General features: G+C 72.6%; 42 protein-coding genes and 14 pseudogenes (2 of these 56 running past the window's edge). 25 read left to right on the top strand and 31 right to left on the bottom strand.

Annotated features, from left to right (window positions below):
- From DER29_RS30200 to DER29_RS30180, 5 genes are all read right to left on the bottom strand, one after another.
- Window positions 1–434, bottom strand: the 5' portion of a protein-coding gene (locus DER29_RS30200) for a DUF4127 family protein (protein ID WP_121401038.1). 1,084 nt of this gene lie to the left of the window's left edge; only the first 434 of its 1,518 coding nucleotides appear in the window; the start codon lies at window positions 432–434; its stop codon lies off the left edge, out of view.
- Window positions 431–1,297 carry a carbohydrate ABC transporter permease gene (locus DER29_RS30195; protein ID WP_121401037.1) on the bottom strand — a complete coding sequence of 289 codons (867 nt, stop codon included), beginning with the start codon at window positions 1,295–1,297 and terminating at the stop codon, window positions 431–433. The genes DER29_RS30200 and DER29_RS30195 overlap by 4 nt, the downstream gene beginning before the upstream one ends.
- Entirely contained in the window at window positions 1,294–2,259 is a 966-nt protein-coding gene (locus DER29_RS30190; protein WP_158619106.1) for a carbohydrate ABC transporter permease, read from the bottom strand. The genes DER29_RS30195 and DER29_RS30190 overlap by 4 nt, the downstream gene beginning before the upstream one ends.
- Before the next feature lie 40 nt (window positions 2,260–2,299).
- Entirely contained in the window at window positions 2,300–3,598 is a 1,299-nt protein-coding gene (locus DER29_RS30185; RefSeq protein WP_121401035.1) for an extracellular solute-binding protein, read from the bottom strand.
- Window positions 3,599–3,659: 61 nt separating this feature from the next.
- Window positions 3,660–5,015: a hypothetical protein gene (locus DER29_RS30180; protein ID WP_148710140.1), complete on the bottom strand. Its 1,356-nt coding sequence runs from the start codon at window positions 5,013–5,015 to the stop codon at window positions 3,660–3,662.
- Window positions 5,016–5,529: 514 nt separating this feature from the next.
- Between DER29_RS30180 and DER29_RS35770 the strand changes: the two are divergent.
- The 4 genes and pseudogenes from DER29_RS35770 to DER29_RS30155 form a co-directional block, all read left to right on the top strand.
- Window positions 5,530–5,655, top strand: a pseudogene (locus DER29_RS35770) (transposase); the annotation flags it as partial.
- 229 nt (window positions 5,656–5,884) lie between these two features.
- The gene (locus DER29_RS30170; RefSeq protein WP_148710139.1) at window positions 5,885–6,544 is read left to right on the top strand and encodes a transposase; all 660 of its coding nucleotides are present in this window, start codon (window positions 5,885–5,887) and stop codon (window positions 6,542–6,544) included.
- A gap of 925 nt (window positions 6,545–7,469) precedes the next feature.
- Window positions 7,470–7,553, top strand: a pseudogene (locus tag DER29_RS36405) (disulfide bond formation protein DsbA); the annotation flags it as partial.
- 59 nt (window positions 7,554–7,612) lie between these two features.
- Window positions 7,613–7,902: pseudogene (locus DER29_RS30155) on the top strand (vitamin K epoxide reductase family protein); the annotation flags it as partial.
- A gap of 21 nt (window positions 7,903–7,923) precedes the next feature.
- Here the strand turns inward: DER29_RS30155 and DER29_RS30150 are convergent.
- Window positions 7,924–8,801 (bottom strand): IS5 family transposase gene (locus DER29_RS30150; RefSeq protein ID WP_199729649.1). Its coding sequence is split into 2 segments (ribosomal slippage): window positions 7,924–8,408 and window positions 8,408–8,801, totalling 879 coding nucleotides; the frame shifts between segments, so codons are not numbered across the junction.
- 143 nt (window positions 8,802–8,944) lie between these two features.
- On the opposite strand from DER29_RS30150, the pseudogene DER29_RS30145 reads away from it, so the two are divergent.
- The 3 genes and pseudogenes from DER29_RS30145 to DER29_RS30130 form a co-directional block, all read left to right on the top strand.
- Window positions 8,945–9,226, top strand: a pseudogene (locus DER29_RS30145) (vitamin K epoxide reductase family protein); the annotation flags it as partial.
- A gap of 616 nt (window positions 9,227–9,842) precedes the next feature.
- Entirely contained in the window at window positions 9,843–10,256 is a 414-nt protein-coding gene (locus DER29_RS34355) for a hypothetical protein (RefSeq protein ID WP_158619105.1), read from the top strand.
- A 43-nt stretch (window positions 10,257–10,299) separates the two neighbouring features.
- A complete protein-coding gene (locus DER29_RS30130) occupies window positions 10,300–10,920 on the top strand; it encodes an HAD family hydrolase (protein ID WP_233600257.1) in 621 nt (206 codons plus the stop codon).
- A 269-nt stretch (window positions 10,921–11,189) separates the two neighbouring features.
- Here the strand turns inward: DER29_RS30130 and DER29_RS30125 are convergent, their stop codons facing one another.
- Complete coding sequence (locus tag DER29_RS30125) at window positions 11,190–12,395, bottom strand: hypothetical protein (protein ID WP_148710138.1); 1,206 nt, start codon at window positions 12,393–12,395, stop codon at window positions 11,190–11,192.
- Between the two features lie 445 nt (window positions 12,396–12,840).
- Between DER29_RS30125 and DER29_RS30115 the strand changes: the two genes are divergently transcribed.
- On the top strand, window positions 12,841–13,833 hold the full coding sequence (locus tag DER29_RS30115) for an ATP-dependent DNA ligase (protein WP_121401448.1): 993 nt from the start codon (window positions 12,841–12,843) through the stop codon (window positions 13,831–13,833).
- A gap of 417 nt (window positions 13,834–14,250) precedes the next feature.
- Here DER29_RS30115 and DER29_RS30110 read toward each other — a convergent pair whose 3' ends face one another.
- Both DER29_RS30110 and DER29_RS30105 read right to left on the bottom strand, forming a co-directional pair.
- On the bottom strand, window positions 14,251–14,601 hold the full coding sequence (locus DER29_RS30110) for a glycosyltransferase (protein WP_148710137.1): 351 nt from the start codon (window positions 14,599–14,601) through the stop codon (window positions 14,251–14,253).
- Window positions 14,602–14,895: 294 nt separating this feature from the next.
- Window positions 14,896–15,318, bottom strand: a complete 423-nt coding sequence (locus DER29_RS30105) for a hypothetical protein (protein ID WP_370040791.1) — start codon at window positions 15,316–15,318, stop codon at window positions 14,896–14,898.
- Window positions 15,319–15,350: 32 nt separating this feature from the next.
- Between DER29_RS30105 and DER29_RS30100 the strand changes: the two genes are divergently transcribed.
- On the top strand, window positions 15,351–15,935 hold the full coding sequence (locus DER29_RS30100; protein WP_233600256.1) for a TraG/TraD/VirD4 family protein: 585 nt from the start codon (window positions 15,351–15,353) through the stop codon (window positions 15,933–15,935).
- A complete protein-coding gene (locus DER29_RS30095; protein WP_199729608.1) occupies window positions 15,932–16,429 on the top strand; it encodes a DUF4913 domain-containing protein in 498 nt (165 codons plus the stop codon). The genes DER29_RS30100 and DER29_RS30095 overlap by 4 nt, the downstream gene beginning before the upstream one ends.
- 88 nt (window positions 16,430–16,517) lie before the next feature.
- Here the strand turns inward: DER29_RS30095 and DER29_RS30090 are convergent, their stop codons facing one another.
- From DER29_RS30090 to DER29_RS30080, 3 genes are all read right to left on the bottom strand, one after another.
- On the bottom strand, window positions 16,518–18,812 hold the full coding sequence (locus DER29_RS30090; protein WP_121401027.1) for an FtsX-like permease family protein: 2,295 nt from the start codon (window positions 18,810–18,812) through the stop codon (window positions 16,518–16,520).
- A complete protein-coding gene (locus DER29_RS30085) occupies window positions 18,809–19,498 on the bottom strand; it encodes an ATP-binding cassette domain-containing protein (protein WP_233600255.1) in 690 nt (229 codons plus the stop codon). The genes DER29_RS30090 and DER29_RS30085 overlap by 4 nt, the downstream gene beginning before the upstream one ends.
- Window positions 19,499–19,579: 81 nt before the next feature.
- Window positions 19,580–19,966 (bottom strand): peptidase inhibitor family I36 protein, encoded by a 387-nt coding sequence (locus DER29_RS30080; protein ID WP_148710136.1) that lies wholly within the window; start codon window positions 19,964–19,966, stop codon window positions 19,580–19,582.
- Window positions 19,967–20,803: 837 nt separating this feature from the next.
- Between DER29_RS30080 and DER29_RS30075 the strand changes: the two genes are divergently transcribed.
- On the top strand, window positions 20,804–21,592 hold the full coding sequence (locus tag DER29_RS30075) for a metal-dependent hydrolase (protein WP_121401445.1): 789 nt from the start codon (window positions 20,804–20,806) through the stop codon (window positions 21,590–21,592).
- 103 nt (window positions 21,593–21,695) lie between these two features.
- Window positions 21,696–21,830: a hypothetical protein gene (locus DER29_RS36025; RefSeq protein ID WP_255421091.1), complete on the top strand. Its 135-nt coding sequence runs from the start codon at window positions 21,696–21,698 to the stop codon at window positions 21,828–21,830.
- 168 nt (window positions 21,831–21,998) lie between these two features.
- Here the strand turns inward: DER29_RS36025 and DER29_RS30070 are convergent, their stop codons facing one another.
- The 5 genes and pseudogenes from DER29_RS30070 to DER29_RS30045 form a co-directional block, all read right to left on the bottom strand.
- Entirely contained in the window at window positions 21,999–22,415 is a 417-nt protein-coding gene (locus DER29_RS30070; RefSeq protein ID WP_121401025.1) for a hypothetical protein, read from the bottom strand.
- 534 nt (window positions 22,416–22,949) lie between these two features.
- Entirely contained in the window at window positions 22,950–23,375 is a 426-nt protein-coding gene (locus DER29_RS30060) for a hypothetical protein (protein ID WP_121401024.1), read from the bottom strand.
- A 224-nt stretch (window positions 23,376–23,599) separates the two neighbouring features.
- Window positions 23,600–23,896: a hypothetical protein gene (locus tag DER29_RS30055; RefSeq protein ID WP_121401023.1), complete on the bottom strand. Its 297-nt coding sequence runs from the start codon at window positions 23,894–23,896 to the stop codon at window positions 23,600–23,602.
- 144 nt (window positions 23,897–24,040) lie between these two features.
- Window positions 24,041–25,339 (bottom strand): annotated as a pseudogene (locus tag DER29_RS30050) (IS701 family transposase).
- A gap of 568 nt (window positions 25,340–25,907) precedes the next feature.
- Window positions 25,908–32,879, bottom strand: a complete 6,972-nt coding sequence (locus DER29_RS30045) for an RHS repeat-associated core domain-containing protein (protein WP_233600254.1) — start codon at window positions 32,877–32,879, stop codon at window positions 25,908–25,910.
- A gap of 27 nt (window positions 32,880–32,906) precedes the next feature.
- Here DER29_RS30045 and DER29_RS30040 point away from each other — a divergent pair, with 27 nt between their 5' ends.
- The 3 genes from DER29_RS30040 to DER29_RS35760 all read left to right on the top strand — a co-directional run bounded on the left by DER29_RS30040 (window position 32,907) and on the right by DER29_RS35760 (window position 34,672).
- Window positions 32,907–33,782 (top strand): IS5 family transposase, encoded by an 876-nt coding sequence (locus DER29_RS30040; RefSeq protein WP_121398173.1) that lies wholly within the window; start codon window positions 32,907–32,909, stop codon window positions 33,780–33,782.
- Between the two features lie 61 nt (window positions 33,783–33,843).
- Window positions 33,844–34,155 carry a hypothetical protein gene (locus DER29_RS30035; protein WP_121398172.1) on the top strand — a complete coding sequence of 104 codons (312 nt, stop codon included), beginning with the start codon at window positions 33,844–33,846 and terminating at the stop codon, window positions 34,153–34,155.
- Window positions 34,156–34,309: 154 nt separating this feature from the next.
- The gene (locus tag DER29_RS35760) at window positions 34,310–34,672 is read left to right on the top strand and encodes a hypothetical protein (RefSeq protein ID WP_233600253.1); all 363 of its coding nucleotides are present in this window, start codon (window positions 34,310–34,312) and stop codon (window positions 34,670–34,672) included.
- Between the two features lie 208 nt (window positions 34,673–34,880).
- Here the strand turns inward: DER29_RS35760 and DER29_RS35755 are convergent.
- Window positions 34,881–35,191: pseudogene (locus DER29_RS35755) on the bottom strand (DDE-type integrase/transposase/recombinase); the annotation flags it as partial.
- Window positions 35,188–36,392, bottom strand: a pseudogene (locus DER29_RS30020) (IS701 family transposase); the annotation flags it as partial. The pseudogenes DER29_RS35755 and DER29_RS30020, both read right to left, overlap by 4 nt.
- Before the next feature lie 39 nt (window positions 36,393–36,431).
- Here DER29_RS30020 and DER29_RS30015 point away from each other — a divergent pair.
- Window positions 36,432–37,979, top strand: coding sequence for an alkaline phosphatase (locus tag DER29_RS30015; RefSeq protein ID WP_121401020.1), 1,548 nt, complete (start codon window positions 36,432–36,434; stop codon window positions 37,977–37,979).
- 52 nt (window positions 37,980–38,031) lie between these two features.
- Here DER29_RS30015 and DER29_RS35750 read toward each other — a convergent pair whose 3' ends face one another.
- The 4 genes from DER29_RS35750 to DER29_RS29995 form a co-directional block, all read right to left on the bottom strand.
- Window positions 38,032–38,745 (bottom strand): ISAs1 family transposase, encoded by a 714-nt coding sequence (locus DER29_RS35750; protein ID WP_233600252.1) that lies wholly within the window; start codon window positions 38,743–38,745, stop codon window positions 38,032–38,034.
- A 195-nt stretch (window positions 38,746–38,940) separates the two neighbouring features.
- Complete coding sequence (locus DER29_RS35745) at window positions 38,941–39,225, bottom strand: transposase family protein (RefSeq protein ID WP_121401019.1); 285 nt, start codon at window positions 39,223–39,225, stop codon at window positions 38,941–38,943.
- Window positions 39,226–39,472: 247 nt separating this feature from the next.
- On the bottom strand, window positions 39,473–39,811 hold the full coding sequence (locus DER29_RS30000) for a hypothetical protein (RefSeq protein ID WP_148710135.1): 339 nt from the start codon (window positions 39,809–39,811) through the stop codon (window positions 39,473–39,475).
- The gene (locus tag DER29_RS29995; RefSeq protein ID WP_121401017.1) at window positions 39,808–40,410 is read right to left on the bottom strand and encodes a hypothetical protein; all 603 of its coding nucleotides are present in this window, start codon (window positions 40,408–40,410) and stop codon (window positions 39,808–39,810) included. Before DER29_RS29995 ends, DER29_RS30000 begins: the two co-directional genes overlap by 4 nt.
- On the opposite strand from DER29_RS29995, the gene DER29_RS29990 reads away from it, so the two are divergent.
- Together DER29_RS29990 and DER29_RS29985 are read left to right on the top strand one after the other, a co-directional pair.
- Window positions 40,398–40,949, top strand: a complete 552-nt coding sequence (locus tag DER29_RS29990) for a transposase (RefSeq protein ID WP_370040787.1) — start codon at window positions 40,398–40,400, stop codon at window positions 40,947–40,949. The two genes, DER29_RS29995 and DER29_RS29990, sit on opposite strands and share 13 nt — an antisense overlap.
- Window positions 40,950–40,953: 4 nt before the next feature.
- Window positions 40,954–41,661 (top strand): hypothetical protein, encoded by a 708-nt coding sequence (locus tag DER29_RS29985; protein ID WP_121401016.1) that lies wholly within the window; start codon window positions 40,954–40,956, stop codon window positions 41,659–41,661.
- Between the two features lies 1 nt (window position 41,662).
- Here the strand turns inward: DER29_RS29985 and DER29_RS29980 are convergent, their stop codons facing one another.
- From DER29_RS29980 to DER29_RS36015, 3 genes and pseudogenes are all read right to left on the bottom strand, one after another.
- Window positions 41,663–42,181: a hypothetical protein gene (locus tag DER29_RS29980; protein WP_148710134.1), complete on the bottom strand. Its 519-nt coding sequence runs from the start codon at window positions 42,179–42,181 to the stop codon at window positions 41,663–41,665.
- 74 nt (window positions 42,182–42,255) lie between these two features.
- Window positions 42,256–42,486: pseudogene (locus DER29_RS36020) on the bottom strand (transposase); the annotation flags it as partial.
- Window positions 42,487–42,559: 73 nt separating this feature from the next.
- Window positions 42,560–42,850, bottom strand: a pseudogene (locus DER29_RS36015) (transposase); the annotation flags it as partial.
- 349 nt (window positions 42,851–43,199) lie between these two features.
- Here DER29_RS36015 and DER29_RS35740 point away from each other — a divergent pair.
- Window positions 43,200–43,508: a transposase gene (locus DER29_RS35740; RefSeq protein WP_121401014.1), complete on the top strand. Its 309-nt coding sequence runs from the start codon at window positions 43,200–43,202 to the stop codon at window positions 43,506–43,508.
- 345 nt (window positions 43,509–43,853) lie between these two features.
- Here DER29_RS35740 and DER29_RS35735 read toward each other — a convergent pair.
- Window positions 43,854–44,169 (bottom strand): annotated as a pseudogene (locus tag DER29_RS35735) (leucine zipper domain-containing protein); the annotation flags it as partial.
- Between the two features lie 224 nt (window positions 44,170–44,393).
- Here DER29_RS35735 and DER29_RS29955 point away from each other — a divergent pair.
- From DER29_RS29955 to DER29_RS29945, 3 genes and pseudogenes are all read left to right on the top strand, one after another.
- Window positions 44,394–44,957 (top strand): annotated as a pseudogene (locus DER29_RS29955) (transposase); the annotation flags it as partial.
- A gap of 669 nt (window positions 44,958–45,626) precedes the next feature.
- Window positions 45,627–46,817: a group II intron reverse transcriptase/maturase gene (gene ltrA, locus DER29_RS29950; protein ID WP_233600251.1), complete on the top strand. Its 1,191-nt coding sequence runs from the start codon at window positions 45,627–45,629 to the stop codon at window positions 46,815–46,817.
- A gap of 330 nt (window positions 46,818–47,147) precedes the next feature.
- A pseudogene (locus DER29_RS29945) lies at window positions 47,148–48,044 on the top strand (transposase); the annotation flags it as partial.
- On the opposite strand, the pseudogene DER29_RS29940 reads toward DER29_RS29945, so the two are convergent.
- Window positions 48,041–48,421, bottom strand: a pseudogene (locus tag DER29_RS29940) (transposase); the annotation flags it as partial. The pseudogenes DER29_RS29945 and DER29_RS29940 sit on opposite strands and share 4 nt — an antisense overlap.
- Before the next feature lie 388 nt (window positions 48,422–48,809).
- Between DER29_RS29940 and DER29_RS29930 the strand changes: the two are divergent.
- The 3 genes and pseudogenes from DER29_RS29930 to DER29_RS29915 all read left to right on the top strand — a co-directional run.
- A pseudogene (locus DER29_RS29930) lies at window positions 48,810–49,564 on the top strand (transposase family protein); the annotation flags it as partial.
- A 1,042-nt stretch (window positions 49,565–50,606) separates the two neighbouring features.
- A complete protein-coding gene (locus DER29_RS29920; RefSeq protein ID WP_233600250.1) occupies window positions 50,607–51,824 on the top strand; it encodes a condensation domain-containing protein in 1,218 nt (405 codons plus the stop codon).
- On the top strand, window positions 51,821–53,179 hold the full coding sequence (locus DER29_RS29915) for a glycosyltransferase (protein WP_121401011.1): 1,359 nt from the start codon (window positions 51,821–51,823) through the stop codon (window positions 53,177–53,179). The genes DER29_RS29920 and DER29_RS29915 overlap by 4 nt, the downstream gene beginning before the upstream one ends.
- Window positions 53,180–53,281: 102 nt before the next feature.
- Here DER29_RS29915 and DER29_RS35720 read toward each other — a convergent pair whose 3' ends face one another.
- The 3 genes in view from DER29_RS35720 to DER29_RS35710 are tightly spaced (at most 53 nt apart) and all read right to left on the bottom strand, a layout consistent with a single transcriptional unit that may run on beyond the window.
- Window positions 53,282–73,783: a type I polyketide synthase gene (locus DER29_RS35720; protein WP_370040911.1), complete on the bottom strand. Its 20,502-nt coding sequence runs from the start codon at window positions 73,781–73,783 to the stop codon at window positions 53,282–53,284.
- Window positions 73,784–73,836: 53 nt separating this feature from the next.
- Window positions 73,837–96,201, bottom strand: a complete 22,365-nt coding sequence (locus DER29_RS35715) for a type I polyketide synthase (RefSeq protein WP_233600249.1) — start codon at window positions 96,199–96,201, stop codon at window positions 73,837–73,839.
- A protein-coding gene (locus DER29_RS35710) for a type I polyketide synthase (protein WP_233600248.1) crosses the window boundary here: on the bottom strand, window positions 96,201–115,343 show its 3' portion. Its footprint extends 13,638 nt past the window's final position; 19,143 of the gene's 32,781 nt are visible here — the last part of the coding sequence; its start codon lies beyond the right edge, outside the window — the gene reads right to left on this strand; the stop codon is at window positions 96,201–96,203. The genes DER29_RS35715 and DER29_RS35710 overlap by 1 nt, the downstream gene beginning before the upstream one ends.

Raw genomic sequence — 115,343 nt, 5'->3', positions numbered from 1 at the left:
AGCTCGCGGGATAGGTCGCCGAAGTGGCGACCGTGGTCGGCCCAGTAGGCGGGCTCCGCGCCGGCGTCATTGCGGGCCTTGGTCCGCATCAGCACCGCGTGGGCGTAGATCCGCAGGTCCGGACGGGTGTCGCGCAGCCGGTGCAGGACCTGCAGGCGGGGCAGCCAGTCGGCCATCGTCTCGGTGGTCCGGCGCGAGGGCACATATCCCCCGTGGACGAGCTGGTTGAGGCTGACCACGACGGCATCGCTGCGGCCGGCGGTCTGCTCGAGCCATCCGACCAGTGCGGGCAGGTCCCCGGCCGCGCCCCGGCGTCCGAGCATCTCCCGGGGAGGCAGGAGCACGGTGGCGCCTGACAGCTGTCCCAGCTCGGCGACCTGCCGGTAGGTGACTGGCCGGTCGTCCAGCGGCAGCACGGCCACGACGCCGCTCAACCCTTCACCCCGCCTGCGGCCAGGCCCTGGACGAAGTGCCGCTGCCCGGCGACGAACACCACGAGGACCGGCACGGTGGCCAGGATCGTGGCGGCCATCAGCGGGCCGTACTGCACGACACCGCTGGCCGAGTAGGTGCTTAGCGCCAGCGGGACGGTCTGCATGTCGGGGCTGGCGACGACGACCAGCGGCCACAGGAAATCCTCCCAGGCCCCGGTGAAGGACAGCACCGCGATGGTGGCCAGGATGGGCCGGGCGATCGGCAGGTAGATGCTGGCGAAGATGCGCAGCTCGGAGGCGCCGTCCAGCCGGCCGGCCTCGGCCATCTCCTCGGGCAGGCCCAGGAAGTACTGCCTGGCCAGGAAGATGTTCAGCGGCTGGACCAGCAGTGGCAGGGCCAGCCCGGCATAGGTGTTGAGCAGGCCGGAGCCGCCTTCGCCGAACAGGTCGTTGCCGCCGGCCATAGGCCAGCGCTGGACCAGCAGGAACAGTGGGATCATCTGGACCACGGCGGGGACCATCGCGGCCCCGAGTACGGCCCCGAACATTGCCCGGGAGCCGCGGAAGTCCAGCCGGGCGAACGCGTATCCGGCAGCCACTGCCACGATCACATTGCTGAGCACGGTGATCACGCCGACGGTCAGGCTGTTGGTCAGAGCCACCGGGATGTTCGTGGTCTCCCAGACGTAGCGGAAGTTGTCGAGGGTCGGCCGCTGCGGCAGCAGCCGGGGCGGGTAGCTGAAGATCTCGGTGGGGTCGCGGAAGGCCAGCGAGATCAGCCAGAAGAACGGCAGGCCGACGAGTGCGGCCACCAGGCCGACGGCGGCGGTCCGCCGCCAGCGCCAGGCGCGACGACCGGTCATGATTTCCCCGTCCGAGTGAGCAGGCGGACGTTGACATAGGCCAACGCGAAGATCAGGCAGAACAGCACGAACGCCATCGAGCTGGCATGGCCGAGCTGGAAGTTCTGGAACGCCTCGCGGTAGACGAGCATGTTCACCACGGTGGTCGAGCCCAGCGGGCCGCCGGAGGTGAGCACATAGATCTCCGAGAACGACTGAGCCAGGTAGATCAGGTCCATCACCACGACATATAGGGTGATCGGCGCGAGCAGCGGCAGAGTCACGTGCCGGAACGAGTGCCAGCGGCCGGCGCCGTCCACGGCGGCGCTCTCGAGCAGTTCCTTGGGGATGGTCTGCAGACCCGCCAAGAAAATGATCATGCTACCGCCGAGGGCTTTCCAGGCCCGCATCACGATCAACGAGCCGAGCGCGGTCTCCTCGGTGTTGAGGAAGTCGACCGGTGGCAGCCCGACCAGATCGAGGGCGTAGTTGAAGAACCCGTCCCGGGAGTAGAGCCACAGCCAGATCATGCTGACGGCGATCAGCGGCACCACCCGCGGCAGGTACATCACCCCGCGGAACAGGGTCACTCCGGGGAACCGGCCGTTGACCAGCATGGCCAGACCCAGCGACGCCGGGATGGTGAGCACCAGGACGCCGACGGCGTAGACGATCGTGGTCAGCAGCGCGCGCCAGAACTCGGCCGAGCCGAGAACGGCACGGTATCCGTCGAAGCCGTGGAACTGCGGGCCGGTCGTCTCGACCGGGTTGTAGGAGGTGAGGCTGAGATAGAAGCCGTACCCGATGGGCACCGCGGCGACGATGAGCAGGACCAGCACCGCCGGAGTGACCAGCATCCAGCCGGCGCGGCGCTGACCGCGCCGGACCGGGCTCACCCGTCGTGCCGAGGGCCGGCCGGCGGCCCGGCGCTCATCGCGCCGGGCCGGCTCAGCGGCCCGCTTCTGGTCGTTCCGGTCGTTCATGCCTTCGGCACGGATTCCGGTCGATGCGGGAGTCATCAGGTCAGCCCTTGAGCACCTTCTCGGCCGCGGCGGCCGCCTCGTCCAGCGCCGCCTGCGGCGCCAAGGGGGTACGGAAGGCCTTCTCGACGCTCGCGCCGAGCGCATCGCGAAGCTGCGTCCACTTCGGGTGCACCGGGTTGCCCCGGAAAGCCGCCGCCGAGGTCATGTAGGGGGCGAGGTAGGGCAGCGCCGCCAGCTCGGGGTCCTTGGCCAGCGAGCCGCGGGCCGGAATGCCGCCGACGGCCATCGTGTACTTCTTGAGGTTCTCCGCCTCCAGCAAGAAGGAGATGAACTCCCAGGCCCGGTCCTGCTGCTTGGAGCCGGCGCTGACGAACATGCCGTTGCCCGCACCGCCGAACGACGCGGCGGCCTTGGGGCCGGTCGTCGCGGGGGCGACCGCGATGTTCTTGGCCACCTCCGGCGCCTGCTCGTAGATGGTCTTGAGGGTGGCATCGTCGATCAGGGCCATGGCGGCCCGGCCGGTGACCAGCGGATGCTGGGCTCCGGTATTGGTGGTCTTCTCTCCCACGCCGGTCGCGACGGCGTCGCCGCCCTGGTACAAGCCCGTGGCGAAGGACAGTGCCGACGCGGCCTCAGGCGAGTTCCAGGTGACCGCGGCGCCGTCAGGGCCCAGGAAGGCGCCGCCGGCCTGGTAGAGGAAGCTCGCGAAGGACTGGGTCATGCTGGTCGGGTTGTCGGTGGCCAGCAGCAGGCCCGAGCGGGTGATTTTGCCACCGTCGCGGACGGTCAGCTTCTGCGCGGCGGAGCGCAGTTCGTCCCAGGTCGTCGGCGGCTTCGCCGGGTCGAGGCCCGCCGCCGTCATCAGATCCGTGCGGTAGGCGATCAGGTAGCCGAATCCGCGCAGCGGCATCACGTACTGCTTGCCGTCGACCTTGCCGTCGGCGAGGAAGGTCAGGTCCGCAGCCCCGCCGGGCAGGCCCGCGACCCGCTCGTCGAGCGGCGCGACCCGCCCCGCCTTGGCGAAGCCGGCGGCTGCGGCGTTGCCGTGGCCGAACACGTCCGGTGCGGTGTTGCCGGCGAAGGCGGTGGACAGCCGGGTCGACAGGTTCCCCCAGTCCACGAACTCGACCTGGACGTCGACGCCGGGGTGCTTGGCCTCGAACGCCGGCACCAGCTCGTCGTTGACCAGCGCGATCTCGCTGCTCAGATTGCCGGGGAACCACACTCGTAGCGTCGAGGCGTCATTCCCGGCGGAGGGGATGGCGCCGTTGCCGCAGGCGCTCAACGCCAGCGACAGCACGGCACCGGCGCACAGGGCGCTCCACTGCCTTCTTCTCATGGTCTCTACTCTGTTCTCTCAGGGGGTGGGGGAACACTGCTGCCAAGGACCGGGAACCGGATCAGGGGCCGGTCGGGTACTGCAGGTAGACGCGGATGTTGGTCCAGTTGTTCACCGGCGAGGTCGGCGGCTCGGTGGTCCCGGTCAGCGACGGGCTCTGCTGCCAGGTGGCGCCGTAGTCGTAGGACACGACGAACCGGGTCGAGCCGGCCAGCCAGTCCTTGTTGTACGAGGTCCGGACGTACATCCCGAACAGCGGCGCGACCGCCTCCCAGCCGGGGTTCACCGACAGCTGGCCGTCGATCAGGTACCGCTCGTCGGCCAGCTGCGCCGACGTGGCTCCGACAGGTCCGACGACCATCCACTGGGCGCGGCCGATGAACGGCTCCTGGCCGAGCACGTAGCCGAGGTACTTCGCGTGATTGGCGGGAACGATCTGCAGCCCGCCGCGCTGGTCGAAATCGGTGGTGTAGCCGACCCGGGGCGAGGTGGACAGCGTCAGCGCGCCGGGATGGTTGGTGTCAATCTGCCCGACCGCGGCGAACTCCGTGCCCCCGAAACGTCCTGAGCCGCGGACCCGCTGCAGCACGTCGGCCACGTGCCGCACCACGCCGCCCGGGTAGGCGACCAGCACCCGGCCGTTGGCCGGATTGGTCCGCCCGCCGACCGTGTCGCCGGCCGACCAGTTCTCCAGCTCCAGGTAGCCGGGCGTACCGTACGCCGAGACCGGCTTGTACACCGTGTACCGGATCTTGGCCGGCACGGCGGCGTTCGGGTTCGCGGCGAAGTGTTCGGCCAACGGCCGCCACTGCGACCTGGCCGTGTCCCACCAGGTCACCGGCGATCCCACCGGCGGCGCCGTGGCCCCACCGAAGATCTTGATCCCGCCGGGGATGTCGGTGTAGATCGTGTCCGCCTGCCAGTTACCCTGATCGGCCTCCAGGAACTGGTCCGGCCGCAGGTTGACCAGCCGGGCGGTGAAGGCCCGCTGGTTGAGCGGGTCGTACGCCTGGTCCGGCCCGACCCGCAGGCGCAGGACGTAGACCGAGGTCGCCAGGACGTGACTGAGGGAGCCGTCGACCGCCCGGGAGTACTTCGACGCCCAGAATCCGTCGTTGGCCGCCACGGTGGTGGTGGCCGCCCGCTCGACCCCGCCCATCCGGGTGCGGACGCCACTCTCGGCCACATGCGTGATCGCGCCGCCGGCGACGTTCTCGATCTCGATGCTGAACTGGCGCTCGATCGACACGTCGTTCTCGGCCGCGGCCTGCGGTGGGATCGCCGTGCCGAGTACGTTGTTGATCCCGCGATCGCCGGGCGGGTCGATCAAGGTGCTGGCTGAGGCGGCACTGCTGAGCAGGACCGATCCCAGCACTCCAGCAACTGCCGCCGCCCGGAAGGGCGTGATCTTGAACAAGATGCCATCCTAAGTTATGCGGATAACTCCAGGGGAAATGCTTCAAGAGCCTCTAGTGATGCGCATAAGCATGGTCGCGATGCTGGGGTCCGCTGTCAAGATTTCGACCCGAGGTTGCCTGGATGTATCCGCTAGTTCACTGAGCGCAGTGGACAGGGTGTGGCGAAGGTGGACTACTACGCCCAGAACCGCCCAACCGCCTCCCACGAAGAGGCAAGATCACTGGTAGCGAGAGTGGGTTCAACACCCCCGTAGCGGCGGTCGCGCCGAGCACGATGCGTGCGACCGGCGCTGACGCCCCCGTTCACCACCAGGGTGACCGAGCCTGCCACCGTCCACGACCGGCCGGCCGCCCGCACTTGCACATCCGCCTGCCCGGCTGGCCGACCCCACGCCCCACCGAGTCGAATCACCGCCCTGACGTTCGTCCACCGGTGCGAATGGGCCACACGGGCATCAAATTGACGAGGTTGGGTTGTCGCACTGACGCCGTCCAGAGGCAGGACGGCTGCAAGACCGGGTCGTGACCACCATCGAGGCCAAGTTCCCGGCCGCCGCCGAGCACCTCGCCGACGCCCGCGACGACCTGCTCGCCTTCACCGGCTTCCCCCGCGAGATCTGGCGCCAGATCTGGTCGAACTGTGAGGATCTTGCAGTGCCGCCTGGTGGTCGGGGTCTGACCCGTGGTCTAACTGGCCGAAGTGCCTATGGATTGATCTGTCGACCACCGGCCCCAGGCGGTGCTTGCTCGCGCCGGCCCGGACGGACATGTCCCGATAGGGGCCTTGCCGCACAAGGCACCGTCACAGTTCTGACTGCCCGCCCGGCCCGGCGCCGGCCAACGACCCGCATCGGCTCGAAGGAATCGCGTGACCACGAACAGCATGACCAACCTCGACGAAGACCGCCAGCAACACCCTGAAACGATCATCCTCGGCGTCGACACGCACAAAGACATCCACGCCGCCGCGATCCTCAGCAGCACCGGCGCGCTGCTCGCCAACGCCACCTTCGCCACCACGACGACCGGCTATCGCAACCTGCTGACCTGGGCAAAGTCGTTTGGTGAACTTCACCGAGCCGGCGTCGAAGGCACCGGCTCCTACGGGGCCGGGCTAACTCGCTACCTGCGATCCGGAGGGCTCGCCGTCTGCGAGGTGAACCGGCCAGACCGCACCAGCCGCAGGCGCAAAGGCAAAACCGACGCGTTCGACGCCGAAGCCGCCGCCCGATCCGTCATCTCAGGCGAGGCGACAACGATTCCCAAGAGCGCCGACGGCCCCGTCGAGATCCCGCCCCGATTGCCGCCTAACATCAAACGGGATCCTGCGATGGCCGTCTCCTACACCACCAGCGCGGACGTGACCCGGCTCGCAAACAGACACCCCGCCCTGCGGCTGAAGGTTTCGCTGCCAGTCGCCGGTCAGGTCGCCGGCCCGCCCCCGTCGGCCTGGACCGTGCCAGCATCATCGTCAAGGCGCGGGCCGCTCAGTTTGGCAGCCGGGACCAATCTCAATCCCGAGGGGTGAGCCACTCGCACCAGCCGCCGCATGCGGTGCGGGGCCGGCGCCCCACCCCTGCGGCGCCGGCCCCTTCCTACGCGCCGTCGACGAGCCGCCCCAACGGGGAAGGGCGCTTCTTGTCGACGGCGCATCCCCTCGCCGTGATCATCGATCGACGGCGTCGATGGTGACGGCCACGGTCTCGCCGAAGGGCTGGCGGGGTCAGCCAGCCGGCGGGCTGAGTCGTCGAGGCTGCACGTCTTGTGGGCTGGCGCGTTGCGCCGCCGGTGGCCAGATAGTTCAACGTCGAGGTGCGGCGGGCGGTGTCCGCCAGGGCGGCGAAGGTCAGGTCGTCGGGCTGCCCGGTCATCCCGAGGGCGGCCGACAGGCCCAGCAGCAGGGTGATCGCGAAGGCGACGGCGGGGCCCCGTCCCGGAGGACGCCGGATCGCCTCAAGGGTCGCCCGCCTGCGCCGGTCGACGTCCCGCCGAGGTCCGCAGGGTGCTCCCTCATGCCCGCGCCTTCCGTTCCGTCCGTCCCGTTCGAGGTTCTTCGCTCCGGCGTCGCGGCGTTGTCCCGAACGCGGGTCGTGCCCGAACCGTGGCCGACGCTGGCCGCGTACCACCGGGGCCTGGACACCGCGCGGCGCGGGCCAGGTGCGGTCGGTGCGACAGCGGGTACCCGCGCCGGGTGAAGCCGGACGACGACGCCGTGGACGTCGAGGAGCCGCTCGCCGTCGGCGTGCCGGCGGCGCCGCACGACGCCAGCGGCGAGCGGGTGGCGACCCGCGACCTGGCCGGGCTGGCACCGCCCGCGCGCCCGGCCCGGCGCTGGACGCCCCGCCGGGTGGCCGTCACCCCGGCGGCACTCGACCACCCGCACGGACGCCGGATCGTCGACCGAGTCGAGGCGCTCGGCATCGAGGTCGAGCGGTTGCGCGCCAACCCCAACCTTCTTCATCAACGGCGCCAAATACACCGACCAGGCCACTTACGACGGGCTGAAGGCGGCGATCGACAGGTCACTGGCACCATGACCCAGGAGTTGACCGAACAGCCCCCAGCCGACGAGGTCGACACCGATGGGAAGGCTGGACTGACAGACCGCCTGATCGGGTGGGTTCTGACCATCGGCGGGCTCGTCGGCGCTCTCGCGGCGTTCGTCCTGAGCGTCGAAAAGATGGCCCTGCTCGAAAACCCGGCCTACATACCGAGCTGCTCCATCAACCCCGTCCTGTCCTGCGGCTCCATCATGACCACCAGCCAGGCCGAGGTGTTCGGGTTCGCCAACCCGCTCATCGGCCTGGCCACATTCCCGTCGTGACCGCCACCGGCGCCGCCGTACTGGGCCGAGCCCGGCTGCCCCGCTGGTGGTGGCTCGCCCTCTAGGGCCTGTGTCGAAGTCGGTCACAGCCACTCGCTGATCGCGGCGATGTGCACGGTGGCTTCGTAACGCACGGCGAGCTTGTCGAAGCGGGTGGCCACGGCGCGGTTGCGTTTGAGCCGGTTGATGCCGCATTCCACGGCGTGACGCTGCTTGTACCGCTCGGGGTCGAAGGCCGGTGGCCGGCCGCCCTTGGACCCCTTCTTGCGCCGGTTGGCGTCCTGATCGGCCTTCGACGGGATGGTGGCCTTGATTCCGCGTCGGCGCAGGTAACGGCGGTTGGCCCGGGACGTGTACGCCTTGTCGGCCAAGACCCGATCCGGGCAGGTACGCGGCCGACCACCACCCGGGCGGGGCACCCGGATGCCGTCGAGCACCGTCACGAACTGGGGACTGTCCCCGCGTTGCCCGGCGGTCAGCACGATCGACAACGGCTTCTGCCCCTGCTCACAGGCCAGGTGCAGCTTCGTCGTCAGCCCACCCCGCGACCGCCCGAGCGCATGATCAGCCGGCTCCACCGACACCCCACCCGGCGGCTCCACCTGCAGATCCCCCTTTTACGCGCCCCAGCAGCATGCTGATGCGCCCGAGCAACCGACGAGTCCACCGACACGCCCCACGTCACCCGCCCGGCCGCATCAGCCAGAGCCTGCAACGCGGTCAGGATCCTCGCCCACGTCCCGTCGCGCTGCCAGCGGCGGAACACCGCGTACGCCGCCGACCATGACCCGTAGCACTCCGGTATGTCCCGCCACGGCGCGCCCACCCGGATCCGCCACCTGATCCCATCAATGAGCTGCCGTTTCGTCCATGTCGGCGGCCGACCGGACCTGCGTCCCACGGGCAGCAACAGCTCCAGCGCCGCCCAATGCACGTCGGTCAGGTCGTGCCGCCTCGTCACCGCTACAGTGGCCACGAGGTCTCCGTGCTGATGGTCTTCTTCGTCGATGAACCATCTACCGGAGACCTCGCTACTTATCGATCACCGCCACGCCGAAACTTCCTCACCCCGGCATCCTCCGCCGACTTCGACACAGGCCCTAGGCCGGCACAGTGTTCGGCGTCGGATTCGTGCACTGGTTGTTCTTCCAAAGCCTCTACCGCATTGGCGCACTCTGCCCGTACTGCATGATCGTCTGGGTCGTGATGATCGTGCTGTTCACCTACACCACCCTGCACAACCTCGATCGCGGCCACCTGCCCGCACCCCGCAAGTTCACCGACGCCCTGGTACGCGTGCACAGCGCCATACCGACACTCTGGCTGCTCATCTTCGCCATCCTGATCGGCGTGCAATTCTGGAGCTACTGGCGAACCCTCGTTTAACCGGACAACGCCGGGCTAACTTATTCCGAGCGGCACGAGCCGGTCAGGCTTCATCCACCGCGACGACGCCATCCGGCACGCCCTGCGTAACGGAAAGCGACCGCTACGCCCGGGCATCCGGTACACCAACCGGCAAGGGCCGAGCCGGTCGCAGAGCGCCTGGCAAGCCCTCCAGCGCCGAAGAATCCACCCCAACCTGGCGAAACGAAACCGCCTAATCGGACCAACCTCACCAAGCGAGATCAGATGCCCTCTTAGGCCCGGCGCTCCTCAAACCATGATGGTGCGGCCGGCGGTTCGTCGGCACCCCGAGAGGGTTTTGGCCACGCCGCTCCGGAGCCTTGCACAGCAACCAGCGGGTGCTGCTCACCGCAAAGTGCGCTGAGCGCTTTTGCTACCTCATATATATCCGCTTTAACGTAGGTCGTTGTTGTCCCCGCAGCAGACCTACCGTCGTGCCCTGCGTAGGCGCGTGCGATGCCGTATCCGAAGTTGCGCTCCACCCAGGTAAGAGTCGTATGACGAAGCCAATGAGTGCTGACCTGCTGCGTAGCAACCCACGGCAAGGACTTGCCCAATCGTTGCCAGATGTAGTCCCCAACCGCTCGGCCGCATCTTGGGCCTCACCATCGACGACATCGACACCACCGGCTCCGACGTCCTGCTCCGGTTGGGTGACCCGCCGACGCCGGTTCCCGCACCCGTCGCCGAACTGCTGTTGGCGCTACGTGACCAGCGCACCAACATGCGCACCGCCACGAACCGCAACGCCCGCTGGCTGTTCCCCGGCCGCCGCGCCGGCCAACCGTTGACCACCCGCACGATCGCCCCGCTCATCCGTGACCTCGGCGTCCCCACCATTCCCGGACGCCTGGCCGCACTGCACCAACTTGTCCTCCAAGCCCCGGCACCGGTCATCGCCCAGGCCCTCGGCTTCCACCACACCACCACCCAACGGCACCACGCCGCCGCCGGCGGAACCTGGAACCGATACGCGCCAACGGCAGCTGGTCAGGCCAACGGCTGGTGAGCATGGTCGAAGCAGACGGATAGCGATCAATTACCGTGCCACCATGCAGCGACTGGCGTTGTTCGACCTGGATAACACACTCATCGATCGCCAGGCAGCGTTCCGCGCATGGGCTGAAGAGTTCGTGACCGATCGCGGGCTTGACGATGAAGCCCTGACCTGGCTGATCGCCACCGACGCACACATGCCAGGCCCCAGAGGCCCCTTCTTCACCGCAGTCCGCGACGCATTCGCTCTCACGCAAGCCGCTGAGAATCTCTGGCAGCAGTACCGCCAGCGCATGCCCGAGCTGGTCTCTTGCAGAGTTGAGGACCTCAACGCGCTCCAACAACTGCGCTCGGCAGGCTGGCGCATCGGGATCGTGACCAACGGCATGACCGACAACCAGCAGGGAAAGATCCGCCGCACGGGGTTGGACGCGCTCGTTGACGCCTGGTGCATCTCCGGCGAGGTAGGCATCCGCAAGCCTGACCCAAAAATCTTTCAGATCATCGCTCAACGCTGCGGAGCCTCCACGCAGCACGGTGGATGGATGGTCGGCGACGACCTGACACTCGACATCGCCGGCGGTCACGGCGCCGGCCTACACACGATCTGGTTGCAAGCGACCCAGACACCTCAGGAGTTCGTGGGCCCCGGCCCGACTTCACCACAGCCACCGTGACCGACGCCGTCCAGATCCTCCTCACGCAGGAGCACCTCCCGCCTGACGCTGCAGGCACACCTCGATGATCACTGCGCGTGACGATCAAGACTGAACTCGGCCGAATACGCGACAGTCCGATTACCGCATCCTGCCAATCGGGCGGGCCTCACCGGTCGGGCGGCGCGCGAAGTTCACGGTGATCTCGCCCAGCAGCGGCGACCGTAAGCCTGACCTGTGCCGTGCGACCTGCGGCCCCGGGCAGTGACGCCCGAGGCCGCAGGTGATGCTCAACCGAACCACTGCCTCAACTGGTCCTCGGAGGTGGGGTTGTTCAGGACTCGGTCGATGGTCGGCACGGCCGGCTGCTCCATGACGCTGTCGACGATGGTGAAGCGCGTCGGCATGACCTCGCGCTTCTTCCAACGGGCGCCGAAGTCGCTGATCCTGCCGTTCCCGCTGTCGCGATGAGGATCGTTGACGCGGTCCACCAGCCCGTAGGTGTGCAGGTCCCGGGCCCTGCGCCAGGTGTTGTCCTTCAAGCCGAAATGGCCGCGGTGCTTCTGCACCACGAAGACGCTGGAGGCATTGTGGGCGTTGGGGAAGGACGCGCGCCGCGCCGAAAGGGCGAGGAACGTGGCGATCTCGATGTTGGTCAGCGCGAACACCCACAGGCTGGTAAAGAAGTGCCGCGAGACGTACAGGCCGGCCGTCGGCACGGTGTACTTGGGCCGGTTGACCGGGGTACTGGCCTCGGACAGCAGCGTGATCCGGTCGAGGTCACGCCGGCCGCGGCTCTTGTCCGGGCCGATGTCCACCAGGTGCTGCTTGTAGAGCACGCACAGCGCGTCTTTGATCTGCCGACCCCGCAGCGCGGCGGCATTCCGGTATTCGGAGCTCGTGTCGGAGAGCACCACCTTCTGCCAGCTCTTGATCGGCGCGTGCGCCTCCACGTCCTCGAACGTGCGGCCGATGCGGACCCGGTCCTCGGGGCCGTACCGGCACTGCGCGTCGAAGAGCATGAACAGCTCCAGGCGAAGCGGCAGCCCTCTGGCCGGGACCAGCCGGGGAAGAACCGGTCCATGATCGGTGTCGGGCTGCTGCATCAGAAACGGCGGCCGGATCAAGATCCAATCGGGGCGGCGCCCCGGGGTCTTGCCGTCGCGATTGCCGCCGTACTGCCAGAGGTGCTCCAGGTTCTGCCGGACCTCCTCGTGCAGCGGGGTGCTCCCCTTGGGTCCGTCGCAGGCGCTGAGCAGCCGGTCGTTGATGGCCGCCCGGGGCGGCCCGGCGGCAGCGGCGAGACGAGGTTCACCGCTTGCCCCGCAGCGCACCGACGTACCGGGTGAGCTGGACGACGACATCGATGCAGTGGCGGCGAGTCCGCGGGTGGCGGGCTGCCAGTGCCAGGACCGCCACCAGGACGACGCCGAGCGATACCACCACACTGGGAAGGGCGACCAGCAGGACGGCAGCAACCCACCCGTGCTGGTCATCGAGGCCAAGCATGTGCCATTTTCCGATCGGTATGGGCTCCCGTCCGCCGTCCAACTTCCTACGGTCGATGGCGGGCGGGAGGCCCTCTCCGGCCTGCCGAGCAGCAGCGCCAGGTGCAACACTGACGGATCCCGTGCAGGTTGTCTCGTTGCCGATCTTGGGCACCGTGTGCCCGCTGACCGCACCAGAACCGCGCAACGGATTCGTAGCGGTTGTGGTGCGGTCAGCGGGTAGAGGCGAACGCGTACACAAGTCCACGGGCCACCGGCCAGCCCTCGACCTGCCAGCCCTCGGGCATCGGCTTCTGCCGATCTCCGCCCCTACCGGGTCACCCCTCCCCCACGATGCGAAGGTGAGTGTTGTTCAGACGCGGCGTGGACGGTGAGCCCGGCGCGGCGCCGGGCTGGAGCGGCCGCCGGGGTGCTGTGGCGGCCGGTCGCGCCGATGCTCGCAGTGTCGGTCGACGCCGTGCCGAAGGGCCCGGACCTGGTGTACGAGCCGAAGTGGGACGGCTGGAGGGCGATCGCCTTCCGGGAGGCCGACGGCGTGTATCTGCAGTCCCGCGCCGGCCGGAACCTCACCCCCTATTTCCCGGACATCACCCGCGCCGTCCGGGCCCTGCCGCCAGGAGTGGTGCTCGACGGTGAGCTGGTGGTGTGGGAGCGCGGGCGTACGAACTTTGCGCTGCTTCAGCGGCGGGTCACCGCTGGCCGCGGGGTCCTGCAGTTGGCGGCTCGGCACCCGGCGTACTACGTGTTGTTCGATCTCCTCGCCGACGCTGGCGGGCAACTGCTGCTGGACACTCCGCTCGTCGAGCGGCGGGCCGAGCTGGCGTGCCTGCTCGCCGGCGCGCCAGCGCAGCTCACCCTCACCCCGCAGACCGACGACATGGCCGAGGTCGGCCAGTGGCTGACCACGTGGACGGCAGCGGGCATCGAGGGCGTCGTGATCAAGCGGCGCGGAGGCCGGTATATGCCCGGCCGCCGTGGCTGGGGCAAGTTCCGCACCCGGGTCACCACCGAGGCGATCGTCGGCGGCGTGACCGGCGGCATCAGCAACCCCGACACGGTGCTCCTCGGCCGTTTCGACCGGCGCGGCCGGCTGCGGTACACCGGCCGCACGCACCCGCTCGGCACGCCGCAGCGCTTGGAGCTGGCGACGCTGCTCTCGCCGCTGATCCTCCCGCACCGGCACGCGGTCGGGCACCCGTGGCCTGATCCGCTGCCCGCGTCATGGTCCGGGCAGTTCGACCGGCCGGAGCCGCTGCGATACGTGCAGGTGCAGCCGACCGTGGTGGCGGACATCGAGGTCGACACGTCATTCGAACACCAGCGATGGCGACACCGCGTCCGGTACGCCCGACCCAGACCAGACCTGTCGGTGTACGACGTGCCGCTGCTCCTCGGCGAGGAAGAGAATCCGTTCACCATGCCGTAGCGCCCAGGACGCGACCTCCGTGCGGCGGCCTACCGGCTGGGCCTCGCCGTAACTTCCGGACCAAAAACAACCCCAACCCTGCTCAAGGGCCCTGCACGAACGCCTGAGCCGGGGGATAGCTATCCCGTCTTTGACCAGCACTGGAGTTGTTTCTGGCCCGGAAGCTACCGGCAGGCCAGAGGAGCACCCTCATCGTGCCTGATCCCGGAGATCCCACCTACCTCGGCGTCGCGTACGCCAGCACCTACGAGCCGCGCTGCCCGTACGGCCCCGCGACGACATCGGCCACTGAGGGCCGGCGGAGCGCATTCAGGGTTGGCAGATTGGGGCGGCGGCGCCGGAGGGCCCCGACCCGACGTACGCGGCGGCCCGACCCGCGGTCCCCACAGGGGCCGACGGGCCGGGCCGCCGCGCGGCTCACGCCGCGCGCAGGGCGTTGCGCCGCATCCAGCCGATGCCGTCGCTGGCGCAGCTGCAACTCACCGACACGTACCACTCCAGCTCGCTGGTGTTGTAGTGCTCCATGCAGTAACCGCCACCGACCCGATCGCCGGCGTTCTTGACCTTCAGGGCCGGGTCCATCCGGGTCGGCTGCTCGTACACACCCGCCGACGGCCAGGTGACCACCCACTCGCAGGTGGCCGCAGCCCGGAAGCCGCTCCGCTGCTCCGCGTCGACCCCGGTCGGGGCGGCGCTGGCGGGGGTGGCGACTGCCAACAGTCCCGTGAGGACTCCGGCGAACCCGAGCATGGCGATTCCCTTACGCATCCTTCGTATCCCCTCGTCAACGAATTCGTGCCAGTCGATAGCTTATGGTGTCGACGCCGTATGCGCTGGGTGAGATCCGGCGCTGCACGGCTCCGGCTGCGCTGGACCTGGTCCTACGACGACGGCCCCTGGGCGACCGGCTACGCCTCCCCCCACGCCCCCGAGGCGGTGGCCCGATGACTCGCCGCCTCTTCGCCACCTACGTCACCGGCGAGTACCGCCCTCGATGTCGTCACCGACCCCGAGCCCGACAGCCCCCAGGGCCTCGCCGTAGCTTCCGGACCAAAAACAACCTCAACCCTGCTCAAGGGCCCTGCACAAACACCTGAGCCGGGGGATAGCTATCCCGCCTTTGACCAGCACTGGAGTTGTTTCTGGCCCGGAAGCTACCGGCAGGCCCTGAAGGCAAACGTCATCCCGCTTCAGTTCCAGGCCGTCGTCGATCTCGGCCTCGTCGAGCTCGCGACGCAGTTCGATCGCCTCATCGGCGCGGCCCAGACCGTCCAAGACGTCAGCCAGAGTGTGGTGTGCCGACCACAGGTCGTCGCTGAACGCCTGCGGTGACTGTTCGACCAGGCGCTGGTACAGGTCGATCGCCTCCTGGATCGCGATAAGCGCTCCGGGCAGGCTGCGGTCGATCTCGACGCAGATCCAGGCATACCCCCACAACGACCTGGCGAGGGCGGGCAGGTGAGCGGCCGCGTTCGCCTCGGCCAACCGCCGGTAGATGGTGACGGCTTCCTCGGCCGGTGCGACGGCGTCGTCCCGACGGCCCAGCTCGGACAGGCGACCCGCCGCTGCTGAGCATCCTCGACGAAGCCGCCAACATCTGCCGCCTCCGACAGTTACCCAACCTCTACTCGTACTACGGCTCCCACGGCCTGCCCATCATCACGATCCTGCAGTCCTACCCCCAGGGCGTCGACGTGTGGGGACGCGAGGGCATGCGCAAACTCTGGTCCGCGGCGAACGTCCGCACCTACGGCGGCGGCGTCGCCGACCCCGACTGGCTCGAAGAGCTCTCCAAGCTCATCGGCGACCACGACGTCACGACCAGGTCGACGAGCAGCAGCGGATCCGGATGGGGCCAGCGGTCCGTCTCGCACGCCACCCGCCGCCAGCGCATCCTCGACGTCTCCGACCTACACGCCCTACCCCGCGGCCGGATGGTCGTCTACGCCTCCGGCGCCCCGCCCGCGCTCGCCCGCACCGCCCCCTGGCAGACCGGCCCGCACGCCGAGGCGATCCGCGCCTCGATCGCCCGCTGGGACCCCCACGGCTGCACCGACTGGACCCTCACCCCCGACGACGCCCCGCCGGAGCCGACCCCATGACCCTGCCCCAGCCCGGACCGGCCGGCGACCCGGTCGCCGACCTCAGCGCCCTGCTCGGCCAACTCGCCGGCGACCCGGACGTGACGCCGCCGGCCGCCACACCGCCAGCCGGCGACGACGCTGCACCGGAGCCGGCCTACCGCAACGTCGAGGCGTTCGTCGGGGATGACCTCGCCCACGTCGTCGAACGACGCCTCGCCACCGGGCCGACCTCGGGGGTGAACTGGTGCCCTCGCTGGTGGGCGCACCCGGAGGCGATCTCCCGCCTGTACGCACTGTGGCGAGCCTGGGAAACGCTACGGGTCAGCGACCCACAGACCGGCATGAGCATCTGGTGGCGCGACCACCTCGACCCGCACCTCGCCGCGCTGGCCGCCGAGTACGGGCCGTTCAGCCGGTGCAGCCCGGACAAGCACACCGAACCCCGGCCCCTGCCCGTCGAGCCGGCGCCGCCAGAGGTGCTCGCGCAGCTCCCCGACGCCGACAGCCTCTGATTCCGTGGGCATCGCCCGTAACGCGGGCGCTCCGCAGCGAGCTTGACGAAAACGCCGGATCGAGACAGCTCCCAAGAGCTTCCCGGTGTTACTCGCGCCGGAGGTCTTCGCTGCTGGTTCTGAGCAGGGTGCCGACGTAGACAACCGCGGTGAGCAGCACGACGGCGGTTGCGGTGAGGCCAACCTGTATGAGCAGGATCTCCCCGAACCGGCGCGTGGTGACCCCGGTGATCTCGATAGCGACATGGACGGCACCCGCGGTCGCCGCCATCGCCAATGCCGCCGAGATGGCCAGGGGGAGGGCCACTTCTGCCATGTCGGCTGCGGCTTCTGTCCGGCGGGGCACTCCGACGATCCGTAGGGCCGCAGTGAGCCGGCGGCGTTCGATCAGCCGGTCGACGGCGACGACGACGAGTGCGGCGAGGCACAGCAGGAGGGTGATGGCCATCAGCGCGCCGATGATCACGGTGACGGTGGCACCTCCGAGACCCTGCGTGGTGCCGAGGAAGCCCTGAACGTTGGATGCGGGAGCTTGTGTGGCGAGGATCTGGCGGGCCCGTTCCAGCACGGGTGGTTCGTTGTGCAGGAGAACGGTGGTGGTCTGCGCTGCGGTGCAGGTCGCAGCGGTGGTGATGAGCAGTTGGTACGGCCGGTCGGCGTACAGCTTCGGGGTCAGCTCAAGCTTGTCGGCGGGAGCCACGACGGTCCGCGCCGCAGGACAGTTGGTTTCCGCGGCCGGCGTCAGGCGCAGGGTGGTGCCCGCCGGGAGTTGCGGCTCGCCGGCGAAGTCGGGCGAGTTGATGTGCAACCGGTAGACGCGCTCAGGAACGCATGCCTCCGCGCCGTCGAACAGTCCGCGGACGTCGGCGCAGGAGGCGATCATGACGTCGGCCCGCTTCTCGGCAGCCAATTCCGCCGAGGCGTATACGTATTGGGAGGCGCCGCGTATGCCCGGGGTGGCGCGCAGAGCGTCGAGCGCGGTGGGGTTCACGGCGCCGTCGAGGGTGAGCTTGAGCTGGGTTGGCGCGGACGGTGTGGCCAACGACTCGGCGAGGCGGACGTGCTCCGCGGCGCCGAGGCCGATTCCTGCGGCGAAGAGGGTGACACCTACCGTCGCGACGAGGCGGGCCGCAGCGCCGTCTGAGGCCAGGGCGCGCCGCCCGGCGATACGCAGCGCTGGCGGGAGACCGGGACGCAGGTTGAGGCGCTGCCACATGGTCTGCACGAGCAGCGGCGTGGCCAGCGGCAGTCCCACGGCTGTCAGGACGAGGCCGGCGGCGAAGGCCAACAGTGCCCAGAAGGCCCTCGTGGCGGGCAGTGCCGCTGCGCCGGCTAGGAGGGCGACTCCGCAGGTGATGGGCGCGATCCGCAGCAGCGCCGGCCGTCGGCTGGCCGCGTTGCGGAAGGTGTGGAGTGGATTGCCGCGCAGGCGGGCGAACGCGCCGGTGGCCACGGCAACGGCAAACAGCGGCAGCCCCACTGCGGTCAACGCGACAGTCAACGGCGACAGCGCGAGATCGTCGGCGAACCAGCGCAGGTGACCAAGACTCACCTGTTCGGTTCCGCCGCGAGCGGACAGCCAGCCGGCGATCCCGATCGCGGCGCCGACGGCCGCCACCGCCCCGGTCTCGACGGCGTTGACCACCTGCGTCTGGCGGGCGTCGGCCCCGAGCAGGCGAAGAGCGGCCAGCCGTCGTTCCCGGGTGGCCGCCGACAACCGTGCCGACGCCGCCAGGAAGATGCCTAGAGGTACGAACACGAACACGGCCATGCCGACCGGCACGAGCACAGCCGGCCGCAGCACCTCCTCGACAGCCCCAGTCCATGAAGCGCCCCGATGCCTGATCTGCGTACCGATCCGTTCGACGCACTGCGTCCCGCCCGCCCGATCCGCTTCGGCGGCGGGCACGCCGACGTAGGCCAACAGCTCGTCGGGCGCAACCAAGCCCGCGGCGTCAACGAGGCCGACGACACGCTGCGGGAACCTCGCGGCAGCGCGCGCGTCGTCGCCGATGAGCTCTGCCAGGGCGGGTGACACCACGATCTCACCGGCCGCTGGCCAAGCCAGCATGCCGGGTGGCCGAGGCGACTGCGCGGTGGTGTTCCACACGGCGACACGGCGTAATGGGCGGGAGCCGATGCTGTCCTCGACGGTGCGTAGCTTGAGACATCCCGCCGTGCCGGCTGACGTCGCCAGGACGGGCTCTCGATTACCGATGCGGCCGTCTTGCCGCTCGGCGACACCCGGAGCGGCGAGGGTGGCCAGGAGCACGAACGCGCCGAAGGCGACCGCTGCTGCCTGCAGCACCAGGCGGACCAGTCCAGCGGGGCCGCCGCCGCGGCACAGCCGCAACCCCAAGCGCACGAACGGGAGGTAGCTCATGCTTGCAGCACGCCGTCTCGCATTGTCAGGACCCGGTCGGCCGTTGCGGCGACCTCGGCGGCGTGGGTGACCAGGATGAGCGCGCTGCCGCCAGCGCGAGCCAGGTCGAGCAGCGCTGACAGCGACTGCGCGGCTGAGCGGGAGTCCAGCGCGCCGGTCGGTTCGTCAGCGAAGACAACACTCGGCTGGTGCACGAGCGCCCGCGCGATGGCGGCCCGCTGGGCTTGCCCACCGGACACCCGCGACGGCGTGCGATTCCGCTCGCCGTCGAGGCCGAGGCGAGCCAGCAGTCCGTCCGCGGTCGCGCGGGCCTTGCGGGCGGATACGCCGGTCAGGCGCAACGGCAGCTCCACGTTCTCGGCCAGCGTCAGTTCCGGTATCAGGTCGCCGAACTGCATCACGAAGCCGCACTGGCGCAGCCGCAAACCGGCTCGTGCGCGGTCACTGACCGCGCCGAGGTCGACGCCGTTGAGGTGCACCGACCCCTTGTCCGGACTTAACACTCCCGCGAGCAGGAACAGCAGAGTGGATTTGCCCGAGCCGGACGGGCCCGTGATCGCGACAACCTCGCCCCTGGCCACACGCACGCTGGCCTCGCGCACGGCGACCGTCTGGCCGACCGTGTAGGTCAAGCCGTCGCTCGAGACGACGTCAGCGCCCACACCGATGCCCATCCAGAAGACCACCCCCGAAGTTGCTCACGACGCCGAGGATGCCAGCCATACGAATCTATGGCCAGCACCCTCGCCGCGCGTCGCTGTGATCGATCAGAGACAGTTGCTGGCGAGCTTGTAGCTCTCCGCCTCATTGTCGAAGGCGCGCTCCGGCCCCAACTCCGCGACATATTCGCCAGCGTTTAGGCAAATTCGCGTGCCGGTGTAGCCGTCGTTGTCGAAAATCGTCAGCTTCTGACCGGTGCGGTTCCAGGCCGAACTGATCTCGTTGTCGCCGTCCCATCCGGGGATCTCGAACGTCGTCTGCGTGGAGTGCACGTACCGGTTACCAGCCTTGAACGGGTCCTCCCACATGCACACACGACCATCGTCGCAGGCGGTGGTCTCGGTGAACGGCTGCACCGGAGCCGCTGCGGCGGGAGCGGCCAACGCCAGCGACATCACCACACCAGCACCAACAGAATAGAGTGATCGTTTCACTCGACTCTCCCTCGTCTTGGCATTTGCTTCGATGAGTGTCGGCCGACCTCGACGACGCTACTTAGGCGGCAACGTAGCGTCAATGACTATTCACGTCGGGTAATCCGAGTCGGGCACCGCAGCTAAGATGATCAATTGTTTTGGCGGAGAATATGTGCGCCTATTGAGGGACATTCCTACAGGTTCCAAGGCACACAAGGCCGCAGCCGAAATCAGATCCTGCAACTTCCGCCAGCGTCATCGGTCGCGACGGAGCGACCTGCGCGCAGTTTCCACCCCTGCACGGCCTCGCGGTGGCGCTGCTCGTCGGCGCCGGCGGTGCGGTCAACGCGGCACGATGGTCAGGGCGCTACCCCCCTCACAGCCGTCTGAGAAATGAGGGCCCCAGGCCAACGACGAAGATTCAGAACCCGCTCTGACCAGGCGAACTGGCGCTCGTGGAACAGGCGATGTCACCGGTCCGCGGTAAGGGCGCTTCCAGCCGGACTATCCCGGCGACCGGCGACGTCGGGGGGCTTTCCGTCGTAGTCGCAGGCGAGCGCGGTCAGCCTGCCGTGCCGATGTCGCCGCTGACCACCGGTGGAGTGCACCTATTCGATCCCTGCGCTATTCGCTGATCATGAGCGCGAGGCCGCCCTTCGCCTTCGGAGCAGGGCCGATGGCCGTAGGCTGCAATCGTTGGCCGGATGAGCAGGGCAGCCATCCAAGCTGGCAGGTAGCGAGCTCACGAGGTAGCCGCCGCCTGCGGCCGGCCGGTTCAGCTCCCCGGCCCGCCGATCACCTCGCCATCGGGCCGCCACTCCCCGTGCAGACCCTCGCGTGTCGGTGCTCTCTGCGATGCTTCCTTCACGTTTGGTGTTGAGGGTGAAGGGTGGTGGCGCGGCGGTGATGGGTCGGTCTCACGCGTTGTCCGGGGCAGTGGTCTGGTTGGGCAGCTGCGCGTTGGCGGCGGGCCTGGGGGCGCGGCCAGCGGTGGGAACGGTGGTGGTCGGCGCGGCTGTCACCGCGGGCGGGGCGTTGCTGCCGGACGTCGATCATCCCGGGTCGGTTATTGCCCGGTCGTTGGGTCCGGTGACCCGGCTAATCGCCCGGGGAACGGCGGCGGGAGCGGCGGCGCTGCGGACGGCGTCCTGCCGCTGCTGTACGGGCCGGGGCGGGCACCGGGCAGTCACGCACACCCTGCTGTTCGCGGTGGCCGCCGGCCTGCTGGTGTCGCTGCTGTGCTGGCTCGGTGGGGACATCGCCGCAGCGGTCGTCGCCGGGCTGGCCACGGCGCTGGCCACGCGCGGGGCGCTGCGCAAGCGCACCCGTGGGGCGTACGGAGCGGCGGCGGCCGGGCTGTTCGTCGGGTTGATGGCCGCAGCGCTGCCTGGGCCGGTCGCAGGGTGGTGGTGGGTGGGCCTGCCACTGGGACTGGGCTGCCTGGTCCACTCCCTCGGCGACGCGCTGACCTTCACCCGGGTGCCGCTACTGTGGCCGATCCGGATCCGGGGCTGCCGATGGGCGCCGCTGGGCATGTGGGCCCCGCTGCGCTTCCGCACCGGCTCTGCCGCCGAACTGCTGCTGATCGTGCCGGCCCTGATCCTGCTGGGCGCGGTCAGCGCGTGGACCCTGGTCACCTCGTAACGGGCCACCAATCCGACCGGCGACTCTTCGGGTTCGCCGATGTTGTCACCGCCCCGTGATATCCATGCATACCGTCAGGTAGCGAGTCGATCACGGAGGCGTCATGCCGTTCGTCAGTCCGCACAAGCGCGGCGGGAAGCCGGTACGCGGCTACTACCGCGTGAACTCGGTCTGGAACTTCTGGTTCGGACTGATCCTGATGTTGTTCTTCTTCGCCTACGTCAGCAAGCACCAGTAGCACTCGCCAGGGCGACCGGGACCCCTGCGACGGGCGCACCCAGCCGGCCCCGCTCGTAGGGGGTGTGAGGGTTCCATGGGCGAGCGTGAGGACCAACGCCCCGCCGAGCATGGCTGTTTCGCGCGCGTTCTGTGGTCCGAAGTGCGTGGCTACCGTCGCCGGTGCCGCCTAACCTACGCTTCGTGATCCGGACTCCCCCTTCCTCTGCGTGAGGGTGAGGGTCGTCCAGACCTGGCTAGCGCCGATCGGGTCGATCGCGCGCAGGGTCACCGGCACGTCGAGCACGACCAAGTGCGCGCGCTCGTTCTCTCCCCGTCCCGGCGAGATCAGGCCGCGTACCGCGTGGTCGACCACGTCGTCGTCGGCGCCGGCTTCCGGCACCCCGAGCAGCCTCGCGGCGACCTCGGCCGGGAAGGGGCCGCCCTGCCACTCGATCTCCCATGTCCGGCCGCCGTTGCCGGGCCACCAGTCGAGGTGGGTGGCGCCGTTGAGCGCGCAGGTCTCGCGCAGGGCGGACATGACCCGTCCCAGCACCTCGTAGTACCGCGCCGGATTGTCCCGCAGGTGGTGCACCTGATCCGTCATGGCCTACTCAACGATCCACCCTGGGGGTCAGGTCCGCCCTGACCCGGTTGATCCTGGACCGTCCGTAGCTGTGGCGGAAAACAACTCAGGCAGGGGCGAGATGCCGAGCAGTTTGGCGATGGAGGACATCGACCGTTCGGGCTCGGCGAGGAGTTGGAGCGCGTAGGCGACCTTCTCGGGGCATGGCGGGCGGACGACCGCCGAGGTTTCCGGACGGGTTTTCTGTACGGGACATACCGAGCCGACCGCCCGTTATCGATCTTGTTCGAGAAAGGATCGGTTCTCGGACAGCGCCACGCCGGGAAGGCACCTCATTCACATTCGCCGCCGCGAACCCGTCACCACCGGCGACGCCCGATCGATGCACCAGACAAGGGGGTTGCGCGTCGACGGCCATGTGCCAGCTCTGCCGCACCGCACCGTCGACGACGCGCAACACGGCCTGCACCCAGGGGGTGGGTGCCGGCCACACGCTGTCTCGGGACCGGCGCCCGCGCCGCCTCGCTCCCCACGCGGCCAGCAGCTCGCCCGCCGTCAGCCCTCCTGCGGCCCGAAGTTCTCGTCCAAGAACAGCTCCGACGGAAGATCGGACAGGGCGCGGACCCGCACCGTACGCCCGTCGAAGGCGCGGAGCCGCATCTTCAACTCGAACGCGTGCGTCATCTGCTGGAGGATCGCGAGCGGGTCAACATCGTGCACGAGGAACTCGGTCACTTCGATCTCGGCACGATCGTCGGCCTTGACCTTCTCCCACACATCACGGGGCGCGGCTACCAGCCGCAGGTCGTACCCGTGCTCACCGCCACCGATGCTGAACCCCACCACCTGCCACTGCTCACTGTCGAGGCCAACCGTCCGCGCCAGCCCTTCCCACGGAACCGTCAAGCGCTCGTCCAGCTGCGCGGTGCCCTTCCAGTCGGGGAAGGGCACCTCCGCCTCGCCCCAGACCTCTCCGTCCACGCCTTCTCCCCTTTTCGATGTGTCGTCTCACCCGATGCCAGCGTATGGGGCACCGCCGAGAACGACGTCGCCGGTTACATCGAGGGCTACCGAGGCTGCCCCGGGGAGAGGGCTACTCCGCTTCGCGGCGCCGCTTCGGCGGCTTCTTGGTCGCTTCCGCTGCGGCGCGGAGTTTCGTGTCACACCCACGCAGCCACGGCACCAGCGCATCGGTGTCGTAGGTGCTAACGGGTTGGGTTGCGCTGCACGGACTCGGCCAGGTTGCTCATGTACTGGGCCAGGAAGACCAGGGTGTCGTTCGTGAAGATGAGCGGCTCTTCGAGATTGTTGTGGTTGTCGACCAAGCTCTCGAACTCGCTGGCCCTCGCGATTGACGCCGCGATCGCTGCCATGTGGTAGCCGGCCCCGATGAGAGTCCCGCTCGTGATCGGCTCGGACACGGTGGTGGCGCGGCGCAAGTCGTCGGCGTCGGCGGCCATCGTGCGATCGAGGTCGTCGTAGGCCCCGTAGGTCTCTGACATGCCGGCACTGTCGCGGCCCCAGAAGAGGTGGGCCGCACGTGATTCCGCGCCGGTTCGGCGCGCATGCGGGCCATGCGGGCAGACTGTTCGGGGGATGGCCCCGAAGGGCACCCCCCGAACGCTTAGTACTGCAACGGCAGTTGGTCAGGGGTATCCGCGTCGTCGGTAGTGGCAGGTTCGGGCTTGGTGTTGGCGTCGTCGGCGCCAGCGCGACCAAGCCCAGACGCGCTCTGGCGGGTGAGTTGATCGCACTACGAGTGCGGTGAGCAGCCTTCGGATCTCCGGTACCGTGTAGCCGATCATCATGCCGTCGCCGGGACTGGATCCCCTTTTGTCGTAAGGGATCGGGCGACGGAGAGCCAGGCGTGGGCGGCCATGGACAGGGTGATGTGGGCGTACCAGGCTCGCCAGTCACGGACCTGGTACTCGTCGAGGCCGGCTTCGTTCTTGGCCTGCTGAAAGCACTCCTCGACCGCCCACCGGGCACCGGCGATGCGGGCGAGGTCGACCAGGCGAGTACGGCGAGGCCCGTAACAGACGTAGTAGGCGATCTCGCCGGTGGCGATGCTGCGCCGGGCCAGCAGCCAGTGCCCCCGGCCGGGCTGCCAACCGATGCGCACCGGCACCCGCGCCCACCAGTACTCGCGGGGGCCGTGTGCGCCCGCGCCAGCAGACAGCCGGCACCACGCCCGAGCCGGCAGAGCGGCAATCAGCTCGTCCGCGCGGACGATGCCCATCATGGTGGTGATCATGTCGTCATTGCGGCGGGTCGCGACCGACCACATAAGCCACATCCCGGTGTTCCAACCACACCCGCAGCGACTTCGACTGCCCGTAGGCCTCGTCCATCGTCACCCACCCCACCGGCACCCCGGTATCCAACGCTCGGGCCAGCATCTGACGGGCCATCTGCACCTTCGTGGCGAACTCGACCTCGTCGGGGATCCCGGCGGCCCGACAGCGGTCTCGGTCATCGGTCCACGACGTCGGGAGGTAGAGCTGCCGGTCGATCAACGCGTGGCCCTTGCTGGAGCGGTAGGCCAGGAACACCCCGACCTGGCAGTTCTCCGTCCGTCCCGCGGTGCCGGAGTACTGGCGTTGCACCCCGGCCGACCGCGTGCCCTTCTTCAGGAAGCCGGTGTCGTCGACGATCAGCACACCCGCCGGATCGCCGAGGTGCTCGACCACGTAGTCCCGCACATCGTCACGGACGGCATCAACGTCCCAGTCCGCCCACCGCAACAACCGCTGCATCCCGTCCGGCGACACGTCCCCGGCCTGCTCCGCCAGGGTCCAGCCATTCTTACGGCCCAGACCCGACACCAGCCCACACAGGTACTGACGCACCCGCCGCCGCGGCTCCGCCCGACGAAACCGGGCCCCGATCCGCGCGTGCAACCGGTCCAACTCTCCATGCCACCGGTCAACATCAACATCCGTCACAGGCAGACCAACGAACGCGAGCCGAACTCGATTCGCCTACTGCCGTTGCAGTACTAACGGCAGCGACGTCCGGCACCCCTGACGCATGGGTGCCGGACGTCGTGACTGAGGTGAGAACTATCCGTCGCACCGGACTGGCACTCGAACCCGACACAACCTGACCATTCAAGATCTGCAGCCGATCGGCTTCCTTCCCTGGTCAGATCGGTGCACCGAAGGGACTTGAACCTAGCCTCTCCGCATCACGGCATGCTGTCGGGTGACGGCCGACCGAGCACCCAATTGCAAACAGCGTCCAAAGCTAGCCGAATATCGCGTTGTCCTTTGATTTTCCGATGTTCGGCCCTAGCTTCAAGAGTCTCCATGTCAACAAGGTCGATCTCCGCATCACCGTCTTCCCATATGGTCAATTGAGCACCAAGATCTCCCGCCTCCAACGTCCACGAGACGGATCTTTTGATCCAGCTATCGGGCGACTGTTTGACGGTCGAAACAATGCTGGCTGGCAGGCCAGTGGCCGCAACTTGCGAAATCAGTCCAAGCACAGCGTCAAGCAAAGGTGCGCCCCTTAGCTGCATGGGCCAATATTCGTCGCATTAGGCATACCTGGCGTTCCACCCTTTTTGGCCAAGTAACGTCCCATTAGCGTGTCAGCCTCCGCCATCTTATAGTCACCAGGCCGACCACCCTGGATGAGCGATGATCGTGGCACATCAAACTCTGCATATACAGATCCGGGCCAAGTGGGTTTGAAGGCATCTCGGCTTGCCGGATAAACCACATAGGTCAGACCGCCAGCACCAGGTTGCACCCTTCCAGTCCTCACCATGACATCGTATTCACGTTGCGACATCCAGCGACCGACCCTGACTATATCGTCGCCGGTGTTGTGCACCAAGACGGAAGCTTCGCCGGCCATCACATAGTACGTGTGAATGCCGTCGACGGTCAGGTTGTAGGCGAGGTCGGTGCGGCCGGTGACAAGGCGGAGGCCGATGACAGACCTCGTCCCTCCGTCTGCGGTCTTGACAACGTCGCCTGCGTCGAGTTCGTCGGCCCGTTGCCACTCGCGGTCTGTATGATTCCAGAAGGGATGGTCCTCGGTTGTCATGACCGAGCCACCGGCGAGATCGAGCCTGATCAGATCATCGGAGTGGACCCAGACGTCCGTCACGACCCGGGGTCCCTGCTCACCGGTCTCCGGGTCCGAGGCCATGACCTCGTCGCCAGGCGAAATTTCGTCCAGGCGCTTCTTTGTCCCGTCGGCCATTAGGACCTCGGTATCGCCGCTGAAGCTCTTGCAGCCACAGCTGCAGCCACTTCCACCAGGGCGGCTGCCTCCAGCTGCACGGCCCGCGCCGGCGGCGGCGCCGAGTGCACCGGTCCCGCCGGGGATCAGGTCATCGGAGGGTAGGGTCGCCGCCTTGTGGTCGATGTAGGGGCTGTAAAGCTCCTCGATCCACTCTTGGCATCCGCCGGGTCGACCCATCTCGTGGCAAATGTTCATAGCGAGCGCACGCTCGTCCGACGCCACCAGCTCATCGTTTGCGAAATTTGAACTACCGAACCACTTGCCACGCTGCGCGTTCCAGCGGCGGGTGAACTCTTCTAGCGAAATTGTCTCTGGAACTCGGATGACGTTGCCGAGGATTCGTGGGTCGTTGCGTTTTTTGGGGGCGGTGCCGCTCAGTCCTTGGTCGATTCCCCATGCGACGTTGTCCGTGGAGCCGCAGCCATGCGGGCAGCCTTCGTTGGGGTCATATCCGTAGCAGTCGAAGATCGCGCAGTCATCGTTGATGAGGCCGCTGGGGTCGCTGAAGGTTACCGGTGAGTTGTTGGCGTAGGCATACCCGTTCCACTGTTGCGGGTCCGCGAGGTCCTGCAGCGGGTCAAGGGAGACGAAGCGGCCGATTGTGGGGTCGTAGTTGCGGGTACTCACCTGAGTGAGCCCAGTATTCGTGTTGAGCGGCTGGTTGAGGAATCCACGGTTGTCGGGGGAGGTGACGGTCGCCCCGCGCGGTTCGCCGTAAGGGGTGTACTGCCGCCAGGTGGGAATTTGTGCGGTGTTGTTGAGGTAGAGGCTTGGTGTGCCTTGGTGGTCGGGAATCACGTAGCTGTAGTTGGTGCCGGTGCCTGTCCGCACGGCAGTCGCGCCATTGGGCAGCGGGTAGTACCGCACCCCGCTCAGGTTTTGGGTGCTGGTGTTGAGGGTGATCTGCTGGGTTGGCAGGTACAGGGTTGCCTGGCCGGGGTCTTTCTGGATCAGAAGGTTGCCATCGGCGTCGTACAGGAAGCTGCTGTCGCCGCCCGTGCCGCCGGTCACCGCTGCGAGCTCGCCGGTGTCGTCCCAGCGGAGGGTCTGATTTCCCCGTCCTGCGGTGCGGGTGGTCATGTTGCCGGATTCGTCGTACGTGTACGCCGTGGAGCCAGTTAGCCCGCCCGTGGTGCTGGTGCTGGTCAGCGTGTTCGGCTGCCCCTCGCCATTGCCGTTGTAGATGTAGTTGGTGGTGGTGTCGGTGCCGCCGGTGAGCGAGTACTGCTTCTGGCTCTTGCGGTTGCCGAGGGCGTCTACGGTCCACTCGGTCCAGTAGGCGCTGGTCGAACCGATTCCGCTGCTGACCATCGACCGGTTGCTGCTGGTCGGCGTCACCGCGCAGTCGTCAGTGGCTGTCCATGCGGAGGTGACTTGACGCAGCGAGTTGTAGCGGTAGCACTGTGTCTCCGCAGCCACCGATGGTTGGTGGCGGGTTTCGACCTGCTTGATGGTGTTGCCGAACAGGTCGTACTTGTAGTCCCGTTGCCCGACGTTCGTGGTGCTAGTAGTGGTTTTCGTGATCTTGCGTTGCATCAGACGACCGGTGTGGTCGTCGTACGTGTTGACGAGAGAGGCCTGGCTGGTGCTCGCGTTGATCCCGCCGCCAGTCACCCTGCCCCATGCGTCGTAGTGGGTGACGTTGGCGTAGGTGGCGAGCAGGCTGCTGGCGGTGGTCGGTAGCTCCAACGCCCCGGTGTAGCCGTAGGTGACTGTTTCCGTCGGGAGACCGCCGTTGGCCTGGTACGTGTCGCTGTACGGCGCATTGGTGACGGCCAGGTATCTGTGGCCGACTGTGTAGGTGTTGCCGAGCAGGCCCTCGGTGGCTGGGATGGTGATCGTCTCGCCTGTGGAGCTGCCGAAGGTGTTGAAGCCGTTGTACTGGGTGATGTAGGCGGCGTTGTTGCGGTAGGCGGTGGTGGTAGTGAGCTTTCCGATCGGATTCGTCATTCCAGGCACTGCCGCGTTGTCGTTGTCGTAGACCCAGGAAGCGATCTGGTTGGTCGACGACTGCGCGGCCTGCTTGGCGGCGAAGCTTCCAATCTTGCGGTTGATCTTGTCGTAGCTGTAAGAGACGGTCTTGAGTCTGGCGTCGGTGGCCTCGGTGATATTGCCGATGCCGTCGTACTTGGTGGTGCTGATGCCGGCATCGGGGTCGCTCTTGCTGGTGACCCGGCCCAGTAGGTCGTATTCGCGGGTCCACGTGTTGCCAGCGGCGTCCGTGAGGGTCGACTGGTTGCCGTGGCCGTCGAAGCCGTAGCTGGTCGCCACCGTTGTCCCACCGGTCAGGTAGTACGCGCCGGTGAAGGAGTTCGACGGGCTGACGAGCGTCGGGGCGGCGGTGTACTGGAGCAGCTGCGTGGTGCGGCCCATCGGGTCGGTGACAGTGGTGGTGGTGGTGCCGCCCGTCGGCGGAAGCACCGTGGTCCGGTCGCCGTTGTAGACGGTGCGGGTGGATGAGACGACGAGGTTGTCCCGGGCGTTCTCAACGAGGATGGCCCTGCCGGCGCCGTCGTACGTGTTGAAGGTCTGATTGAGAACCTTCTTACCGAGGTCCGCAGCATAGACAGGGGTGTTACCGGGGCTGTTGGCGGCGTCCCACCAGCCGTTGTAGGTGGCCCGCACCCAGCCCCGGCTGTCGTAGAAGGTGTCGGTGATCAATCGGCCGCCCGCCGGGCTGACCACTTGGGTCTGGCGCGGTCGCAGCTGCGCGTCGTAGATCGATGTCGAGATGGCGTAGCTGCCGGAGTTGTTCAGCTTCTCAACGGTGGTGGCGGTCGGCCCAGTCTTCTCGACGGTGTACGTATAGCGGTAGTGAGGGGAGTTGCTGGGCGCCCGGGACGCTAACCAGATCGCCTTGACCCGGCCGAGAGCGTCGAACTGTCGGCTGGTCACGATGCTGTTGGCGTCGGTGGTGACCGTGGTCAGGTTGCGTTTCGGGGTGACCGTCGACGACGTCGAGTGGCCCTCGGCGTTCGTCGTCTTGGTGCCCGTGGTCAGGCCAACGGCGTTATCCGTGTAGCTGGTGGTGGTCTTGTTGCCGTTCGCGTCGTAGGCACCGACCGCGCGGCCGTAGGTGTCGAATTCGGCGCGGTCGGTGGTCTGGTAGACGTACGCGCCCGAGACATAGCCAGTTGCCTTGCGGACCATGGTCACGATGCCCTTGGTCGGGACGACGGGCTGGGGGAAGGTGGTGTCGAACGCTGGGTCGTCGTAGTAGGTCCGGATGTGTGAGACAACCTGCGTGGGCCTGTTGACGGTGGCCGGTGCGGTCAGTGTGTTCACGCTTCCGGGCACGGACGCCGGGGAACCCTGAGTGAACCCGCCGCAGGCCACCGAGACCGTTTCGATCTCGCTGATCAAACCGACGATGTTCTTGTCGTTGTTCTCGTCGATGTTCGTCGGCGCGTACGTCTTGCTGGTGCAGCGGTCATAGGCGGGGTTCACCGGCACGGAGTGTTCGTACGAGTGCTTGAGTAGACCGAAGGTCGGCGAGTTGACCGAGGTGTCGTACGTGTGGTCGGTTTGGCTGTAGCGCCATGTCGTGGTGCCGGTGGTGGTTACCGCTTGCCGGCTCCAGGTCTGGATCGGCGCTGTCCTTGTCGCCGTAAGCGCGGGCAGACCAGTCCTGTTTCGGGTTGCGCTCGCAGGCGAGACCCAGTATGAGGTTACGGTCGAGGTCTCGACCGGGCCGCCGTCGCCGCGGTATGTCGTGGTCTCCAGTGCCCGGCCGGCGAGCTGGTCGAGGTCCTCGTGGTCGCCGCCGGCGGAGTCCCTGACGTTGACCACGGTGGTGTTGTTGTTCTTGGACATGCCCCGGTAGTAGGCGGTGACCGTCAGCGTCTGCGGGTCGTTGTCGACATCGCCATTGCGGGTTTCGACCGTGCCGTAGCCGCGGAACTGACCGTAGGTACGGTACTTGGTCTTGACGACCTCGTTGTCGTCGTAGTGCCAGGCGGCGCCGCCAACGTATTTGTAACTGGTGGAGGTCTTAGGCGCGCCGCCGGTTGGGTCGGTGGCGGAGACTTTCGTCACCGCGTACTTGTGGAACCAGTCGCGGATCGGATTGGTGAGGCCATCCGGGGCCCAGTAGACCGGATAGCAGGACCTGGTGTTCGAGGCGGGGCTGGTCGTGACCGGGGCAGTGCAGAGCAGCGGTAGTTCGTAGCTTGCGGTTATGACCGAACCGGTCTCGGTGGTGATGGTTTCGATCCGCTGCCGGTAGAACGACGGAAAACCGCCGGTGACGTCGACACGGTTGGGCAGTTTAATACCGGTGAACGACACAGATGGCAGGCTGATCGGGGTGGTGGAGCCGCCGGAGGAGAGGTCGCGACCAGTGCGGGTGATCGACGTGAGCCACAAGGTCGGGGCGGTGCCGTCGCCGGTCGGCGGCATGGTGTGCGTCAGCGCGTATGAGTCGACCGGTTCGTATTTGGCGCTGGCCACGTTGTACTGCTGGGCCTCGATTGAGGTAAGCCGGACGGTCGAGAAGAAGGACGGGCTCCACGACCTGCAGTCGGTGCCTTGGTTGCAGATCAGGTCGAACGGGACGTCTGGCCAGCTGGCCTTGGTGGTGTCGTTTAGCGGTTTGCAGGTGCTGGAGAGGCAGCGGTCGTCGGTGTGGAAGATGACCCTGTTCGGCACGGTGCCGTAGGCGTTGCCGTCGGTGAAACCGTAGTCGATGCGCTCCAGCCAACTGTCCCGGATATAGGGAACGTCGCTGGTTCCCTCGTCGCGACCGTAATAGTTGGTGTCCTGCTTGTAGTAGTAGGACATGGCATTGCCGTGGACATCCTTGACGTAGTCGAGATTCCAGCGGTACGCCATCGTGCAGACTGACGCGGTGAAGCCGGCAGAGTCGTAGCAGGGGTCACCGTCATGCGGCGAGTAGACCGGCGAGTAGTCCACCGAGTTGGTCTCGGGTTTTTGCGCGGACCAGCCGGGGAGTCGGTTACGGCCGAACTCGTAGATAGTGCCGTCGGGCTCTGTCACCCGCCAGTAATCGGTGTTGTAAGTGTCGCTGCCGTTGTTGGAGCCGGTTACCTTCTTGATCAGCGAGCCGTTGTCGCTCTGGAGCTTCCAGGTTTTTTTGCCCGCGTCCCACACCATCGACGCCGACGATCCGTTGAGCGATAGCGTCAGGATAGGGCCGGCGTAGCAGCGGTCGTACGTTTTCTTCGGCGATGGGCTGCCGCGCGGATCGTCTTTACAGGACACAAAGGTTTGCTCTACATAGTTTCGTGGTGTCGACCAGCCATCCCCTACCCAGGACGCCTGCGCGTTAGTCGCGGCGGTCTGCCCGTCCACCGCGCTGGAGCTATAGGACAGGGCCAGTTGCGGAGCCAACTTTGAGCGGCTCGACGGCACCGTCAACGGATACGAGTAGCTGAAGGAGCCGGTGCTGCCGCCGGCGGTCCAGGATCCGGACGGATTCAGGTCAGTAGCGGCGTAGGTTCCACCGGCGCCGCCTTCGTCACCTGCGCCCGCGACTGCGGCCAGCACTGTGGTCGCGGTGGCGGCCGGCTCGGTCTGTCCCGCGATGGCGCTGGCCGGAATCTCCGCTGACACCGTCTTACCCGCGACGTCGTTGCTCGACGGCAAGGGCCGAAGGGTGCGGCACTCCGCCCGCTTCGGAGTAGTCAACGCACATGCGGGCAACTGGACGATCTTGAGCCGGTAGCCGTAGTTTCCGCCGTACGCTTCGGCGAAGCCGGCGTAGTCCAGCCCCACCCGGAGAGACGCGCCGCCGGGGGTTTTCGAGGCCGTTGTTGCCTGTGGAGCGACGGTGAGCAGGACCCCGTCGATACCGGCAGCCTCGGTCGCGGCGCGATCGAGCACTCGGACGTCGAGGCGCTGGGGACCGGCGTAAGGGACGCCGCGCTTTGCCGTGGGCTGCACCCAGACCGGGGTTCCTGCGGCCCGCACCTTGCCCTGCGCAGCGGCGGCTTGGGTGCCGACAGGAGTCAGATCGACCTGTGCGGCGGCGGGCTTCGGCCATTCGGTGCGCGTAGGTCGATGATTGTTCTTCGCTGCGTCACGGGAGGTCACGAACTTGGTAGGCAGCGGCTTCACGCCGGTGACCGACCGGCCAGGTGACGGCACCGGAGGTTGGACCCGACCGGCCTCCTGCGTCTTCGCGCTCGCGGGCGCCCCTGACAGCGTTCCCGCGGTGACCGACGCGATCGCAAGGAACGCGACTAGGGCCTGTTTCAGAAGTTGATCCACGGGCTCGTCTCCGTCGATGATCTTGTGGTGGGTCGTGGTGATCTGACCGACGAGCAGTGGACGATGTTGGAGCCGCTACTGCCCGCGTCGGTGGGGCGTGGGCGGCCAGCGGTGTGGTCGCGTCGACTATTGATCAACGGGATCAGGTGGCGGGTGCGGACGGGGTGTCCGTGGCGTGATCTGCCGCCGGAGTACGGACCGTGGCAGACGGTGTATGGGCTGTTCCGGCGGTGGCAGCGCTCGGGGGTGTGGGCGCGGATCCTCACCGCGTTGCAGGCCAGGGCGGACGCGGCCGGCTTGATCTGCTGGGAGGTCAACGTCGACTCGACGATCTGCCGGGCTCATCAGCACGCCGCCGGCGCCCGACGCGACGTTGACGCGCAGCGGGAGCCAGCCGGTGGGGTGGTGTCTGAGCCTGCCGATCACGGACTCGGCCGGTCCCGCGGTGGCCTGACCACGAAGATCCACCTGGTGTGTGAGCAGGGCCAGAAGCCACTGTCGATCCTGGTCACGGCCGGGCAGCGCGGGGACTCGCCGCAGTTCGTGCCGGTGCTGCGGGGTATCCGGGTGCCCCGGCTGGGACCAGGCCGACCACGGCAGCGGCCGGTTCGGGTGCGCGGCGACAAGGCGTACTCGTCGCGGGCCAACCGTGAATATCTGCGCCGCCACGGGATCAAGGCCACCATCGCCGAGCCCGCCGACCAGGCCCGCAACCGTAAGAAGCGCGGCGCAGCCGGTGGCAGGCCACCAGTGTTCGACGTCGAGGACTACAAGGCCCGTCACGCCGTGGAGTGCGGCATCAACCGGCTCAAACGACACCGTGCCGTGGCCACCCGCTACGACAAACTCGCCGTCCGCTTCGAAGCTGCCGTGCACGTCGCCGCGATCAACGAGTGGCTCTGACCACCGAGCATCACCTCATGCGAAGCTGAGCCCGCTGACCAGCAGAGCAGGGAGACACCGGATGGCCGCCGACTACTACTACGCCGACACCGAGAACGGCGACCACATCGACGACCCCTCCGAAGACGCCCTGTTCATGCTCATCGACGAGCTGAACCGCGCTGACAACACCTTCGTCACGATCAACCCTGCCGACGACGACCCAGCCTGGTACGCCTCGATCTCACTGCTCGACGACGACACCTACGAAGTCGAACGCCGTGACACCCACCAGCACATCCACGACCTCACCATCGAGACCGACCCTGGCCACATCGCCAGGGACCTCACCATCTGGCTAGCCGGCCGCCACTACCCCAACCGACCAGCCTGAACCTCAGTCCGTACTTCTGAAACAGGCCCTAGTGGCCTGGACCCGCTCTTGGAACTGCAGTTCCAGCAGGCGGTCGGGGTTGCCCGCGACAACGGGCAGACGGCGTTCCTCAGCTCTCACCAGCTCGCTGAGGGTGCGTCGTGGTGGCCTGGTCGTGACCGCTGTGTGCGCGGGTATGTCCGTCCTGGTGGTGGTCGGCTACCGCAGCGAGGCGCTGGATCCGGCGGCCTTGGCGGCGCTGGCCCGCAACCCGGCGATCCGCACCCTGTTCGGTGAGCCGGTCGCGCTCGACCAGGCGGGCGGGTTCACGGTGCGGCGCACGGGCACCGTCCTGGCGGTCCTGCTCGGTGTGTGGGCGATGCTCGCCGCCACCCGGTCACCCGTGGGGAAGAGGACGCTGGCCGGTGGAGTCTGTTGCTGTCCGGCCGCACCGCCCTTGCCGAGGCTGTCCGCCAGCACCTCGGTGTCCTGGCCGCCGTTTCGGTCCTCGTCGGAGCGGCGACCGCCGCAGCGATGATCGCTGCGGGAGTGGACGCCACCGGTTCGTTGTTGCACGGAGCCGGCCTCGCTGCACACTCCCCGGAGCCCTGGGCATGGTCCGACGAGGCTCGGCGCCTGCACGCTGTCGGGCGGTTGTACGAGCAACTTGAGCGCGCTGCCAAGACCATGGAGCAGCAGGACGACGAGTACGAGTTCGTTCTCGGGATCGGCCTGCTTCGGTGGACGGCGCCTTGGGCTCCGTGGTCCGTGTGCATGATCGCCCCGTGCAGGCTGCCGCGTTCGCTGCGCGGCGTGTAGGGCGTCGATGACCAGGTCGGTGCGCATGTGATCGGCGATCGCCCAGCCCGCGAGGCGCCGGGAGTGCAGGTCCAGGACGGTGGCCAGGTAGAGGAACCCGCGTTCACCGACCGGTAGGTAAGTGATGTCGCCGACGTAGCGCTGCTTTGGCCCCGGGGGCGGTGAAGTCCCGGCCGATCAGGCCCAGGGTCTTCGCTGCGGCCGGATCCGGGACCGTCGTACGAGTACGCCTGCTTAGTAGTGCTTTGTTAGGTTGGGACGAGTTGGTGGCAGAGGGGGCAGAACCCGAGCCAGGTCGCGAGTAGGTACTGCAGTTGCCGCAGGACGGCGTAGAGGCTCAGGTCTGCCCCGTTGCTTTGGGGATGTCGTCCGTAGTTGGGTGAGGAACAGTTGGGCGGCTGCGGCGAGGGTGACGTGGCGGTGCCAGCCGATCCAGGATCGTCCTTCGAAGTGGTCGAGTCCGAGGGCGGTTTTGAGTTCGCGGTAGTCGTGCTCGACGCGCCAGCGGCTCTTGGCCAGGCGGACCAGCTCGGCCAAGGATGTGTCGGCGGGCAGGTCGGACAGCCAGTAGTCGCTGGGTTCGTCCTGGCCGGGAGGCCACTGCACGAGCAGCCAGCATTCGGGCAGGACACCGTCGTCGCCGCACTGTGGTCCGCGGCGGACCACCCGGCCGGCGGGACGCACCCGCAGGGCGAAGAAGTGCCCGGACAGCTCACCGACGGGCCGGTCGGGCCGCGGTCGGGTGCGGGTAGCCGGGCACGCCAGCGCACCAGACTTGTCGCGTCGGCGCCATGGGCGAGGGCCAGGTCCTTCAGGCTGCGGGCCGGCTGCGGGTACTTCGGTGTGGGGTACTTACCGACGCCGGCGTAGGGGACCTCGACAGGTTGGGCGTCGCCGGGTTGAGCGGTCGTGGACGACGTGGTCGCCACGACGTAGGCAATGCCGCGTTCGGTCAGGCCTTGACGGAACTCGGCGACCTGGCCGTAGCCGGCGTCGGCGGTCAGCAGCGGCGGACGCAGGCCCCATTCGGCCAGTTCGTCGAGCATTTGCAGGGCCATCAGCCACTTCGGCCGGTACCGCTCGGTGTCGGGGACCTTCGACGCCGCCCGCCGGCGGCGGATCTGGTCGATCTGCTCGGCGGGCGGCAACTGCTGGCGCACATGTGGTTTCTTCGCTCCGGCCTGGTCACGGGTGACCGGCTGCTGACGCAGCCTGCGGGCATGGACATTGGCCGGTTTGCCGTCCGGGCCGGGGACGCAGGTGTCGTCCCAGGACTCCGGCACGAACAGCCGCCAGTTCAGCACCGCCGAAGCGGCGTCGGTCGCGGCGTGGATGCTGACGGCGATCTGGCAGTTGGCGACCTTGCCGAGGGTGCCGGAGTACTGCCGGGCCACACACGCCGAAGCCTTGCCGTCCTTGGGAAACCCGGTGTCGTCCACCACAGTCGAGAGGCCACGCACCCTGGAAGGACCCCATCCATGACCAGCCGCCCTGCCATCGACCGTCGCCGTTTACTTGGTTGGGGTGGCGCCGCCCTGGTCGGATCATTACTACCGGCGCTGCCCTCGCTCTCGCCGGAGGCCGAGGCTGCCGGCAGCCCGTTCTTCCGGGAGTACCCATTCACCCTCGGCGTTGCCAGCGGCGATCCGCTGCCCGATGCCGTGGTCATCTGGACGCGGCTCGCGCCGGACCCCACCGTTCCCGATGGGGGTCTTCCTCCGGAGTCTTTTGGAGTACGTTGGGAGGTCTCGGAGGACGAGCGTTTTTCTCGGGTCGTACGGCGCGGCGCAGTGGCGGCGCTGCCCGAGTCAGCCCACTCGGTGCACGTCGATGTCACCGGCCTTCGGCCGGATCGCGTCTACTACTACCGGTTCCGTGCGGGCACAGCGATCAGCCCGACCGGACGAACTCGCACCGCGCCGGCCGTCGGCACCCACCTCGAACGGCTCGCCTTCGCGTTCGTCAGCTGCCAGAATTTCACGGCGGGCTACTACACCGCCTACCAGGATCTGGCGCGGCGCGACCTGGACTTCGTGCTGCATCTGGGCGACTACATCTACGAGGGTGACGGCGCTGGTCCTGGCGCCGCTCGACGGCTCACCCGTTCGATCGAGGCCAAGAGCCTGGACGACTACCGGGTGCGGCATGCCGACTACAAGCGTGATGCGGGCCTGCAGGCGGCGCATGCGGCGTTCCCGTTCATCCTCACCTGGGACGACCACGAGTTCGACAACGGCTACTCGAGCGACGACACCGATCCCGACAGCACGCCCGAAGAGTTCTTTGCACGTCGGACCGCCGCGTACCAGGCTTACTACGAGCACCTGCCGCTGCGTCCGGCGAACCGTCCGGTCGGTCCCGCCGCCCAGCTCTACCGTCGTCTGTCCTTCGGTGACCTGTTACAGCTTCACGTCCTCGACACCCGGCAATACCGCTCGGACCAGCCACAGTGCAGCACCGACGACTGCCCAGAGGCGCGGGACCCCGCACGCACCATGCTGGGCGAGCAGCAGGAGGCCTGGTTGTTCGACGGGCTCGGCGCATCCACCGCCGTGTGGGACGTCCTCGGCAATCAGGTGCCGGTCCGGCGTTACGGTACCCGACAACTCGGCGGCGACCAGTGGGACGGATACGACGCGGCCCGGTCCCGGCTCCTCCAGTTCCTCGCGCAGCGCGGGCCAACCAATCCCATCGTCGTCACCGGCGACCTCCACAGCAACCAGGTCTCCGACCTGCCCGCGTCCTTCGATGAGCCGGGAGCGCCGATCGTCGCCACCGAGTTCATGGGCACGTCGATCACCTCCGGCGGCGACGAGACCCGCCGGACCGTCTACGACGGCTTCGGCAACTCCTGGGAGCGGTTCCGCAACTTCGGCCAGCGTGGATACGTCGCGGTCGACCTGACGCACGACACGTTCCTCGCCGACTATCGGGGCGTGCAGACGGTGCGGCAGCAGATCTCGCCGGCCTACACCGTCGAGAAGTTCGCCCTACAGGCCGGCCAGCGCGGAGCACAGATCGCATGAGACAGCAAGCAGGGCTTTGTTTCGTTGATCAGGGTGGCCGGTCAGCCCAGGGTCATTGCGTAGTTGGGTAACTGCTGGTCACGGTGGTGATGAGGTCGTGGGGGCGGCGGTTGGCGCGTCGGGTGGCTCTGGCGATGTTGGTTTCGCCGTTGCCGCGGTGGAATCCGATGGCGGTGTTGCGCAGGACCGCTGCGACGGCGGGTCCGTTGCCGGTACAGGCCCGGTGGGCGTCCTCGTGGAAGGTCACGTCGCGGATCCAGTGCAGCCGGTTCTCGATGTGCCATTCGAGGCAGGCCCATTCCTGCAGGTCAGCGGGTTGGGCGTGGGCGGCGGGCAGTGACGCCACCAGATAGACGGTCTCTCGTGTGCGCTTGCCGGCCACGGTACGGGTGCGGGTGATCCGGACGGCCTGCTGGGCGTGGGGGAAGCCGATGCCACCGGGAGTCTGGAGGGTCAGCGCTTTGACGGTGCGGGTCTCGCGGCGGCCGTGTCCGGTGTCGCGGTGTTGGTCCCCGACCGGCACCTGCGCCCACGGTAGGCGCTTGAGCTGGGCGAACAACGTCGGCTGATTGGCTTTGACCGACACATACAGGTGCCCGCCGGCAGCGGCGACGGCTCGGGCGTGGGCGACCTGCGTATGCAGCGCGTCCGCGACGATCACCACACCTGCCAGGCCACCCAACCGGACCGCGACCTGCTCCAGCAGCGGGGCGAACGCCGGAATCTCGTTCGACTTCGCCGCGACCTGGACCTGCGCCAGGACCACGCCGGTCGAGGTGTCGTAGGCCGACAGCAGGTGAACCCCGTCCCTCGGTCAGGACCGCGCCCCGCACCACCATGCCGTCAACGGCAATGACCCGCCTGGTCGGCGGCGGCGCCGACAGCCGAGAACACAGCCAGTCAGCGAGGACCGCCGTCAACGTCTCGGCGTCGATGCGGACCAGCAGCCGCCACAGCGTGGTCAGCACCGGCACCCGGCCGGTGAACCCGAGCCGCCCCCACGCCGGCGGATCGAGAGATCGTCGGCCCAGTCGCCGATCGCGGCGAACGTGCTCGCCCCGGCCATCACCGCGCACACGGCCACCGCGAGCACGCTCGCCAAGGGATACCGGATCCCTCGCGGGTCACGCGGGTCAGGAACCCGCGCCAGGGCCGCCAACAGGCCATACGACTCCCGGCCGGCAGGCGTGGCGCCGGACGGGGCAGGGGCGTACTGACGGATCACGTCGATCAGCGATGATGACATGCGCGGGTGTGGTCCTTCTCGGTGTCATGTTGTCTCAGCAACTCCATGATCACCCACGGGCCACACCCGTCCCACTTCACCCTCCAATCAGGCCAGCGACACCGCATACGCCCAGGTCAAAGCACCCTCAGGCGACTACGCAAAGCCCCTGCCGGTCAGCCAGTTAGGAGCAATTACGCGTCAGGGCCATCCGTTGACGGATGGCCCTGACGCGTATCCGGGATCGCTGTCCACGGCCGAAGGCGGCTCACCCCGGGCTGGCCGGCGACGGGCAGGTACTCCTGGTGCAGGCGAAGAGGGAGTCGGTCGCACTCGCCCGGATCGATCTGTGCCGGGCCGTCGAATCGGCGTCGATGACCGGGGCCGAGGCCAGCGGGTCCGGGTGCACCGGGCAGGCGTCGATACGGTCGAGCAGCCACACCCGCTGCCCGCTCGGACCGGTGCCGAAGCTGAAGGACAGGCTCAGGGCGGTGGTGCCGATGTACCGCGGCACCGGCACCTCCTCCGGTGGCCGGGTCAGACAGGACGGGGTCGTCTCGACCACCCGGACGTCGATCACCGTGACGCCGCCCGGCGCACCGCTCACCCGCACCGTCGAGCGCTGCGGGCGCACCTCGATGCGCTGCGGGTGGTCCCAGAAGCCCGCCGGTGGCCCGGAAGCGTCCGGAGAGGGCGTGGGGGGTCGGTCGGCAGCACCGCCCGGCAGGACCGGACGGCCCGGTTCGCCACGCGCAGAGCGGCGGCGTGGTCGTCGTCGCGGTGCAGCGCGCTGAGGTACGGCCCGACGTCACCGCCGGAGACCTGGGCGCCGAGCAGGGCGAACAGCCCGTCCAGGTAGGCGTCGACCAACGCCGGACCCGGGCGGACCTCGTCGGCCGGTATCGACAGCAGGTGCCGCAGCCCCACCGGGCAACGGCTGGCGAAGGACGGCATGTTGATCACCATGGCCGCGGCGGAGATCGGGTCGTTGCACGCCCGTTCGAACAGGGCCCGCTCCTCCTGACGCCGCTGCTGCTCCAGCGAGGCGGTCCGCCGCTCGATGTACCAGGTGGCCGTCGAGGCCAGGCCGAGGAGGGCCGCGGTGAGCACGGCGGCGACCGGCCGGGCGGGCCGGCCGCCCGGGTGGCCGCCGCGGGGACCGCGCGGGGCGTCTCCGGCGTCGGCGGTGCGGCTTGCATCATCCATGCCCGGAACCCCCTCACTGTCGCGCCCAGGGTAGCGGGGGCCCGCGACCGGGGGCCGCTGCCTGGCGGACCCATCAGGCGTTCTTCTCGCTCTCGGCGAGGGACCGCAGCGCCCGCCTGACCGACGGCAACCGCTACGACGTCACCCAACTGCTGCACCTGGTCGACAGGGTCCCCCGGATCGAGGGCATCCGCGGCAGGCCCCGGCAACGGCCCGACCGGATCTATGCAGATCGCGGCTACGACTTCGACAAGTACCGCCGCGAGCTACGGACACGCGGCATCACACCCGTCATCGCCCGACGCGGCGTCCCGCACGGCTCTGGACTCGGCACTCGACGCTGGGTCGTGGAACAGGCCATCGCTCTACTGCACTGGTTCCGCCGCCTCCGGACCCGCTGGGAAATCCGCGACGACATCCACGAAGCGTTCCGCACCCTGCCTGCAGCTGATCGTTGGCGGCGTTCCTCTCTCAACTGTGTAGACGGTTGGCGGCAGAAGCCCGAGGTGCTTTGCGACCGCCTGCTGGCGATACGATAGCCCCATGGCCGACCCCCAACTGGACGCGATCGTCGCGGCTTTCGAAAGCGCACAACACGACCCGACGGCACGCTCGGCCGCGGTCCAGGACGCCATCGCGTGGGCCTTCGCCGAGGCCGACCGTAAACGGGCCTACGAGAAGCCGCTCCGGCAAGGGTGGCTGCAGGCCTGCCTGGTTGCGGGCCTGCAGCCGTCCAGAATCGATGAGGGCCAGTTCCACTACTCCGTCCGCGACCTGGCTCAGCGTCCGCTCGTCGCGCAGGCGCTGAACTCGATTCCCGAGTCGTTGCCCGCGCTTCCCCGCGCCGAACGGTTCAGGCCTGTGCAGGCGCAAGGGCAGCCCGCGCGCCTGCGCGGGGCTCTGCTTTTCGACGGCCACGTCAGCCTGTCGGTCTGCTTCGCGGAGTTCCTTCCAGACGGCCGACCCGACCTCGACTCCGAGGGCCGCCTTCTCCCGACGTGGAACCTGTCCTGGCCCGAAGAAGAGTCGATCTGGACGTTCGGCGTGGATTGGGACGACTTCAACGGCTGGGTCATCGACCCCCTCGAGGCGGAACCCGGCGTCGTCTACGCCACTGCCAATGACAGCGGCTGGTTCCAGCTCGGGCTCGACCGCCCGCTGCCCGCTGACGAAGTCCTCGCATCGTTTTTGCGGGCTACGCTCGTCGCTTACCGCCGGGCCGCGAACGCACGCAGCATCGCGTGTCCGTAGTTCAGCGGACCTTCGTCAGGAAAAGCGCTGCACCGATGATGATGGCCAGTCCGATCAGGACCTTTACGAGCGGCCGGGCCACGCCGTCGGGTTCCCGGGGCTCGACCGGCGGGTCCTGAGGCTCGCCGAAGGGTTCGACGGACGCGTCCCAGCCGTTCCAACCCTGCTGCGCGATCCGCCCGTCGGCATAGGTGTATGACCAGCGCGAACCGTCCCCGCCATTGATGTGGACGGTCCCTTCGCGCACGAACGGCCCGATCGCGACGTAGAAGGCCGTGGCCGCATCCGACCATTTGGGATCTCCGGCCTCGTCGAAGCTGAACTCGATCCAGTCTCCGCCGCGCTTGGCCGACGCCGCCGCCTCCCATGCGATATCAGCCAACGTCTCGGCCGGGTCGGACCCCCCCAATCGGCCCCTGTCGCCCTGCGTCGCCCATACGGCCTTCACGGCACACACCGCTGCGGCGTCGTCCGCCGCCGGAAGGTGCAGACGCCCCGAGGGCCACACGGTGTATCCCACGGTGTCCAGACTACGGCCGACACGAATTCTCGTGCTCCGAGATGTCGCAGCACCAGATGCTTGGGCGTACACGACTACCTGAACGCCGCGCCGTCGTTGACGTGTACGCGTCGGTCGCAGCCGACCGCCAGGACGTAGCCGATGCCACGGTCTTCGAGATCGGCGCGTAGGCCGGGGTCGGCGCCGTAAACCTCGTCGCCAGTCACCCAACCGGCCGGCACACTGGCGTCCATCGCGGCGGCGATCATCTGCCGGGCCAGGGCCGGTTTCGTGGCGAACCCGACGTCGTCCCGGCACGCCGGCGGCGGTGAGACGGCCGGACTGCTCGCACCAAGACGCCTCCGGCAGGTAGAGCCGACGGTCGATCAGGGCCCGCCCCGCGGGTGTCACGTAGGCCAGGAACACCCCGACCTGGCTGTTCTCCACCCGCCCGGCGGTGCCGGTGTACTGCCGCTGCACCCCGACCGAGCACACGCCCTTCTTCAGGAACCCGGTCTCATCGGTGACCAGCACGGCGTCGGGGTGACAAAGCTGCTCGGCCAGCCAGGAACGCACGGCATCGCGGACGGCGTCGGCGTCCCACACCGCTGTACGCAGCAGCCGCTGCATCGCCTGCGGATCATCGTGACCAGCCCGATCCGCCAACGACCAGCAGGTCCTACGTTCCACACCCGACAGCACCCCTTCCACGAATGCCCGGCGGTCCGACGCGGCTCAGCCCGCACGAACCGGCCAGCAATACGCGTCACCGCCTCGTCCAGGATGACCCGCCACCGATCAAGGTCTACGCTGTGGTTTGCGGCCACCGCACGATCTTCGGTTGTCCTCACAAACCATCGATGATCAACGCGGTGGCCGTCCTCATGCCCACGCCAGGCCCAACGCCGAAGCCAAGTGACGTTGGAGTATTAGGCAACAGTGCTTGCTGCCTCCTCTCGGCAACTGGGACCGGGTCTGCTGCACCGATAGGTGACATCTGAGATGGCTTGCCCTGCGGGCAGGCTGGAAGGATGTTGCTGTGCCCAAGCTCTACCCCCGAGAGTTCCGTGATGACGTCGTGCGTGTCGCTCGTGACCGTGAGGCGGGAGTGACGGTCGAGCAGATCGCGAAGGACTTCGGGGTGCACCCGATGACCTTGTTCAAGTGGCTGCGCCAGGCCGACATCAACGCCGGCGCCACCCCCGGGACGACCGGCACCGAGTCGGCCGAGCTGCGGGAGGCGCGCAAGCGGATCAGGTTTGTTGGAGCAGGAGAACGAGTCCTACGCCGGGCCGCTGCCTACTTGTCACAGGCGCATCTGCCGGGAAAAGGCTCTACCCGCTCGTGAGCGAGCTGGCCGCCGACGGGATCCCCGTGGCGGTGACGTGCCGGGTGTTGAAGATCGCTCGCCAGCGGGCCATGAGCTGCGCGATCGTGTTGTCCGAGACCCCTACTACGGTGGCTGAGCCGACCCGTCACCAGCGCCGACCTGGGCGGCGTATCGGGCCAACGCGTTGTTCGACGCCCACCGTGACGATCCGGAGTTCGGCTACCGGTTCCTGGTCGACGAGGCCCGCGACGCCGGGCAGCCGATGGCCGACTGTACCGCGTGGCGGATCTGCTCCGGGAACGGATGGTGGAGCGCGTTCGGTAAGAAGCGTCGCGGCAAGGGCGGCAAGGTAGGCCCACCCGTGCACGACGACCCCACCGCGTGCACGGTCGAGGCGGGCATACCCAAGCGGCCGGCGATCTGGACCGGCCCCAGGCGGTGCTTCCATCGCAGGTGCACGACCTTGCGAACAACCGGTTGCGGCGTGTGTAGGGCTGTGGTGCGGCCGGGACGACTGGTCGACCATCCCGTCGGCGCCGAGCTCGGCATAGCGCACGGCCCACCGCTTCGCGGTCGGCCAGGACACGTCATAGCGCTCGGCCGCCCAGCCCTCGTCCACGATCAGACACGCCAGGCGAAGACGCGCATGAGGCGTCAAAGCAGCGTTAGCGTGGGACACGAAGGCCTCCTGGTTGCCGGAGCGGTTCCTAGACAGCTCCACTCCACAACCGGAGGCCTTCGTCATCACGTCTATCTACGTTGTGTCGTCACACGACCTCAACCAACCTGCCTGGGCAGTACACCTAGCCTAGCCTCGGCCCTTCGTTAAGGGCTGCCCAAGGAGTGGACCGGAAACGAAGAAGTGCCTTCTGATCAGGGAAAATAGGGCTTGTCGAGAGTCCTATGCAACCGGTCACGGAAGGCACTTGCTGGGTGAAGACTACCGCAACACGTCCGAGAATCACGGTGACCGGCGACGGGCGGGGCGTGGTCGGTCACGCTGATGCTCGGCTGCTCGCCGATCTCGCTGATGCTACCGGCCTGAGCGGCGCGTTCGGGCAGGCGTTGGCCGGTCTGCGGCAACGCGGTGGCGGCCACGATCCGGGCCGGATCGCGGTCGATGTGGCGGTGATGCTCGCTGATGGCGGTGAGGCCATCGCCGATCTGGCCGTGCTCCGTAACGAGGCGGCCCTGATCGGGTCGGTCGCCTCCGATGCGACAGCGTGGCGGCTGTTGTCGCGGCTCGACACCACGATGCTGGCCGAACTACGGGCCGCTCGGGCGCACGCGCGGGAGATCGCCTGGGCCCAGCACGCCGACACCCGGGGGGACCTGCCGCGGCCGACGGTGGCCGGCCAGCAGGTCGACGGCCTGGTCCTGGACATCGACGCCACCATCGTGATCTGCCATTCCGAGAAGGAATCAGCGACCCGCACCTGGAAGAAGACCTTCGGGGTCCATCCGGTGCGCCGTGAGGCGCTGTTGATTCGAGCGGAGGTGAGAGACCTTCGCCGCTGTCCCTGTCGCAGCAGGGCGGTGAAGCTTAGGACAGCCTGATCCGGGAGGTGCCGGGGAGGGCGGGATCAGTCCTGACAACCCGGGACGTACTGGTACTGCCAGACGGTGCGGGTTCGGCAAGCGTGACGGAGAGGAGTACGTGAGGAACCGGCGTTTTAACGTCTCTCAAAACCGTACCGGCTCAAATCTGGCGGATATGGGCCGGGAGCGGCGCGCACCCGCGGCGGGTTTCGGCCGGCTGCGGGGAACTTCGGGGCGGCAAATGGATGGGTCGCCAGGAGGCCACGGTGACGTGCTGCGGGGTAGTCGTGGCGATGCCGCAGGGACAAAGTCGGGCTCCTCCTTCGTCGAGCGAATCACAGTGAACACGGAAACTGTCCTGGTCTTGCCCGCTGTCCGTGCTCCCGGCACGGCTGGTCGGGTTGCGTCCACCGTCGACGGAACAGGCCGGGGCGGGGCGGAGCCGCCGTAGTACTCCGAGTTGGGGAAAGCCCGGCACATGGGGAAGGGCGGCAGCGGTTTGTGCGGAAGTGAGGGGTTGTAATGCCGACAGACGCGCCGGTGAATACGGGCGCTCCGACCGACGTGGTCCTCGGGCCGCTCGCTCGGGTATCGGAGATGCAGACCAAACTCCACCGTTGGGCGGTGGCCGATCCCGGCCGCCGGTTCGATGACCTGTTCAACCTCGTGCACGATCCGGCGACGCTGATCTTGGCGTGTGAGCGGGTCGCGGGTAACAAGGGAGCCCGGACCGCTGGCGTGGACGGCCTCACCATGGCCGACGTCGAACAGCGGATCGGGGTCCCGCACTTCCTGGACCGGTTGCGGACCGCACTCAAGACGGGCGCATTCGTCCCGTCACCGGTGCGGGAACGCAAGATCCCGAAACCGGGCGGCAGCGGGAAGGTCCGACGGCTCGGCATCCCGACGCTGGCCGACCGGGTGGTCCAGGCGGCGTTGAAGCTGGTGCTGGAACCGATTTTCGAGGCCGACTTCCAGCCGGTCTCCTACGGGTTCCGACCCCGGCGGCGGGCGCACGACGCGATCGCCGAGATCCAGTTGTTTGGCACCAAGGGCTATCGGTGGGTGCTGGATGCGGACATCGAGGCGTGTTTCGACTCGATCTCGCACACGGCCGTGATGGACCGGGTCCGGGCACGGATCAAGGACAAGCGCGTGTTGGCGCTGGTCAAGGCGTTCCTCAAAGCCAGGCTCCTCACTGAGTTCGGCAAGCAGGTCGACACCCCCACCGGCACCCCGCAAGGCGGAATCCTGTCTCCGTTGCTGGCCAACATCGCTCTGTCGGCGCTCGATGAGCACCTACACGAGCCATGGCAAGCCGCCGGAACGATGGGCAACGCCGGACGCCGACATCGACGCCGGGCGAAGGGCCTGCCGACCTGGCGGGTCGTTCGTTACGCGGACGACTTCGTCGTGCTCGTGCACGGCGACCGCGCCCACGTCGAAACCCTGCACGACGAGATCGCCCAAGTGTTGGCCCCGCTCGGCCTGCAGTTATCGCCGGCCAAGACGCGGATCACGCACATGAGCGATGGATTTGACTTCCTCGGGTTCCACATCCAGTGGCGCCGCAAGCGGGGCACGGAAAAGTGGTATGTCTACACCTTCATCGCTGAGAGGCCGATCAAGTCGCTCAAGAAGAAGATCCGCGACCTGACCCGACGAGTCTCCCAGGCCATGCCAGGCGACGTCCTGATCAGGATCAACCAGATCTTGAGAGGCTGGGCGAACTACTTCAAGCACGCCGCCGCGAAGCACACCCTGCGTCACCTGCGCCAGTTCGTATGATGGCGGATCATCCGGTGGCTGACCGTGCTGCACCGCTGGAGATGGAAACAGATTCGGAAGCGATTCACCGATCACACCGGCCGGTGGCTCCCGATCTCCGCCGACGGGATCACCCTGTTCGACCTCGACTCGATCGCGGTCACCCGCTACCGATATCGAGGCGCGATCCCGAATCCCTGGCAACCACCACGAACCAGAAGAACCTGACGGCAGCAGCCGTGGAGAGCCCGTTGCGTCGAGAGGCGCACGGCGGGTTCGGCGAGCGGCCTGGGGAAACGGACCAGTGGCGACACCGGCACCGCGCCCCAGGCCGACTCATCTTGCTGTGCCTTTCTGGACAACACCGGCGAAGCCCTCGCCGGCCCGCTGCGGGAGGGCCGGGCCGGGTCTTAACACCACGGCCGACCACGTCACCGTGCTCGACCAGGCCCTCGCGCAGATCCCTGACGCCCACCGGCACGGCACCCCGATCCTGCTCCGTGCCGACTCTGCCGGCTCCAGCCACGGCTTCCTCGCCCACCTGCGCGGCCTACGCGCCCAGCACCTCGACGCCCGGTTCTCCGTCGGCGCCGCGATCACCGAACCCGTGCGTGCGGCGATCCGGGCTGCGACCGGCTGGGTTCCCGCCGTCGACACCGATGGCGACCTGCGAGAACATGCGCAGGTCTGCGAGATCACGGGCCTGTTCGACGCTGCCGGCTGGCCCGACAGCACCCGGTTCCTGGTCCGCCGGGAACGCCCCCACCCCGGCGCCGAACTGTCCTTGTTCGACACCATCGAAGGCTGGCGGCATCAGGTCGTGGCCACCGACACCCCACCCGGCAGCGGCAGCGGCAGCGGCAGCGGCAGCATCCAGTTCCTGAAGGCCCGGCACCGGGCGCACGCCCGCGTCGAAGACCGCGCATGAACACCGGTTTCGGTCGGTTCCCGTCCCGACGCTTCGCGATCAACCAAGCGTGGCCGCAACTGGCCCTGACCGGCATCGACCTGCTCGCCTGGACCCAGGCCCTGCTCCTGGACGGCGACCTCGCCACCGCCGAACCGAAGAAGCTGCGTTACCGGCTCCTGCACGTCGCGGCCCGGATCACCCGCAGGACACGACTCGCCATCGCTGCCAACTGGCCCTGGACCGAGGCCCTGACCAGAGCATTCAGCGCACTCGCCGCCCTACCCCGGCCCGCCGGCTGGGGCTGTCTCGCTAACGGTGTTTCCGGCGATCTTGGTTAGTAGGTTTCAGCGGCGGGGAAGCGGTCGCTGAAGGTGATGGCGAAGGCGTTCAACGCGGGTTTCCAGCGCATCGTCCATCGGGTTCTGCCTGCTCCGGTGGGGTCCAGGGACCGGGTCACCAGGTACAGACACTTCAACGCTGCCAGCTCGTTGGGGAAGTGGCCGCGAGCCTTGACCGCCCGCCGGTAGCGGGCGTTGAGCGATTCGATCGCGTTGGTGGAGCAGATGACGGTGCGGATCTCCAGGTCGTAGTCGAGGAACGGGATGAACTCGGCCCAGGCGTTGTCCCACAGGCGGATCACCGCCGGATACCGGCCGCCCCACTTGTCTGCCAGGTCGTCGAACGCCGCCCTGGCAGCGGTGGCGTTGACCGCGGTGCCGCCGCGGTGTGAGTGTCGGTGTGGGTATCCACGCCGACGATCGCGTCAACGCGATCTACGAGTCGTTCTGCCAGGACGGACGGCACGAGGGTCTCCTCTGCATGGGGCGACGTTCGGACGGCGTCGGCCCGAGAGGCGGTCACCCGGCGGCACATCTGTGATGAGTCACGCGACAACGCGGACAGGCTTCTGATCAGGCCAGCAAGGTGGGCCGGGCCGGCGCCAGCGACCCACGAGGACAAGTCCGATGAACGGCACACCGCAAGGCGGCCAGATCTTGGTTGAGTCACTCGTAGATCACCGGCGCCGGACCCTACCGGTACCAATCCCTCCCGGAACCGGCACATCTATAGAAGCGTCCGATGCCCCAACCGGGAGCCTCGCTGTGCTGTCTCACCCGTCCGCGGTCGCGCTGTCCAGCCGCACCCTGAACCACCTGGCCGACCTCATCCGCGCCGAGCGTGCCCGGCGTCGCGGGCGGTGGTGGCGCCTGGACACAGGCCGGCAGGCACTGCACGCCCTGGCTCATCTCCGCAACGGGGACCCCATCGCCCGTCTGGCCTGCGGCTTCGCGTCAGCGTCACCACGGCCTGGCGGTACGTCCGGGAAGCCATCGACCTGCTCGCCGCGCATGCCGAGGACCTGAACGCGGCCATACAGCGCATCGCCCGGCTCGCGTACACGATTCTCGACGGCACCCTGATCCCCATCGACCGGGTCGCGGACCAGAGGCCGTACTACTCCGGGAAGCACAAGCGCCACGGAGTCAACGTGCAGGTCATCGCGGACTGCAAGGGACGCCTCATCTGGGTTTCGCCCGCCCTACCGGGCGCCGTGCACGACCTGACCGCCGCCCGCGCCCACGGCTTGATCGACGCGCTGATCAGCGCGAACGTGATGACCTTCGCCGACAAGGCATACCAAGGCGCCGACGGCAGCATCCGCACGCCCTTCAAGCGCCGCCGTCACCGGCCGCGACTGTCCCGCCGGCAGAAGACCGCCAACCGGCACCACGCCAAGATCCGCGCCGTCGGCGAGCGTGCCGTCGCCACGCTCAAGGGCTGGAAGGTCCTGGTCAAGCTCCGCTGCTGCCCCCAACGCGCCACCGCGATCGTCAAGGCCATCCTCGCCCTACATCACGGCCCTACCAGCCAAACCCACGATGAAAAGCACTCATTCCAAGGCCCCGCCGCCCTGGAGGTCGCCACCGGCCGGATCACCGCTGACGCCTGCTACCCCCGCCATCGCAACAGCGAGTTCCTGACCTTCCTCAAGCAGGTCGCCAAGGCCCACCCCCGGGTCAGAGCGGTGCAAGAGATCAGCGCATCACACGGGCATACCCTCTGGATCGGTGACGAGACGCTGCTGTTCGCCGCGCCGGAGGCGTACGAGCAGCACACCGGCGACCCCGACGCCTTCTGGGACGCTGCCGACGCCACCGATGTGAACATGGTTCGACCGGCCGCGCCCCAAAACCTAACGACGATCGTTGGGACCTTCGCAACGAAGACGAGTGGCGAAGGCGGCTGCCCAAGCTCGCCGCGCTGTTCCTCGCCCGTCGCTTCACACAGAGGTAGTCCCCGAGGCACTGCACCACCTGACGACCCCGTGGGGTCTGTGGATCTACGCAGTCCCTCGACCCCGGACCTGGCCGCCGTCGACCACGAGTACGTGCTCGTGCAGTCCGAGCTATACTTCGGCGCCGACGGCCAACCCGGCGACCTGGCCAGGATTCAGGCCGAACGACCTGACGCAGTGGTCTTCAACGGCTACGTCTCCCAATGCGAGCACCGGCCGTCGACCGCCGACGCCGGCAAACGGATGCGGATTTGGCTACTCAATGCCGGCCCCAACCGGGCCAGGGCCTTCCACATCATCGGCGCCCAGTTCGACACCGTCTACGTCGAAGGCAGATGGCAACTGCGGCCCGACGACCCCGGCGCCGCCCAGATCCTCGATCTCGCCCTGCCGCTGGCGGCTTCGTCGAAACCGTGCTGCTCGGTCGCGGCGGGCCCACGCGCCACGGGACGCGGCGCTGGTGGGTCGCCCCGCCGCCGCAGGCCCGGGCGAGGGGCCGCTTCCACCCCGCACCCCCTATCGGCCCGTAACCGTCGCGTCCGGGCTACCGATGGCGGCAACTACCCGGCTAGCCTCGGCATCGTCCGCCGCGCGGAGGAGGGTCATGCGTCGACGTCTCACGCAATCGGAACGGGCGGTGTGGGCCGCCGGCACCGGGACCCCCGTCAACGCCGTCGTCGCCGCCCGGATCGGCGTCGCGGCGGAGGAGGACCAACTCCGGGCGGCCATCCGGCGGCTCTGCGAACGGCACCCGGGCCTGCGCACCCGCATCACCGGCAGGGTGCTCACCACGGCCGACGTGGACGTGCCGCCGGTGCGCGTGACAGACGGCGACTGGCGGACCGTCGTCGAGGCCGAGGTGCAGACGCCGTTCGCCTTCGGGACCGGGCCGCTGAGCCGCTTCGTCCTGCTGCCGGCGGCCGACCACCATCACCTGGTCATCGTCGGTCACCACCTGGTCGCCGACGGGCTCTCCCTGGTCCAGGTACTCCGTGACCTGCTGGACCCGCCCGACGGGCCGCCCGTCGAGATCCCCGCGCCGACCACCGAGGAGTTGGTGCTGGCCGGGGCGCTGGGCGATGCCGGCACGACGTCACCCACCGGCACGCTGCCGTCCGCGCCGGTGCCGGGAAGACCAGCGGCGGGTCCGGCGCCCACGCCGGGGGCGGGTCAGCTCCGCGTCCTGGCCTGGTCTCTGACGCCGGAGCAGACCGCCGCGGTGGTCGCGGGCTGCACGGCGGCGGGCACCACCGTGTACGGCGCGCTCTGCGCCGCCTTCCTGCGGGCGTTCGCCGACCTGGACGGCTCGACCACGGTACGCCGGGTGGAGGTCCCGGTCAGCCTGCGCCCGATGCTCGGCACGGCGGTGGACAAGGCGTACGGGCTCTACATGGCCACCGTGACCGTTGCCGTCGACTTGGCCGACGAGCCCGACTTCTGGTCCGCCGCCCGGACGATCCGGCGGCGCCTCGTGGCGCTGGCCGCCCCCGCCCGGCTACGCGCGGACGTTCTGCTGGCCCGCCGGGTGCTCCGGCTCATCCCGACGCCGCTGCTGCGCCGGCTGGCCCGCCGGCCCCGGCCCCTCGGCTACGACCTATCGATCAGCAACCTGGGGCGGCTCACGTTCGCCGAGGGGTCGCCGTCGCGGCAGGTCGAGAGCCTGCACCTCGCGGTGAGCATCGCCGCGCCGAACCACCGCGTCCTCGGCGTCGCCACCGTCGGCGGGCGCCTCTGCTGCACCCTGACCAGCTACGATCACGCACTGGCCAGACAGGTGAAGGAAATCGCCATTACACAGCTCCTGAAGGCGGTGCGGGGATGACGGACGGGCCACTGCTGTTCGCCAGCGTGTCCGCGCACGGACAGCTGAACCCACTGCTCACCGTTGCGGGCGAACTCTCCCGCCGCAGGGTCGACGGGCTGTGGTTCGCCACCACTGACGACGCCCGCGCCGAGATCGACGCCCTCACCGTGGACGCGCCGGTCGGCTTCGCGTCGCTCGGCGCGGCGAGCCGGCGGGCCATGCTGGCCGACTGGGACGACGAGACGTACGACGCGCTGACCTCCGGGGCGAAGCTGCGCAGCTACGCCGCGTTCGTCCGGCAGGCCTTCGACACCGGTTTCCTCACCGAGCAGTTCGAGCGCACCCTGGCCTGGGTCGACGAGCTGAGGCCCCGGCTGATGGTGATCGACGTGAACAGCTTCGGGGCCATCGACGCCGCTGGGCTGCGGGGGATCCCGTACGTGCTCAGCGTGCCGTTCCCGGTCAGCGCGCTCTTCCTGACCGAGCTGCCGTGGCGCTATCCGACGCCCTTCTCCGGGCTGCCGCGGACGATGACCGCCGGACAGCAGGTCCGCAATGTCCTGTTCCGGCTCGGCCGGCTGGCCGCGTCCAGCCAGCCCGCCGTGGCCCGGGCGTACCTGTCCTACGTACGCGCCCGGCGGGCCGCCGGGGTGCGCCGGCCGGCCGGAATGAGCCCGCACTACCTGGACCGGGCCACGGACATCGTCAACTACTCACTGTTCGGGCTGGAACACCCGTTCGAACGGGCGCCCCGGTCCCTGCGCATGGTCGGCACGGTCGTGCCGCCGTTGCCGCAGGCGGGCCCGGAGGGCGACGAGCTGCGCGACTGGCTCGACTCCCGTGACTCGGTGGTCTACATCGCGTTCGGGACCATCGCCCGGCTGCGGGCGGCGCAGGTCGCCGCGATCGTCGACGCCGCCGCCCGACTCGGCCCGCGTCACCACGTGTTGTGGAAGCTGCCCACGGCGCAGCAGGCGCTGCTCCCCGCCGACCTCCCCGCGAACCTGCGGATCGAGAGCTGGCTACCGTCGCAGCTCGACGTCCTGGCCCACCCCCACGTGCGGGCGTTCTTCAGCCACGGCGGCGGCAACAGCGTGCACGAGGCGCTACGCTTCGGCAAGCCCCTGCTGGTGACGCCGTTCTGGCTGGACTGCTACGACATCGCCGCCCGCGTGGTGGAGGCCGGTGCGGCGCTGCCGCTGCGCCACCGCGAGCGGCCGGACCCGGCGGAGATCGCCGCGAAGCTCGACGAGCTGTTGACCGGGGCGGCTGCCCGGGAACGCGCCGCGTACTGGGCCGAACGGCTGACGGAAGCGGGGGGGACCGAGGCGGTCGCGGACCTCGTCCTGAAGCGGTACGCGGACGTCGGCTGACCTGGGCGGCGGCGCGGGCACCGGGGGTGCCGGGAGCCTGCCGGGTCTTGGGGCGACAGCCGGCGGGGCGGGGCGGACGTCGTCCGCCCCGCCCCGCCGTGGTCAGCGGAACCCCTCGGCGATCCACCGGCGGATGGCGCGCACCGTGCTCTCCGCGTGCTCCTCCATCATCGTGAAGTGGTCGCCCGGCACGTCGACCGCGGTGTGCGGGAACTGCCAGGCCGGCTGCCAGTCCAGTCCCGCCGGCCACGCCGGCATCGGTTGCGTGGCACGCACCAGCAGCGTCGGCGCGTCGATCGGGGTCAGTCGCCACTCCAGGAAGAAGTAGCGGCCCATCGCGGTCAGCCACGCGTCGCCCCAGACGTCGTCCTGCCCGACGCCGAGGCGGTAGTTGCGGTCGATGAGGCCCTCGATCAGCCCCGGCCGGAGCACGTCCTCCAGCCTGCTCTCGTCGAAGTAGTAGCTGTCGATGACCACCACACCGGCGGCGGGGACGCCCCGCTCCTGGAGGTACTGGGCGACGGTGTGCGCCACCACCCCGCCGGCGGAGTGGCCCACCAGCACGAACGGGCCGCCGTCGGCGAGGCGCAGCACCTCCTCGGCGTGCACCTCGACCAGCGCGGCCAGGTTCGCCGGCAGCGTCTCACCCTTGAGGAAGCCGGGCTCCGGCAGGGCGGAGAGGTGACACTCCTGACGGACCGGGGCGGCCAGCCGGGCGAACTGGTGCGCGCTGGACTTGCCGGAGAAGGCGGGGAAGCAGATCAGGTGGGGCTGGGCCGGATCGCCGCCCCGGGCCAGCCGGACCGGCTGGGGCAGGCCGCCCCGCTCGGCCAGCTCGGCCCGAGAGGCGAACGACGGGCGGAAGGCCGCCGCCGCGTTCATGATGCCGATAAAGTTGGTGTACTCGCCGCGCTCGCACGCCTGGCGGAACAGCTCGCCGAAACCCCCGCCCGGCTCTGCCGCCGGGGCGGCGACCGGCCCCGCCCCGGAACCGATCTGGGTGTGCAGGTGGGCCGCGAGCGCGCGCGGAGTCGGATAGTCGAACACCACCGTCGCTGGCAGCCGCACCCCGGTGGAGACGGCCAGCAGCGTGGCGAGTTCGGTGCCGGTGAGGGAGTCGAAGCCCAGTTCGAGGAACCCGGCGGTCTCGTCCAACGCGTCGGGCGACTCGTGGCCGAGCACGACCGCGGCGTGCGCACGCACGTGCTCCACCAGGACGTCCTCCCGCTCGGCCGGTCCCAGGCCGGCCAGGCGTACCGCGATCTTCGGGCCCTCCACCCCCGCCTGGGCCGGCGCCGCCGCCCGCGACGCGCGCACCTCGGGCAGCGCGTCGAACAGCGGGGTGGGACGGGCCAGGGCGAAGCCCGGTGCGAAACGCGGCCAGTCGACGTCGGTGACCACGAGCGCGGTCTCGTCGTCGGCGACCGCCTGCCACAGCGCGGCGACGGCCAGGTCGGGGGCCATTGCCGGCAGGCCACCCCGGCGCATCCGCTCGGCGACCTGCGCAGTCTCCGCCAGCCCGCCGCCGCCCCACGCGCCCCACGCGATCGAGGTCGCCGGCAGCCCCTCCGCCCGGCGCTGCTCGGCGAATGCATCGAGGAACGCGTTCGCCGCAGCGTAGTTGCCCTGGCCGGCGCTGCCGACGGTCGCCGAAAACGACGAGAACAGCACGAAGAAGCGTAGTCCCAGGTCGCGGGTCAGCTCGTGCAGGTTCACGGTCGCGATCCGCTTCGGGCGCAGCACGGTCTCGAACCGCTCCGGCGCCAGGGAGTCCAGCACGCCGTCGTCGAGGACGCCGGCGGTGTGCACGATTCCGGCCAGCGGCCGGTCCGCAGGGATGGCGGACAGCAGGGTGGCCAACGCGTCCCGGTCAGCCGCGTCGCAGGCGGCGAGCGTGACGCCGACGCCGAGTCCGGTCAGTTCGGCGGCGAGTTCCGCCGCGCCGGTGGCGGCCGGTCCACTGCGGCTGGTGAGCAGCAGGTGCTCGGCGCCGGCCCGGGCCAGCGACCGGCACACGTGCGCCCCCAGCGCGCCCGTCCCCCCGGTCACCAGGATGGTGCCCGGTGGCGGGGACCAGTCGGCGCTCGTCGACGGCCGGGCACGCACCAGGCGCGGGGCGGACACACCCGCCGCGCGGATCGCGACCTGGTCCTCCGTGCCGGCGGCGAGCACCCCGGCGAGCCGGTCGAGGGCCCGCCGGTCGCAGGACCGCGGCAGGTCGACCAGGCCGCCCCAGCGCAGCGGATACTCCCGGGCCGCGACCCGGCCCAGCCCCCAGACCTGGGCCTGGACGACGTCGCCGGCTGCGCCACCCGGCGTCATCGCCTCCCGGGTGAGCACCCACAGCGGCGCTTCGACGCCGGCATCACCGAGGGCCTGGAGCAGGGCAAGCGTGCCGGCCAGCCCGTCGGGGACCACGGTTGCTGCGGGCGGCGGGCCGTCCTCCAGCGCCAGCAGGGAGACCACCCCGGCGGGCGGGGCCGCCGGGTCCAGGGTCGCGCGGATCCGGGTGGCCGCGTCGTCGCGGTCCACCGCGCCGTCGTGGCCGAGGACCACCGGCAGGACGTCCGCGCCGTGGGCCCGCAGCACGGCCGCGCAGTCGCGGGTCAGCGCGTCGTCGGCGAGCCCGGCGGGTACGGCGAGCACCCAGGTACCAGCCAGCGCGGGCGACGCCGCGGGGTCGGGCACCGGTTGCCAGTCGACCCGGTAGCGCCAACCGTCCACCACGGACTGTCGCTGTCGCCGGCGTCGCCAGGTCGACAGCGCGGGCAGGACGTCGCCGAGCCGGTCGTCGGCCGAGACGTCGAGGACGCCCGTCAAGTCGGCGAGGTCCGCCCGTTCCACCGCGTCCCAGAACCGGTCCTCCGCCGAGTCGGTGGCTGCCACGGGTGCGGCATCCGGCCCGGTCTCGGGCCAGTAGCGGCGGCGTTGGAAGGCGTACGTGGGCAGATCAACCGGACGACCAGCGGGCAACACCACATCCCAGTCCACCCGACCGCCAGCGACGTGCACCTGCCCCAACGACCTCAGGAACCGACCCAGACCCCCGTCCTCACGACGTAACGTACCGACCACCGCCGCCCCCGACACCGTCTCCTCGACCGACATCGCCAACACCGGATGAGGACTCACCTCCACGAACAACCGATGACCTGCGTCCGCCAGCAACCGCACCACCGGCTCGAACCGCACCATCGACCGCAGATTCCGGAACCAGTACCCCGCGTCCAACTCCGCCGCGTCGACCCGCCCACCCGTCACCGTCGAATACAACGGCACCCGACCCGGCACCGGCCCGACCCCCGCCAGCGCCTCCGCCAACCGACCCTCGACCGCGTCGACCTGCGCCGAATGCGACGCGTAATCCACCTCGATCCGCCGCGCCCGCACCCCGGCACGCTCACACCCCACCAACAACTCCTCGGCCGCGGCCACCTCACCGGCCACCACCACCGACAACGGACCATTCACCGCCGCCACCGACAACCGGCCCCCATGCCCGGCCAACAGCTCCTCCACCCGCCCCACCGGCGCGGCCACCGACACCATCGCCCCACCACCGGCCAACACCATCAACGCCCGCGACCGCAACGCCACCACCCGCGCACCATCCGACAACGACAGCGCACCCGCCACCACCGCCGCCGCGATCTCACCCTGCGAATGACCCACCACCGCCGCCGGCACCACACCACACGACTCCCACAACGCCGCCAACGACACCATCACCGCCCACGACACCGGCTGCACCACATCCACCCGCGCCAACGCCACCGCATCCGACAACACATCACGCAACGACCACTCCACAAACGGCGCCAACGCCGCCGCACACTCCCCCATCCGCGCCGCGAACACCGGCGACGAATCCCACAACTCCACCGCCATACCCACCCACTGCGCCCCCTGACCCGGGAACACAAACACCACACCCCCACGCTCCACCGCCACCCCGGCGACGACAGCCGGATGGTCACCGCCGTCGGCCAGCACCCGCAAACCACGCACCAGATCCGCACGACCGGCACCCACCACCACCGCCCGATGCGCGAACACCGACCGCGTACACGCCAACGACCACCCCACATCCACCGGCGACAACCCCTCATCACCCGCCACAAACGACGCCAACCGCGCCGCCTGCTCCCGCAGGGCGTCCGCCGACTTGGCCGAGAGCGGCCACACGGTGGTGCCGACCGGCTCCGCCGTAGCCGACCCGGTCTCGGCGGACGAGGGCGGCGACTCCAGCAGCACGTGGGCGTTGGTGCCGCTGACCCCGAACGCGGAGACGCCCGCGCGGCGGGGACGGCTGTTCTCCGGCCATGCCACGGGCTCGGTCAGCAGCTCCACCGCGCCGGCCGACCAGTCCACCTGGGGCGTGGGGGCGTCCACATGCAGGGTCCGGGGCAGCACCCCGTGCCGCATCGCCATGATCATCTTGATCACGCCGGCCACCCCCGAGGCCGCCTGCGTGTGCCCGATGTTGGACTTCAGCGAGCCCAGCCACAGCGGCCGGTCCGCCGGGCGGTCCTGTCCGTACGTGGCCAGCAACGCCTGCGCCTCGATTGGATCACCCAACGTCGTACCCGTGCCGTGCGCCTCCACCGCGTCCACCTCGGCAGCCGACAGCCCCGCGTTGGCCAACGCCTGCCGGATCACCCGCTGCTGCGACGGACCATTCGGCGCGGTCAGCCCGTTCGACGCACCGTCCTGGTTCATGGCGCTGCCCCGCACCACCGCCAGGACCCGGTGCCCGTTGCGGCGGGCGTCCGACAACCGCTCCACGAGCACGACGGCCGCGCCCTCCGCGAAGCCGGTGCCGTCCGCCGCCGCCGCGAACGACTTGCACCGCCCGTCGGTGGCCAGCCCCCGCTGCCGGCTGAACTCGATGAACAAACCCGGGGTCGAGATGAGCGTGACGCCGCCCGCCAGGGCCAACGACGCCTCACCGGACCGCAGGGCCTGGCAGGCCAAATGCAACGCGACCAGCGACGACGAACAGGCCGTGTCGACGGTCAGCGCCGGGCCGACCAGCCCGAGGGTGTAGGCGAGCCGTCCGGAGATCACACTGGCGGTGTTGCCGGTGACCATGTGCCCCTCGGCGCTCTGCGGCGCCCGGGCCAGCAGCGAGGTGTAGTCCTGGCCGTTGGTGCCGACGAACACGCCGGCCGGCGTGCCCCGCACGGCGGCCGGGTCGATGCCCGCGTGCTCGAACGCCTCCCACGCGGCCTCCAGCAGGACCCGCTGCTGCGGGTCCATGGCCAGCGCCTCCCGGGGCGAGATGCCGAAGAACGCGGCGTCGAACTGGGTGCCGTCGTGAAGGAAGCCGCCCTCGCGGACGTAGCAGGTGCCAGGGCTGTCCGGGTCCGGGTCGTAGAGGGCCTCGACGTCCCAGCCCCGGTCGGTGGGGAACGGCGACACCGCGTCCCCACCCGCCTCGACCAGCCGCCACAGCTCGTCCGGGCCGCGTACCCCACCGGGCAGGCGGCAGCTCATGCCGACGATGGCGATCGGTTCGTCGACGACGGTCGCGGTGGGCACGAGCGGCGCCGCCACGGTCGACACCTCGCCAACCAGCCGCGCGCGCAGGTGCTCGGCCAGCTCGCGCGGCGTCGGGTGGTCGAAGACCAGGGTGCCCGGCAGGGTCAGGCCGGTCGCCGCGGCCAGCCGGTTGCGCAGTTCCACCGCGGTAAGCGAGTCGAACCCCAGCTCCCGGAAGGGCTGGTCGGCGTCGACGGCCCTGGCGGTGTCGTGGCCGAGGACGGCGGCGGCCCGTTTCCGCACCACGTCGAGCACGGCCGCCGCGGCGCGGGTCGGGTCCAGCCCGGCCAGCCGCCGGGCCAGCTCCCCGCCCGTCGTGGCGTCGGCGGTGGCGGCGCGACGACGCGCGGGGGCCCGGACCAGATCGCGCAGCAGCGGCGGCACCTGGTCCGCGTCGCCGGGCGCGGAGGTCGACAGGCTGACCGGGACCACGAGGGGGTCGCCGAGGGCCTGGGCGGCGTCGAACAGGGCCAGACCGTCGCGTTCGGAGATCGCGGTGATCCCTCGGCGCATCGAACGCGCCAGGTGCTCCGCGCCGAGCTTGCCCGCCATCCCGCCACGGTCGGCCCACAGCCCCCACGCCATCGACGTGCCGGGCAGGCCGAGGCCCTGCCGGTGGGCTGCCAGCGCGTCGAGGAAGGCGTTGCCGGCGGCGTAGTTGCCCTGCCCGCCGCCGCCGAACAGGCCGGCGACCGAGGAGAACAGCACGAACGCGGACAGGTGGTGTTCCAGGGTCAGCTCGTGCAGGTGCAGCGCGGCATCGACCTTGGGCCGCAGCACGGCGGTCAACTGGTCCCGGCCGAGCGTGGCGACGAGGCCGTCGTCGAACACACCGGCCGAGTGCACGACCGCCGTGAGTGGCGCGTCCGCGGGGATCGTGGCGAGCAGATCGGCCACGGCCGCCCGGTCGGCGACGTCGCAGGCGGCGGTGGTGACCCGCGCGCCGAGGGCGGTCAGCTCCGCCTCGAAGTCCGCAGCGCCCGGTGCGGCCAGGCCCTGCCGGCCGGCGAGCAGCAGGTGCCGGACGCCGTGCCCGGTCACCAGGTGCCGGGCGACGAGCCGGCCGAGCCCGCCCGTGCCGCCGGTGACGAGCACCGTGCCGTCGGGGTTCCAGGTGAACCGTGCCTCCGGTCGGGCCGCGCGCACCAGCCGGGGCACCCTCAGTTCGCCGGCGCGCAGCGCGAACTGCGGCTCGCCCGCGCGCAGCGCCGGGGCCAGGGCGCGGACGGACGCCTCGCTGTCGTCCAGGTCGGCCAGCACGAACCGGCCGGGGTTCTCCACCTGGGCCGAGCGGAGCAGGCCCCAGATCGGGGCGGTCGGCAGATCGGGCACGTCCCCGGGCGCGACTGCGACCGCGCCGGTGGTGACGGCCACCAGCGTGGCCCGCTCAAAGTGGGGTTCGGCCAGCCAGTCCTGGGCGTGGACCAGGGCCGCCGCCACGACGTCGTGCACGTTCCGCGCCGTGGTCCGTCCCGGAGTCGGGAAGGAGGTGAGCACGACGTCGGGCTCGGCGGCGCCGGCCCGCAGGGCTTCGGCGAAAGCCGGCAGGTCCGGGTAGGACTCGACGGTGAGGCCCGCCGCGCGGGCCAGCGCGGTGAGCCGGTCGTCGTCGCCGACCAGGGCCCAGGTCGCGGTGGCCGGCGGGGCCGCTTCCAGCGGCCGGACGGGCCACTGGAGGCGGAACAGCCAGTCGTCGGAGGGCGTCCGGTGCGCGTAGTCGGCCGGTACCGGTCGGAGCACGAGCGAGTCCACGGCGGCGACGGGCGCGCCGGTACCGTCGGCGAGGAGGGCCGACACGGTGCCCGCCCCGGTCGGCGAGAGCCGCACCCGCAGCGCAGTCGCGCCGTGCGCGTACAGGGAGACGCCGGACCAGGAGAAGAGCAGGCTGCCCTCGCGGGCGTCTCCGACGAGCCCGGTGCCGATCGCGTGCAGAGCCGCGTCCAGCAGCGCCGGGTGCAGGCCGAACGCCGTGGCGGCGTCCCGCGCCGGCTCAGGCAGCGCCACCTCGGCGAACACGTCGGCGTCGCGCCGCCACGCCGCCGCCAGCCCCTGGAACACCGGCCCGTAGTGGAAGCCGGCCGCCTCGTAGCGCGGGTAGAGGTCGTCGACCGCGACGGGCTCGGCCCCCCGGGGCGGCCAGACGTCGAGCGCCGCCGGACGAGCCGGGTCCTCCGGGGTCAGCGTGCCGGTCGCGTGGCAGGTCCAGTCCCCGTGCGGGCCGGCGGCATCCGGCCGGGAGTACACGGCGAGCGGGCGGCGGCCGGTGGCCTCGGGCTCGCCGACGACGACCTGTAGCTGCACCCCGTCGCGCTCGGGCACGATCAACGGGGCCTGCATGGTCAGCTCGGCCACGCGGGGGCAGTCGACCTGGTCGCCGGCGTGCACGGCCAGCTCCACGTAGGCCGCGCCGGGCAGCAGCGCCATGCCGTGCACGGCGTGCTCGGCGAGCCAGGGATGGGTGCGCAGGGAGAGCCGGCCGGTGAGGACGACGCCGTCCCGGTCGGCCATGGTCACCGTCGCGCCCAGCAGCGGGTGGTCGGCGGCGCCCAGCCCCAGGGCCGTGGCGGAGCCGCCGACCCGGCGGGTCTGGGAGGTCTCGGGCCAGTAGCGGCGGCGTTGGAAGGCGTACGTCGGCAACTCCACCCGACGACCCCCGGACAACACCGCACCCCAGTCCACCCCACCACCAGCGACATGCACCTGCCCCACCGACGTCAGGAACCGTCCCCAACCCCCTTCCCCCCGACGCAACGTACCCACCACCACACCCGACACCGACTCCTCCACCGACACCGCCAACACCGGATGAGGACTCACCTCCACAAACAACCCATGACCCGCCCCCGCCACCAACCGCACCACCGACTCGAACCGGACCGTGGACCGCAGGTTCCGGAACCAGTACCCGGCATCCAGCTCACCGGCCCCCACCCGCGCACCCGTCACCGTCGAGAACATCGGCACCACCGGAGTCCCCGGCACCACCCCCGCCAACTCCGCCACCAACCGCTCCTCCACCACCTCCACCTGCGCCGAATGCGACGCGTAATCCACCTCGATCCGCCGCGCCCGCACCCCGGCACGCTCACACCCCACCAACAACTCCTCGGCCGCGGCCACCTCACCGGCCACCACCACCGACAACGGACCATTCACCGCCGCCACCGACAACCGGCCCCCATGCCCGGCCAACAGCTCCTCCACCCGCCCCACCGGCGCGGCCACCGACACCATCGCCCCACCACCGGCCAACACCATCAACGCCCGCGACCGCAACGCCACCACCCGCGCACCATCCGACAACGACAGCGCACCCGCCACCACCGCCGCCGCGATCTCACCCTGCGAATGACCCACCACCGCCGCCGGCACCACACCACACGACTCCCACAACGCCGCCAACGACACCATCACCGCCCACGACACCGGCTGCACCACATCCACCCGCGCCAACGCCACCGCATCCGACAACACATCACGCAACGACCACTCCACAAACGGCGCCAACGCCGCCGCACACTCCCCCATCCGCGCCGCGAACACCGGCGACGAATCCCACAACTCCACCGCCATACCCACCCACTGCGCCCCCTGACCCGGGAACACAAACACCACACCCCCACGCTCCACCGCCACCCCGGCGACGACAGCCGGATGGTCACCGCCGTCGGCCAGCACCCGCAAACCACGCACCAGATCCGCACGACCGGCACCCACCACCACCGCCCGATGCGCGAACACCGACCGCGTACACGCCAACGACCACCCCACATCCACCGGCGACAACGCCACATCGGCCGCCACGAACGACGCCAACCGCGCCGCCTGCTCCCGCAGCGCCGCGTCGGTGGTCGCCGACAGCATCCACGGCACGGGCGTCGGGACCGGCGCGTCGGCCGGCGCGGGGGCCTCGGCCGGCGCGGCCGGCGTCGGGTCCGGTTCGGGGGCCTGTTCGAGCACGACGTGCGCGTTGGTGCCACTGATCCCGAACGACGACACCCCCGCCCGACGCGGACGACCCACCTCCGGCCAGTCAACCGCCCCGGTCAACAACTCCACCGCACCCGCCGACCAGTCCACCTCCGGCGTCGGCGCGTCCACATGCAACGTCCGCGGCAACACCCCGTGCCCCAACGCCAACACCATCTTGATCACACCCGCGACGCCCGCCGCCGCAGCCGTATGCCCGATGTTCGACTTCACCGACCCCAACCACAACGGCCGGTCCACCGGCCGACCCTGCCCGTACGTCGCCAACAACGCCTGCGCCTCGATCGGATCACCCAACGTCGTACCCGTCCCGTGCGCCTCCACCACGTCCACCTCGAACGGCGACAGCCCCGCGTTCGCCAGAGCCTGCCGAATCACCCGCTGCTGCGACGGCCCGTTCGGCGCGGTCAACCCGTTCGACGCACCATCGGAGTTCACCGCGCTGCCCCGCACCACCGCGAGGACCCGGTGCCCGTTACGCCGAGCGTCCGACAGCCGCTCGACCACGAGCACGCCGACACCCTCGGCATGGCCGAAACCGTCGGCCGCCGCCGCGAACGACTTGCACCGCCCGTCCGGAGCGAGCGCCCGCTGCCGGCCCAACTCCACGAAGCCGACGGCCGACGGCATCACCTGCACGCCGCCGGCCAGCGCCATCGAGCACTCGCCGCGACGCAGCGCCGCGCACGCCAGGTGCAGGGCGACCAGCGACGACGAACAGGCCGTGTCGACCGTCACCGCAGGCCCCTCGAAGCCGAAGGCGTAGGCGATCCGGCCGGACAGGACGCTGATCGAGTTGCCGGTCAGCAGGTACCCCTCGGTGCCCTCGGGCAGCCGCTCGGCCCCGAGGTAGTCCTGGTGCATGGCGCCGGCGAAGACGCCGGTCTGGCTGCCGCGCAGCGCGGCGGGCGGGATGCCGGCCCGTTCGAGGGCCTCCCAGACCGCCTCCAGCATCAGCCGTTGCTGCGGGTCCATCGCGAGGGCCTCGCGGGGCGAGATCCCGAAGAAGGAGGCGTCGAAGTCGGCGGCGTCGTAGAGGAAACCGCCCTCGCGGACGTACGTCTTGCCGGGGGCGTCCGGGTCCGGGTCGAACAGGTCGTCGATGTCCCAGCCGCGGTCGGTGGGGAACGGCCCCACGGCGTCGCGCCCCTCGACCAGCAGGTCCCAGAACTGCTCGGGCGAGCGGATGCCGCCGGGCAGCAGGCAGCTCATCCCGACGATGGCGATCGGCTCGGTGTCGTCGGCGACCACCACGACGGCCGGGGCCGCCCCGCCGACCTCGCCGAACATCAGCCCGCCCAGGTGCCGGGCCAAGGCCGCCGGGTTCGGGTTGTCGAACACGAGCGTCGCGGGCAGCCGCAGGCCGGTCGCCGCGGCCAGCCGGTTGCGCAGCTCGACGGCGGTGAGGGAGTCCGCGCCCAGATCCTTGAACGCGCGCTCCGGCTCCACCGCGTCGGCGGAGTCGTGCCCGAGCACGAGCGCGGCCTGGCTGCGTACCAGGTCGAGCAGCGCCCGCTCCCGGGCCGGTGCGGGCAGCCCGACCAGCTCCGCGGCGAGCCCGCTCGCGGTGGCCCGGCCGGTGTCGCGGCCGAGCGCGCGCACCTCCGGCAGGCTCGCGATGAGCGGGTTGCGGCGCACGGACAGCAGCCCGGGGCCGAAGACCGCCCAGTCGACGGCGGCGACGGCCAGCGTCGTCTCGTCCTGCGCGAGCGCGTCGAACAGCGCCCCGACGGCTAGGTCGGGGTCCATCTCCGGCAGGCCGCCCCGGCGCAGCCGGCGGGCGGCGGTCTCCGCCTGGGCGAGCCCGCCGCCGCCCCACGCGCCCCAGGCGATCGAGGTGGCGGGCAGGCCCTGCACGCGCCGACGGCGCGCGAGGGCGTCGAGGTACGCGTTCGCGGCGGCGTAGTTGCCCTGCCCCGCGCCGCCGACGACACCGGCGAACGAGGAGAAGAGCACGAAGGCCGACAGGTCATGGTCGCGGGTCAGCTCGTCGAGGTGCCGGGCCGGCTCGACCTTGGCCCGGAGGACCTCGGCGAAGCGGGCCGGGGTGAGCGAGTCGACCACCCCGTCGTCGATCACCCCGGCGGTGTGCACCACCGCCCTCAGCGGGTGCTCCGCGGGGATCGCGGCGAGCAGCGCGCAGAGCGCGTCGCGGTCGGCGACGTCGCAGGCGGCGACGGTGACCGTCACCCCGGCGGCCGTCAGCTCGGCGGTGAGGTCGGCCGCCCCCGGCGCGGCGGGGCCGCGCCGGCTGGCCAGGACCAGGTGCCGGGCGCCCGCCCGGGCCAGCCGGCGGGCCACCCGGGCCCCGAGGGCCCCGGTGCCGCCGGTGACCAGGACCGTGCCGGTGGTCGTCCAGGCGCCCGCGTCCGGATCACCGGGGGCGCGGTCCAGCCGGGCCGCGAAGGTGCCCGACGGGCGTACGGCGAGCTGGTCCTCGCCGCCGACGGTGCCGAGCGCGGCGACGAGCCGGTCGGCGGCCCGCTCGTCGAGCGCGGCGGGCAGGTCGACCAGGCCTCCCCAGCGGTCCGGCTGTTCCAGGCCCAGCACCCGGCCGAGGCCCCACACCTGGGCCTGCACGGGGCTGGTGGGCGGGTCGGTCGGGCCGGTGCCCACCGCGCCCCGGGTCGCGCACCACAGCGGCGCGTGGCCGCCGGCCTCTGCCAGCGCCTGGGCGAGCGTCAGGGTGGCGGCGAGGCCGAACGGCACGCAGGGGTGCGCCGGCGCGTCGCTCTCGGCCAGGGCGAGCAGGGAGAGCACGCCCGCCGGCTCGGGGGCCTGCCGCAGCAGCGCCACCAGCACGGCCCGGTCGGCGTCCGACACGACGATCCGCTCGACCGTCGCGCCGTGGTCGGCCAGGGCGCGGGCGGAGGCGGTCACCGTCTCGTCGTCCTCCGCGCCGGCGGGGACGACCAGCAGCCAGGTGCCGCCGAGGCGGGGCCCGCCGGCGGCGTCGGGCACGGGGTGCCAGCCGACGCGGTAGCGCCACGAGTCGACGGTGGACCGTTGCTGGCGACGCCGCCGCCAGGCGGACAGGGCGGGGAGCACGTCGCCCAGCCGGTCGTCGGGCGAGACGTCCAGGGTGTCGGAGAGCCCGTCCAGGTCGGCCCGGTCGACCGCCGCCCAGAAGCGGTCCTCCGCCGACCCAGCCGCCGGGCCGGTCGCGGCCGGGGCGGACTCCGGCCAGAACCGCCGCCGCTGGAACGGGTACGTCGGCAGGTCGACCCGCCGCGCGCCGGGGAACAGCGCCGCCCAGTCCACCGGCACCCCGGCCACGTGCGCCTGGCCGAGCGAGGTGAGCAGGCGGGGCAGGCCGCCCTCGCCACGCCGCAGGGTGCCGACCGCGACCGCTTCCCCGATCGCGTCCTCGATTGCCGGGGTCAGCACCGGATGCGGGCTGACCTCGACAAAGACGTCGTGTCCGGCGGCGGACAGGGCGCGCACCGCACGCTCGAACTCGACGGTGCCGCGCAGGTTGCGGTACCAGTAGCTGGCGTTCAACTCGGCCGGGTCGATCCGGTCGCCGGTCAGCGTCGAGTACAACGGCACCCGGCCCGGCAACGGCGTCATCCCGGCGAGCGCCGAGGCCAGCCGGCCCTCGACCGCGTCGACCTGCGCGGAGTGCGACGCGTAGTCCACCTCGATGCGGCGGGCCCGGTGGCCGGCGCTCTCGCACGCCGCCAGCAACTCGGCGAGCGCGGTGGTCTCGCCGGAGACGACGACGGCGCGCGGGCCGTTGACCGCAGCGACGGAGAGCCGCCCCGGCCACCGGGTCAGCAGCTCGCGGACCTGCTCCACCGGCAGCGCGCACGACACCATGCCGCCCAGGCCGGACAGGTCGGTCAGCGCCTGGCTGCGCAGGGCCACCACCCTGGCCGCGTCGTCCAGCGACAGCGCGCCGGCCACCACGGCGGCGGCGATCTCGCCCTGCGAGTGGCCGACGACCGCCGCGGGCGCGACCCCCACGGAACGCCACACCTCGGCCAGGGAGACCATCACCGCCCAGAGGGCGGGCTGCACGACGTCGACCCGGCTCAGCGCGGCGGCGTCGGCGAGCACGTCGGTCAGTTCCCAGTCCACGTACGGCGCGAGCGCCTGCCCGCACTCGGCGAGCCGCTGGGCGAACACCGGCGACGACCGCCGCAGCTCGACCGCCATGCCGACCCACTGCGCGCCCTGGCCGGGGAACACGAACACCACCCCGCCACGCCCGGCGGCGAGCCCCGACACGACGCCGGCGGCCTCCTCGCCACGGGCCACCGCCCGCAACGCCGGCACCAGCTCCGCGTGTCCGGCGCCGACCAGCACCGCGCGGTGCGCGAACGAGGTACGGGTGGTGGCCAGCGACAGGCCGATGTCGGCCGCCGTGGCGGCGTCCGCGACGCCCAGCAGCCGGGCGGCCTGGTCGCGGAGCGCGGCGGGGGACTTGGCCGACAGCACCCAGGGCAGCGCGTCGGCTTCGGCGCGCGGCGCGTTGTCGGCGGGCAAGTCGGCTTCGGCGGGTTCGGCGCGCGGCGCGTCGACGGCGGCGGGCAGCTCCAGGATGACGTGGGCGTTGGTGCCGCTCGCGCCGAAGGACGACACGCCCGCCCGCGACGTCCGGCCGGTCCGCGGCCAGGCGACCGCCTCGGTCAGCAGCTCGACGTTCCCCGCGGACCAGTCCACGTGGGTGCTCGGCGCGTCGACGTGCAGGGTGCGGGGCAGCGTGCCGTGCCGCATCGCCATGATCATCTTGATCACGCCGGCCACCCCGGCCGCGGCCTGGGTGTGCCCGATGTTCGACTTCACCGACCCCAACCACAGCGGCCGGTCCGCCGGCCGGTCCTGCCCGTACGTGGCCAGCAGCGCCTGCGCCTCGATCGGGTCGCCCAGCGTGGTACCGGTGCCGTGCGCCTCCACCGCGTCCACGTCGGCGGCGGTCAGCCCCGCGTTCGCCAGGGCCTGCCGGATCACCCGCTGCTGCGACGGCCCGTTGGGGGCGGTCAGCCCGTTCGACGCACCGTCCTGGTTCACCGCGCTGCCCCGCACCAGGGCGAGGACCCGGTGGCCGTGGCGGCGGGCGTCGGAGAGCCGCTCCAGCACGAGGACGCCCACGCCCTCGGCGAAGCCGGCGCCGTCGGCGGTGTCGGAGAAGGACTTGCACCTGCCGTCGGCGGCCAGCCCGCGCTGCCGGCTGAACTCGACGAACAGGCCGGGCGTGGCCATCATCGTCACGCCGCCGGCCAGCGCGAGGGTCACCTCACCGGAGCGCAGCGCCTGCGCCGCCAGGTGCAGCGCGACCAGCGACGACGAGCACGCGGTGTCCACGGTCACCGCCGGCCCCTCGAAGCCGAGGGTGTAGGCGACGCGACCGGACGCCACGCTGCCGGCGGTGCCGTTGCCGACGTGGCCCTCGAGGTTGTCGGCGGCGCCGACCAGCCGGGACGAGTAGTCGTGGTACATGACACCGGCGTAGACGCCGGCCTGCGCGCCGGCCAGGGTGGCGGGGTCGATGCCGGCCCGTTCCAGGGCCTCCCAGGACGCCTCCAGCAGCAACCGCTGCTGCGGGTCCATCGCGAGGGCCTCGCGGGGCGAGATGCCGAAGAAGTCGGCGTCGAAGTCGAGACCGTCGTGCAGGAAGCCGCCCTGCCGGGTGTAGCTGTGGCCGGGCCGGTCGGGGTCGGGGTCGTAGAGCGACTCGACGTCCCAGCCCCGGTCCTCGGGAAAGCCGGAGATCGCGTCCCGGCCCTCGGCGACGAGCCGCCACAGGTCCTCGGGCGACCGGACGCCGCCGGGCAGCCGGCAGCTCATGCCGACGACGGCGATCGGGTCGGTGTCGGTGCCCGTCGACGTCGCCGCAGCGGTCACGGGAGCGGGCCGGCCGGCGAGGTCGGCGCGCAGGTGCCGGGCGAGCGCGGCCGGTGTGGGGTAGTCGAACACCAGCGTGGCGGGCAGCCGCAGGCCGGTGGCCGCCGTCAGGCGGTTGCGCAGCTCCACCGCGGTGAGGGAGTCGAAGCCGAGGTCCTTGAACGGCCGGTCGGCGTCCACGGCCGCCGCCGAGGAGTGGCCGAGGACCGCGCCGACCTGCTCGCGTACCAGGTCGCGGAGCAGGCGGTCCCGGTCGTCGTCGGCGAGCCCGGCGAGCCGGTGCGCCAGGGAGGTGTCCGCCTCCGGGTTGGTGGCGCGCCGGGCCACGGGCCGGACCAGCCCGCGCAGGGCCGCCGGGAGGGCGTCCGCGGCGGCCTGGCCCCGCAGCGCGGCGGTGTCCAGCCGCATGGGGGCGAGGAACGGACGGTCCAGCGCCAACGCCGCGTCGAACAACGCGAGGCCGTCGTCGGTGGCGAGCGGGGTGAGCCCGGAGCGGGCCATCCGCGCCACGTCCCGGTCGGCGAGGTGGCCGGTCATGTCGCTGGCCTGCGCCCACAGCCCCCAGGCCAGCGACTGTCCGGGCAGTCCGGCCGCGTGCCGGAGGTGGGCGAGGCCGTCGAGGTAGGCGTTGGCGGCCGCGTAGCTGCCCTGCCCCGCGCCGCCGAGCACCCCGGCCGCCGAGGAGAAGAGCACGAAGACGTCGAGGTCGAGGTCGAGGGTCAGCTCGTGCAGCGTCCGGGCGGCGTCCACCTTGGGGCGCAGCACCGCCCGGACCCGCTCCGGGGTGAGGCCGGCGATCACGCCGTCGTCGAGGACGCCGGCGGCGTGCACCACGCCGCGCAGCGGCGCGTCGTCCGGGAGGCCGGCGAGCAGGGCCGCCAGGGCGTCGCGGTCGGCGGCGTCGACGGCCACGATCCGGGTCCGGGCACCCAGCTCGCCCAGCTCGGCCAGCAGTCGCGGCGCGCCCGGGGCGTCCGGGCCGCGCCGGCTGAGCAGCAGCAGGTCCCGTACGCCGTGCGCGGTAACCAGGTGCCGGGCGACCAGCGCGCCGAGCAGGCCGGTGCCCCCGGTGACCAGGTAGGTGCCCGGTCGCTGGGTGGCGGCGGTGTCCGGGGCGGGGGCGGCGTCCGGCGTCTCCGCGCGGACGAGTCTCGGTGCCCACAGCCGGCCGGCGCGGATCGCGGTCTGCGGTTCGCCGGCGGCGACGGCCGCGGCGATCTGGCCCGGGGTGCTCCCGGCGTCGGCGTCGACCAGGACGAACCGGCCGGGGTTCTCGGCCTGGGCCGAGCGCACCAGGCCCCACACCGCGGCGTGCGCCAGGTCCGCCGGGGGGCCGTCGACGCCCACCGCGCCCCGGGTGAGGACGACCAGCCGTGTGTCGGCGATCCGGTCGGCCCCGGCGAGGTGGTCGCGCAGGACGCCGAGCACGTCGCACACCGCCGCCGACGCCTCGGCGTGGGCGACGACCGGCAGGACGACGGTCGTGTCGCCGTCGACCTCGGCGAGGTCGCCGATCCGCCGGCCGAGCCCTGTCTCCCGGCCGAGCACGGCCCACCCGGCGGGCGGCCCGGAGTCCACGCTCGGCACCGGCATCCAGTCCAGCGCGAACAGCGACCGGCCGGTGGTTTCCCGGGCGGCGGTAAGCTGGTGCGGCGTGACCGGGCGCAGGACGAGGGAGTCGACCACGGCGACGGGCGCGCCCGTGCCGTCGGCGACGGCCACGGAGACCGCACCAGGGGCGGTCGGGGTGAGCCGGACCCGCAGGGCGGACGCGCCGTGCGCGAAGACCGAGACTCCGGACCAGGAGAACGGGAGGCTGCCCTGCTGCGCTCCGGGAAGCATGCCGGTGCCGACGGCGTGCAGGGCCGCGTCCAGCAGCGCCGGGTGCACGGCGAACTTGCCCGCCTCGGTGCGCACATGCTCGTCGAGGGCGACCTCGGCGAACACCACCTCGCCGTGTCGCCACACCGACCGTAGGCCCTGGAACACCGGGCCGTAGGAGAACCCGGCTGCGGCGTACTCGTCGTAGAGCCCGTCGACCGGCAGCCGCTCGGCCCCGGGCGGCGGCCAGGCGTCGAGCGTGATCCGGGGGGATGTGGTCTCGGTGGTGAGCGAACCGACGGCGTGGCAGGTCCAGTCGTCGTCGGGACCGGGCAGGTCGGTGCGTGAGTGAATGGTGATCGTCCGACGCCCGCCCTCCCCGGGCGCGCCGACGATCACCTGGACCTGCACGCCGGCCTGGTCGGGTAGGACCAGCGGGGCCTGGAGGGTCAGCTCCTCGATGCGGGGGCAGCCGACCTGGTCGCCGGCCCGGGTGGCGAGTTCGACGAAGGCGGTGCCGGGGAGCAGGACGACGCCGTGGACCGCGTGGTCGGTCAGCCAGGCGTGGCTGTGCCGGGAGATCCTGCCGGTGAGCACGAGCCCGTCGCGGTCGGCCAGGGTGATCAGCGCGCCGAGCAGGGGGTGCTCGGCGGCGCCGAGGCCGAAGGCGGCGGCGGAGTGGCGGCCCCGGGCCCAGGCCGGCGGCCGGGGCCAGTGGCGTTCGCGTTGGAAGGCGTACGTGGGCAGGTCCACCCGGCGGCCGCCGGACAACGCGCCCGTCCAGTCCACCGGCACGCCCGCCACGTGCGCCTGCGCCACCGACGTCAGGAACCGCCCCCACCCACCGTCGTCCCGACGCAACGTCCCCACCACCACCGCACCCGCCGTGTCGACGAGCGTGTCCTCCATCGCCGATCCCAGCACCGGATGCCCACTCACCTCCACGAACACCCCGTACCCCTGCCCCGCCAACGCCCGCACCGCCGCCTCAAACTCCACCCGCGACCGCAAATTCCGGAACCAGTACCCCGCGTCCAACTCCGCCGCGTCGACCCGCCCACCCGTCACCGTCGAATACAACGGCACCCGACCCGGCACCGGCCCGACCCCCGCCAGCGCCTCCGCCAACCGACCCTCGACCGCGTCGACCTGCGCCGAATGCGACGCGTAATCCACCTCGATCCGCCGCGCCCGCACCCCGGCACGCTCACACCCCACCAACAACTCCTCGGCCGCGGCCACCTCACCGGCCACCACCACCGACAACGGACCATTCACCGCCGCCACCGACAACCGGCCCCCATGCCCGGCCAACAGCTCCTCCACCCGCCCCACCGGCGCGGCCACCGACACCATCGCCCCACCACCGGCCAACACCATCAACGCCCGCGACCGCAACGCCACCACCCGCGCACCATCCGACAACGACAGCGCACCCGCCACCACCGCCGCCGCGATCTCACCCTGCGAATGACCCACCACCGCCGCCGGCACCACACCACACGACTCCCACAACGCCGCCAACGACACCATCACCGCCCACGACACCGGCTGCACCACATCCACCCGCGCCAACGCCACCGCATCCGACAACACATCACGCAACGACCACTCCACAAACGGCGCCAACGCCGCCGCACACTCCCCCATCCGCGCCGCGAACACCGGCGACGAATCCCACAACTCCACCGCCATACCCACCCACTGCGCCCCCTGACCCGGGAACACAAACACCACACCCCCACGCTCCACCGCCACCCCCGACACCACAGCCGGGTCCTCACCACCGCCGGCCAACACCCCCAACGCCGCCAACAGCCCGTCACGGTCACCGCCAAGGACCACCGCCCGATGCGACAACGCCGCCCGACCCGCCGCCAACGACCAACCCACATCCACCGGCGACAACGCCCCATCGGCCGCCACGAACGACCCCAACCGCGCCGCCTGCTCCCGCAACGCCACCGCCGACCGCGCCGACACCACCCACGGCACCACACCACCCGACACCGACGCCGACGCCTCGACCGGCTGCGGAGCCGGGCCCTGCTCCAACACCACATGCGCGTTCGTGCCACTCACCCCGAACGACGACACCCCCACCCGACGCGGACGACCCACCTCCGGCCACTCCACCGCCCCGGTCAACAACTCCACCGCACCCGTCGACCAGTCCACCTGCCGACTCGGCGCGTCCACATGCAACGTGCGCGGCAACACCCCATGCCGCATCGCCATCACCATCTTGATCACACCCGCGACACCCGCCGCCGCCTGCGTGTGCCCAATGTTCGACTTCACCGACCCCAACCACAACGGCCGATCCGCCGGCCGGCCCTGCCCATACGTCGCCAGCAGTGCCTGTGCCTCAATGGGGTCGCCGAGCGTGGTGCCCGTGCCGTGCGCCTCTACCGCGTCCACGTCGGCAACCGTCAGCCCAGCGTTGGCCAGGGCCTGCCGGATCACCCGGCGCTGGGCGGGGCCGTTGGGCGCGGTCAGCCCGTTCGACGCACCGTCCTGGTTCACCGCGCTGCCCCGCAGCACGGCCAGCACCTCGTGACCGTTGGCGACCGCGTCGGAGAGCTTCTCCAGCAGCAGCAGCCCGACGCCCTCGCCCCAGCCGGTGCCGTCGGCCGCCGCCGCGAACGGCTTGCACCGGCCGTCGGCCGCCAGCCCCCGCTGCCGGCTGAACTCGGTGAACAGGTTCGGCGTGGTCATCACGGTGACGCCGCCGGCCAGCGCCAGCGAACACTCCCCCGACCGCAGCGACTGCGCGGCCAGGTGCAACGCCACCAGCGACGACGAGCACGCCGTGTCCACCGTCACCGCCGGGCCCGCCAGGCCCAGCACGTACGAGATCCGGCCGGACGCGACGCTGGCCGCGTTGCCGGTGCTGAGGTAGCCCTCGACGTCCGCGCCCGCCTGCTCCAGCAGCGCGGCGTAGTCCTGGCCGTTGTTGCCCACGAACACGCCGGTGCGGGTGCCCCGCACCGAGTCGGCGGGGATGCCCGCGCGCTCGAAGGTCTCCCACGCGGTCTCCAGCAGCAGCCGCTGCTGCGGGTCGGTGGCCAGCGCCTCCCGGGGCGAAATCCCGAAGAAGTCGGGGTCGAACTCGCCGATGCCGTCGAGGAATCCGCCGTCGCGGACGTAGGACGTGCCGGGCCGCTCCGGGTCGGGGTCGTAGAGGGCGTCGACGTCCCAGCCCCGGTCGGCCGGGAACGCCGAGATCGCGTCGCCGCCGGACTCCAGCAGCCGCCACAGGTCCTCCGGTGACCGGACGCCACCGGGGAACCGGCAGCTCATCCCGACGATGGCAATCGGCTCCCGGTCCCGGTCCTCGGACGCCCGCAACCGCTCGTGGACGTCGTCGAGCTCGGCGGTGACCCGCTTGAGGTACGAGAGCAGCTTCTCTTCGTTGGACATTGCGGATTTCCCCTGACCCGGCTCGTCTCGGCCGCTCAACGCCTGCCGAACTTCTTGTCGATGTAGTCGAAGACATCGTCCACGCTCGCGCTGTCGAGCGTCGCGGCGACCGGTGCGGTCGCCGCGGCCGCGCCGCGGGCCGACACGCTGGCCAGCAGGGCGGTGAGGCGGGTGGTCACCAGCGCGCTCGTCTCCTCGTCGAGCATGGCCGCGGCGACCGCGGCCTCCAGCCGGCCCAGTTCGGCGTGCACCGGGTCGTCCTGACCGGAGCCGCCGAGCTGGGCGAGCAGGTGCTCGGCGAGCGCCTGCGGGCTGGGGTGGTCGAAGACGACCGTGGGCGGCAGCTCCAGCCCGGTCGCCGCGCCGAGGTGGTTGCGCAGCTCCACCGCGGTCAGCGAGTCGAAGCCCAGTTCGCTGAACGGCCGCGCGGAGTCGACGGCCGCCGCCGAGGAGTGCCCGACGACCGCGGCGGCGTGGGTGCGGACCAGATCCAGGACGGCGGCCCGGCGCTCCACCTCGGGCAGGTCCGCCCACTGCCGGCCGGGCGGGACGGACCGCTGGCCGGCCGCCGGCTCGGCGCTGAGCGCCTGCCGGACCCGCTGCGCGTCGGGCAGGTCGTCGATCAACGGGCTCGACCGGGTCGCCGCCAGTCCGGCCGCGAACCGGTCCCATTCGATGTCGGTCACCACGACGGACGTCTCGTCCTGCTCGACGGCCTGCTGGAGCGCGGTGACGGCCAGCTCCGGCGGCATGGCCGGCAGCCCGTTGCGCCGCATCCGCCGCGCGGCCACCTCCTCCTGCGCCATGCCGGACCCGCCCCAGGCGCCCCACGCGATCGACGTGGCAGGCAGCCCGAGCGCGCGCCGGTACTCGGCGAACGCGTCGAGGAACGCGTTGGCCGCCGCGTAGTTGCCCTGGCCGGGGCCGCCCACCGTGGCGGCGAAGGACGAGAAGAGCACGAACAGCGACAGGTCCAGCTCGCGGGTCAGCTCGTGCAGGTGCCAGGTGGCCGTCACCTTCGGCGCGAACACCCGCTCGAAGCGGGTGCGGTCGAGGGTGTCGAGCATCCCGTCGTCGAGGACGCCGGCGGTGTGCACGACGCCGGCGAGGGGCAGGTCGGCGGGGAGCGCGTCCACCACGGCCCGCAGTGCGGCCCGGTCGGCGACGTCGCAGCCGGTGACGGTGACCCGGGTGCCGAGGCTGGTCAGCTCGGCGGCCAGGTCCCGCGCCCCCGGCGCGTCCGGTCCGCTGCGGCTGAGCAGCAGGACGTGCTCGGCCCCGCCGCGGGCCAGCCACCGGGCGACCTCGCCGCCGAGCGCGCCGGTGCCACCGGTGACGAGGACCGTGCCGCGCGGCACCGCCCCGGGGCGGGTGACCGGCCGCGCGGCGGCGCGCACGAGCCGGCGCACGTACGCCCCGGACGGGCGCAGCGCGACCTGGTCCTCGCCTCCGCCGGAGAGCACCCGGGCGAATGCGTCCGCGGTCCGGGCGTCGAGGCGGCGCGGCACGTCGACCAGGCCGCCCCACCACTGCGGGTGTTCCCAGCCGACGACCCGTCCCAGGCCCCAGACCTGCGCCCGGGTGGGCTCGCGCACCTCGGCGGCTGCCGTGACCGCCACCGCGCCGGAGGTCACCACCCACAGGGCGGCGCGGGCGTCCGAGTCGGCCAGTGCGTGTACGAGTTCGGTCAGCTCGACCGCGCCGTCGTCGCCCAGGCCGGCCAGCGACAGCACGCCGCCGAGCCGGGGACGGGCCGCGAGCGCGGCGCGCACCCCGGCGGGGTGCACCCGGACGACCTCGCCGTGCGCCGCGAGGGCCGCCACGCAGTCCGCCACCAGGTCGCCGTCGGCGCTGGTGCCCGGCTCCACGACGAGCCAGGTGCCGCCCGGCGTCTGTGCCGGCGTCGCCACCGGTTTCCAGGTGACCCGGTAGCGCCACGAGTCCACCCGGGCCCGCTCCTGCTCCCCGCGCCGCCACCGCGACAGCGCGGGCAGGACGTCGGCGAGGCGATCGTCGGCGGTGACCGGCAGCCCGGTGAGGTCGGCGCGGTCGACGGCCGACCAGAACCGGTGCTCGACGGCGTCCGCGCCGGCCGCCGGGGCGGGCGCGGCGGGCTGCGGCCAGTACCGCCGGTGCGCGAAGGGGTAGGTCGGCAGCTCGACCCGCCGGGCGCCGCTGCCGGCGAACACCGCCGCCCAGTCCAGCGCGCAGCCCCGCCCGTGCAGCCGGGCGACCGCGGCCAGCAGAGTCCGGGATTCGTCGCGGTCCGGGCGCAGGGTGGGGACGCACCGGATCGCCTCGTCGGGCAGGATCTCGGGCACCAGGCCGGTCAGCGCGCCGTCGGGCCCCAGCTCGACGAACGTCGTGACGCCGCGCTCGCCGAGCCGGGCGAGGCCGTCGGCGAACCGGACGGCCTCGCGGGCGTGCCGTACCCAGTAGTCGGGGTCGCCCAGTTCGCCGGCGCGCACCGGCTCCCCGGTCAGCGTGGAGATGATCGGCACGGTCGGCTCGTGGTAGGTGACCCGCTCGGCGACGGCGCGGAAGTCCTCGCACATGGCGTCCATCCGGGGCGAGTGGAACGCGTGGCTGACCCGCAGCCGCTTCGTCTTGCGGCCGAGCGCCGCGAAGTGGGCCGCCACGGCCAGCGCGGCGTCCTCGTCGCCGGACACCACCACCGACGCCGGGCCGTTGACGGCGGCGATCGACAGCCCGTCGGTCAGCAGCGGCAGCACCTCGGCCTCGGTGGCGCGGACGGCGACCATCGCCCCGCCCGAGGGCAGTGCCCGCATCAGCAGGCCGCGCGCGGCGACCAGCGCGGCGGCGTCGGTCAGGTCCAGCACCCCGGCGACGTGCGCGGCGGCCAGTTCGCCGACAGAGTGGCCGAGCAGGTAGTCCGGGCGGACCCCCCACTCGGTGAGGGTCCGGAACAGGGCGACCTGAACGGCGAACAGCCCGGCCTGCGCGAAGTCGGTGCGGTCGAGCAGGGTCGCGGCGTCCGGCGGCACGCCGAAGACCACGTCCCGCAGCGGGGCCGGGAGGTGCCGGTCCAGCTCGGCGCAGGCCGCGTCGAAGGCGTCGGCGAACACGGTGAACCGGGCGTGCAGCTCGCGGCCCATGCCGACCCGTTGCGTGCCCTGCCCGGCGAAGAGCAGGGCGAGCCGACCGTCGGCGGCGGTATCGACCGTCAGGTCCGGCGGGGGCGCGCCCGTGGCGAGGGCCGTCAGCCCGGCGGTGAACTCCGCGACGTCGCTGCCGAGCAGCACGGCGCGGTGCGCGAACCGGGTCCGGCCGGTGGCCAGGGACAGGCCGACGTCCGTCGGTGACGCGTCGGGGGTGAGCGCGGCGAGCAGCCGGTGCGCCTGGGCGCGCAGCTCTTCGGCGGTCCGGGCCGACAGCACCCAGGGCAGCACGCCGGCGCTCCGGCGGGCCTCGGTGGCGTCGCCGTCCGGGCCCTCCTCCAGCACGAGGTGGGCGTTGGTGCCGCTGATGCCGAACGCGGAGACGCCGGCGCGACGGGGGCGGCCGGCGGGCGCCCAGGCGACCGGCTCGGTGAGCAGCTCCACTGCGCCGGCCGACCAGTCCACCTCGGGCGTCGGGGCGTCGACGTGCAGGGTGCGGGGCAGCACCCCGTGCCGCATCGCCAGCACCATTTTGATCACCCCGGCCACCCCGGCCGCCGCCTGGGTGTGCCCGATGTTCGACTTCACCGACCCCAACCACAACGGCCGGTCCGCCGGCCGACCCTGCCCATACGTCGCCAACAACGCCTGCGCCTCGATCGGGTCACCCAACGTCGTGCCCGTCCCGTGCGCCTCCACCGCGTCCACCTCGGACGGCGACAGCCCCGCGTTCGCCAGAGCCTGCCGGATCACCCGCTGCTGCGACGGCCCGCTCGGCGCGGTCAACCCGTTCGACGCACCATCGGAGTTCACCGCGCTGCCCCGCACCACCGCGAGGACCCGGTGCCCATTGCGGCGCGCGTCCGACAGCCGCTCCAGCACGAGCACGCCGGCGCCCTCGCCCCAGCCCGTCCCGTCCGCGCCCGCCGCGAACGGCTTGCACCGCCCGTCGGCGGCCAGCCCGCGCTGCCGGCTGAACTCGGTGAACACGCCCGGCGTCGCCATCACCGTCACGCCACCGGCCAGCGCCAGGGCGCACTCCCCGGCGCGCAGCGACCGCACGGCGAGGTGCAGCGCGACCAGCGAGGCCGAGCACGCCGTGTCGACGGTCAGCGCCGGCCCCTCCAGGCCCAGGGCGTAGGCGACCCGGCCGGACACCACGCTGGCCGCGTTGCCGGTCAGCAAATAGCCCTCGGCGGAGCCCGCCGAGTCGGCCAGCAGCGAGGTGTAGTCGCCGCCGTTGGTGCCGGTGAAGACCCCGGTCTGGCTGCCCCGCAGCGACGTCGGGTCGATGCCGGCGCGTTCGAGCGCCTCCCAGGACGTCTCCAGCAGCAGTCGCTGCTGCGGGTCCATGGCGAGCGCCTCCCGCGGCGAGATGCCGAAGAAGTCGGCGTCGAAGTCGGCGGCCTCGTGCAGGAAGGCGCCCTCCCGGACGTAGAACGTGCCGGGCCGTTCGCCCTCGGGGTCGTAGCGTCCCTCGACGTCCCAGCCCCGGTCGGCGGGAAGGGGGCCGACCGCGTCGACGCCGCCGTCCAGCAGCCCCCACAGGTCCGCCGGCGAGTGGACCCCGCCGGGGAACCGGCAGCCCATTCCGACGATGGCGATCGGCTCGTCGGTGCCGGCGGCGACCGGCGCGGCCGTGACCGCCGCCGCGGCCGGAACCAGGACGCCGAGCAGGTGGGTGGCGAGCGCGGTCGGATTCGGGTGGTCGAAGACCAGCGTGGTGGGCAGCACCAGGCCGGTGGCCGCGCCGAGCCGGTTGCGCAGCTCGACGGCGGTCAGCGAGTCGAAGCCCAACTCCTTGAATGCCCGGTTCGCCTCGACGGTCTCGACCGTCTCGTGCCCGAGCACCGCGGCCGCCTCGGCGCGCACGGTCTCCAGCAGTATCCGTAGCCGCTCGGCCTCGGGCTGGCCGGCGAGCCGGCCGGCCAGCCCGGCGTCGGGCTGGTTCCCCTCGGCGGCGGCCCGGTCGAGGCGACGCCGGACCTCGGGCAGGTCGGCGAGGAACGGGCTCGGCCTCAACTCGGCGCCGCCGGGCAGGAACCGGTTCCAGTCGATGTCGGCGATCGCGATCACCGGGGCGTCGCCCTCGACCGCCTGCTCGAGGGCGGCGATGGCCTGCGCGGGCGCCATCGGCAGCGCGCCGCCGCGACGCAACCGCTGCGCGGCCACCCTCGTCTCGGCCAGACCGCCGCCGCCCCAGGCCCCCCAGGCCACGGAGACGGCCGGTAGGCCCTGCCCGCGCCGATACTCGGCGAACGCGTCGAGGTAGGCGTTCGCCGCCGCGTAGTTCCCCTGCCCCGCGCCACCAACGGTGGCGGCGAACGAGGAGAACAGGACGAACAGCGACAGGTCCAGCTCTCGGGTCAACTCGTGCAGGTGCCGCGTCGCCGCCACCTTCGGCGCCAGCACCCGCTCGAAGCGCGGGGCGGACAACGCGCCGAGGACGCCGTCGTCGAGCACCCCGGCCGTGTGCACGACGCCGGTCAGCGGTTGCCCGGCCGGCACGTCGGCGAGCAGCGCCGCCAGCGCGGCGCGATCCGTCACGTCGCACGCGGCCACGGTCACCCGGGTGCCCAGGGCGGTCAGCTCGTCCACCAGCGCCAGCGCCTCCGGGGCGTCCGGGCCACGCCGGCTGACCAGCAGCAGGTGCTCGGCGCCGCGCTCGGCCAGCCACCGGGCGACGTGCGCGCCGAGCGCCCCCGTGCCACCGGTCACCAGGATCGTGCCGCCGGGCGCGGCGAACGGCTCCCCGGCCGGCGGCGACGCGGCCCGCGCCAGGCGGCGGGCGAAGACACCGGTCGGCCGTACCGCCACCTGGTCCTCGCCGTCGGCGGCGGCGAGGACCGCGACCAGCCGGTCGGCGGCCCGGTCGTCCAGGTCCTCGGGCAGGTCGACCAGGCCGCCCCAGCGGTGCGGATACTCCCAGCCCGCGACCCGGCCCAGCCCCCACCACTGGGCCTGCGCCGGGTCGCGCAGCGGGTCCCCGACGCCCACCGACACCGCGCCGGAGGTCAGCACCCACAGCCGCGCCGGTCCCGCCGCCGCGCCGAGCGCGGTGACCAGTTCGGTGGTGTCGGCCAGCCCGTCGGCGCCGGCGCGGCCGGGCAGCGCGAGCACGCCGCTGACGGCGGGATCGGCGGCGGCCGGGACGGGGTCCTGGCCGGCCGGCACCCGAACGACCCTCGCGCCGTGCGCGGCCAGCGCGGCGGCGACCGGCTCGACGGGACCGGCGGCCGCGCCGTCGCCGGGCAGCAGGAGCAGCCAGGTGCCGTCGAGGCGGGCCCCGGCGGCGCGGGGCAGCGGCTTCCAGGTGACCCGGTACCGCCAGGAGTCGAGCTGCGACCGTTCGTGCCGGGTCCGCCGCCAGGCGGCCAGTGCCGGGACGACGACGTCCAGCGCGGGCAGCGCCTCCCGCGGCACCCGCAGCGTCCCGGCGATGCCGTGGTGGTCGGCGCGCTCGACCGCGTCCCAGAACCGCGACTCGGCGGGGTCGGCGGCGGCCGGGGCGTTCGTCGCGTCCGGCCAGTACCGGCGGCGCTCGAACGGATAGGTGGGCAGGTCCACCCGGCCCCGGTCGGCGAACAGCCGCTCCCACCGCACGGGGACCCCGTGGGCGTGCGCCCCGGCCAGCGCGGTGGTGAACTGGTGCGCGCCGTCCTCGTGCCGGCGCAGGGTGCTTAGCACGGCCGCGTCGACGCCGGCCTCGTCTACGGTCTCCTGCACCGCGACGGTGAGCACCGGGTGCGGGCTGACCTCCACGAAGTACCGGTGCTCGGTGTCCAGCAGCAGGCGCACGACCTGTTCGAAGCGGACGGTCTCGCGCAGGTTGCGGTACCAGTAGCCGGCGTCCAGCTCGGCGCTGTCGAGGCGGGTCCCGCTCACGGTCGAGTAGAACGGGAGGCCGCCGGTCGGGGCGATCCCGGCGAGCGCCGTGGTCAGGGTATCCCGCACCGCCTCGACGTGGGCGCAGTGCGAGGCGTAGTCGACCTCGATGCGGCGGGCCCGCACGCCCCGGTCAGCGCAGTCGGCGAGCAGCTCCTCCAGGGCGACCGGGTCGCCGGAGACCACGACCGAGCGGGGGCCGTTGCGAGCGGCCACCGAGAGGCGGTCCGGCCACCGCTGCCGCAGCGTCGCCGTCACGTCGGTCTCGGTCGCGCCGACCGAGGCCATCCCGCCGAGGCCGGCCAGCGCCACCAGCGCCTGGCTGCGCAGCGCGACGACCTTCGCGGCGTCCGCCAGCGACAGTGCGCCGGCCACGCAGGCCGCGGCGATCTCGCCCTGGGAGTGCCCGACGACGGCGTCCGGCTCGACGCCGGCCGCCCGCCACATCTCGGCCAGGGACACCATCACCGCCCACAGCACCGGCTGCACCACGTCGACCCGGTCGAGCACCCGGCCCTCGCGGACGACCTCCAGCAGGGACCAGTCGACGTGCGGGCTCAGCGCCGCCGCGCACTCGGCCATCCGGGCGGCGAACGGCGCGGAGGTCTCCAGCAGGTCCACCGCCATGCCAGCCCACTGCGACCCCTGGCCGGGGAACACCCAGACCAGGCCGCCGCGACCGGCCGCCGTGGCGGTGGTCAACCCGGTGGCGGCGGCCCCGGCGGCAAGGGCGTCGACGCCGCGCAGCAGCTCGGCCCGGTCCCGGCCGACGACGGCGGCGCGGTGCGGGAACGCCGACCGGCCCAGGGCGAGCGACGCGCCGACGTCGGCGGGCGACGCGTCGGGCAGGTCGGCCAGCACGGCGCGCAGCGCGGCGGCGGCGGCGCGCAGCGCGGCGGGCGTCCTCGCCGACAGCACCCAGGGCACGGCGTGGTGAGCCGGGGCGGGCGCGGCCGGCTCGTCGTCGGCCGCCTCGAGCACGACGTGGGCGTTGGTGCCGCTGACCCCGAAGGCGGAGACGCCGGCGCGCCGGGGACGGCCGGTCTCCGGCCACGCCACGGGCTCGGTGAGCAGTTCGACCGCGCCGGCCGACCAGTCCACATGCGGGGTCGGCGCGTCGACGTGCAGGGTGCGGGGCAACGTCCCGTGCCGCATCGCCATGATCATCTTGATCACCCCGGCCACCCCGGCCGCCGCCTGGGTGTGCCCGATGTTCGACTTCACCGACCCCAACCACAACGGCCGGTCCCGGTCCTGCCCGTACGTGGCCAGCAACGCCTGCGCCTCAATCGGGTCACCCAACGTCGTACCCGTCCCGTGCGCCTCCACCACATCCACCTCAGCCGCCGACAACCCCGCGTTCGCCAGAGCCTGCCGAATCACCCGCTGCTGCGACGGCCCGTTCGGCGCGGTCAACCCGTTCGACGCACCATCGGAGTTCACCGCGCTGCCCCGCACCAGGGCGAGGACCCGGTGCCCGTTGCGACGCGCGTCCGACAGCCGCTCCAGCAGCAGCAGACCGACGCCCTCGCCCCAGCCCGTCCCGTCGGCCGCCGCCGCGAACGGCTTGCACCGCCCGTCGGCGGCCAGCCCGCGCTGCCGGCTGAACTCGGTGAACACGCCCGGCGTCGCCATCACCGTCACCCCGCCGGCCAGCGCCAGGGTGGACTCCCCGGCGCGCAGCGACCGCGCGGCGAGATGCACCGCGACCAGCGACGCCGAGCACGCCGTGTCCACGGTCAGCGCCGGCCCCTCCAGGCCGAAGGTGTAGGAGATCCGGCCGGACACCACGCTGGCCGCGTTGCCGGTGCCGAGATAGCCCTCGACCTCGTCGGTGACGCCGCCGAGGAGCTGCGGGTAGTCCTGGCCGTTGGTGCCGACGAAGACGCCGGCGCGCTGTCCCCGCACGGTGGCCGGGTCGATGCCCGCCCGCTCGAACGTCTCCCAGGCGGTCTCCAGCAGCAGCCGCTGCTGCGGGTCCATGGCGAGGGCCTCCCGGGGCGAGAGGCCGAAGAACGCCGCGTCGAACTCGCCGACCGCGTCGACGAACCCGCCCTCCCGCACGTAGGACGTGCCGGGCCGGCCGGGGTTCGGGTCGTAGAGGCCGGCCAGGTCCCAGCCCCGGTCCGCCGGGAACGGGACTACCCCGTCGCGCCCCTCGGCCAGCAGCCGCCACAGGTCCTCGGGCGAGCGCACCCCACCGGGGAACCGGCACGCCATCGCCACGACGGCGATCGGCTCGTCCGCGCCGGCGGGCTCGACCGCGTCGGGGTCCCGGTCCGGGTCGTCGCCGAGGAGCGCGGCGCGCAGGAACGCGGCGAGTGCCTGCGGGGTGGGGTGATCGAAGACCAGGGTGGCGGGCAGCGTCAGCCCGGTCGCGGCGTTCAGGCCGTTGCGGAACTCGACCGCGGTCAGCGAGTCGAAGCCCAGGTCGGTGAAGGCCCGCTCCGGGTCGATGGCGGCGGCGGAGTCGTGGCCGAGCACCGCGGCGGCGGCGCCCCGGACGAGGTCGAGCACCGCGCGGTCCCGCTCGGCGGCGGGCAGGCCGGTGAGCCGGGCGAGGCCGTCGCGTGCCGGGGCGGCCCCGGTGACCAGCGCGCCGACCAGCGGGCTCGGGCGGGCGGCGGTCAACGCCGGGCCGAACAGCGCCCAGTCGACGGCGGCGACCACGGTGCAGGGGACGGCGTGGGTGGCGGCGTCCCCGAGGACCGCGACGGCCGCGTCCGGCGCCATCGGGGGCAGGCCGCCGCGCCGCATCCGCTCGGCGACCAGCGGGTCCTGCGCCATGCCGGCGTCGGCCCAGGCCCCCCAGGCGATCGAGGTGGCCGGCAGGCCCTGGCCGCGCCGGTGCTCCGCGAACGCGTCGAGGTAGGCGTTCGCCGCCGCGTAGTTGCCCTGCCCCGCGCCGCCGACGGTGCCGGCGAAGGAGGAGAACAGCACGAAGGCGTCCAGGTCGATCCCCGCGGTCAGCTCGTGCAGCACGCGGGCGGCGGTCGCCTTGGGCCGGAGCACGGTGTCGCAGCGCGCCGCGTCGAGCCCGTCGAGGACGCCGTCGTCCAGCACGCCCGCGGTGTGCACGACGGCGGTCAGCGGCCGGTCGGTGGGGATGCCGGCCAGCAGCGCGGCCATCGCGTCCCGGTCGGCGGCGTCGCAGGCGGCGACGGTGGCCGGTACACCCCGCGCGGCGAGGTCGGCGACCAGCTCGGCGGCGCCCGGGGCGTCCGGTCCGGTGCGGCTGGTGAGCAGCACGTGCGCGGCGCCGGCGGCGGCGAGCCAGCGGGCGACGTGGGCCCCGAGGGCGCCGGTGCCGCCGGTCACCAGGACGGTGCCCCGGGGCGTCCAGCCGGGCCGGCCGCCCGCGCCCGGGGCGACGCGGGTCAGCCGGCGGGCGAACACTCCCGACGGGCGGATCGCCACCTGGTCCTCGCCGGTGCCGGCGAGCACCGCGCCCAGCCGGGCCAGCGCCGGCTCGTCGAGGACGGCGGGCAGGTCGACCAGCCCGCCCCAGCGTTCCGGGTGCTCCCAGCCGGCGACCCGGCCGAGGCCACCCACCGCCGCCTGCTCGGGGCGTGGCGGCTCGTCGGCGGCGCTCACCGCGGCCGCGCCTCGGGTGGCCACCCAGATCGGGGCGGCGACGCCCGCGTCGCCGAGGGCCTGCACCAGGGCCAGCGTGCCGGCGAGCCCGGCGGTGACGACGGCGTGCCCGGGCAGGGTCCGCTCGTCCAGGGCGAGCAGCGACAGCACCCCGGCGAGCGGGCCGTCGGCGGGCAGCAGCCCGGCGAGCGTGGCCCGGTCCGGGTCGGCGGCCGTCAGGCCGACGACGTCCGCGCCGGCCCCGGTCAGGGCCGCCGACACCGCCGCCACGTCGGCGCACCCGGGCCCGGCGACGACCAGCCAGGTGCCCGACAGCCCGGCCGGGGCGGGCGGGGTCACCGGCTGCCAGGCGACCCGGTAGCGCCAGGCGTCCACGGCGGGGGCGGCGGCACCGGCGGTCGCGTCGAGCCAGTACCGCCGACGCTGGAACGGGTAGGTCGGCAGGTCGACGGGCCGGGCCCCGGCGAACACCGCCGGCCAGTCCGCCACCGCGGTCCGCGCGGCGGCCTGCGCCAGGCCGGCGACCACGGTCCGCTCCTCGGGCCGGTCCCTGCGCAGCAGCGACAGCACGACGCAGCGGCTCGGCTCGGCCAGCGCCTCGGCGGCCAGCGCCGCCAGGCTGCCGTCCGGCCCCAACTCCACGAACGTGGTGACGCCCTCGGCCTCGGCAGCGCGGACCGCGTCGGCGAAGCGCACGGTGCCGCGGACCTGGCGCACCCAGTGGTCCGGGTCGTCGAAGGCGGCGACCCGGCCGGTCAGGGTGGACAGCACGGGAATCCGCGGCGGGCGCATGGTCAGCCCCGCCACCACCCGGGCGAAGTCGGCGAGCATGCCGTCCATCCGCGCGGAGTGGAAGGCGTGGCTGGTCCGGAGCCGCCGGACCGTGCGGCCCTCGGCGCGGAAGGGCGCGACCAGGTCGGCGACCGCCTCCTCCTCGCCGGAGAGCACGACCGAGCGCGGCCCGTTCACCGCGGCGAGGGACACCTGCCCGGTCAGCAGCGGCAGCACCTCGTCCTCGGTGGCGCGCAGCGCCACCATCGCCCCGCCGGGCGGCAGCGCCCCCATCAGCCCGCCACGGGCGGCGACCAGCGCGCAGGCGTCGGCGAGCGAGAACACCCCGGCGACGTGCGCGGCGGCCACCTCGCCGATGGAGTGCCCCACGAGGAGGTCGGGTCGTACCCCCCAGGACTCGGCGAGCCGGAACAGCGCCACCTCGACGGCGAAGAGCGCGGCCTGGGTAAAGTCGGTGCGGTCCAGCGCGTCGGCGTCGGCGCGGACGACCTCGGCGACGGAGCCGCCCAGCCGGGGGTCCAGTTCCGCGCACACCTCGTCGAAGGCGTCGGCGAACACCGGGAAGGCGGCGTGCAGCGCCTGGCCCATGCCCAGCCGCTGGCTGCCCTGGCCGGCGAGGAGGAACGCGGTACGACCGGAGGAGGCGGGGACCCGCAGGACGTCCGGGGACGGCTGGTCCTCGGCGAGCGCGGCGAGGCCCTCGGCGAGCGCGGCCCGGTCGACGCCGAGCACGACGGCCCGGTGGTCGAGCGGGGCGCGCGTCGTGGCGAGCGCGAGGCCGACGTCGGCGGCGTCGGGTTCCTCGGCGAGGACGCGGGCGCGCAGCGCGGCCGCCTGGGCACGCAGCGCGCCGGTGTCGCGGGCGGACAGGACCCAGGGCAGCACCGGCAGCGGCGGCGCGGCGGCCGGCCGGATCGGCTCGGCCGGCGGGGCCGCCTCGATGATGGCGTGGGCGTTGGTGCCGCTGACCCCGAACGACGACACCCCGGCCCGGCGCGGGCGGTCGGCCCGGGGCCACGGGGTCGGCTCGGTGAGCAGCTCCACCGCGCCGGCCGACCAGTCCACATGCGGGCTGGGCGCGTCGACGTGCAAGGTGCGGGGCAGCACGCCGTGCCGCATCGCCATCACCATCTTGATCACCCCGGCGACGCCGGCCGCCGCCTGGGTGTGCCCGATGTTCGACTTCACCGAACCCAGCCACAGCGGCCGGTCCGCCGGCCGGTCCTGCCCGTACGTCGCCAGCAACGCCTGCGCCTCGATCGGATCGCCCAGCGTGGTGCCCGTGCCGTGCGCCTCCACCGCGTCCACCTCGGCGGCGGTCAGCCGCGCGTTGGCCAGGGCCTGCCGGATCACCCGCTGCTGCGACGGCCCGTTCGGGGCGGTCAACCCGTTCGACGCACCGTCCTGGTTCACCGCACTGCCCCGCACCACCGCGAGGACCTGGTGCCCGTTGCGGCGGGCGTCGGACAGCTTCTCCAGCAGCAGCAGGCCGACGCCCTCGCCCCAGCCCGTCCCGTCGGCCGCCGCCGCGAACGGCTTGCACCGCCCGTCGGCGGCCAACCCGCCCTGCCGGCCGAACTCGGTGAAGACGCCCGGGTTCGGCATGACGGTGACGCCGCCGGCCAGCGCGAGGGTGCACTCCCCCGAGCGGAGCGACTGCGCGGCCAGGTGCAGCGCCACCAACGACGACGAGCACGCCGTGTCCACCGTCACCGCCGGCCCCTCGAAGCCGAAGGTGTAAGCGATCCGGCCGGACGCGACGCTGGTGGTGGTGCCGGTCAGCAGGTGTCCCTGCGCGTCGGCGGGGACCTCGCGCAGGCCGAAGCCGTACCCCAGGGAGGTCGCGCCGACGAACACGCCGGTGCGGCTGCCCCGGACCGTCGGCGCGGGGAGGCCGGCGCGCTCCAGCGCCTCCCACGCGGTCTCCAGCAGCAGCCGCTGCTGCGGGTCCATGGCGAGGGCCTCGCGGGGTGAGATGCCGAAGAACCCGGCGTCGAACTCGGTGGCGTCGTACACGAAGCCGCCCTCGCGGGCGTGGGTCGCCCCCGCCGCGCCGGCGTCGGCGGGGAGGTCGGCCGCCCAGCCGCGGTCGGTGGGGAACACCGAGATGGCGTCCCCACCGGAGTCGAGGAGCTGCCACAGGTCCTCCGGCGAGCGGACGCCGCCGGGGAAGCGGCAGCTCATCGCGACGATGGCGATCGGTTCGCCGGCCCCGCCGCTGGTCTGCGCGGCGGGCGCGGGCACGGCGGCGGCGTCGCCGGTGAGGTCCCGGTCGAGGTACGTGGCCAGGGCCCGCGGGGTCGGGTGGTCGAAGATGAGGGTGGCGGGCAGCGGCAGCCCGGTGGCGGACGTGAGCCGGTTGCGTAGGTCGACGGCGGTGAGCGAGTCGAAGCCCAGCTCGGTGAAGGCGCGTTCGGCGCGGATGGCCTCGACCCCGGTGTGGCCGAGCACGGCGGCGACCTGGGCGCGGACGAAGTCCAGCAGCAGCGGGGCCCGGTCCGCCGGCGGCCGGCCGGCGAGCAGGGTGGCGAGCCCGGTCCGCCCCGCCCCGTCGGGCGCGGCGAGCAGGATGCGCAGCAGCGCGGGTACGGGGGCGGTGCCGGCCGGGTCGGCGAAGGCGGCCAGGTCGAGCCGGACGGGGACGACCACCGCCGGCCCGGCCGTGAGCGCCTGGTCGAAGCAGCGCCGCACCTGCGCCGCACCCAGCGGGAGCAGCCCGGCGCGGGCCCGGGTGCCCCCCGACGCCTCGCAGAGCCCCCAGGCCAGGGCCACCCCCGGCAGGCCGTGGGCACGGCGGTGGGCGGCGACGGCGTCGGCGTGCGCGCCGCGGGCCGCCAGGTCCGCCTGCCCGGGGCTGCCCAGCACGCCCGCAATCGCCGAGGAGAGCACGAAGAAGCGCAGCTCCCACCCGTCGGTCAGCTCGTGCAGCCGCCACGGGTCGCCCGCGCCGACGGTGTGCAGCACGCCGACCGGCGGGCGCGCGCCAGCGTCGGCGAGCAGGTCGGCCGGCTCCGCCGCCACCCGGACGTCCACGCCCAGGTCCGTCAGGTCGGCGACGAGGGCGTCGGCGGCGGCGGTGAGCAGCAGCCGACGCGCGCCGTGCTCGCGCACGAGGTGCCGGACAAGCAGCGCCGTGACCGGGTCGTCGGCGCCGGTGACCAGGACCGCGTCCTCCGGGCCGAGGGGCACGGGAACGGGCGCGGGCGGGCGCAGCGGGACGAGGCGGGGCGCGTGGGCGACCCCGGCGCGGACGGCCAACTGCGGCTCGGCGGCGAACGGCAGTGCGGTGAGCGCGCGGTAGGAGTCCTCGGTGTCGTCGACGTCGACGAGCGTGATCCGGTCAGGGTTCTCGACCTGTACGCAGCGCAGCCGCCCCCAGACCGCGGCCTGCTCGGGTGCCGGGGCCTCGTCGCCGACGGCCACCGCCGCCCGGGTCAGCACCACGAGGCGGGTGCCGGCGAGCGTCTCCTCGGCCAGCCATCGGCGGACGGTGACAGCGGCGGCGTCCGGGTCGGCCGCCGCCCAGAGCACGAGGTCGGGCCGCGTCGCCGCGCGCAACTCGTCCAGGTCCGCGTGCCCGACGGGGTCGAGCGCGGCGGCCAGGGCGGGCGCGGCGACGCCGAGGACGGCGTAGCTGCCGGTCCCGGTGGGGGCGGCGGCGACGGTGGTCCAGTCGACGCGGTACAGCAGGTCCTCGGCCGGCGTGGCGGCGACGGTCTTGGCGCGGGCGGCGGTGAGCCAGAACCGCTGCCGCTGGAAGGCGTAGGTGGGCAGGTCGACCCGGCGGGCCCGGTCGAAGACCGGACGCCAGTCGACCGGCACGCCCGCGACGTGCAGGCGGGCCAGGGCGGCGCGCAGCCGGGACGGGCCGCCGTCGTCGCGGCGCAGCGTGCCGAGCACGACGGCGTCGCGGTGGTCGTCACCGATGGTCTCCTCGACGGCCGTGGTCAGCACCGGGTGCGGGCTGACCTCCAGGAACACGTCGAATCCCTGCTCGCTGAGGCCCCGGACCACCGGCTCGAACCGGACCGTGGACCGCAGGTTTCGGAACCAGTACCCGGCGTCCAACTCACCGGCCCCCACCCGCGCACCCGTCACCGTCGAGAACATCGGCACCACGGGAGCCGCGGGCGCGACCGCCGCCAGCTCCGCGACCAACCGCTCCCGTACGGCGTCGACCTGCGCCGAGTGCGACGCGTAATCCACCTCGATCCGCCGCGCCCGCAACCCGGCCCGCTCACACCCCACCAACAACTCCTCGGCCGCGGCCACCTCACCGGCCACCACCACCGACAACGGACCATTCACCGCCGCCACCGACAACCGGCCCCCATGCCCGGCCAGCAACTCCTCCACCCGCCCCACCGGCGCGGCCACCGACACCATCGCCCCACCACCGGCCAACACCATCAACGCCCGCGACCGCAACGCCACCACCCGCGCACCATCCGACAACGACAGCGCACCCGCCACCACCGCCGCCGCGATCTCACCCTGCGAATGACCCACCACCGCCGCCGGCCGAACCCCCACCGACTCCCACACCGCCGCCAACGACACCATCACCGCCCACAACACCGGCTGCACCACGTCGATCCGCGCCAACGCCTCCCGGTCGGTGAGCACCTCCCGCAACGACCAGTCCACGTGCCCACTCAACGCCGCCGCGCACTCCCCCATCCGACCCGCGAACACCGGCGAGGAGTCCCACAGCTCCACCGCCATGCCCACCCACTGCGCCCCCTGACCGGGGAACACGAACACCACGCCGCGCCGGTCTGCGGCCAGCCCGGTGACGACGTGCTCGGCGACGCCCCCCGCCGCCAGGGTGGAGAGCGCGGCCAGCAGCTCGGTGCGGTCCGCGCCCAGGACGACGGCCCGGTGCGACAACGACGAGCGGCTGCTCGCCAGCGACCAGCCCAGGTCCGCCGCCGGCTGGTCGCCGCGCCGCGCCCAGGTGGCGAGCCGCTCCGCCTGTGCCCGCAGGGCCCCCGGGGAGGCGGCGGAGAGGACCCACGGGAGGACGGCGGGTCGCGCGTCGGGCGGGGTCTCGTCGGCCGGCGTCGGGTCCGGTTCGGGGGCCTGTTCGAGCACGACGTGCGCGTTGGTGCCACTGATCCCGAACGACGACACCCCCGCCCGACGCGGACGACCCACCTCCGGCCAGTCAACCGCCCCGGTCAACAACTCCACCGCACCCGCCGACCAGTCCACCTCCGGCGTCGGCGCGTCCACATGCAACGTCCGCGGCAACACCCCGTGCCCCAACGCCAACACCATCTTGATCACACCCGCGACGCCCGCCGCCGCAGCCGTATGCCCGATGTTCGACTTCACCGACCCCAACCACAACGGCCGGTCCACCGGCCGACCCTGCCCGTACGTCGCCAACAACGCCTGCGCCTCGATCGGATCACCCAACGTCGTACCCGTCCCGTGCGCCTCCACCACGTCCACCTCGAACGGCGACAGCCCCGCGTTCGCCAGAGCCTGCCGAATCACCCGCTGCTGCGACGGCCCGTTCGGCGCGGTCAACCCGTTCGACGCACCATCGGAGTTCACCGCGCTGCCCCGCACCACCGCGAGGACCCGGTGCCCGTTACGCCGAGCGTCCGACAGCCGCTCGACCACGAGCACGCCGACACCCTCGGCATGGCCGAAACCGTCGGCCGCCGCCGCGAACGACTTGCACCGCCCGTCCGGAGCGAGCGCCCGCTGCCGGCCCAACTCCGCGAACGCGGCCGGGGTGGGCAGGACGGCCACGCCGCCCACCAGCGCGAGGGAGCACTCGCCCTGGCGCAGGGACTGGCCGGCCAGGTGCAGCGCCACCAGCGATGACGAGCAGGCCGTGTCGATGGTGACCGCCGGGCCCGCCAGGTCGAAGAAGTACGCGATCCGGCCGGATGCCACGCTCGAGGTGTTGCCGGTGAGCAGGTAGCCCTCGGTGCCGGCCGGTGGCTGGCTCAGCCCGGCGACGTAGTCCTGGTGCATCGCGCCGGTGAACACGCCGGTGCGGCTGCCCCGCAGCGCCGTGGCGTCGATGCCCGCGTGCTCGATCGCCTTCCAGGTGGTTTCGAGCAGCAGCCGCTGCTGGGGGTCCATCGCCAGGGCCTCGCGGGGCGAGATGCCGAAGAAGTCGGCGTCGAACTCGGCGGCGTCGTAGAGGAAACCGCCCTCGCGGACGTAGGTCTTTCCGGGGGCGTCCGGGTCGGCGTCGAAGAGGGTGTCCAGGTCCCAGCCCCGGTCGGTGGGGAAGCCGCCGGTGCCCTCGCCGCCGGAGAGCAGCAGCCGCCACAGGTCCTCCGGCGACCGTACGCCGCCGGGGTAGCGGCAGCTCATCCCGACGATGGCGAGCGGCTCGTCGAGCATCGCCACGGTCGCCGTCGCCGCCGCGGTGGCGGGGTCGGGACGCCGCTGGGCGATCCCGGCGAGCAGGTGGGTGGCGAGCGCGGCCGGCGTCGGGTGGTCGAACACCAGCGTCGCCGGTAGCGTCAGCCCGGTGGCCGTCCGCAGGCGGTTGCGCAGGTCGACCGCGGTGAGCGAGTCGAAGCCGGCGTCCTTGAACGGGCGGTTGGCGGCCAGCCCGTCGGTCGACTCGTGGCCGAGCACGACGGCGGCCTCGCGGCACACCAGGTCGAGGACGGCCTGCTCGCGCTCGGCCTCGGTCAGCCCGGTCAGCTCGGTGGCCAGGGCCGGGGTGGCCCGGTCGGCTCCGGCCGACGCCGGCGCGGGCCGGGCCTCGGGCAGGTCCGCGATCAGCGGGCTGGGCCGGACGGCGAGCAGGCCGGGCGCGAACCTGTCCCAGTCGACGTCGACGACGGCGACGGTGGCGGCGTCGTCGGCCACCGCGTCGCCGAGCGCGGTGAGGGCCAGGTCGGGGTCCATGGTGGGCAAGCCGGCGCGGCGCATCCGGGTGGCGGCGGCGGGGTCGGCGGCGAGGCCGTCGCCTGCCCAGGCGCCCCAGGCGATCGAGGTGGCGGGCCGTCCTTCGGCGCGGCGGCGCTCGGCCAGGGCGTCGAGGAAGGCGTTCGCCGCCGCGTAGTTGGCCTGCCCGGCACCGCCGACCGTGCCGGCGAACGACGAGAACAGGATGAACAGCGACAGGTCGTGGTCGCGGGTGAGGGCGTCGAGGGCCGCCGCAGCGTCCGCCTTGGGCCGCCACACGCTCGCCATCCGCTCCGGCGTGAGCGCGTCGAGCACCCCGTCGTCGAGCACCCCGGCGGCGTGCACCACGCCGCCGAGCGGATGCTCCGCCGGGATGCCGGCGAGCAGCGCGGCGAGCGCGTCGCGGTCGGCCACGTCGCAGGCGGCGACGGTGGCCCGCGCGCCCAGCTCGGCGAGCTCAGCCACCAGCTCGTCGGTCCCGGGTGCTTCCGGGCCGCGCCGGCTGACCAGCAGCAGGTGCGCGACGCCGGCGCGGGCCAGCCAGCGGGCGACGTGCCGGCCGAGCGCGCCGGTGCCGCCGGTGACCAGCACGGTGCCCGTGGGGACCGGGAACCGCGGCGGCGTCTCGACCGGTGCGACGCGGGTCAGCCGGCGGCCGAACACGCCGGCGGCCCGGACGGCGAGCTGGTCCTCGCCGTGGCCGCCGGCGAGCAGCCCGGCGAACCGCGCGGCGGTCCGGGCGTCCCGCTCGTCGGGCAGGTCGAGCAGGCCGCCCCAACGTTCCGGGTGCTCCCAGGCCGCCACCCGGCCGAGGCCCCACACGGCGGCCTCCGCCGGCCGCAGGCTCTCGCCCGGGGCGACCGCGACCGCGCCGCGGGTGACTGTCCATAGTGGTGCGGACACGCCCGCGTCGCCGAGCGCCTGGACGACGATCGCCGTACTGACGGGTGGGGTCCGGTCGCGGCCGTCCGGGTCGGGCCCGGCCGGCAGCCAGAGGACGCCGGCCGGCGGGCCGTCTGCGGTCGCCTCGCCGATGAGCGCCGCGAGGGTGGCGCGGTCCTGTCCCGTGGGGTCGACGACGCGGGTCGGCGCGGCCAGCGCGTCGCGGCACCAGGCCGCGAGGTCGGTCGGCGGCGCGAGCACGAGCCAGTCGCCGGCCGGCGCTTTCGGGGCCAGCTCGGGCAGGGGCCGCCAGCTCGTCCGGTACCGCCAGGAGTCGATCCGGGACTGGTCGCGGCGCTGCCGCCACCAGGTGGCCAGCATCGGGAGCACGGCCTCGAGCGAGGGACGGGTCTCCTCGTCGGCGCGCAGCGTGTCGGCGAGGGCGGTCAGGTCCTCCCGCTCGACGGCGGCCCAGAAGGCACCCTCCCGGGCGGTGTCGACCGCGGGCAGCGCGGGCATGTCGAGCCAGTACCGCTTGCGTTGGAAGGCGTAGGTGGGCAGGTCCACCCGGCGGCCACCATCCAGCGCCGCCGCCCACCGCACCGCCACACCCGCCACATACGCCTGCGCCACCGACGTCAGGAACCGCCCCCACCCACCGTCGTCCCGACGCAACGTCCCCACCACCACCGCACCCGCCGTGTCGACGAGCGTGTCCTCCATCGCCGATCCCAGCACCGGATGCCCACTCACCTCCACGAACACCCCGTACCCCTGCCCCGCCAACGCCCGCACCGCCGCCTCAAACTCCACCCGCGACCGCAAATTCCGGAACCAGTACCCCGCGTCCAACTCCGCCGCGTCGACCCGCCCACCCGTCACCGTCGAATACAACGGCACCCGACCCGGCACCGGCCCGACCCCCGCCAGCGCCTCCGCCAACCGACCCTCGACCGCGTCGACCTGCGCCGAATGCGACGCGTAATCCACCTCGATCCGCCGCGCCCGCACCCCGGCACGCTCACACCCCACCAACAACTCCTCGGCCGCGGCCACCTCACCGGCCACCACCACCGACAACGGACCATTCACCGCCGCCACCGACAACCGGCCCCCATGCCCGGCCAACAGCTCCTCCACCCGCCCCACCGGCGCGGCCACCGACACCATCGCCCCACCACCGGCCAACACCATCAACGCCCGCGACCGCAACGCCACCACCCGCGCACCATCCGACAACGACAGCGCACCCGCCACCACCGCCGCCGCGATCTCACCCTGCGAATGACCCACCACCGCCGCCGGCACCACACCACACGACTCCCACAACGCCGCCAACGACACCATCACCGCCCACGACACCGGCTGCACCACATCCACCCGCGCCAACGCCACCGCATCCGACAACACATCACGCAACGACCACTCCACAAACGGCGCCAACGCCGCCGCACACTCCCCCATCCGCGCCGCGAACACCGGCGACGAATCCCACAACTCCACCGCCATACCCACCCACTGCGCCCCCTGACCCGGGAACACAAACACCACACCCCCACGCTCCACCGCCACCCCCGACACCACAGCCGGGTCCTCACCACCGCCGGCCAACACCCCCAACGCCGCCAACAGCCCGTCACGGTCACCGCCAAGGACCACCGCCCGATGCGACAACGCCGCCCGACCCGCCGCCAACGACCAACCCACATCCACCGGCGACAACGCCCCATCGGCCGCCACGAACGACCCCAACCGCGCCGCCTGCTCCCGCAACGCCACCGCCGACCGCGCCGACACCACCCACGGCACCACACCACCCGACACCGACGCCGACGCCTCGACCGGCTGCGGAGCCGGGCCCTGCTCCAACACCACATGCGCGTTCGTGCCACTCACCCCGAACGACGACACCCCCACCCGACGCGGACGACCCACCTCCGGCCACTCCACCGCCCCGGTCAACAACTCCACCGCACCCGTCGACCAGTCCACCTGCCGACTCGGCGCGTCCACATGCAACGTGCGCGGCAACACCCCATGCCGCATCGCCATCACCATCTTGATCACACCCGCGACACCCGCCGCCGCCTGCGTGTGCCCAATGTTCGACTTCACCGAACCGAGCAGCAGTGGCCGGTCCCGGTCCTGCCCGTACGTCGCCAGCAACGCCTCGGCCTCGATCAGGTCGCCAAGCGTGGTGCCCGTGCCGTGCGCCTCTACCGCGTCCACGTCGGCAACCGTCAGCCCAGCGTTGGCCAGGGCCTGCCGGATCACCCGGCGCTGGGCGGGGCCGTTGGGCGCGGTCAGCCCGTTCGACGCACCGTCCTGGTTCACCGCGCTGCCCCGCAGCACGGCCAGCACCTCGTGACCGTTGGCGACCGCGTCGGAGAGCCGCTCGACGAGGAGGAAGCCGACCCCCTCGGCGAACCCGGTGCCGTCGGCCGCCGCCGCGAACGGCTTGCACCGCCCGTCGGCCGCCAGCCCCCGCTGCCGGCTGAACTCGGTGAACAGGCCCGGGGTCGCCATCACGGTGACGCCGCCGGCCAGCGCCAGCGAACACTCCCCCGACCGCAGCGACTGCGCGGCCAGGTGCAACGCCACCAGCGACGACGAGCACGCCGTGTCCACCGTCACCGCCGGGCCCGCCAGGCCCAGCACGTACGAGATCCGGCCGGACGCGACGCTGCCCGCGCTGCCGCTGCTCAGGTACCCCTCCAGGTCCTCAAGCCCGGCGAGGGCGCTGAGCAGCCGCGACCCGTAGTCGTTGTACATGACGCCGGTGAACACGCCGGTCTGGCTGTCGCGGACCGTGCCCGGGTCGATGCCGGCGCGCTCGAACGCCTCCCACGCGGTCTCCAGCAGCAGCCGCTGCTGCGGGTCGATGGCCAGCGCCTCCCGGGGCGAGATCCCGAAGAACGCCGGGTCGAAGTGGGCGGCGTCGTAGAGGAAGCCGCCCTCGCGGGTGTAGGACGTGCCGGGCCGCTCCGGGTCGGGGTCGTAGAGGGCGTCGACGTCCCAGCCCCGGTCGGCCGGGAACGCCGAGATCGCGTCGCCGCCGGACTCCAGCAGCCGCCACAGGTCCTCCGGTGACCGGACGCCACCGGGGAACCGGCAGCTCATCCCGACGATGGCAATCGGCTCGCGACCCCGGTCCTCGGACGCCCGCAACCGGGCCCGGGTCTCCTGGAGGTCGACGGTGACCCGGCGAAGGTACTCGCGCAGCTTCTGCTCGTTGGTCGACATCAAGAAACCCCAAGATCCTTGTCGATGAAGTCGAAAATCTCGTCGTCGCTGGCCGCTTCCAGGGTGTTGGTCGCGGACGCGTCCCCGGGCTCGCCGCCGGTGAGCGCGAGCAGGGCCCGCAGCCCGGCCGTGACCTGCGCGGCGGTCTCCCCGTCGAGGGCCGCCGCAGCGAGCGTCGTCTGCCAACGGTCCAGTTCGGCGAGCAGGTCGGCCGGCTCCGGCGCGGCGGGCCGGGCGGGCCGGCCCAACCCCTGCTCGATGAGGTGCCGGGCCAGCGCCTCCGGGGTGGGATGGTTGAACACCGCCGAGGCGGACAGCCGCTGCCCGGTGGCCGCGCCGAGCCGGTTGCGCAGCTCGACCGCGGTGAGCGAGTCGAAGCCCAGTTCGAGGAACGACCGGGTCGACTCGATCGAGTCGACGCCGAGCACGGCGGCTGCCTCGGCCCGGACCACGTCCAGCACGAGCACGGCCCGCTCCGGTTCGGGCAGCCCGGCCAGCCGCTTGGCGAGCGGGACGTCGGGCGGGTCCGCGTCGCCCGGCCGTCGCGCGGGCCCGCCGACGAGCCCGCCGAGCAGCGCCGGGACGGTGCCCGAGGCGCGCACGGCGGCGGCGTCGAGCCGGATCGGCACCAGCAGCGGGCCCGGAGTCGCCAGGGCGGTCGCGAAGAGCGCCGTCCCGTCCCGATTGGACAGCGGCGGCAGTCCGGCCCGCGTCATCCGGGCCACGTCCCGCTCGTCGAGGTGGCCCGTCATCCCGCTGGCCTCGGCCCACAGCCCCCAGGCCAACGACTGTCCGGCCAGCCCGTCGGCGTGCCGGGCCTGCGCCAGCGCGTCGAGGTACGCGTTCGCCGCCGCGTACCCGGCCTGGCCCGCGCCGCCGAGCAGGCCGGCGACCGAGGAGAAGAGCACGAACAACGGTAGTTCCCGCCCGGCGGTCAGCTCGTGCAGGTTCCGCGCGGCGTCGACCTTGGGCCGGAGCACGGCCGCGACCCGGTCCGGGGTGAGCGCCTCCAGCAGGCCGTCGTCGAGGACGCCGGCCGCGTGCACGACCCCGGTCAGCGGACGGTCGCCGGGGATCGCCGCCAGCACGGCGCGCAACGCGTCGCGGTCGGCGGCGTCGCAGGCCACCACCTCGGCCCGCGCGCCCAGTTCGGCGAGTTCCCGGACCAGCTCGGCGGCCCCGTCGGCGGCCGGGCCCCGGCGGCTGAGCAGCAGCAGGTCGCGTACGCCGTGGGTGGTGGCCAGGTCGCGGGCCACCAGGGCGCCGAGCAGCCCGGTCCCGCCGGTGACCAGGACGGTGCCGGCCGCGGCGAGCGACGGCGGCGTCCCGGGCGTCGCCGCACGGGTCAGTCGGGGCACCCGTAGCGCGCCGGCGCGGATCGCCACCTGCGGCTCGCCGCCGGCGGCGACCGCCGCCACCAGGTCAAGCGGCAGGTCGGCGGGGGGCGGCGCACCGTGGAGGTCGACCAGGGCGAACCGGCCCGGGTGCTCGGCCTGGGCGGAGCGGAGCAGGCCCCACACCGCCGCGCCCGCCAGGTCGCCCGGCCTCTCCCCGGCGACCGCGACGGCCCCGCTGGTCAGCACGGCCAGCCGGGCCGAGGCGAAGCGCTCGTCGGCGAGGAACCGTTGGACCGTGTCGAGCACCCCGGTCACCGTCGCGGCCACGTCGGCGGTACCGGAGACCGGCAGGACGACGATCTCGGCGGTGGGGTCGGCGGCGGCCAGGCCCTCGGCGTCGAGCAGGGTCCACCCGGCGGGTTCGGGCCGCCGCGCGGTGGCGAGGACCGGCCAGTCCACGGCGTAGAGCGGACGGGGCCGCGCCGGAAGCTGGTCGGCGGTGAGCGCGCGCAGCACCAACGACCCTACCGAGGCGACCGGGGTGCCCCGGTCGTCGGTGGCGGCGATCGACAGGGCGTCCGGTCCGGCGGGCGAGATCGTCACCCGCAGGGCGACGCCGGCCGGGGCGTGCAGGGTCACCCCCGTCCAGGCAAACGGCAGCCGCCCCGCGCCGTCCGGTGCGGCCACGAATCCGCCGAGGGCGGCGGCGTGCAGCGCCGCGTCGAGCAGCGCGGGGTGCACGGCGTAGCCCCGGGTGTCGACGGGCTCGGCCAGCGTCACCTCGGCGAGGACGTCCGCGCCGCGCCGCCAGGCCGCCCGCAGGCCCCGGAAGGCGGGGCCGTAGTCGAAGCCGGCTTCGGCGAAGGCGGGGTAGACCCCGCTCACGTCGGCGGGCTCGGCGTCGGCCGGGGGCCACTCGTCCGGCTGGCCCGTCGTCGGGGGTGGCGCGGACGCGACGGTGACGGAGCCGGTGGCGTGTCGCACCCACGGCTGGTCCGGGGAGTCGTCGGGGCGGGAGTGGACGGTCACCTCCCGGGCCCCGTTGTCGTCGGGCCCGGCGACCGTGAGCTGGACCCGCACGGCGGCGTCCTCGGGCAGGACCAGCGGGGCGTGCAGGGTCAGCTCCGCGAGGTGCCCGCAGCCGACCTCGCCGCCGGCCCACGCGACCAGGTCGACGAACGCCGTGCCGGGCAGCAGGGCGGCCCCCCGGACCCGGTGTTCGCCCAGCCAGGGGTGGGTGCGCAGGGAGAGCCGCCCGACCGCGACCAGGGCGCCGTCGGCGAGGTCGACGGCCGGCCCGAGCAGGGGGTGTCCCGGCCCGCCGATCCCGGCGGCGGGCTGCGGGTCCGGCCCGGTCAGCCAGTACGGCCGGCGCTGGAACGGGTAGGTGGGCAGGGGGACGTGCACCGCGCCGGTGGCGGCGTAGGCGCGCTGCCAGTCCACCGGCACGCCGTGCAGGTGCGCCTCGGCGAGGGCGACGCGGAAGCGGTGCGGGCCGCCGTCGTCGCGCCGCAGCGTGCCGAGCACGACGGCGGCGGTGTCCGCGACGGTGTCCTGGGCGTCGGGCACCAGCACCGGGTGCGGGCTGATCTCCAGGAAGACGTCGTGTCCCTGGTCGGCCAGGTCCCGCACGGCCGGCGCGAACTGGACGGTCTGCCGCAGGTTGCGGTACCAGTAGTGCGCGTCAAGCGTGGTGGTGTCGACGAAGCCGCCGACGACGGTGGAGAAGAAGGGCACCTCGGCCGGGCGGGGCGCGATGTCGGCGAGCTGGGCGAGCAGCTCGGCGCGCACCTGCCTGACCTGCGGGGAGTGCGAGGCATAGTCGACGGCGATGCGGCGGGCGCGGGTGCCGTCGGCCGCGCACCGGGCGAGCAGTTGGTCGAGCGCGTCCACCTCGCCGGAGACCACGACCGAACGCGGCCCGTTGACCGCGGCGACCGCCAGCCGCCCGTCCCACCGGTCGAGCAGTTCGGTGACCTGCTCGGCGGGCAGCCCGACCGAGGCCATGCCGCCCCGGCCGGCCAGCCGGGCGAGGACGCGGCTGCGCAGCGCGACGACCTTCGCCCCGTCGGCCAGGGAGAGGGCCCCGGCCGCGACCGCGGCGGCGATCTCGCCCTGCGAGTGGCCGACGACCACCGCCGGGGTCACGCCATGCTCCCGCCACAGCTCCGCGAGCGAGACCATCACCGCCCACAGCGCGGGCTGCACCACGTCGACGCGTTCCAGCAGCGTGGCGTCGGCGAGCGCGGCGGCCAGGGACCAGTCGGTGAACGGCGCGAGGGCGTCGGCGCAGGCGTCCATCCGGGCCCGGAACGGGGCGGCGAACTCGTACAGGTCGACGGCCATGCCCACCCACTGCGACCCCTGGCCGGGGAAGAGGAAGGCAACCGGGCCGCGGTCGGCGGCGACGCCCTCGGTTAGCCCGGCGGCGGGGGTGCCGGCGGCCAACGCGGCCAGGCCCGCCATCAGCTCGTCGCAGTCGGCGCCGGTCACCGCGGCGCGGTACACGAAGGCCGCCCGGGCGGTGGCCAGGGTGTAGCCGACGTCGACCGGTTCGACGTCGGGCTCGGACCGCAGCCGGGCGTGCAGGTGCCGGGCCTGGGCGGTCAGCGCGGCCCGGGTGCGGCCGGAGAGCAGCCAGGGCGCGGTCGACGCCTGCCGGGGTTCCGGCGTCGCCGCCGGGTCCGGGGTGTGTTCGAGGATCACGTGGGCGTTGGTGCCGCTGATGCCGAACGACGACACGCCGGCGCGGCGGGGCGCGGCGGCCTGCGGCCACGGCACGGGCTTGGTGAGCAGTTCGACCGCGCCGGCCGACCAGTCCACATGCGGGCTGGGGGCGTCGACGTGCAGGGTGCGGGGCAGCGTCCCGTGCCGCATCGCCATCACCATCTTGATCACGCCGGCCACCCCGGCCGCGGCCTGGGTGTGCCCGATGTTCGACTTCACCGAACCCAGCCACAACGGCCGGTCCGCCGGCCGGCCCTGCCCATACGTCGCCAGCAACGCCTGCGCCTCGATCGGATCGCCCAGCGTGGTGCCCGTGCCGTGCGCCTCCACCGCGTCCACCTCAGACGGCGACAGCCCCGCGTTGGCCAGGGCCTGCCGGATCACCCGCTGCTGCGACGGCCCGTTCGGGGCGGTCAACCCGTTCGACGCACCGTCCTGGTTCACCGCACTGCCCCGCACCACCGCGAGGACCCGGTGCCCGTTGCGGCGGGCGTCGGACAGCTTCTCCAGCAGCAGCAGGCCAACGCCCTCGCCCCAGCCCGTCCCGTCGGCCGCCGCCGCGAACGGCTTGCACCGCCCGTCCGGGGCAATGGCCCGCTGCCGGCTGAAGCCGACGAACGTGCCGGGGCTCGCCATGACGGTGACGCCGCCGGCCAGCGCGAGGGTGCACTCCCCCGACCGCAGCGACTGCGCCGCCAGGTGCAGCGCCACCAACGACGACGAGCACGCCGTGTCCACCGTCACCGCCGGCCCCTCGAAGCCGAACGTGTAGGCGACCCGGCCGGAGACCACGCTGCCGGAGCTGCCGGTGCCCAGGAACGCCTCCACCTCCTCGGGCAGGACGGGCAGCCGGGACGCGTAGTCGTGGTACATGACGCCGGTGAAGACCCCGGTCCGGCTCCCCCGCACAACACCCGGATCGATACCCGCCCGCTCGAACGCCTCCCACGCCGTCTCCAACAACAACCGCTGCTGCGGATCCATCGCGAGCGCCTCACGCGGCGAGATACCGAAGAACTCCGCGTCGAACTCCGCCGCGTCGTACAGGAACCCACCCTCACGCGCGTACGACTTCCCCACCGCATCCGGATCCGGATCGAACAACCCCTCCACATCCCACCCACGATCGGCCGGGAACACCGACACCCCATCCCCACCCGACTCCACCAACCGCCACAGGTCCTCCGGACCCCGCACCCCACCCGGAAACCGACACGCCATCCCCACGATCGCCACCGGCTCGTCCGACGCCACCGCACTGACCGCGGCCACCGGCGTCTCGGCGGCGCTGTCGGTCGTAAGGGTCAGCAGGTACGCGGCGAGCGCGTCCGCGGTGGGGTAGTCGAAGACCAGCGTGGCGGGCAGCCGGACGCCGACCGCCGCCGCCAGCCGGTTGCGCAGATCCACCGCCGCGAGCGAGTCGAGCCCCAGCTCGACGAAGGGCCTCGCCGCCCCGACGGAGGCCGCGTCGGCGTGGCCGAGCACCAGGGCGGCCTCGGTGCGGACCAGGTCGACCAGCGCCCGCGCCCGGTCGGGCTCGGCGACGTCGGCCAGCCGGACGGTCAGCGGGGACGCCGGCGCGGTCGTGGCGGCGCGGCGCGGGTCCTGACGGACCAGGCCGCGCAGGAGCGGCGGCACCGGGCCGGCGGCGCGCACGGCCGCGAGGTCGAACCGGATCGGCACCGGCACCGGCTCGCCGGAAGCGACGGCCGCGTCGAACAGCGCGATCCCCTCGTCGGTGGTGATCGACCGGACCCCGGTGCGGCGCATCCGCGCCAGTTCCGCCTCGGTGAGCGCGTCGGCCATGCCCTGGCCGTGCCGCCACGGGCCCCAGGCCAGCGCGGTCGCCGGCAACCCCAACCGCCGACGCCACCGCACCAACGCCTCCAACCCCGCATTCGCCGCCGCATAACCCCCCTGCCCCGCACCCCCCAACACACCCGCCGCCGACGAGAACACCACAAAAAACGACAATCCCAACCCCACCGTCAACTCATGCAACAACCACCCCCCATCCACCTTCGGCCGCACCACCGCCGCCACCCGCTCCCCCGACAACGACGCCACCACACCGTCGTCCAACACCCCCGCCGCATGCACCACACCCACCAACGGACGCCCCACCGGCACCCGCCCCAACACCCCCACCAACCCCACCCGATCCGCCACATCACACGCCTCGAACACCACCTCCGCACCCCACGCCGACAACTCCGCCGCCAACTCCACCGCACCCGCCGCAGCCGCCCCCCGACGACTCACCAACACCACCCGCCGCGCCCCACACTCCGCCACCAAATGCCGCGCGAACACCCCACCCAACGCACCCGACGCACCCGTCACCACCACCGTCCCCAAAGGATCAACCCGCAACCCACCACCACCCACCACACCCGACAACCGCGCCAACCGGGGCACGAGGACCCGGCCGCCGTGCAGGGCGAGCTGCGGTTCGCCGGTGGCCAGGGCCGCGGCGAGCCGGTCGGCGACGCCGTCGCGGTCGGCGGCCACGAGGACGAACCGGTCCGGGTGCTCCGCCTGGGCCGACCGGAGCAGCCCCCAGACGGCCGCAACCGGCAGGTCGGTCGGCTCGGTCAGCTCCTCGACGGTGGCCGGCGCATCCGGGTCGGCCGAGCCCGTGGTCAGCACCACCAGGCGCGCGTCGCGGAGGCGCTCGTCGGCGACCCAGCGGCGGACCACGTCGAGCACCGCCAGCAGCCGGTCGGTCACCGCGCCCGGGCCCGCGCCGGGGGCGCAGGGCAGCACCACGATCTCCGGCGTCACGTCGGCCGCCGCGTCGAGGTCGGGCACCGTCGGCACGCCCAGCCCCAGGTCGTCGTCGCCCAGCACGACCCAGGCGCCAACCGGGGTCGCCGCGTCGACCGGCCGGGGCGTCCACTGCACCCGGAACAGCGAGTCGCCGACGACGTCCCGGTGGGAGCGCACCTGGTCGGCCGACACGGGCCGCAGGACCAGCGACCCCACCCGGGCCACCGCCGCGCCCGTGCCGTCGGCGACCACGATCGACACCGCGTCCGCGCCGGAGGGGGTCAGCCGGACCCGCAGGGTCTGCGCGCCGCGGCCGGTCAGCGTCACGTCCGACCAGGAGAAAGGCAGCCGTCCCGGGCCGGGGTGGGCCATGCCGAGCGCGTGCAGGGCAGCGTCGAGCAGGGCCGGGTGCAGGCCGAACCGCCCGGCGGCCGACGGCGTCGGGTCGGGCAGGGCGATCTCGGCGTACACGTCGTCGCCCCGCCGCCAGGCCGCGCGCACCCCCTGGAACACCGGTCCGTACTCGAATCCGGCCGCGGCGAACCGCGCGTACTGGCCGTCGAGGCGCACCGGCTCCGCGTCCGCCGGCGGCCAGTTGGTCAGGCCGGGCAGGGCGGCGTCGGTGGCCTCGGCGAGCTCACCGGTGGCGTGCCGGACCCAGGGTTCGCCGGCCGCCGCGCCGTCCGGGCGGGAGTGCACGGACAGGGCGCGACGCCCGTCGGCGTCGGCCGTCCGCACGTGCACCTGGAGCGCGACGGCGCCCTGGTCGGGCAGCACGAGCGGGGCGTGCAGCGTCAGCTCCGCGACCCGGCCGCAGCCGACCGCCGCGCCCGCGTGGGCGGCCAGGTCGAGCAGGGCCGTGCCGGGCAGCAGGACCGCGCCGTGCACCCGGTGCTGGCCGAGCCAGTCGTGCTCGGCCGCGGACAGCCGCGCGGTGAGGAGCAGGCCGTCGCCGTCGGCCAGGGCGACGGCCGCGCCGAGCAGCGGGTGCTCGGCGGGGCCGAGGCCCAGGCCGGCGGGGTCGTCGGGCCGCGCGGGCGGGGCGTCGGGCCAGTAGCGGGTGCGCTGGAAGGCGTACGTGGGCAGGTCGACGCGGCGCGGCCGGCCGCCGGCGAGGACGGCGGCCCAGTCGACCGGTCGGCCGCGCAGGTGCACGGCGGCGACGGCGGTGAGCGCCGTCACCGGCTCGGGGCGGTCCTTGCGCAGGACGGGCACGACCAGGTGCCCACCGGTGAGGCAGTCAGCGGCGAGGGTGCTCAGCGCGCTGTCCGGGCCGATCTCGACGAAGGCGGTCGTCCCGGCGTCGGCGAGCGCGCGCACGGCGTCGGCGAAGCGCACGGTGTCGCTGATGTTGCGCAGCCAGTGTCGCGGGGCGCGGACCTCGTCGGCGGTCAGCACGGCACCGGTCACGGTAGACATGATCGGGATCGTCGGGGCGTCGAACGTGACGTCGGTGAGCAGCTCGGCGAAGGGCTCCAGCATCGGGTCCATCCGGGCCGAGTGGAACGCGTGCGACACCCGCAGCCGGGTGGTCCGGCGGCCCAGCCCGGCGAAGTGGGCGACGACCCGGGCCACCGCGTCGTCCGCGCCGGAGACGACGACCGAGTCCGGGCCGTTCACGGCGGCGACGCTCACCCCGTCGGAGAGGCACGCGCGCACCTCGTCCTCGGTGGCGCGGACGGCGACCATTGCGCCACCCTCGGGCAACGCCTGCATCAGCCGGCCCCGGGCCGCGACCAGCGCCGCGGCGTCCGCCAGGGACAGCGCCCCGGCGACGTGCGCGGCGACCAGTTCACCCACCGAGTGACCGGCCACGGCGTCGGGCCGTACCCCCCAGGATTCGAGCAGCCGGAACAGCGCGACCTCGACGGCGAACAGCGCGGGCTGCGCGTAGCCGGTGCGGTCGAGCAGGTCCGCAGGTCCGTCGACCAGCTCGGCGACGGGGCGGTCGAGGTGCCGGTCGAGTGCGGCGCAGGCGTCGGCGAACGCGGCGGCGAAGGCCGGATGGGCGGCGGCCAGCTCGCGGCCCATGCCCACCCGCTGCGCGCCCTGGCCGGTGAACAGGAAGGCCAGCCTGCCCTGGTCGACCACCCCGGTGAGCGGAGAGTCGCCGCGGATCAACGCGTCCAGGTCGGCGGCGAGCTGCGCGTGGGTGCCGCCGACCAGCGCGGCGCGGTGCGGGAAGGCGGCCCGGGTGGTCGCCAGCGACCAGGCGACGTCCACGGGCCGGGCCGCGCCGTCGCGCAGCGCGGACCGCAGGCCGACGGCCTGGGCGCGGAGGCCGTCGGGCGTCGGCGCGGAGAGCAGCCACGGCACCGCGACCGGGTCGGGGCCGGCCGCCGGTGGCGGGGTCTCGGCGGGCGGCTGCTCCAGGACGACGTGGGCGTTGGTACCGCTGAAGCCGAAGGACGACACGCCCGTGCGGCGGGGGCGACCGGTCGCCGGCCACGGCACCTGTTCGGTGAGCAGCTCCACCGCGCCCGCCGTCCAGTCCACGTGCGGGCTCGGCGCGTCCAGGTGCAGGGTCCGGGGCAGCACCCCGTGCCGCATCGCCATCACCATCTTGATCACACCCGCGACACCCGCCGCCGCCTGCGTGTGCCCGATGTTCGACTTCACCGACCCCAACCACAACGGCCGGTCCGCCGGCCGACCCTGCCCATACGTCGCCAACAACGCCTGCGCCTCGATCGGATCACCCAACGTCGTACCCGTACCGTGCGCCTCCACCGCGTCCACCTCGCCGGCAGACAACCCCGCATTGGCCAACGCCTGCCGGATCACCCGCTGCTGCGACGGACCGTTCGGGGCGGTGAGCCCGGCGGACGCGCCGTCGGAGTTGACGGCGCTGCCGCGGACCACCGCGAGGACCCGGTGCCCGTGGCGGCGGGCGTCGGAGAGCCTCTCGACCAGCAGCACGCCGACGCCCTCGGCCCAGCCCGTGCCGTCCGCCGCCGCCGCGAACGGCTTGCACCGACCGTCCGGGGACAGGCCCCGCTGCCGGCTGAACTCGGTGAACGCCGCGGGCGTCGCCATGACGGTGACGCCGCCAGCCAGCGCCAACTCGCACTCCCCCGAGCGCAGCGACTGCGCCGCCAGGTGCAACGCCACCAGCGACGACGAGCACGCCGTGTCCACCGTCACCGCCGGCCCCTCGAAGCCGAACGTGTAGGCCACCCGGCCGGAGATCACACTGCCGGAGTTTCCGGTGCCGCGGTACCCCTCGGCGCCACCCGTCACGTCGTCGAGGCGGGAGACGTAGTCGTGGTACATGACGCCGGTGAAGACCCCGGTCCGGCTCCCCCGCACAACACCCGGATCGATACCCGCCCGCTCGAACGCCTCCCACGCCGTCTCCAACAACAACCGCTGCTGCGGATCCATCGCGAGCGCCTCACGCGGCGAGATACCGAAGAACTCCGCGTCGAACTCCGCCGCGTCGTACAGGAACCCACCCTCACGCGCGTACGACTTCCCCACCGCATCCGGATCCGGATCGAACAACCCCTCCACATCCCACCCACGATCGGCCGGGAACACCGACACCCCATCCCCACCCGACTCCACCAACCGCCACAGGTCCTCCGGACCCCGCACCCCACCCGGAAACCGACACGCCATCCCCACGATCGCCACCGGCTCGTCCGACGCCACCGCACTGACCGCGGCCACCGGCACGGCGTCGTCGAGGCCGAACAGGCGGTCGAGGTGCTCGGCGACGCTGTCGGCGCTCGGGTGGTCGAAGATCAGGGTGGCGGGCAGCCGCAGGCCGGTGGCCGCGGTGAGGCGGTTGCGCAGCTCGACCGCCGTCAGCGAGTCGAAGCCCAGCTCGCCGAACGGCTTGTCGGCCGCCACGGCGGCCGGGCCCGAGTGGCCGAGCACCACCGCGACCTCGGCCCGCACCAGGTCCCGCAGCGCGCCGGCGCGGTCGGCACCGGAGAGTCCGGCGAGCAGGCGGGCCGTCTCGGTAGGGGTGACGCCGGTGGCGGTCGCGGGCTCCCGTACCAGGCCGCGCAGCACCGTGGGGACCGTCCCGGCGGCCCGCACCGCGGCAGGGTCCACCCGTAGAGGCGTCAGCACCGCCTCGTCGACGCCGAGCGCGGCGTCGAACAGGGCCAGCCCGTCGGCGATGGACAGTGGGGGGAAACCGGAGCGGGCGGCGCGGGCCTGCTCGGCCTCGCCGGCCATGCCCGCCGTCCACGGGCCCCAGGCCAGCGCGGTCGCCGGCAACCCCAACCGCCGACGCCACCGCACCAACGCCTCCAACCCCGCATTCGCCGCCGCATAACCCCCCTGCCCCGCACCCCCCAACACACCCGCCGCCGACGAGAACACCACAAAAAACGACAATCCCAACCCCACCGTCAACTCATGCAACAACCACCCCCCATCCACCTTCGGCCGCACCACCGCCGCCACCCGCTCCCCCGACAACGACGCCACCACACCGTCGTCCAACACCCCCGCCGCATGCACCACACCCACCAACGGACGCCCCACCGGCACCCGCCCCAACACCCCCACCAACCCCACCCGATCCGCCACATCACACGCCTCGAACACCACCTCCGCACCCCACGCCGACAACTCCGCCGCCAACTCCACCGCACCCGCCGCAGCCGCCCCCCGACGACTCACCAACACCACCCGCCGCGCCCCACACTCCGCCACCAAATGCCGCGCGAACACCCCACCCAACGCACCCGACGCACCCGTCACCACCACCGTCCCCAAAGGATCAACCCGCAACCCACCACCACCCACCACACCCGACAACCGCGCCAACCGGGGCACGGTCAGGTTGCCGTCGCGGACCCGCACCTGCGGTTCGCCCGTGGCGACGGCGGCGGCGACGCCGGCCGGGGAGTCGGTGTCGACGAGGACGAACCGGTCCGGGTGCTCCGCCTGGGCCGACCGGAGCAGGCCCCAGACGGCCGCGCCGGCGACGTCGTCGCCGTCGTCGCCGACGGCCGCGCGGGTGACCACAACCAGGCGGGAGTTCCGCAGGCGTTCGTCGGCCAGCCAGCCCTGGACGGTGGCGAGAACCGACCGCAGGGCCGCGTGGGTGGCGGCCACCCTGTCGTCGCCGGCGGGCGAGCAGGTCAGCACCGCCACGTCCGGGACCGTCCCGTCGACGGCGTCGAGGTCGGCGTGGACCGGCAGGCCGAGGCCGAGGTCGTCGGCGCGGAGCGCGACCCAGTGCTGCCGGGGGTCCGGCGTCGGGCTGGCCCGGTGCGGCTGCCAGGTGAGCCGCAGCAGCGACTCGCCCGCCACGGCTCCGGCGGGGCGGAGCTGCTCGGGCGAGACCGGTCGCAGGGTCAGCGAGCGGACCACCGCCACCGGCCGGTTGTCGGCGTCGGTGGCCGCCAGCGCGACCGCGTCGGGGCCGATCGGGGTCAGCCGGACCCGCAGGGTCTCGGCGGCCGGGGTGAACAGCGACACGCCCGTGAAGGAAAACGGCAGCCGGGCCGGGCCGGGCAGCAGGGCCAGCGCGTGCAGGGCGGCGTCCAGCAGGGCCGGGTGCGTCAGGTAACCGCCGGCCGTGCGGCGCGGCTCGTCGGGGAGCGCCACCTCGGCGTACACCCCGTCGTCGGCCTGCCAGGCGGCGCGCAATCCGCGGAACGACGGCCCGTAGGCGAACCCGGCGTCGGCCATCCGGTCGTAGAGGCCGTCGGCGCGCGCGGCGACCGCCTCGCGCGGCGGCCAGTGCGGCAGGTCGGGCGGCGGCGTCGAGTCGCCGGTGAGGGTCCCCTCGGCGTGCCGGGTCCAGGGCTCGTCCGTGCCCGCCCGCCGGGCATGCACCCGCACGGCGCGCGTGCCGTCGTCGCCGGCTGGGTCGACGGCGACCTGCACGTCGACCGCGCCGTCCGGGGGCAGCGTCAGCGGCGTCGCCAGGGTCATCTCGGCGATCCCGGGGCAGCCCGTCTCGACGCCCGCGCGGGCGAGCAGCTCGACGAAAGCCGTGCCGGGGACCACGACGGTGCCGTGCACGGCGTGGTCGGCGAGCCAGGGCTGGGTGGCCAGGGCGAGGCGACCGGTCAGCGTCACAGCGTCCCCGCCCGCCGGCCGGAACACCGCGCCGAGCAGCGGATGGCCGGTGACGCCGAAGCCAGCGGCGGACACGTCGACGCCGTGCCCCGGCGGCGCGTCCAGCCAGTAGCGCCGGTGCTGGAACGGGTAGGTGGGCAGGTCCACGTGTCCGGCCGGCGCGGCGGCGAACAGCGCCCCGAGGTCCACGGGGACGCCCCGGGTGTGCAGGCCCGCCAGGGCGGTCAGCGCGGTGCCGGGCTCGTCGTGCCCGCCCCGCAGGACCGGACAGAACAGCGCCTCGTCGAGGATCTCCCCCGCCAGCCCGCAGAGCACGCCGTCCGGGCCGATCTCCACGAACGCGGACGTGCCCAGATCGCGCACCGCCCGTACCGCGTCGGCGAAACGCACCGTTTCCCGCACGTTGCGCACCCAGTGCTCCGGGCCGGCCGGCTGCGCCGCGTCGAGCAGGCCGCCGGTCACCGTCGACACCACGGGCACCGCCGGCGCGGCGACGGACACCGTCCGCGCCACCTCCGCGAACGGCGTCAGCATCGGCTCCATCAGCGCCGAGTGGAACGCGTGCGACACCCGCAGCCGCTTCGCCCGACGCCCCCGCTGCACACACCACCGCTCGGCCGCGTCGACCGCCTCCCGCCCACCGGAGAGCACCACCGACCGTGGGCCGTTCACCGCCGCGACGTCGACCCCGCACGCGTCCACCAGCTCCGCGACCTCGGCCTCGTCGGCCTCGACCGCCACCATCGCCCCGTCGCCCGGCAACGCCGCCATCAACGCGCCCCGCGCCACCACCAGCCGCACGGCGTCGCCCAGCGACAACATTCCCGCCAGGTGCGCCGCCACCAGCTCGCCCACCGAGTGCCCCACCAGCACGTCGGGAACCACCCCCCACGACTCCAGCAGCCGGAACACCGCCACCTCGACCGCGAACAGCGCCACCTGCGCGTGGTCCGTGCGGTCCAGGTCCTCCTGCTCGCCGCCGAAGACCAGCTCCCGCAGCGGCCGGTCCCGGTGCCGGTCCGCCTCCGCGCACACCTCGTCGAACGCCGCCGCGAACGCCGGGAACGCCGCGTACAGCTCCCGGCCCATCCCCACCCGCTGCGCGCCCTGGCCGGTGCACAGCACCGCCACCCGCGCGCCCGTGGCCTCCCCCTGCACCACGCCCGGTGCCTGCGCGCCGCGGGCCAGCGCGTCGAGGCCGGCGAGCAGGTCCTCCCGGCCGGCGACGACGACGGCCCGGTGGTCGAACGCCACCCGCTCGGCGACCAGCGCGCGCCCGACGGCGACCGGGTCGTGCCCGGGGTGCGTGCGCAGGTGCGCGTGCAGCGTGCGGGCCTGGTCGCGCAACGCGTCGGCCGACCGGGCCGACAGCGACCAGGGCAGCGCCGGGGGCGCGGCGACGGCAGGGGGCGGGGCCGCCGCCGGCACGGCCTCGATGATGGCGTGGGCGTTGGTGCCGCTGACCCCGAACGACGACACCCCGGCCCGGCGCGGGCGGTCGGCCCGGGGCCACGGGGTCGGCTCGGTGAGCAGCTCCACCGCGCCGGCCGACCAGTCCACATGCGGGCTGGGCGCGTCGACGTGCAAGGTGCGGGGCAGCACGCCGTGCCGCATCGCCATCACCATCTTGATCACCCCGGCGACGCCGGCCGCCGCCTGGGTGTGCCCGATGTTCGACTTCACCGAACCCAGCCACAGCGGCCGGTCCGCCGGCCGGTCCTGCCCGTACGTCGCCAGCAACGCCTGCGCCTCGATCGGATCGCCCAGCGTGGTGCCCGTGCCGTGCGCCTCCACCGCGTCCACCTCGGCGGCGGTCAGCCGCGCGTTGGCCAGGGCCTGCCGGATCACCCGCTGCTGCGACGGCCCGTTCGGGGCGGTCAACCCGTTCGACGCACCGTCCTGGTTCACCGCACTGCCCCGCACCACCGCGAGGACCTGGTGCCCGTTGCGGCGGGCGTCGGACAGCTTCTCCAGCAGCAGCAGGCCGACGCCCTCGCCCCAGCCCGTCCCGTCGGCCGCCGCCGCGAACGGCTTGCACCGCCCGTCGGCGGCCAACCCGCGCTGCCGGCTGAAGCCGACGAACGTGTCCGGGGTGGCCATCACGGTGACGCCGCCGGCCAGCGCCAGGTCGCACTCCCCCGACCGCAGCGACTGCGCCGCCAGGTGCAGCGCCACCAGCGACGACGAACACGCCGTGTCCACCGTCACCGCCGGCCCCTCGAAGCCGAACGTGTAGGCGATCCGGCCGGACGCGACGCTACCCGAGTTGCCGGTGCCGACGAACGCCTCGACCTCCGCCGGCACGGCCGGCAGCCGGGACGCGTAGTCGTGGTACATCACGCCCGCGAACACGCCCGTCCGGCTGCCGCGCAGCGAGTTCGGGTCGATCCCGGCCCGTTCCAGCGCCTCCCAGGTGGCCTCCAGCAGCAGCCGCTGCTGGGGGTCGGTGGCCACCGCCTCCCGGGGGGAGATGCCAAAGAAGTCAGCGTCGAATCCGGCGGCGTCGTAGAGGAAGCCGCCCTCGGCGCTGTACGTCTTCCCCGGCTGGTCCGGGTCAGGGTCGTACAGGTCGGGATCCCAGCCCCGGTCGGTGGGGAACGCGTCGATCGCGTCCACGCCCTCCTCGACGAGCCGCCACAGATCCTCCGGCGAGCGGACGCCACCGGGGTAGCGGCAGGCCATCGCCACGATCGCGACGGGCTCGTCCGCCGCAGCCGAGGTCGCCGACGTCACCGCGCGGGTCGGCGCGCCCGCCTCGTCGGGCTCGGCGGTCTCCGCGACGAGGTAATCGGTAAGCGCCAGCGGGGTGGGGTGGTCGAAGACGAGGGTGGCGGGCAGGCGCAGGCCGGTGACGACACCGAGCCGGTTGCGCAACTCGACTGCGGTCAGCGAGTCGAAGCCCAGGTCGGTGAACGGCCGGGCGGCGTCGACGCGGTCCGCGTCGGCGTGGCTCAGCACCGCCGCGATCTCGGCCCGGATCAGCCGGAGCACGGTGCTGTGCCGCTCGTCGCGGTCCAGGCCGGCCAGCCGGGCGGCCAGCGAGGAGGTGGCGGCGCGGGTGATCCGTCGGGGCGGAACACGCACCAGTCCGGCCAGCGGCGCGGGAAGATGTCCGGCCTCGGCCGCCGCCCGCAGCGCGTCGAGGTCGAAATCGACCGGCACCGCGACGGCGTGCCCGGCGGCGAGCGCGGCGTCGAACAGGGCGAGCCCGTGCGCCGGGGTCAGCGCGCGCGCCCCGGTGCGGGCGAGCCGGTCGCGGTCGGCCTGGTCCAGCTCGGCGGTCATGCCGCCGCCGGTCGACCACGGGCCCCAGGCCAGGGACAACGCGGGCAGCCCGGCCGCCCGCCGCCGCACGGCCAGGGCGTCCAGGTAGGCGTTCGCGGCGGCGTAGTTGGCCTGCCCGGCGCTGCCCAGCACACCGGCGGCGGAGGAGTAGGTGACGAACAGCGCGAGGTCGTGCCCGGCGGTCAGCTCGTGCAGGTGGACGGCGGCGTCGACCTTGGGCCGCAGCACCGCCCGCACCGCGTCGGGGGTCAGCGCGGTCACGACGCCGTCGGCGACGACGCCCGCCACGTGCACGACGCCGGTCAGCGGGTGGGCCGGGTCGATCCGGTCGAGCAGGTCGGCGAGCGCGGCGCGGTCGGCAGCGTCGCACGCCTCGACGGTGACGTGGGCGCCGAGGGCGGCGAGGTCGGCGACGAGGTCGGCCGGGGCCACGCCGCGCCGGCCGGTCAGCACCAGCCGGCGCGCCCCGTGTGCGGCGACGAGGTGCCGGGCCAGTAGGCCGCCCAGGTCGCCGGTGCCCCCGGTGATCAGGACGGTGCCGTCCGGGTCGAGGGTCGGCGGGGCCGCCGCCGGGTGGGCGGGGACGAGCCGGGGGACGCGGACCCGCCCGTCTCGGACGGCCGCCTCCGGCTCGCCGCTGGCCACGACGCCCGCCACCAGGCCCGCCGAGGCCGCGTCGTCGTCGACGTCGACCAGCACGAACCGGCCCGGGTGTTCCCGCTGCGCGGACCGCACCAGGCCCCTGACCGCCGCGCCGGCCGGGTCGGCGAGGTCGCCGTCCGGGCCGGCGGCGACCGCCCGGTGGGTACGCACCACCAGCCGCGCCCCGTCGGTCCGCTCGTCGGCCAGCCAGCGCCGCAGCACGGCGAGTACGGCGTCGGTCAGCTCGGCCACCTCGGCCGGCGTCGCCTCAGCACCGCGGACCGGGAGCACCAGGGCCGCGGGCAGCGCGCCGTCGGGCAGGACGGTCCCGGTCAGCTCCGGCAGGTCGCCGGGGATCGCCAGGACCGGCTTCTCGGGCCAGTCGAGCCGGAACAGCGCGCGCTCGCCGGGCGCGGCGGCAGCGACGGGGCGCAGCGCGAGCGCGGCCACGGAGGCCACCGGCGCGCCGGTGGCGTCGGTCACCAGGACCGCGACCGTGTCGACGCTGGTCGGGGTGAGCCGCACCCGCAGGCCGTCGGCGCCCCGCGCGTGCAGCGCCACGTCGGCGAAGGAGAAGGGCATCCGGCCCTGGTCGTCGCCGAGCACGCCGAGCCCGACCGCCTGCACGGCGGCGTCGAGCAGCGCCGGGTGCACGCCGAACCCGCCGGCCGCGGCGCGCACCGGCTCCGGCGGCGTCACCTCGGCGTAGACCTCGTCCCCGACCCGCCAGGCCGCGGCGAGGCCCTGGAAGGCCGGGCCGTAGGCGAAGCCGGCGCGGGCGGCCCGGTCGCGGAGGCCGTCGACGTCCAGCGGCGTCCCGCCGGGGGGCGGCCAGGCGGCGAGGGCGTCGGGCGCGGCGGGGGTCACGGGCGAGAGCGTGCCCGCCGCGTGCCGGGTCCACGGGCCGGCCTGGCGCGCGTACACCTCGACCGGTCGTCTCCCGTCCCCGCCGGGCGGCTCGACCGACACCTGCACGTCGACGGGGCCGTGTTCGGGCAGCACCAGGGGCGCGGTCAGGGTCAGCTCGTCGACGCCGCCGCAGTCGACGAGCTGGGCGGCGTGCAGCACGAGCTCAAGGAACGCGGTGCCCGGCAACAGGACCGCGCCGCGTAGGGCGTGGTCGGCCAGCCACGGATGGGTCTGGAGGGAGAGCCGCCCGGTGAGAGTCAGCCGGTCCTGACCGGCGGGCTGGAACGCGGCGTCGAGCAGCGGATGGCCGGCGGCGTCGAGGCCGGCGGCGGCCAGGTCCCGGGTCGGGGGCAGGGGGGTGAGCCAGTAGCGCTGGCGCTGGAACGGGTAGGTGGGCAGGTCCAGCGGCGCGCCGACACCGGTGAACAGGGCCGGCCAGTCGGCCGGCGCGCCGTGCGCGTGGGCCCGGGCCAGGGCGGTCAGCGCGCTGCCGGGCTCGTCGTGCCCGGCGCGCAGCACGGGGCAGAAGACCCCCTCGTCCGGGGCTTCCTGCGCCAGCCCGGAGAGCACCCCGTCGGGGCCGACCTCCACGAACACCGACGCGCCCAGGCCGCGCAGGGTCCGCACCGCGTCGGCGAAGCGGACCGTCCGGCGCACGTTGCGCACCCAGTACTCCGGCGTGGCGACCTCGGCGGCGTCGACCAGCTCACCGGTCGCCGTGGACACCCACGGCAGCGTCGGCGGCGCGAACGAGACCGACTCCAGCACCGCCGCGAACTCCGCCAGCATCGGCTCCATCAGCGCCGAGTGGAACGCGTGCGAGACGCGCAGCCGCTTCACCCGACGCCCGTGCTCCACGCCCCACCGCTCGGCGGCGGCGACCGCCTCCTCCGCGCCGGACAGCACCACCGACCGGGGGCCGTTCACGGCCGCCACGTCCGCCCCGGACGCGGCGGCGACCGCACCGATCTCCGCCTCCGACGCCTGCACCGCCAGCATCGCCCCGCCGGGGGGCAGCGCCGCCATCAGGGTGCCCCGCGCCGCGACCAGCCGGGCGGCGTCGGGCAGCGACAGGACGCCGACGACGTGCGCCGCCGCCAGCTCGCCCACGGAGTGCCCCAGCACCGCGTCGGGCGTCAGCCCCCACGACGCGAGCAGCCGGGCGACCGCCACCTCGATCGCGAACAGGGCCATCTGCGCGTGGTCCGTGCGGTCGAGGTCCGCCGGGGAGCCGTCGAACACCAGCTCCCGCAGCGGCCGGTCCCGGTACCGGTCCAGCTCCGCGCACACCTCGTCGAACGCCACCGCGAAGACCGGGAACGCCGCGTACAGGCCGCGGCCCATCCCCACCCGCTGCGCGCCCTGGCCGGTGCACAGCACTGCCACCCGCACGTCCGACGCCACGCCCCGCAGCACGCCGGCGGC

It is taken from the genome of Micromonospora sp. M71_S20 (assembly GCF_003664255.1).
Taxonomy (GTDB): domain Bacteria; phylum Actinomycetota; class Actinomycetes; order Mycobacteriales; family Micromonosporaceae; genus Micromonospora.
Note: the sequence above shows the minus strand (reverse complement) of the source record. Positions and strands in the feature narration are given on the sequence as shown.

Bases quoted from the DNA above. Each gene is read 5' to 3' on its own strand.
- DER29_RS30090 (WP_121401027.1), bottom strand. From the start codon at position 18,812: ATGAGCTACCTCCCGTTCGTGCGCTTGGGGTTGCGGCTGTGCCGCGGC.
- DER29_RS30055 (WP_121401023.1), bottom strand. From the start codon at position 23,896: ATGTCAGAGACCTACGGGGCCTACGACGACCTCGATCGCACGATGGCC.
- DER29_RS35715 (WP_233600249.1), bottom strand. From the start codon at position 96,201: ATGTCGACCAACGAGCAGAAGCTGCGCGAGTACCTTCGCCGGGTCACC.
- DER29_RS30110 (WP_148710137.1), bottom strand. From the start codon at position 14,601: ATGCGTAAGGGAATCGCCATGCTCGGGTTCGCCGGAGTCCTCACGGGA.
- DER29_RS29995 (WP_121401017.1), bottom strand. From the start codon at position 40,410: ATGGATGATGCAAGCCGCACCGCCGACGCCGGAGACGCCCCGCGCGGT.
- DER29_RS29985 (WP_121401016.1), top strand. From the start codon at position 40,954: ATGGCCGACCCCCAACTGGACGCGATCGTCGCGGCTTTCGAAAGCGCA.
- DER29_RS30095 (WP_199729608.1), top strand. From the start codon at position 15,932: ATGACCCTGCCCCAGCCCGGACCGGCCGGCGACCCGGTCGCCGACCTC.
- DER29_RS30015 (WP_121401020.1), top strand. From the start codon at position 36,432: ATGACCAGCCGCCCTGCCATCGACCGTCGCCGTTTACTTGGTTGGGGT.
- DER29_RS29920 (WP_233600250.1), top strand. From the start codon at position 50,607: ATGCGTCGACGTCTCACGCAATCGGAACGGGCGGTGTGGGCCGCCGGC.
- DER29_RS30185 (WP_121401035.1), bottom strand. From the start codon at position 3,598: ATGAGAAGAAGGCAGTGGAGCGCCCTGTGCGCCGGTGCCGTGCTGTCG.
- ltrA (WP_233600251.1), top strand. From the start codon at position 45,627: ATGCAGACCAAACTCCACCGTTGGGCGGTGGCCGATCCCGGCCGCCGG.
- DER29_RS30195 (WP_121401037.1), bottom strand. From the start codon at position 1,297: ATGACCGGTCGTCGCGCCTGGCGCTGGCGGCGGACCGCCGCCGTCGGC.
- DER29_RS36025 (WP_255421091.1), top strand. From the start codon at position 21,696: ATGCCGTTCGTCAGTCCGCACAAGCGCGGCGGGAAGCCGGTACGCGGC.
- DER29_RS30115 (WP_121401448.1), top strand. From the start codon at position 12,841: ATGCTCGCAGTGTCGGTCGACGCCGTGCCGAAGGGCCCGGACCTGGTG.
- DER29_RS30075 (WP_121401445.1), top strand. From the start codon at position 20,804: ATGCTTCCTTCACGTTTGGTGTTGAGGGTGAAGGGTGGTGGCGCGGCG.
- DER29_RS30035 (WP_121398172.1), top strand. From the start codon at position 33,844: ATGGCCGCCGACTACTACTACGCCGACACCGAGAACGGCGACCACATC.
- DER29_RS30070 (WP_121401025.1), bottom strand. From the start codon at position 22,415: ATGACGGATCAGGTGCACCACCTGCGGGACAATCCGGCGCGGTACTAC.
- DER29_RS30190 (WP_158619106.1), bottom strand. From the start codon at position 2,259: ATGAACGACCGGAACGACCAGAAGCGGGCCGCTGAGCCGGCCCGGCGC.
- DER29_RS35745 (WP_121401019.1), bottom strand. From the start codon at position 39,225: ATGTCATCATCGCTGATCGACGTGATCCGTCAGTACGCCCCTGCCCCG.
- DER29_RS30125 (WP_148710138.1), bottom strand. From the start codon at position 12,395: ATGACCAGCACGGGTGGGTTGCTGCCGTCCTGCTGGTCGCCCTTCCCA.
- DER29_RS30130 (WP_233600257.1), top strand. From the start codon at position 10,300: ATGCAGCGACTGGCGTTGTTCGACCTGGATAACACACTCATCGATCGC.
- DER29_RS29915 (WP_121401011.1), top strand. From the start codon at position 51,821: ATGACGGACGGGCCACTGCTGTTCGCCAGCGTGTCCGCGCACGGACAG.